Consider the following 115,343-nt stretch of genomic DNA (forward strand, 5'->3'; position numbering starts at 1 on the left):
CCCGTCCAGTCCATTCTCAGTGAGCGTTATTGCCCCAATATGATGGAATCCGGCACCAACGGTATTGATGACCGTTCCATCGATTACCTGCGGTTTATCGAACACGTGCTCGATGTGGTCACCGACAATCGCGTCAATGCCATCGACACGCTTTGCCACGGTTTTTGATCCCGTTAGGGCGAGATGCGAACCACAGATGATATAGTCCACTCCGGCTGCTTTGAGGTTTGCCACTGCTGTCCGTGCTGCTGGCACATTGTTTATCACTCGATAGTTCTTCGGAAATGTGGGCTCCAATTCAGCAGTATTCTGGGGGGCAAGTCCAAATATCCCCACTCTAGTACCATTGATGGATTTCGTCACCCATCGCTTGCTTCCTGGAATCGGATTGCCATTAGTAGTGCGAAGATTGGTCGATAGCCACGGAAATGAACTCCGAGAGATTTGTTTCGTAAGGACGGACGGTCCATAATCAAAATCGTGATTGCCGATCGTCGCAGTAGTCAACTGAAGGTGATTTAACGCTTCGACAATGTGCGTCCCACCGAACGGCGTTGCAAGAGGTGCCTTTGCTAGATCGTCACCAGTGCCAATAAATACCGTATTTGGATACTTCTGTCGGAATTTGTTGACGGCAGTCGTATATCGCGAAATGTTCGGCCCAGTTCGCTTCCCAAATCGACCTTCAAATTGCGTTCCATGGATAATAGTGAGCGGGGGTGTCCTTGCGGCCGCTCGCACATGTCCGAATACACCTGTTGCAACCCCGGCTCCAGCCGTACTCCCCGCCAGCTTCAATACCTTTCTTCGGGACTTGATAGTCTCTTCGTTTCCACACCCTGTCTCCTCTTCAATTCCATCCACTGTAGAGCGACCTCTTTCTCATCATCGTAGTTTGAAGACCTTCGTTCTACACGACATGATTACCAAGATAACAGGGCTTAACGACAACAGACGATGCCTGATGAATCGGGAAATTTACAAACTGGCTATATTGAACTGATCGTGATGGGTACCCATGGTCGAACTGGGATCCAGCGATTATTCATGTGGGGAGTGTCGCTCAACGGGTTCTTCGCGGTGCAATCATCAGATGAGATGATATTCCACGGCCAACAATTTAGGAGAGATAATTGAGAAGATACGTTAGCCAAACATCATACGACTGAGCACGATTAGATATCTGTATGGTCAACTTACTATCACCATTTACGTCAAGTGCAATGACTTGCTCATCTGAGAGTTCGAGATTACCGTTTTTGTCGGACGATTCGACCTAGTTTGGTGTGAATGCATCCTCAAGAACGAGATAGCCGATGGGTTCATGTGACCTGTCTTGGTGTCATCACCTTGCTCCCCTTCGGCCCTGACATCAACACCAGTACTCGTAAGGTCCCTATAGCGCGACTCTGCCGGATCGTTCCCGTTGCACGTTTGCATACTGACTGGGTATCGACGCCCTAAATGGCTGTAGCATCCACATCGGGGACGTTCTCCATTCGGCGAACCCTGACTCCGGTCTCGGGAATGGTAGGGTCGCTATCGTTCGTATTGGACGTCTCCTGCGAAGACATTGACCAACTCCTTTCGGAATCCGGTGGTCGAGAGGCCAGTACGATCCGAATGAGGCGAGAAGGCCTCGACAGCGATGGTGACAACGAGACGGTCTTGAAGTTCAACACCCGTGAACTCGAGCTCATGTCCGACGACGAGTATCTCGTCCTCAAAGCGGAGACGGGAAGCAATTGCCGTCTGTCTGGTATCGATAGCGTCAGAGTTGTTGGAAAATCGTACAACCTCAACTGATTTTTTGATCGGTGAACTCGCTCGCGGTAGTCATCTAGAGCCGTTTCGTCCTCCAGTTGTAACTGCCGTCGTACTACCTGATCCACTGATCTCCGACCACAAACACGGTGGCCGGTAGGACCTCTCCCTCACCCGCTGGTTTCTAGCCGATAGATGCCGATACAACTGCCGTACTCACAGGTAGCCGTCCGGCGTCAGTCCCGAACTGTGTCAATTCGGGACGTCCACGACCGCGGTTGTGGTGGTGTTCCTGTTAGATTCGTGTCCCTCTCGGGCGTGATGTGATCCCAGCCACGCTACTCTCCGGCAACCGCGTCTGTGGTCGGACTGTCGTCCGTGTTCTGGCTCGTAACTTCTCCAGGTAGCTCGACGTCCGACTTAAGCACGAGACGCGTCTCTTGGTAGCTTAGTCCGTCTTTGGATCGCTGGCGCTTAATTTTCCCCAGGCGGCCATTCGAGAGTTCATGCATTGCATCCATCGTCCGGCGAGCGAGTTCCTGACTGTACTTCTTGCTCACACCAGACTCTTTCAAGCGAATCCAATCTGCGAGACCTGAGGCATCAAGATAGGCACGGATCTCTCCACTGCCCCTCGACCAGAGTGAATAGCGACCAGTATCGTCATCTTCGCGCCACGCCTTACTTGCGAGTTCGTCGGGTTTGCGATTGGTGACGGAGGCGAGCATCTCGTCGTCATAGCGGGCAAATCGCTGAATCGGCAAGAGATCCGCTGTTGAGTGAGCAACGGCACCACCGCGACCGAGCGCGTCTTCCTCACCGGGGAGTCGGAAGTAGGTGTTGTCATCTTCTTTCGTGATGCGCTCAAGTCTGTTCCCCGCAACGGTGATCCGGTCTTCGTCGACATTCTCGGCGAGTAAGTGGGCACCTTTCTCGAACTCACGGGCTTGGAGTTCATCGATCCGTTCGTCGCAATTCTCTGTTTTGCGGGTAATGGCCGTCCGATGGGCTTTTGCGTCGTCTGCTTTGTTCGCTAGGTCCGATACTCGCTCTTTGAGTTCTTCGATTCGGTTATCTTTCTGTTCGAGGTCGGTGCGGAGATTTGCGATCTGTTCGTCTTTCTCGGCCCCTTCAGCTTCGAGATCCTCGATCCGGTCGGTAAGCGTCTGGACATGGTCTGCGAGGTCGCTGACCGATACGTCGCCATCAAGAATACTGGACACTCCGGAAACAGTGGTGTTACTCATTGCCACACCCCTTCGTTCTGGGCGCAGTGTCGTCTGCTGGCGTCGAGAGTCGAGGAAGGTGGGCGATGATGGTGAGTGAGCCGAGACAGCGGGCACTGGTGTCACTGGCAGTGTGCGTGTACTCGATGACAGTCATCGGCAAATTGGACCAGAGAGCCGTACAGTGGTAGGTAGCGTGTTGTGGAGTCGTTGTTGGCGCGATCAAGACCAGCTGTGGTGCGTGGGTGGTCGATGAACGGGTCTCGCTCACCGTGAGAATCGTTCGGGGTCGTTCGGTCGTCGTGATGCGAACGCGATCACCTGCCGAGAGCTGGTGGGTGAGTGCGTTGGTATCGCGTGGGTTCAACGGTCGAGGGATGATCGTACGCTGTGTGGTCGTCATTCCTGCTCACCTCCCGTTGGGGTGGTGATGGCCTCGATACGAGAACCAGTACGGAGCCAGCTGTACCGCCCATTGGGTGTTCGCTCGTAGTGATCGAGTTTGATCTCGGTGTGGTCAATCTTGTCGTAGTAGCGGTACTGCAACCGATACAGATCGTGGGTGGGTGTTGCGAAGTACAGGACGTGCTCGCCCGGTTCGGGATCACGACAGGTGAGTTCTGGTTCGCGGTGGTCGCACTGATAGACGATCCTCGTGAGTGTGCGATTTGTGGTGGTGATTTGGATGCGATCGGTTGGATCGAGACTGAGAATCGTCTCTGTGCGTGGCGAGTGGTTAGTCATTGAACCTCACCCCTCCACGGGTGTGAAAAACTTGGCTTCGTCTGTCGATGGATGGTGGTTGGCGGGCGCTGCGGCTCTCGGACGGGACACTTTTGTCCCATGTTCTCGAATATGTACATGGCTTCTCGGTAGAGAGCCAACTCGGATTCGTGTTCACGGCACGAATCCACTACATTCCTTTCGGAGGCAGTGAATTCCGAGTGAGCTCTTGGTGTATCTTAACAACTCCATCCTAATAAAATTGTAGCTCATATAGGCTACTTAAGTAGCTTTTATAGGGTACTATTTTCTATTATCGACGCGACTAAACGTGCTACCAGAATTAACTCGGATATGCGTCCGCGGGTCTCATGGATGACGAACGCTGACGATACTATCCTCGAGTTTTTCGAGGAACATTCTATCGCCCTTCCCCCTGCAGCTGTCGCCTATAACATTGACTTCTCCTACTCTCATGTCCGCAACCGGATGCGAACACTCGCCAACCACGACCTTCTGCAGAAGGTTGACGAAGAAAAGGGCTACTACGAAATCACTGATCAGGGAATCGCATACCTTGCTGGTAAACTCGAAGCTAAGGAATTAGAGTCGAGCTCATAACAGTTGGTTGTTGTCTTCCACTTTTCCGAGGGTAGAAACACCAAACGCTGGATACGGCGGAAACGGATCATTAGTTCTGATTTGTAGGGCTTGGCTTCGGACTAAGTCTCGCCGAGTTCAAATCCTGCAGCGCCCATCGCACACCCGAGAACATTGTTCTTTCTGATCTCAACGCTCAACGACGCTTCGTTACTATTCTCGAGAGATCTAATTTCGTTCAATGAATGAACGATTTGTAATGCACAGTTGTTACGATCACGTTCAGAGAGTTCCTGACGACACAAATCGAAGTATGGCACCATAAGCTTCGATGGCTGCCCAGATTACAGCAAGCACTCCTGCCATCAGCATAAGACCGAATTCTAGCTGTCCGATACCGGGAGGGAGGATCCATTGACTCGTGGTGTACGCCGAGTCGTACACATCACTGACTCCCCCTACGGCGCGAGAAAGACTCAAATCCTGTTTCTCTGCCTGTGCATTCACACTTGGGTTCCCAATCTCACGCATTGTTAGATCTGCTGGCTCGTCGCCATAGACCGGGCGCTCAATATCATATGGCTCAAAGGGAATGTGGACAGACCAGACAGTCGTCCCTTCAGGGGTTACGACGATCGCTCGTTGGTTGTTACTATCGACGATCATCGTGTTTCCGTTCGGTAGTCTATCGGCATCACGAGGCCAGCTCAGGTTAGTGTAGGCCCAGTCCTGTGTCCAGCCATCATTCGTCCGGCGGTATTCAATGACGCGGTCATTTTCGCTATCGGCGACAAGGAGTGTGAGTGGATCCTGTGAAAGAATGACTGGATTGTGCTGTTCGTTGAGAATACTGTAGTTGTCTTCTTCACCGAGCGTCCACCTGATCTTCTTCGTCGCTCGGTCAACCAGCATCACTCGGTCAAAATTTCGCGGGCTCAGGAGAAACGCGGACCCGTTATCGACCACATCGATGTCATTTAGGTGAGTATACCCACCCATTCCCCCTCCTGCACTTTTGGGGAAATGTTTACGGAAGCGATATTCCCAGACGATCTTCTTTTCCGAGGCATTGTACACGTATGCGCGACTGTGCTTGAGGTCTGCAACCGCGTAGTCCTCACCGTGGAGATAGTCAACGTCGTGAGTCGCCGGTGGGACGGGAAATCGACGAATCGTCTCGCCAGTTCGCCAATTTATTATGACTGCGAAGTACGACACCTTTTTAGAGAAGATGGGGAGATCTTCGCCACCGCTTCGTGCGACAACCAAGAGTCGGTTCTTACCGAGTGGATCGACGTCGAAATACCGGTCGTATTTTTTGTGGGTCCATACCGGTTCCTTAGTTTTCGTATTAAAGGCGACGAGCTGAGCCTGTGTTGAGGAAAACTCCTTGCCCTGTGCAGTTACGAACGTGATGTCCTCAGCAGGTATCCTGTCCGGAACTCCTTGGGCACTGGAGACATCTACTACTGGTTCATACGTTACAGTACTCACGATAGACGGGAACAGTAATAGAACGATTACAAGAACTACTAGTAGTCTATTTTTTCTTGTTTGCATATCTTCGATGACTGGGATCTAGCCTGTTCGACCGCTAATTGCTCTATCTATAGACCATTGAAACTGTCTTAATTGTTATTGTCTGCTCGATACAGTCGGCGCTTAGTGACATCCTGCCCGTCGTAAACGACGGGGCTTCCCACACCCACCAGTAGGTGGTTCGTTGGGAACTTACGGTTTACACCCCGACGAGGTGCAGGCACTACCACGGAGCCGGTACTCCTCTCGCGTCCGGAGAACGAACCAGACTCGGCGGTAAGTGGTTGGTTTGCGTCGGTCCGCCGTCCGAGGGCTTACTTTTTGATAAGCCAAGCAGCCAGTCAACTGCCAGTTATCGGACTGTCAGCATCCGATGGGGGACCATCGAATCGACAGCAAGAGAGACACGGGAAAAGCACCGAAGACGATTCCCAAGACGACTGCTGAGACAGCCAGTTAACCACCCCCGTTTTTTGACCAACAGATCACGACGACGGTTTCTCACTTCGGCATTGGCTACAACGAATCTCGGTATGCTTGCTGGGTGTTCGGACATCCTCGGATACACCGAAATCAACACACCAGAATCGTCCCCCTAGACGTCAGACTTGACGACAGCAGTGACAGAAACTATTGCGACACCCGTTGACGCGGTGTAGAATTACCTCACTGTGCTTGTTACACTCTAAAATCGATATAGAGGATGAAGGACTCTCAGTTGTACTCTTTCTGGATCACTGTCTCGCCACTGCTAGTAGTCACAATGATCGTATCACCGCCGTTGTTCCAGATCGCACTTCCAGAGCCCCAGAAGAGCTCATTCGCCGAATTTGAACCACTACCAGTATACAAGGTCACAGACTCGTGTGCACCAAGCGTGAACTCTGGCACTGAATATTGATGATTTGCCGCATCCTCAATTGTCCAACTCGTGAGGGTCAACTCATCGTCTCCCTCGTTGGTGAACGTGATATACTCCTCGTTGAGATTGTCGTGATCATTCCCGGGCGCATCAGCTTGGATGTTCGACACGACGAGCTGGCTTGCACTTCCACTATCGCCATCTCCACCATCCTCCGGCGCTTCATAGTTCCAAAGGCCAACGTGATTCCCTTGTGCAGTCTGCTCGTCACTCGCGAATTCCGAACGCTGTGAGAACTCACTATCGTACATCCGCGCATAGCCCTGCTCGATGAGCATTTCGTTCACCGACTTGCTATCATCTGTATATACATAGACGAGTAATCGACCGTAGGATCCACGCCGATCAGCACGGTCATCAGTCTTTATTATGACTGTCTCGCCAGAGACCTCTGTCCGTGCAAATTCGCTGGCCTTGTGACCCCAATCGCGTAGCCAATCTTCTCCGTCTTGGGTGGTCGGAATTCCTTCGAATTCATCGGGCGTGTTCTCGACGTGTACCTCTGGAGTATCAACACCGAGTAATCGAACGTCTTCAGTATGTCCGTCGGGGAATTCTACCTCATAGGTATCACCATCAACGACGCGAACGACTTCCACTGTCCACGATGTTTTTGGACCTGAATCGACCGGTTCTTCTGTAGTCGTAGTCGGTGTTGTACTCGTTGTTGTGGCTGCTGGAGGAGCTGTTGTACTTCTCGTCGTCGACGGTGTTGTGGTCGGCGGGACACTAGCAGTTGTAGTTACTGTTGTTACTGGTGGTGTACTGGTGGTGGACGCTATTGTGGTTGTACGTATTGTCGTAGATACTGGTTGCTGTGTGGTCGTAGTACTCGTACTTTGGACCACTGTTGCTGGAGTCGTTTCTACCGGTTGTATTGTTGTATCAATGGTTGTATATGATTCAGTCGTCAGAGCTGTCGTTGTTGTGGTAGTTGTGTCCGTGTCAGCAGTAGTACTGCTTGAGCAACCGGCGAACACCATCATCAGAGCCACGAGAACGAGAGTGATGCCTCTAGCATAGGTGCGGTTATTCATATGATTCGTAATCAAACATAGATCCGTATCGCGAAGATATAAGTCTTGTTTGTGTGAATATATGGCGAAGAGTATGTCAACTTCTGTACGAGTCTCGGTATTCGTGATCGAATCAATGAGATTCTCGAACGGTCTAGTTTAATGCCGACAGGTTGAGAAGGGCTGTAGCAATGGCAGCTTCACTCGCCGAACCGGTTGTTCTCGCTGCCGCGAAGGACACACTCTACCCCGATCTCAACAACAGCTCGGACCACTACGCTGTCACCGAATCCCAGTTCACGAAACCGTCGTGGGGCGATTGGGGGATCCCGGACGATCTGCGTCGTCGCCTCGCGCCGTACAATACGATCCGTCTCACCGGCGGTGAACCTGACCTCTTGGGTATTGGAATGCCCGCTCTGGAAGTACTGAATGCCGACGCGGCGACGACACCGGTTGCTGTAATCGAAGCGAAAGGCCACAACAGCGACCCGAGTGCTGCTGACATCCGTCGGGGAATCAATCAAGCTCACGGTCACCTGTCCGAAGTTAACCTCGGGTACGCTGCTGCACCGATCCAGAGCATCACCGACCAAGCACGGTCTCTCGCACGTGATCTCAACATCGGTGTCATCGGCGTCGAAACCCCTCACGAGGCGACGCTCGTCGAACCTGCCCGCGTCACCGGTGTCGGTGACTTCTCGACGACCATCAACGCGATTCGATTCCAAGCAACAACCCATCAATTCACCGATGGCAGCTTCCCGGTAAATCACCCGAAGAACTACCTTGGCTACGCCCTCGCCGTAGCCGCGAACGGTGAAACACGAACCGTCTACTCCAAGTACGTGATCAACAGCGTTTCAGGCGGCCGTCGCGGAGCCATCCTCCTCGGTCTTGTCGACAATCGTCCCGAAGGCGACGTGCTCACACATCTTGGCGCGGAAGTCGTCCGCTTCGCCCGTGACCAGCACGGCAGTATCACCGCAGCACTTGATGAGTTCGCATCGTGGAAACGCCGATCCACTCGATTCACCACTCTCGCCCCACGTTGGGCGCAACTCGGTCGGTCGGTCGCCATCCAATACGACCCCACACAACTCATCGTCGAAGCACTCGAACGGCTCCATCAGCGCGGCATTGAAACCGCGACCATTGACGCTGTTGTCCGCGAAGCCTGCCGCATCAATCAACCACTCGCCATCGAAGTGTTCATCACACAACCCCGACGCGAAGACGTCCTTACCGCCGACGGCGACATCAACGAATCGATGCTGACTGACCCGACCGTGTTCAAATCAGGCATCCACTTCCAATTCAAATACCACCTCTACCACGTCGGTTTGCTCACAAAGGGCGGAACCGACAACAAAGACAAAGTCCTCTCCAATGACTGGGCGTTAGAACATCCAGTCGGATTTCATCAGTTCAGCTAATTAGCTGTACAGCCTCACACCCACCCAAGCGTCGCGTTGTGCTGTGCTACGTACTCTGGACTCAAACTCTCATCCGGAACCGAGATCCTTTCTCCAGCTCGGTCAAGAATCGTCCGCTGCAACAGTTCACTTTCCGTCTCGAACGACGGGTTCACTCGTAACCGGTACTCCCGGTCAATTGTGAACAACTCCCGATCAAACGCCGCGTGATGCGTCTTACTTAACGGCAGTACGTTTGCCAAATCAGCTCTGTATTCCGGATACTCGCTCCACGGCAACACGTGTGCGACATCTAACAAAGCCGGATGATCAACACCGGAAACTGGGCACGTCCGGCCGTGTCGAGCAATCACAGTCGCACGGAACTCCGGAACCACCACTCGGGCAAGTGTCGTAGTTTCGTATGTGTCGGCCAATAATTCCGTGTTAGTCGCTTGCGCAGACCACTCTGTATCCGCCCACTCTTCAACTGCGTCCTCAACGAACCCTTGACCCTCGTCCGTCAAGGTGAATTATTCTCCGTGTTTCTCGACGAGCCCCATGCTCTGCAACCAGTTCGCCCGTGTTTCGCCATATCCGTTTCCCCGCGGCTCCATCCCAATTCAGGGTGCGTATCCAGCTGTTGGTCACTGATCCCTGCAATCGTCATCGGGCCAGCAGACAACGCATACAGCAGACTTCGGAGCCCAACGTTCCGCGCACACATAATTCGCAGTAACATAGCCACTTCTTGCTGCTGGATATACTCACGTCCAGCCTCCCTCAGCACCCAGTCGTCATTTTCTTGCTGTAAGAATCCAACCTGTCGCAGATACCCGACCCGCCGTAGAATCGATTCACGACTCGACACGTTCGAGAGCGTTTCCCGATGCCACCTTACGAATTCATCCGTCGTTGGCTGATGCTCCTCGACGAACTCGAGAACCATATCCAACGTTTCAACGTACCGTGTCCCACCACCGAACATCGGTACGATACTACGGAGTCGATTCGGAGACATGCGGAACAAGAGATCGTGCCGGATGTTGATCCTTTCCTTGTTAGACTAGAAGTCTAGCGAAAACGCAACCCAATCGAACTCTCACGATTGAATGACCACTACGAGGCCCTCCTCGGACTCACACATCTCGTCCTCGACCGAGAGTTCTTCGATGACGTGCGTGCTGGTGATCGCCGATCCCTGGTGCGATTAGTCAACATGAACGACGTCGAAAAAGGTGATATTGTATCCGAATACTGGATATGTATACAATATAGGGTCCGTCACATCTCCTTGGCTGAAACCCGATTTCAAATATATTCTACTCTCACCTAATTTGACGAGTAAGTGTTTACCACCTTCAACGAAGGCTAAATCGTGATGGATAATACTTCACAAGAAGACACTGATCGTCGGAGAGAGAAGACACCAACAAGTTCCCGACGCGGATTTCTGGGCGCAATGGGGATCGGAAGTACCGCATTCTGGCCGTCGTTCGACCAAGAAAAGGGTAACCCAGCTTCACGTTACAATCGAGGGCACCGTCCGTGGGCACCTCGTGACCACGACCACAGTGGGCAGAATGGATCGACAAGCCATTTAGGCAAATCATCTCCAGTACGATCGATCACGGTCGACGAACTCGAGGTAGCTCAACAATCAAACATCGTGATTGTGTCTGCACTTCCAGCAGTATCTGGGAGTGGCACACAAATTGATCCATATGTCTCACCCTCCCAAACTGGTGGCATGCAGGAGGCATTCGAACGATTAGATGCGATTGGAGGCGGTGTTATCTACTACCCGAGTGGTTACTACGGAACCGGTACGAGTTCATGGGAGATCGACCTCGCTGAGTACGACAATCTGAGAAACAACTGGGCAATCTACGGTGATGGACTCGAATCATCACGTATTCAATGTGGATCTGATGACGGACCAGGAATTCAGATTCATGATTCAGCCGGGACAGCGATGTTCTACACCGAAATCGTCGGAGTTCGATTCGAAGGCGAGTGTGCTGACTTCACCTTTGTCTGGGGATCGGAGGATTTGGTTGATGCGTACAACAGTTGCTGGTCACGGTTCTCGACATCGAACAGTAACCCAGATGGGACCGGTGCCTGCCAATTGAATTTCATTCTGAACTCCTACCATTATGGTGTTCACAATGCGGCAGGCGGCATCGGTGTAGAGATGCGTCGCGTTCAATTCTCCGGCATCGAAGGAAGCTTCAGTTCCGGCGAAAATGCTGATGACACCGCCCTCCGAGTACGAGAGTATTCGTTCGCGAACCACTTCCGATATCTAAACATCGAAGCGACCTACCACGGGATCCATATCGCCGACTCACGGGCAATCTACAACATATTCCAAAACGCCTACTTCGCAAACGTGCGCGGGACAGCCGTTATCCAAGACATCGATGAGAACGGACCTCGATTCCCTGCAGCAGCCGAACAGGGGACGTACTTCCATAACCCGTTCGTCGCGGGAGCAGTCGAGAACATCGTCGAGCATACCGGTGGTACACTCTACGTGGATGGATCGACGAGAAAGTGGCCGTCTGCAACCCAACAAACCTTCGAAGGTGATCGATACGGCGGGAACTATCGCGACGCGTCGTCTTTCGAATTCGAACCACGATCTTCCCCACCAGAACACCAGCTCGGTCGTATCGCACTCGCTGATGGTGAGTCCTGGGATCCTGACGCCGATGGTGATCCGGAGCTTGTCATCTCGAATGGTACCGAATGGATCGAACTGACTGACCTCTCATCACCGGCCTCATAGAAAACGACTCTCTTTCTATGCTTGTGAATCTACGGACTGTGTCGACTCTACAACGATCTCTTGATCGGAACCAGTATGGAAGGAATCCTCACCGAGCCCTGCAGATTTGAGTGTCGTGCCATTATCTGCAAAGAGATGGAGGTCCGATTCCTCGAAGAGGTACGTTACCTGCTCTCCTTCTGTAAGCTCTAGATCTTCATCTACGCGAGCAGTCCACGATTCCTGACCAACGAGAAGATAGAGGAAATCATCACTCCCCATCGGCTCGACAACGTCAAGCATCGCGGTTTGACTATGATTGTTCGTCCCTTCATCGTCCGTCACGGAGATGTCTTCCGGTCGCACACCCACAGTTAGCCGCTGGCCCATAGTCAAATCGCATTCTTGGACGATCATTTCGTCAATTGGGTACGCAAACGTGGTCGAAGCATCGTCGGCTGTCAGAACATACTGGCCATCCGTTTCGCTGAGTTGGACCTCCAGGAAGTTCATCGATGGTTCTCCGAGAAATCCGGCGACGAATTGATTGGTGGGATGATGGTAGACGTAATCCGGCGTACCGATCTGCTGAAGTTCCCCATTATTCAAGACCGCAATACGATCGGACATCGTCATCGCCTCAGTCTGATCGTGTGTAACGTAAATCGTCGTCACACCGAGTTGCCGATGGAGCCGCTGTATCTCGGTTCGCATTTGTGCACGAAGCTTCGCGTCGAGGTTTGACAGCGGTTCGTCCATTAAGAACACTTCCGGATCACGAACGATTGCACGACCGAGCGCGATTCGTTGTTTCTGTCCACCGGATACTTGGGCTGGCTTTTTATCGAGGATACCTTCGATATCCATGATGGACGCTGCTTCGTTAACACGGTCCGTTCGTTCTTTGTTCGACAGGTCGGTTGTCATCTTCAACCCGAAGCTCATATTTTCCGCAGCGGTCATATGCGGATAGAGCGCAAAGTCCTGGAACACCATCGCCATATCTCGTTGCTGTGGTGAATTTCCCGTAATATCTGTCTCATCAAGACGGATCGAGCCAGACGTTGGTGTTTCGAGCCCCGCGATACAGCGAAGCGTCGTTGATTTTCCACAGCCACTCGGCCCGAGCAAGACCAGGAACTCTCCTTCTTCGACGGTGATATCCAGGTTATCAACCGCGACGACTTCGTTAACACTGTCCGCTGCTGTGAATGACTTAACCAACTGATCAATCCGAAGCGTACCCATGGCTAATTCTGTAGTCTGTGAACAGGTACCAAAACGATTGGCCTCGAGATGGTGTGGAGACCAACATTTTTGAAAATATCCAAACAACGGACGGGATCAAACGATTCGGTCTACCGTCTCCCCGCTGGCCCATACTCTCGATCAAAGTAATCGAGTTCGTCGAACATCCTAGTTGCCGTGTCCCACTGTTCGGAGGTCAATCGACCGATGTTCGCACCATCGGAAAAGAGTGAAACTCCGTGTGCACCGCCGTGCAGTGCGAGTTGAATCGCACTAACCAATTCGTCATCCTCTAACCGATTGAACGGCCGTTCGCCCCGTCCAGTACGTATCGATGGTGTAATCAGCGTATCTGTTTGTTGGCGAAGCGAACGGACGACTTCACGAATCCACACCGGATGCATGTCGAGGTCGATGTGTGCCGTCCGAGGGGAGAGAATATCGGCGTATTCCGCAACGTCACGCTGGTCGACACCAAGCATTTTCCGACTGTCATCGACGGCCGTTTCCAGGTTTGAAAACGCTTCTAACTCTATGTTGACGAGAAAGTCCGAGCGGTCTCGGAACGGGTCGCTCAGTTTCCTGAGAAGCGAATCGATCTGCATACATCGTCGGTCGATCCATGTTGATGACCGTTCTGAGACGCTTTGGAGTTCATATTGATCCCGACATCTCTCACAATAACAGGAGAGATAGTTGGACTCACCGTTGCCGATCGGCTGAAATTCGAAATGAGTGAACTGAATTCCATCAACGTCGTAGTCTGCTATCTCGTTGGTAATTGCTTGCAGGTGCTCCGAAACAACCTCGTGACTCGGGCACGCCCAGTGCATGTGTTCAGCCGAGACATTCGGGTATCTGATCTCCGTTCCTTCCCTTGCTACTTGGACGGTTTCAGGGTACTGTTCCAGGAGATATTTATCGCACAGAACGAACATCGTCGGAACGATATTGATGTCGTGAACTGCTGCAGCATCGGCGAGTTCGCCGAGTAAATCGCGGCCGGGAACCTGGTTCGGTGCGACGTCGGAATCGTAGAACACCCGACCATCACTCTCCTTCGTGATAACGAAAATCGTATTCACACCGTTATTAGCGAGTCGTTTCAATTCCGCGTCGGGTTGCATCGTCGACCAGGGGTAGAGAGTTACCGCTCGTAGTAACTGAGCGTTCCACCATGGATCGACTGTGTTCCCTTCAGACATCGCAATATTCCAATAAAATGCATGCAGAAGTTTAACTCTATGGCTCGTATCGACCGAAATCTTCCATCCTCGTCCTCAAACGAACATCTTTGGATATTATCGAATATAACCCCTAATTTCAATACATGCCGATAGAGAGTCTCTCTCAAGAGGCACAAAAACTCCATCACTGACCATGAATAATTCACGCTTTACTCGGCAAGTCCCTAATGCACAATCTCGCCCTCGCCCCCGACGAACGCTCGAACCCGACGGGTCAGAAATCCTTTCGGTTGCGACAGCGATGGGGTCCAAGACACGGTGGAACATTATCAAGGCATTATCAACTGAAACGCGAACGATCCAGGAACTCACCGAATTGGTCGATCTTTCTAAGGGGACAGTTTCGGTTCACGTAAAGCAACTTGAGGAAGCGGGACTCGCTGCCTCACGGTTCAACGTAAGTGACAATGGTGGCGTCGAAAAGGAAATCTCACTCGCGGTCGACGAAATCAAGGTTGATCTAAGCGATATCTAAGGTTACGTTTGTCTGACGAACCAAACCACCGGTTTGAGATACATCAAAACGATGAGAACGCGATTAGAAGCTTCGTTGCAGCCTGCGTTATTCTGACCCCATTCCCGTTGAAAGATACCGAGTTGCAAGCGTTAGAACAGTCGCAATCAAACCCGGTCCGAGTAGGACAAAGCCAGCGACGGTGAAACCGAATAAGAGACCGATCGAGAGACAAAAAGTGGCCAACCCGATCGTTGGCATCAACCGTCCAAACACGAGTTCAGCGGACCGTCGCGCTGTCTTACGAGCAGAATAGTCACCATCAACCAGGAGTGGATAGTAATACAGCAACAGCACCGAGAGAACGATCAGTATATCGACCGCGAAAAAGGCGAGCAAACCGTATGCAAGCTCACCAGTTCGCTGGAACTGTAGCCACGAGAGTCCCGCGATATCGATGAGAACAAACGTCGGAACGAGTGGAAGTTGACTCCGCCAGAAACACCGTCGAAATACAGATAACGCGGTGCGTAGTCGGAATCGATCTCCACGGAGTACGCTTCCAGCGGCGGCGACAGCGGTGGCGGTCACTGGACCGAGGAGAATGATGGTCGGTGCTAGAAGGCACCAGCAAACGCTTACGATGACGATGATCGGGAGTGATCGATACGCTGCGGCGATGGCCTCTTTTGAGAGACCGATGAAGTTGACCCGATTTCGATGAGTGTCGACAATCATTGATTTGGAATTCGTGATGGATAATCGTACAGCTATGCTTTGAGCCCGGACATGGTGACTCCCTTGATGAAATACCGCCGTAGCAGCAAGAACAGCAGTATCGTTGGGAGTGCGAGGAGTGTTGCACCCGCCATCAACGGTCCCATGCTATTGCCATAGAGACCTGTTTTCGCGAACAAGGTAATGCTCACCGGCAAGGTGTACATGCTTTCGTTTTTGATCACGATGAGGTCCCAGAGCATCTGATTCCAGCGATTCATGAAGGTAAAAATCGCGACTGTTGCGATAGCGGGCATCGAATTGGGCAACACGATACGAAACACGATATCGAGTTCGTTACACCCGTCCATACGTGCGGCATCGATGAGGCTGTCAGGGAACTGTTTGAAGAACTGGGTTAGTAGGAATATCCCAAACGAACTTATTGCGAAGGGGGCGATCATCGCCTGATACGTATTGACCCACCCAAGTTTGACGATGATGACGAACTGCGGAATCAACAACAGTATCCCGGGGATCATCATCGTGGCGAGGATGAAGTTGTATGTAACACTGCGTCCATACCAATCCAGCTTCGCGAGGGAGTAGGCAACGATACACGACGTGATGACTACCGAAACGACCACCGCGCCAGTAACGATGATGCTGTTGATGAACTGGCGAACGATCGGGACGTTTTCGAGGAGGAATCGATAGTTCTCTAACGTGAATGTCGATGGGATCACCTGCAACGAGTAGATGTCATTTGGAGGCTTGAACGACATCGAGACCATCAGAGCGAACGGGAATACGGGGAGGATGACTCCAAGTGTCAGTACGATATACACGAGTATTTTCTTCCCCGAAAGATCAGACAATCGTTCGTGGCCGTCGGCAAACACTCCGGAGTTATCCGATTCAATACTCATTATACCGACACCTCCTGATCGACGTAGTTACGTTCGACGTAGCTGATGACGAAGATCATCGCCGCCAGGATCACACCAATCGTACTCGCGTAGCCCATCTCGAGATACGAGAAGGCGTTTTGGTAGATGACGAGAACGAACGTTTTGGTTGCGCCGTTTGGCCCACCGCTCGTCATGATGAACGGCTCGGTGAAGATTTGGAACGCGGTAATCGTCGAGAGGATCACCACGACGAGAATACTCGGGTTCAACAATGGGAGGGTGATGTAGCGGAACTGTTGCCACTCGCTGGCACCGTCGAGCGATGCCGATTCATAGATCGTTTCTGGGAGTGATTGCAGATTCGCGAGGAAGATGATCGCGTAGTAGCCGATGAACTTCCATGATACCATCATCGCGATGGCCGGCATCGCCCACGTAGTACTACCGAGGAAGTTGATCTCCGTTCCTGCCACAGCGAGTATCTGATTGATGTACCCGTCGGGCGCGTAAATCCACTTGAAGACGACGGCAACGACGACCCCACTCGTGACATACGGGACGAAATACCCTGCCATATAGAGTGCTCGTCCGCGCACGATCCGATCCAGCAGCACCGCTACGCCGAGAGCAAGCACTATCTGTGTCGGGACGTTCACAATGAAGAAATACAACGTATTACTGAGGAGTTTCCAGAAGAGGTCACTCGTCAGTAATTGTACGTAGTGGTCGATCCCAACGAACGGTGTTTCAGGGCTGATGATGGACCATTCGTGAAAACTCAAGTAGAGTGCGAACAGGAACGGGAAGATCAGGAACACCGATGCCCAGAGGAACCACGGTACGATGAGAGCCCATCCCATCAAGTTCTCGTCGTGGTTCCCGAGGCGTTTGGTTGCAGTTCCGAGAAGCGGAAGATGTGCTATCCGCTGTCGAAGTCCACTTTTCATGGTCGTTGTGTCCGCTTTTCTCGTTCCTGGTTCAGTTGTCGCGTCTGGCATAGGTGTTGAATCCGTTACTATCCGTTGAGTGCTTGGTTGACACTTTTTTCAGCGTCGTCGAGCCCTTTCTGTGGTTGTTTCTTTCCCAGCGCAACGGGAACGAAACACTCTTCGCCAAACACGTTCATGATCTTCGTATAATCTGGCGTATACGCCGGTGGGTGCGATGTTTCGAGTGCTTCTGCGTACGGTTTGATATCGGGACTTTTCTCGAAGAAGCCGCTTGCGGAACTGACGAGATCCTTTCGAAGCGGCAGTTGAAGAGTCTTTTTCAGGAATTTCGTATCCCACTTCGGCTGTTGCTCGAAACTCACAAACTTCCAGGCTTGTTGTGGCTGTTTGGCCGAGGCGAAAATCGAGGTGTTCTTCGGATCAGCGTACGTGTGGCTGTTCTGTTTCGTTCCCTCTGGGACTGGGGGGTTCATGTGCGACATCGAAACGTCCTTGTTGACGCCTTCGAAGTACGGGATAACCCATGGCCCGCCAGTATTGATGACTGCTTCATTGTGTGGGAATTTCGGCTTCTCACTCCCTTGTGTGGGAGCGAGGTCAGCGCTATAGAGATCCTGGAAGAATTGTAGCACAGTCTTTGCTGTATTGTTATTGAAATCAGGCTTTACAGAATCTCCTTTCTGAGTGAACATCGATTTCTTCCCCTCTGATGCGGCAAGGTACAACGGGAGGAAGTCGAACCAACGCTCGTACCACGTCGGTTTCGGTGCCCGGTCCCAGAGCACCTTTGCGTTACCATCACCGACGATTTTCTTTCCGACCTTGAGCAGTCCAGACAGCGTCGTCGGGTACTCGTCTGAGTTTTTATAACCGGCCTTCTTGAGGACAGTGTCGTTGTACTGGAACAACACCGGGTTCGCCTTCCATGGTGCCTGATATAGACCACCATCCGGTGCTTCGTAGCGTTTCAAAATTGTCTTGCCACACCGATCGGTCAAGAAACTCTTTACGCCATCAATTTCGTATAGATCCTTTGCGGCGCCGTTTTCCTGAAGTTGCGCAGCAAACCCAGGGAAAACGTTTGCGAATACGTCCGGTTCGGTATTCGAGGCAAGCGCCGACAGGACCACTTGCTCGGAGCTATCTCCTTCCGGAACCGGTCGCACCTTCAGTTTCGAGTCGTGGGATTTGAGGAACTCTTTCTTTGCGTTGTTGTGGAATGCCAATTCCTCCTTGTTTGGCGACGACCAAAATTCGGTTTTACCGCTTTTCTTCCCATCTGATCCACCGCTGGAACCACCCAACCCACCTGTGCAACCAGCGAGGGAGAGCATTGCTGCCGTACTTGTACCGGCTGTGGCTTTTACGAATTGTCGACGCCGAAGTGTATTGTGCCTCGTCATGTGATTGCTTCACAACTGTGCAATCAATTGTGATGTATAAACCTCGCTCTCGAATTTGATTTGCATCAAACGGGTTTGAGAGATATCGATAGTTCAACACTGGCGGTCGATGTATTCGCACTGGAAGTGAGGCATAGGCGAACGACAAAGGGAAGAAAATCTTAATTACTAAACCACAATCTTGGGAAAACAATAGGCCGCATACCGATCGACGTTGAGAGGGAGAGCTTGTCGCTACAGGCACCCACGAAGATACTCTATTGCCTGCGGAACCGCTTGGAAGTCGTCCTCTTCGCCTTCGTACTCGAGCGTCACGAAGTCGTCATATCCCTGCTTAGACAATGACGTCAGTGATTCGTCGTAGTAGGGATAGTTCGGCTCAGATCCATCCTCAGCCAAGTCATCATATGCCGCGTGAACGTGGTCCGCTAAATGCAACGTTCGATCGATCGATGGCTTTCCATCGATGTAGTTTGCCAAATCTAGAACGAGACCGAGGTCACCATTCACGAGGCTTCGAATGTGGAAGATGTCGTCTGCCGTCCGAATGAGACCATCGTGGTTATGGTTTTCAACAGCGAGCGTCGTTTCGACGGTCTCACCATAGTCAACACACTCCTGTAGACACGTCGCGACATCTGTCCACACTTGTGGATCATCATGTTCGCGATCGTGGAGTCCCGGGAATCCGGTGAATGCTCGAAGTACTGGTGCACCGAGCTGATCGCCATGATCCAACCACGTTTTGACTACTTCCACGTCTTCACGTCGCTCTTCGGGCGTTCCCTTGGCAAAGTCGTTATAAAAGACGGATAAACATGCAATCTCCAGATCGTACTCGGAAAGGAGATCCGAAACCTCTCCAATCGTTTCTTCATCGTCTCCTGGAAGATGCCCGTCAAGCAGTTCGACTCCCGAAATTTCTAGTTCCGAACTGCAAATTTCGAGGAAATCCTCGAGAGACATGTCATTTTCGAGCTCGTCGTGGTAAGAATACGAACTGCAAGCGAGCTTCATTTGTCTGCCTCCGTTTCGAGCGGGAAGTGAACGCGTTGCCCGGATTCCGACGATTGATATATGGCCATCACGACTTCCAGGGCACTCTTTCCATCTCGACCAGTCACGGTCGGTTCGCTGTTGGTTCTTGCAGATCGGATAAAGTGTTCGACCGGACCGCCGTACTTGGATTGTTCTGGAATTGGAACGTCGACGGTTCCACAATCGTTACCCAATTCGAGCCGAAGTGACGGTGCGACTTTGTCTACGTAGAGAACGCCTTCTTCACCAACGATCTGCATCTCGATAGATTCGGGATCCGTTCGCCACGCCGTCTCAAACGTTCCCAGCGTACCGTCTTCGAACTGAAGAGCTGCAACGGCCGTATCCTCGACGTCCGCATCCATCGATAGGGTTTCGCTATATCCGGATAGAGACGAAACTGAACCAAATAGATGGTTGATGAGGTCAGCATTGTGGACACCAATATCGATGAGCGCACCACCACCGGACGTATCTGCATCCGTAAACCACGTCGACCGCGGTGACCATCCCTCCGGACCAGGATGGCTAAACCGACTTCGCACCGACAGCACATCGCCGATCACTTCCTTCTCAAGTACCTCTTTGGTCTTCTCATACACCGGATTGAAGCGTTCAGTCTGGTCGATCATCAGGAATGCTTCACTGGCATCTGCCGCGTCTATCATTGCATCGGCTTCTGCTAAGGACGTACTGATCGGTTTCTCACAGAGAACGTGGATATTGTGTTCGAGAGCAGTACAGACAACTTCCTTGTGGAGATGATTCGGAAGACATACGCTGACAGCATCGACACTGCCTGATTCGAGCATCTCTGTATAATCCGTGTAGTATGAATCAATTTCGAATTCCTCAGCGACCGTCGCAGCTTTCTTTTCCTCGACGTCGCACACGGCTACGAGGTCGACTAAATCGCTTGTTCGATATGCAGGTATGTGAAGCCGCTGAGCGATTGCTCCGGTGCCGATAACTGCTGCTCGTAGATTATCGGTCTCAAGACCCTCGGTTTCGGAGGAGATCATGATCTCTTGTCCCATATTCACGCGACTGTCGTTCGACACTCCCAATTAATGTCTTCCTCAAATTTGAGTAGAACAGTCGATATTTGGAAACAATCGAATATCTACGCGTCTCAAAGAACTACATACTTTCTCAAGATCCGAATAGCAAAGTGGATTCAATCCCGACTTAGCTCGCGCTCCATTGACCTCATGTAACGAATCCAAATTTCTCAATACCTTTCTCGCTAAGACCAGTATCGTCGTCAACCAAGCCATGCCATATCAGGAACTACCCGATGGACGTCGGCTCCCGCAGCCGAGAGACGGCGACCAACCGACTTGCCTTCGCGGAGGTCTCTCGGCGAGAGATCGAAGTCCACTGGGTTGGCGCCACCTGCAGTCACGAATGGTAGCGGCTTCACTACGGTGTCGATGTCTGCACGATAGACATCCCACCCGAGGAGACCATGTTGGACCGGTGGTTGTCCTAAATAGTAGGTGGTCATCGCGGCCGCTGTTTCAGACGGATACGTCGACGTCAGCGGTGTCACTATCGCCTCTTCGGCGAGGGTCTCGAGGAACGGATGGGCTTCACGGTAGCGCAGGAACTGCTCGAAACCGAACCCATCGACGAGGATAACCGCGACCCTACTGATCTCTGTCGTCGGAAGGGTATCGTCGGGAAGTTGTGGACTGACGATGACGCCGCCGACGCCGAGAAGATCTGCAACTGTTCCTGAAACGTTGGCGAAGCAATAGCCGTCGTACGCCGGCCTGACGTACCCTGGGGCAAGTTCGTCGTCGCGCAAATCCTTGGCGACGTCGTGGCGGAGCATACTCGAAAGACAAGTTTGATTCTATAATTGTTATCGGATCAATGTTTATCAGAATCGGGGTGACTGAGACAGCATGTATACAGAACACACGTTTTAGTAAGCATGTCGCATGCCTCTAAGAGAACGAAGTGGGCGACGAGAAACGGTCGTTTGGTTCATTTCTACCGTCAGCCACTATTCGGTGTTCAACGCTCGGATACACAGAAATGTCGGATAGTTCAGTCGTTTCTCATAGGACTCCGGTTTTTTCTCCTTGAACGTCTCTTTTGGCTTCGGTTCGATTAGTTCGTCCAGTTGGAGTCCAGTTTCGATGAGTGGATTGATGACCTCTGAAAATGGCCGACGATAGAATGGGACATCGATTTCTTCGCCGGAGGCTGACCACGTCATCCGTTCCTGTTCGGTCTCGAAATAGTTCTCAGTATCAAATACAATGTAGTCATCAAGCGGATGGTGAGTCGAGAATACGAGAAATCCACCTGGTCGGAGGATACGAGCAAACTCCGTGAAAGCTGGTCGCCAGTCTTCAATGTAATGAAGCGTAAGCCCGCTAACGATACCATCGAATTCACTGTCGTCTGCAAATTCGAAGGGCTCTCCAATATCGGCTCGGCGAACCTCAACTTGATTGTTGACTCGATGTCTCGCCTGATCGATCATCTCACTGCTTTTGTCAACAGCGAGGACTTCCGCTCCCTTATCAACTAACCACTCTGCGTATCGACCATGTCCACAACCCGCATCGAGGATTCGTTTGCCCGCTATATTGGGGATGAGTTCTGCCATCGCAGGAAATTCGAGATCTGCACAGTATGGGTCGTTTCCTTGCGTCTCGTACGTCGGAGATAATTTATCGTATGCGTCCTCTACAGTGGGATTTTCATCAGGCGGCATGAACACGATTGTGTGTCACTCTTCAAATTAATTGTTATGATTCTGATTTCGAATCATGACTCATCCGCTATCCAATTTGTTTCGCATGCTGCGGTATTATGTTGGAGAACTCTCTTCTTCTAGAATCCACCAGATAACAACCCACGGACTCAATTTCCCCCGTTCCAACGCACCGCGTTCATGCAATTCCTCGAGTCGCTGGTGCACTGGCCGCCGTTTCATTGCAATCGTATCTGCAACCCACCGAGCGGTCACTGCTGGGAACTCGGACTCATGAATCACTCGAAGACTATCCTCATCACTTGTCATCTCCGCGAATCGTCCCCGCTCATCGTGCTCACTCTTTTTCTCAGTCATATCGCATCTGATATTATAACAGAATTCCAACATGCCGATGTCAAAAGAACAGATAGACCCATAGAATCGGAACATCGAGCAGTAAAATGGCCATGAGACGGTTCTATTTATAATCGTAGTTCATTCGGAGCTGCGGCGGGGAACAATCTTTTCGCAAACAGAAACAAGAGCCGACTCTGCCCGTCGAAGTCGATATCGACAGGTCGATGTCGGTAGTCCGAGCTGGTCAGCCACATCACTCGTAGTTACTGATCTCGGCGTCTCGTAGTACCCCATATCGAACGCACACAACAATGTTTGACGCTGTGCTGTCGGAAGATCAGAAACGATCGATGCATCCGACCCCCATCGTTCCGGGCTCACAATTTGTTCTAACGTCACCGTGACACCAGTTGGGAGTTCAGTCTGGAGCGCATCAAAAAGCAGTCCAATAGTATGATCATCGCGGACGAGCAAGCGCCATTCATACCGGTTTTCTCGACGTCGTGCATCGAAAAGCACTCCATTTCCAAGATATTCATTTGCAAGGTACGGAATTGAATGACAATACGAAACATTCCCAGTATCGATGGCCGAATAGTATGTTCGTGTTCCATCGGTCTCCGTGATGATTTCGTACTCCCAGTTTGCATCGCAGGCAGTGTGTTCGCCTAGACACTCGTTACAATTTGAATGGCTCAAATATACATCATCAAGCGACTCTAACCCCTCTTGCGGTCCACTCACAAGGAACGTTTGCCATGTTCCACTCTTCGACGAGGAGATAGAGAGAACGTTACCAAGAAGATCCGGATACTGAATGAACACATCTGTGACTGCGTCGCTGTTTTTCGCAAACTCAACTGTAAACGCGAACTCGCGCATACTAATTGTGAATACACAACTACATTTCCCTGTTCCGGTTGGTTAGAATTGGATACCCCTGACTATCCCATGTGGGCCTGGAAGTAACTCTTCGACAAGAGACCGCGAGGATCACCACCTTGCGTATTAGCAACCCGAAATTTACGCTCGCCCTCTCCATATCAGAACAAGATGACGACAGAACCGTACTCCCGCGTTCATTACGCGATTATGCAGGGAATCGTCAACGATGGCTATGCACCTGATGTCTCCGAGATCGCAACCAGACTTGATATCTCCGAGCAGGAAGCAATCGCTGGCCTTCACGATCTAGAAGAGCGACACGGGGTTGTCCTCCATCCGCACTGTGACCACCCGTGGGTTATCCATCCGTTTTCACTTGCACCCACGCTGTTTTGGGTCACGGTCGATCGGGACGATATTGCTGGTGAATACTGGGGAAACTGTGCATGGTGCTCACTCGGCATTGCAGAACTCCTTGGTGACGATGCAACCGTTACGATTTCAACTCGTCTCGGTGGTCACGATGAAGACGTGGAGATACAGGTTAAAGACGGGAACTTAGTAGACGACGAATTCGTCGTCCACTTCGCTGTTCCGATCGAAGAGGCGTGGGACAATGTCCATTACACCTGTGATACAATTCTCATCTTCGAATCGGAGCCAGATGTTGACGATTGGTGCGAGCAACATGCTATCGAAAAGGGAGCAGTCGTCCCTCTTGAACAGGTTTGGACGCTCGCTAAACAGTGGTATGGGCAGCATTTAGACGAAGAATGGGAGAAATGGACGGCAGCGGAAGCCCATGAGATTTTCGAACGTGTTGGTCTCACTGACGGCTTCTGGTCTGTTCCAGGAACTGACGAAGCGTTCTAACCAATCTGACGATGACTGTACCAGCACCAGGAGATTCGTATACGTACGAACGGACATTCAGAAACAAGGACGTTCGTCAGTTCGGTCGAATTTCGGGGGATCAACAAGCCATTCACACAGAACCAAACGGCGACGGTCATCTCATTGCCCAAGGACTCCTCACAGCGACCCTCTTTACCAAGATTGCGGGTGATTTGAGTTTCCTTGCACGAAGAACCGATATTCGGTATCACAAGCCCGTCCATACTAACAATACCATTACCTGCAAATGGGTTACTGACGCAGTCGACGAACAAGAAGACCGGTACGAAATGACATGTTCAGTAACGTGTACTAATGGGGACGGAGATGTGGTATTGACTGCTCATATTGAAGGACTCATTTGGAAGCACTCCTCGTGAACCGCCTCGGGATCAAACTCGAGACACTCGCCTTGATCAACAAACGAAATCTGCTGGTCGTCATATTGCTCTTCCCAGATTCCTGCTTTCGATGCCGTCCACACCGCAGGAGAAGAGTTAATACACTATCCATAGAACATGTATTGTGATGTCGACAGACGACCGAACCGTGAAAACGCCCTACCCCGAGGAAACGTTCAACAACCTTCTCACCTACGCTGAACTCCTGAACACACCCCAACTTGCCCGCCTCTACATCTACATCCTCCAAAACGGGCCAGTCGCAATCGAGACGATCAAAACGGATCTCGATATGGCCCATTCGACGACCTACAAATATATCGGCCAACTCGAGGAGATGGGTGTGCTGTCCCGCCACGACGATGAGACCCCAGCAATGGTCACTGTGGAACCGATTCGTCTCCAAATCGAGACCCAGCATGGCGACGTGATTGCAACACCAACACTCATCGACGCGATTGGCCGCCAACACGATACAGAGGACATCCGCGTCTTCGTCGAGCGACAGGGCATCGCGAAACTGGCCGCGGCGCTTCACTACACGCTCCGGGTCATGCAGGGCGAACTCACACAACGGACTGGGGCATCCAAACTCGGTGTTCACCCCGTCGAGGGAATGACCGTCTTCACTGCGCTACAGGATGTCGTCGAGGAGGCGACTGACTACGATCCCTATCTGGAGCGGGCCGAATAATGCCAGGGGCGGAAATTCCGAGCGACAGCACGGCGATCATCGACAGTAGCGTTCTATTCGCGATGGGTGGACCGTCGAACGAGAAATACCAAGCGTTAGAGCGATTCGTTCGGCAGCGAAACCTCACTGTCACTGTTCCCGAACAGGTCGCTACAGAGTTGGGTGAGAGCCCCGATGCATACGCCTATCAGCGCGATCGATTGCGAGCAGCCCAAGATGCAGGGTGGTTAGAGCCAGGTCGAATTGATTTTTCAACTCCTCGTGTTCCGGAAGTCGTCGATAAAACGCGAAAGCGGATGTTGAATCTCTCTGCTGATGATGTTACAGAAGACGAGATCGAGAAAACAGATACCATTCTCGCCGGATTAGCTTATCAGTACATAACTGAAGATCACGCTCACGTTGCGGTACTCGTGAGTGATACGATTGCGGAACAAGCGATTCGAGATGTCTTGGCAGCTGTCGGTGTTGAAGACCGGATCTCAGTTGTTGAGGGCCGAGTGCTGTTGAACGATCTTATAAACCGATAGCGGTGCGATATTAGTATAATATACTAACATCGAACCCTCTATTTTGACCGCTCTCCGGAGCTCCCTCACCATGGGGGGCACCTATAGTAGGGCGACTTCTTGGCGCTTTCCAACCATCACTGGAATATCGGTCGTGTACTCCTTTCCAGCAAACAACACTGTTACAGTCACATGATTCGGTAATTTCATCACCAATTCTTTGCGTGTTATCGTCGGGGCAGTCGGAGACACAGTCACGTATGGCTGGTCGTCTTCAGACGCCAGGCCGGGTGCAATGTCCTCGTCTGCGCCGAATCGAGGTACATTCGAGTGCAGTGTCTATTCCCCGGAAATCCACCAGATAACCACCCGCGGACTCAACTTCCCACGTTCTAACGCACCGCGTTCATGCAACTCCTCGAGCCGTTGATGCACTGGCCGCCGTTTCATTTCAACCGTATCTGCGACCCACCGAGTGGTCACCGCTGGAAACTCGGACTCACAAATCACTCGAAGAATATCGTCATCACTCACTTGCTCCGCAAACCGTCCCCTCTCGTCGCGTTCACTCTTGTTCCCTGTCTAGGTGGAGCTATCGTTCCCAGCTTTCGCCAACATCACCGAGTTGTGCGTCAAGTCGTTCTGTTGCCGACGCAATCCGTTCCAGCGCACGGACAACCCGCCAGACGAGATAGAATGTGAATACTAACGTGGCTACCTCCACCCAAAGTAGTGGTATACCGAGCAGAAATACGCTGTACAGGAGTGTGACGAGAGCAACGACGATAAGACCAATTTTGTACGGTGATCTCTGATTTCTGGTAGCCATAATTATCGTTCTCTTTGGATGAAAATAGTATATTCGATGAAGTAAGAAATAGCAGTTTACAGCAGTTCAAAGGACGATTCTCCATGATCCGTTGACTCTCTGCTCACCCTTCACTAGATTTCGACCCTCAGAGCTAACCTCCGATTCACTTTGGGATGTGGACCATCCCACAAATATCGTCATCAGTCGTTTGCTCCGCAAATCGTCCCTGCTCGTCGCGCTCACTCTTATTCTCAGTCATAACCCAAAGTATCACAGCCACCTACTTAATACCAACTCCCACGTAGGATGCCGAAATCTTTAATACCGTCTCTCACATAGGATATGGTAGGAAGAACGGTGCCCTCGGGCGTGTGTAGAAACGCGCCGGGTGCTGTAACACCCGGCACCGGTCTTCCAAATCCAGCGAAAGACCATGAGTACAAAGCAATCCTCAGCCCTTGAAGCTGACGAGACGGGACAGAAACGCGCACAGGCCGAACAATGTGCCTTTGACGTCGGTGCCCCCGGACTCGTTGAAGTCACAGCACTCTCAATGCATTTGTCACCCCAGTAGCGATACTGCGATTATAGCGCCGTTTGTTCTACTGGTGTTTTTGTGTTCGTCGTTAGATCCTCAGAATGGTCGGAATGAGAACGGTTGCGGCTACCGACAGTACAAGACCGTTAATGAGCGCTGGAATCACGAACTTCTCACCAGAAACACGCTGAATCAGTGGGAGCGTCACATCCATCGTTGTTGCGCCACCCGGCGCGATACTTGTCACTCCACCGAAGTATTTGGTGACGACTGGAAGCACGAAGAATGTGACAATTTCACGAAAGAGGTTCGCGAGAAACGCAATCGCGCCTAATTTCATTCCGCTGAGATCGAACACGACGACCCCCGCGTAACTGTACCACCCAAACCCTGCTGCGACTGCTGCGGCGTGGGCAATGGGCATGTTGATAACCATCCCAAGGAGCACGCCACCAAGTATGCTCCCGACAGCCACGGCCACTGGAATCAAGAGTACGCCCCATCCGATGTGTACGATATGGCTCACGGCTTTGGTATCGCTTCCAACTGTAACACCAACGCCGAATAGCAGCGCCAAGAGCGCATAATCGGAGATCGATGCAAGACTTGTGACGAGGTGCTCTGGAAGTCCGATGTTCGAGAGTCCGAAACCAACTACGAGCGAGATGAAAATGAGAGCGGTGATCTTCCAATCGAAGCCATCAGTTTCTAGCTCCGATGATGAGCCTTGACGAGTGAATCCGTTCTCGTCGGACGAGGCGGACAGCGGGTCGACGATCGACGTGATTGCGATGGTCAGGTAGACACAGATGATACTGCCGATGACTGTTCCTAGACACAGCACAAGTGCGGATCCACCAATCGTATCCAAATCCTGCAGGATGTGGTTATTACCTCCGAGTTGTGCACCGATCGAAATGAGGAGAACAGCGAGACCGGCGAAGATGATATCATCACCTATTTGTTGGGTTCGGTCAGACGGTAAATAATATCCAAGCACACCACCAATCAACAAGGAGACAAGCAGCGTTTCGACACTCATGTTTCACTATTAAACAATGCTGTATAAAATGTTCTCATCTCACTGTCTCCAGAGTCCTATTTGGGCGCAAATAAGCAACGTCACTGCCACGATCCAGATCAAATATGCCCCGATGAGAAGGCGATTGTGTTTGCACACGGGGGTGGTGAACTCGTTTATCACCGCCTTCCGGTGTAACCCGATTCTCCAGTATACGGTGACGAGCAGCCACCTACCGCAAAAACACCGCAATAACAAGTTTACTTCCAAGTAGTCGAATTGTCGTTCTCGCCTCCGTCCACCGGAGATGCTCAACCGCCAGCCGTGATGGTGGTTTCATCGGCTGTGTTCGTGGCGGTTGAGATCCGATCGGGGTGATGAACGAGTTCACCTCCTTCACGATTTCTCGGGAAAGTTGCTCGTCGCACCGAATCGGGCAAGGATCCGCCGAGGGAGTCGAACCCTCGTGCTGACCATCACGGGTTTCGTAGGACGATTCGTTGTCGTCCCAAACATCGAGATCGATCCGCTTGAACGTTGGACGGAAGTACCACCGGAGGGTGGCTAATGGCTCTGCCGGCCATTCCACTTGATCACAACACACCGCTGTTTCCAAACACGTTGGGAGTAGTCGGTGTTGCATTGGTCATCCTTATGATAATCCTCAGGGGAGACGCCTATGATGATCCTCCCTACCTACGGGCACTGTTCGCGGTGTTCGTGGTATCCATAATCGCCAGTGGAGCGGTTGAAATGATCTTTCATCGGGGCGATTTATCTGTATGATTCGATACCGTGGCGAGCTTGGCGATACTGTGTGCTGGAATGGTGATGGTGTTTGAGTATTACATGCCGACCGAGGGTCGGGACGACCAGGGCGATTCTCCTGACTAATGAGGTTGTGAGATGAGTTTGAAGATAGACGATGACCGTATACGAGAGCCGGTAGCATCGAACGTTAGCACAAAGTACTAATCACTATTTCCTCGCAAGTGAATCTGAGTACGTTGGTACTCTTTGAGATGCTTCATTCGGTCGTCTCAATTCCAAGGGTATCAGCGACCCACTGAGCGGTCACAGCCGGAAACTCTGACTCACGAATCACTCGAAGCACCGGCCAACACACTGAATGCAGCGATGGTACCACCAAAGCTTGCGACCGTAAATGCAAGGGCAATGGCAAGAACCTAGACAAGCACACCCGCACCATTCTCGGCGAGACTTCGAACAGCTGTGTCATATCCCTGCTCCTTTAGGACACGGGGAAGCAATAGAATGAGGAAACTCCACCCAAGCAGATATACAACAACGAGTGTTCCGAGAAACAATGCTGCGGAAATCACGTACTTACCGTCACGAACCGCTCGACATCTTTTTTGTCCGCACGAGGAACACGTGATCTTGATCAGAGGAAGCATCGACGGACACTTCTTTCCCACGTGTGGTCATACGCACTTCGTACTCGTCTGTCGCCTCACCGTCAAGGCGAACAGTTTCGATTTCTGCATTCGGAGGGATCACATGTCCAACTGAAAGCTCGGCAATGTCGGCGCTTGGAGAAACTCGGGTTCGATAAAGTCCCGCCTTTCCGGGGACAGTTGCGGAAACTGCCACAGCACCGTCTTCTCCAAGGCGAATGTTTTCCCCCTCTACTCGGGGGAAGTCTTCCGGTATCTGCGGAATGACCTGAAGTCGCTTTCGGCCCATATCGGGTCGCAGTCCTAGATAGTGACGCACGACAGGCCAAAGGATGCCATAGGTACCCCATGCCTGCAGCACCATCGCTCGCTTCGTGAACTGTTGATTAATGGACCGGCCATAATTCGGTGACGGTGCTATTTCCGGCATTGCTCCGGGCTGCTCATCGGGATCCGGAAGTTGAAGTGTTGCGTTTGCACGCATATATCGTCGCTGCTGATCACGTCCAAGCCGACCGTAGTTCCCTTCGCCAACAGCCATCACTGCACTGTTGAGCGTAAAGATACTCTTTTCTGCTGAATCTTTTGTATACTCATACTCACCCTCATCACAGCCAGGTCCACCAGTATGGTAGAGACCCTCGTTCCGCCGGTGAGTTGTTTGTTCTTCATCTCCAGTTCCGCTATAACAGGCCGTCTCTCGCAGGTTCAGTGCAGCGTTTCCATGATTTCGTGTTGCAATCCCAGGGACAACAGATCCTGACTCGTCAACATAATCAACGGACATCGGCGTCACGCCAATCCAGTGGCGTTGATAGATGCGACGGTTATCGTTCGTCCCGTTTTCCGGGACGTCGATTGAACCAGCGTGTTGAGGAATCTCAGGAATCCACCATGTCTCAACAAATTTCGCGAGCATCTTCCCAGCTTGATCACTCGCCCATGTCGCCGTCTGTTGGTCTCCCTTGCTTCGAGCCATATCAGCGAGGGCAAACAGCCCACGGATAGTATAGACAGCTACGTCAAGTTTCTCCTCGCCCATGCCAGAACGCTCAACGTTCCCCTGCCCAGAGGGCCAGAGGTCGCTGTCTTCGTCTAGCTCCTCTGTAATGTAGGTTAATCCATCGACAATGAACTCATACATCTCATCGCGGAACGCATCGTCGCCGGTCCATTGCCAGATTTGGTGGACTGCCATGGCAAATTTGGCCGTCTCGTCAGTGTTGCCAGGATCTGAATTTGCGCCATAGTACACTGAACCATCAGTGATTACCTCGTGAGCGACCTTTCCAGTATCCTCGTTGAGGAGGCGACTAACCTCATGAATTGCCCGCATGTGATCTCTTGGAATGTCGAACTGACCGGCCGCGAGTGCGGCGAATGTCGTATACTCACCGTCGACAGCAAAGAGCCACTGATAGTCCGGAAAGCCTGCGGCATAGAACCGAATTCTATCGATCTCACCAATAGGAGCGGGGTACTGCGTTCCCTCATCAGTGTACCGGATCTGGAGATCTGTGGCTTCTTGGACGCTATCGGCGAGGTTTTGCTTACTCCACTCAATGGATCGATCCAACAGGTTGCTGCCGGGGAGAGATACTTGCGTCCGTTCAGCGAGGTCGCGTCGCGTTTCAACCTTTTGCTGGAGTGCATCCATCGGGTCTTCTAACACGGTAGTGAGTTCCTCAACGGCAGGCTCCGGTCCGGATTCAGAGCCGGCAACGCCGACCCAGATTGTTTTTGTCGAATTAGCCGGAATTTCAACTTCATACTGGAGCTGCCCACCTTTTCCCTTGCCCATCCTGGAATCATCACACCGGATTGGATCCAACTGCTCGGTCGACTCATCGTCCGGAGGACAGACGTCGACTGGCATCTGTGGTCCCAAAATTCATCGCCTGTTTTGTGGCTTACTGGTTCCATCTTCGTTCCAACGACACTTGCCCAATTGTGACGATCGGCGTTTTCTACTGGAGGCGTTCCTTGTTCGCGGAAAACCAGGCGCTGTCCATCGAACTCGACGCTATCTTCGAGATTGAACTGCTCTTGTGACGGTGTTGTCCATCCCCACGGATACGCACTCAGTAACTCCGAGTGGGCATCAACCGTGAGCGTGAAGGATTCGTCTTTATCACCCGCCGTAAACTGTAATCCGAAGAGGGCTGCACGTTTACCATCAGGAACGAAATCAGTACGCGTGATAGATAGATTCTCGTTCCCTGGCAAATTCATGGTCACGTGCCCGTACGCACTGGTGAATCGGTTTGCACGTCCGATCCACTTATCATTAATGCCAAACCAGATGCCGTCAAGCAACTTGAGCGGGGGACTCCAAACGCCACCCATCTCGCCCCCAATGTGCCATCCCATTGCTGGGAAACGTCCTGATTCATCACCGACGATATATGCGCGGGTTCCCGTCGCCACGTATCGCCGGTCTTCAAGTCGATCCGTTACTGAAAGTGTTGACGAGTTCGTCTTGATGGAGCGTGCGTTCCCGTGATCGTTTGACCATGGATAGGCCGCTGTACGCCTAACGCCCCCCGTAGTATCAGATCCGACCGCCGCAAGAAGAGTCGCAGTAGCTGTCCCTTCGATGAATCGTCTTCGAGTTGCAGTCTTGCCTGTTCGATCTGAATTTTGCTCCTCGTTGACCATACACATAAATTGAATTATTATCGTATATAATTTATCACCAAATAGCTATAGTTGAGACAGTTCAGGAAGTGAGCTGTTCGTTGGTTTTGGTGTTCATGGCCAACCAAGAACTGCTCAGCGGGACTTCGAGATGGTACGAAATGGTTTGAATCGATGTCTCATCGAGACGACACAGCCGATCCAGAAACAAACCCACCGACTGACGTGCTTTCCGAACTTCCACCAAGTGCAAAACTGGTTGCAAAAGTACTCGAAGACAACGACAATGGGCTCACACAGGCTGAACTCGCCGATGAAACCTTGCTTCCAGCACGTACCGTTCGCTACGCACTCACTCGACTCGAAGAACACGATCTCGTCGAGTCACGCTTCTCATTTACCGATGCCCGAAAACGCTGCTATTCTCTTACCTTCGACTGATTACGTATAAATGGCGTAAGAGACGACGGCTCTCCACAATCAACTCGAAACTAAGCTAAGAACTAACCCGTGAAAAGCTGACAATCGCTAACTAAGGTAGCTATCGTTTCTCAGTAATCCACCAGATAACCACCCGCGGACTCAATTTCCCACGTTCTAACGCACCCCGTTCATGAAGCTCCTCAAGTCGCTGATGCACTGGCCGTCGCTCCACCCCGACTGTGTCTGCCACTCACCGAGTGGTCACTGCCGGAAACTCGGACGCACGAATCACTCGAAGTATATCCTCATCACTCGTTTGCTCCGCAAATCGTCCCTGCTCGTCACGATCACTCTCGTTCTCAGTCATAACAGATGGTATTGCAGCCATCTACTTAATACCAACTCCTACGTAGGATCTCGGAATCGTTAATACCGACGCCCACATAGGATATGGTAGGATGAATGGTGCCCTCGGGCGTGTGTAGAAACGCGCACAGTGGGAACAATTTGCCTTCGACGTCGATGCTCCCGGACTCATCCAAGTCACCAACGAGAGCCACGAGAACCCCGCAGCTCACCAGTACACAGTCTCCATCGACGACGTGACTAACGAACTGATGGCCTGCACCTGCCTGCACCACGTTCACCGCAACACCTTCTGCAAGCACATGGCCGCCGTCGAAAACGCAACCGACGACGGGACGCTTGAGGCGTTCCCCTCAGAGGACAACGAAGACGATACCGAACCCGAAGACTGCGACTGTGACGGCCTCGATGACTTCCCGTGCTGGCCGTGCGTGCAAACAGGACGGACGGAACTGCCGAACTAACCACCGCTTCAGTATTTATACTGCATATCTTGAAAAGCCTCTACTCAGTGTATAACGACGGTTTCAGTCTAAACCGAGACTCACTTTGATCGCCGCATCGATTTCAGCCATTTTTTCGTCACTAACCTGCCCAAAGGTTCGCTCAATACGCTTTTCAATATCAACCGTCCGTATTTGATCGAGTTGGACAGCAGAATCCTTGTCGATATCTTCATCGCTTGCACGAAGAATAACCACAAACGGATATTGTGAGAGTGTCGTTGTCATCGGGGCAACGATTGTTGTAGGCGAATACTGATTGCCAGTATCGTTTTGGATAACAACTGCTGGACGAGTCTTTTTGATTTCGGAGCCTTTTGTGGGATCAAGATTTACGAGAACAATATCACCGCGAGAGACGCTCATAGGTAGTCGTTTGCCTCTCTCGATGCCCCTTCCCATTCCTCATTTATTTCCCGTGCTTGTTCGGCGTTGTCCTTGTATGCTTTCGCGAGTTCCTCATGGTCAACGCCATTCGGCTTCCGGATCACGATTTTGCCGTCCTCACGCTCAACGATGACCTCGTCTCCCCCGTGGATATCTTCTTGCTCTCGAATCCACTTTGGGATCGTGACTTGTCCCCGGTCACCGACGCGCCGTGTATCCTGTGACATTACACAAATTCATATGTTTTTCATATCTATAAGTGCACCGGATGAGTTATGGAGAAACGACGAAGGGTTGCGACGGCCTGGGTGACTTCCCGTGCTGGCCATGCGTTCGTGCGGGTCGCAAAGAACTCCCGAGTTCATCAGTCGTCGTGTCTGGAATCGTCCCTCCCGAAAGACCCCAGAGGTGGGACGGCATCGACGGTTGTTCCTGTGATCCAACAGTGAACGCCCCAATCTGCTCACCGATCGGATCCTTCGGGACGACCGCCCAGATCATCGCTCCGAGTGTGATTGGATCGTGTGCTGTCCCCGAAAAAGACCACCTCCCGATGCAGGCTACCCCGACTCGATTTCGATGTCGGCCAGTGTTGCTTCGACGACAGCCACATCGTAGCCATCGACGGTTTTACCGCCAACGACGAAGTCGGCGTCGGAAGAAACCGCGAGGTCGATAGATTCGTGCCCAAAGTTCGTGATCCATAGATATTCGTCGCGGTGGGCAACCCGGACGTTCGCGGGAAGACGACGGGTGCGAGAAACGTCTGCTGTGTCGAGTGCGTTCGATACGAGTGCGTCTGCGAGGTCTTCCTGTGGCCAGACACCACAGTACGAAACTGTTCCGTCGCCGATTTCGCGTTTCGTCATCGCCGGACGCCCGCCAGCAACATCGGAATCGTAAGTTGCGATAGACGACGCGGTGTCCGGTGTGAGCCATTCCGCCCACGTCCGGTACTCGTAGGTCTTACCCGCGTATTCGACTCGTGTCTGGAGTTGCTCTGGTAGGCTCTCGTGTTGGTCGACCGTTGCCCCCACGAGTTTCGCGAGCGGGCCGGGTGCCGGAGCGTCGCGGAGTTTGTTCGTACGGTCTTTCACCCCAGTTCTGGCACCGAACACGACGTGACCGCCGTTCTCGACGTACGACCGAAGTGTCGCGGCGCGTCCCGCATCCACGAGGTGAAACGCGGGCGCGAAGACGAGGCTGTAGTCCGTGAGGTCGGTGTCCGGATGCACGATATCTGCCTGTACGCCGTGGCGGCGAATCGCGCTGTAGTACGCACGGAGATGTGCCCAGTAGTCCCAGTCCGGCGAGTGGGGTTGGATATCTGTCGCCCATAGATTCTCGTAGTCGTGAAGAACGGCGACGGGGGCGTCTACTGGGTCGAGGTCGAACAGTTCCTCGGCAACCTCGACAGCCTCGTGGTAGCCACGGTCGGGTGAGCCGTCGGCTTCCAGAAGCCCGGCGTGATACTGTTCTTGCCCCTCCAGACAGCGTCGCCATCGAAAGTAGAGGACGGCATCGGCACCGTGCGCAACGGCGTGGTGTGCCCATAGTCGCATGGCTCCGTCGGCGGGTTGTGGCGCATGGGGCGGCCAGTTAACGTCGCCCGGTTGCTGTTCCATCACCCAAAACGGCTCGCGCTTCGCACCGCGATAGATGTCGTGGTTCATGCCCACTTCGTCCGGGTCGCCCGCCCGGAGTTCGTCGGGCGTGGGCGTCCCCTGCCGACGGTCTTGCACGAATCCCGTTGGATAGGAGTCCCACGCGAGGAAATCGAGGTCGTCCGCGAGCGAGTAAGCGTCGAGGTGGCCGAAATCGCCCATGAAGTTGTGGGTGACGAACCAGTCGTCGTTCGCCTCCTGGATGCAATCTACGTGCAGTCGATTGTACTCCACGACACTGTCGTTGGCGAATCGATAGTAGTCGAGCAGTCGTGCCGGATGTTGGTCGGCAGGGGTCGGACGCGGCGGTTCGACCGCCGCGAACGACTCGTACTGCTGACTCCAGAAGGTCGTCCCCCACGCTTCGTTCAGTCGGTCGATGGACTCGTATTTCTCACGAAGCCGGTCGCGGAAGGCGGCGGCGCAATCGTCGCAGTAGCACCGAACGGTGTCGTGACAGCCGTACTCGTTGTCGGTCTGCCAGCCCGCAACGACGTGGTTGTCGGCGTAGCGTTCCGTAACCCTTCGAACGATGCGTTCGGTTTCCTGCCGGTACGTATCCGAGTTGAAGCACGTAAATCGGCGACTGCCCCAATTACGCGGGTTTCCGTCGCGGTCTTCCTGTCGAATCTCCGGATGCTCGTCCACGAGCCACTTCGGCGGGGTCGCTGTCGGCGTGCAGAGAACGGCCTGCATGCCGTATTCGCCGACGAGTTCGACAGTCTCGTCGAGCCACTCGAAGTCGAACTCGCCACGCTGGGGTTCGACTCGACCCCACGAGAACTCGGCCATTCGGACGTACTCGATGTTCGCCTCTGCCATCTGTGCCACGTCTCGCTCCCATCGCTCACTCGGCCAGTGTTCCGGGAAGTAACAGACTCCTATCGTCATTGGTGTATATCGTTGCTGGTGCTGTGCATTCGGTTCACGATTCCTCGAAGGTCAGGGTGGTTCGTCCCGGTTCGAGACGACAGTCGGTAACTGCTCCGCCATCGCGTGACCAGCCCCCGGGAGTGGTGACGACGACCGATTGGGCCTGAGACGCCGTAAGCGTCACAGCGAGTTGCCCGGCCTCGTCCCAATCGACGGCGGTCACGTGACCGCAGAGATTGCCGAGGTGGCGCGCACCGAGCAGTCGCGGGCGGCCACGGGCTGGTGCCATGTGGACGAGTAAACAGCCGTGGGGCGGAACGGAACGCTCGAACGGACCAGTGCCGCGATATTCGGATTCGAACGCGTCCCAAACGTGAGCGTCCGTCAGACTGTGTTCGGCAGGGTCGATGCGCACCGACTGGGTGGTGTCCGACCAGTTAAAGGCGGCGACGGCGAGCGCACCATCGACCCGACGTTCGCCGACGAGTCGAGTCGGGAGTTCTTGCTCGCCGACGCCGCGAACCCGCCCCGTTTCCATCGGCGGGAGCGACCGCTCGACGAGTTCCCGACCGACGGGTTCGATGTCGGCTACTCGGTCGCTGACGACGTTCGACCCGCCGAGCAGCGCGACGAGCGTCGCGAACGACCGACGTTCGGCGAGCGTAAGATCGGTCGTCTCGCGAACGAGTTGACAATCCGGGTCGTTCATCCAGAGCCGACGGTGTGCCCACTGCCGGTTGAGCACGTTGCGAATCGCGTTTTCGTGGGCTGGCTGACTCGCAGGCGCCGCCCGCCAGTGCGGTGCGGTGTCGGGGCCGACGCGCATCGCATCGACGAGGCCGACGCTCTGCCCTTGGAGCGCGCCACAACCCAGTAAGAACACGTCGTCCCCGACGGTTTCTCGAATCGCTGTCAGTCCACGACGGTACGCCTCTGCCCGGGTGACGTCCTCGTGGCGGTCGCCCGGAAGGGCGGCGGCGTAGAGGAAATCGAGTTTGCAGTACTCGAATCGCCACTCGGAGACGATGGTTTCGAACGTCTCTCGGAGCCACCGTTCGGCCTCGGGGTGCGTGGTGTCGAGCGCATACATCGGCCCGTGACGCGGCCCAGCATCCACGGGGTCACCGTCACGGGTTACGAGCCAGTCGGGATGGTCGGCGGCGAGCGACGAATTGGACTGCACATAGAACGGTGCTAACCAGAGTCCCGGAGTGTAGTCTGCAGCACGAACAGCCGTAACGAGTTCCCCGATGTCGTCGAACCCCTCGTCGAGCGTGCGCCAGTCGCCGAACGCAGTCTGGTAGCCGTCGTCCAGTTGGACGATGTCGAGGGGAACGTCCCACTCGGCGAGGTCGTCGAGCGTCTCTCGAATATCGGCGGCGGAAACGTCGGTGAAGTAGTGATACCACGAACACCACCCAGTCGGTGCGTCGTCGGGTACGCGCGCGCCCATGCGTTCAGCGGTGGTCGCTGCGATGGCGGCGAGTGCGTCGTGGAGACTTCGCGTGGCGTCGATTCGAAGCGTCGGGAGGGAAAGTTCCTCGCCACCAGGAACTGTCGTCGCATCACCGGGACAGACGGCTTCGGCACGACGAATACCGTTCTCATCGTGAGCAACGTCGAACCGGGAAACGAACCGCGAGTGGTCGAGAAACCCCATTGTGAGCGCGCCATCGTCGTTCAACAGTGCCATCACGCCGTGGGAAGCACCCTGTGGTGCGGTGAGGTCGCACATCTGCGGTTCGTTCTCTTCGGAAGGGAATCGCTCGCCGACGGGGAGCGTCGCCGTCGGTGTCCACGACTGGTAGCCGTGCCGGTACCGTCGGGCGTCCGCCCCGTGCGTCGGTGCCGTCGCATCCGCCAGCGGTCGAAGGTCGCCGAGGGCGACTTTTCGGTCGTGCGGAGTGCGGAACGACACGCGAACATCGACGTGACCGTCGCTCGCGTCGAGTTCGACCGTCGTCTCCCATCCATCGTCGTGCGTTGCGTGGGCCGTCGTTCTGACCGATGTAGTGGTCGCGTTCGAACTTGCGGGCAGTGTCTCGGCACCCACGTCGAGTTTGATGCTGCCGTCTAAGAGCGTCTCACTCCCATGTTTGACAACGAGGCGGTGTTCGTCGGGACGATACTCGACCGTAGTTTGACCGCCCGTAACTCGGAGCGTCATCGGTTTTCGGGCTCCTCGCGTCGTTCGCGGTAGTCTGGCAGTGCATCGTCCTGCATGACGGCAGTGCGGCCGCCGTCAACGAGCAAGGATGCTCCCGTGACGAACGCGGCGTCGGAACTTGCAAGGAAGGCAACCACTCCGGCAACGTCTGAAGGGTCACCGAGGCGACCGACAGGATGGATCGATTCGAGGTATTCGCGGTACTCATCGTCCATCCCTTCGGTCGTGGGTTCGATGGCGACCCAGCCGGGATTGACCGTGTTGACGCGAATCTCAGGACCGAAATCGAGCGCCATCCCGCGAGTCATTCCATTGATTCCCGCCTTCACGGCGTTGTAGGGGTACATCTCCGGCATCGTCGGGAAGGCGTGATTCGAGGAGACGTTGACGATGGCCCCCTCGTCCATCTCGGCGACGGCGTGCTTCGCACAGAGCCAGTAGGCCCGGAAGTCGGTTTCGAGGACGAACTCCCAATCGTCCATCGTCGCCTCGTCCGCCGCCGTGTTCGTTTCGACTCCGGCGTTGTTCACCAGCACGTCGAGTCCGCCATACTCCTCGGCTGTCGCGGTGACGAGCGCCGCGATGTCGTCCGGGTCGCGCATATCCGCACGAACGAACACCGCCTCGCCGCCCTCGTCCCGAATGCTCTCGACAGTTTCGCGTCCGGCATCTTCTGTGCGTCCAGTAACGACCACGGAGGATCCCTCGTGCGCGAGCCTTCGCGCAATTTCGGCACCGATACCGCGCGTCGAACCCGTAACGAGCGCCACGCTATTTTCGAGTCCCTGCATCGTTACCACTCCGCAACGCTGCCGTCTTCGTGCCGCCAGACAGGATTGTGCCAATCGACGTTGCCTGCCTTCGCCTGCACGTGTTTTTCGTCGATATCGATGCCCAGCCCCGGCCCGTCCGGGAGATCTACGTACCCGTCGTGGTACTCGAACACCGAGGCGTCGGCGAGATAATCGAGGACGTCACTTGTCTCGTTGTAGTGGATGTCGAGGCTCTGCTCTTGAATGAGGGCGTTCGGCGCGACTGCGTCCACCTGAATGCACGAAGCCAGCGCAATCGGTCCGAGCGGGCAGTGTGGTGCCATCGCTACGTCGTACGCTTCGGCCATGTCGGCGATCTTTTTCACTTCGGTGATCCCGCCTGCGTGGCTCAAATCCGGCTGGATGATGTCAACACTGCCGTTTTCGAAGACCTCCTTGAAATCCCACCGGCTGAACATGCGCTCGCCGGTTGCGATTGGGATGGTGGTGTGGCGGGCGATTTCCGGTAGCACGTCGTTGTGTTCCGGCAGTACCGGCTCCTCTATGAACATCGGTTCGTGCGGTTCGAGTGCTTTCGCCAGTCGCTTGGCCATCGGTTTCGAGACACGACCGTGGAAATCGACGCCCACGTCAACGTCATCGTCAACTGCGTCACGGACGGCCCCGAGCCGGGCAACTGCTTCCTCGACCGCCGCGGGAGAATCCACGCGCCGCAGTTCCGCCGTAGCATTCATCTTTAGGGCGGTGAATCCGGCCTCGACTTTCTCGCGGGCAGCGTCTGCGACCCTGCTCGGTCGGTCGCCACCGACCCACTGATAGACGCGGATACGGTCGCGGGCCTTCCCACCGAGCAAGTCGTAGACGGGCGCGCCGAACTGCTTGCCCTTGATATCCCATAGGGCTTGGTCGATGCCCGCGATGGCGGACATCAGGATGGGACCACCACGGTAGAAACCGCCGCGATACATCGTCTGCCAGTGGTCTTCTATCGCGTCCGGCGATTTGCCGAGCAGGTGGGTGTCGAGCAGTTCCTCGACAGCGGCGCGGACTGTATGTGCCCGCCCCTCGACCACTGGTTCGCCCCAGCCGACGATACCATCGCTCGTCTCCAATCTGAGGAACAACCATCGTGGCGGTACCTCGTAGAGGTCGTAATCGACGATTCTGCTCATGCTGACTCACCTTCCGTCTGGGCGTACTCGCCGACTGTGGCAGTCGTCTCAGACGTTTTCGTCTTCAGCGAGTCGCCCGTCTCCGGGTCGAACAGATACAGTGACGCTTCGTCGAACGTGAACCGAACCGTCTGACCGGGCGTCGGACGCAGTGTACTCGCAATGCGTGCGGTCAGTTCGCGGTCGCCGAGCGTCGCGTACAGGAAGTTCTCGTTCCCCATCGGTTCGACGACGGACGCTTCGGCGACGTTGCCACCGGATTCGACGAGTTTAATGTCTTCCGGTCGAACGCCGACCCGAACTCGGTCGTAGCCATCGACCCACGACGAATCGTCTAGGTCGTACTCGAACCCACCCGGCCCGTGGAGCGTCGAACCGGAAACCTCGGCGGTAAAGAGGTTGATGCTCGGCGAACCGATGAAGTTCGCGACGAACTCGTTGGTCGGCGACGTGTACACCTCCTCGGCGGTGCCGACCTGCTGGAGTTCCCCGCCATTCATGACGGCAATGCGATCGCCCATCGCCATCGCTTCCGTCTGGTCGTGGGTGACGTACATCGTCGTCACGTCGAGGTCGTGCTGGAGTTCCTGTAGTTCGGTTCGCATCTCCGACCGAAGCTTCGCGTCGAGATTCGACAACGGTTCGTCCATCAGGAACACTTCGGGTTCGCGGATGATGGCGCGACCCAGTGCAACGCGCTGTTGTTGCCCGCCCGAGAGGTCGCGCGGACGCTTATCGAGGAGGTCGGTGATGCCGAGCATCTCGGCGGTTCTCTCGACGCGCTCGCGAATATCTGCCGAGGTGCGTTCCGACGATAGTTTCAGACCGAAGCCGAGATTCTTGCGAACGTTCATGTGCGGGTACAGCGCGTAGTTCTGGAACACCATCGCAACGTCCCGGTCGCGCGCCCGGAGGTCGGTCACGTCCTCGTCGTCGAACAGGATGTGGCCGCTCGTGACTTCTTCGAGGCCTGCCACACAGCGGAGCGTCGTCGTTTTTCCACAACCCGACGGGCCGACGAGGACGAGAAACTCCCCGTCTTCGACCGTGAGATTCACGTCGTCTACAGCGGTCAGCATACCGCCGTCGTCGAGTTCGAACTGTTTCCGTAAGTCGTTAATATTGATTTCTGCCATAGTGTATCACTCCTTGACTGAACCGGCGAGGATGCCGCTAACGAAGTACTTCTGGAGGAAGAGAAAGAGGATGAATATCGGTACGATAGAGAGACCCGCGGCGACCATAATCTGGTCGTAGTAGACGCGCTGTGCGCCGACGAGGTCGCTGATGGCGACCGGAATGGTGTACTTGTCCTGACTGAGGATGACCAGTGGGAACAGAAAGAGGTTCCACTGGAAGAGGAACAAGACGATGGCCAATGCCGCCAGCGACGACTTCATCGTCGGAAGTGCGACCCGGTAGAACACCTGAAACTCAGTCGCCCCGTCCATGCGTGCGGATTCGAGCAGAGCGTCCGGAATCGACCGCATGTTCTGGCGCATCAGGAAGATGCCGAGGGGGTTGGCCGCCCACGGCAGGATGATGGCCCAGTAGGTGTTGGTCAACCCGATGCGCGACATCAGCAAGAAGAGCGGAATGACGAGCAACTGGATGGGCAATACGAGGGTTGCGAGGATGGTGTAGAAAATCGGCTCCTTGTACTCGAACTCGTACTTTGCGAAGGCGAACCCACCCATTGAACACAACAACAGTGACAGCAGTGTGTACACTGTCGCCACGAAGATGCTGTTGCCGACCGCCCCGACGAATCCGACTTCGTACCCGAGGAACGCCGTCGCCGACCGTTGCTGGAGTGCGTTGAAGTTCTCCATGAACTGTGCGAGCGACCCCGGAATAACTCGGGGGTCGCTCGCGGCGGCGAGGAACGCTTGCTCTTGGAGCGTCGAGGCGACGACTATCCAGTAGAGCGGAACGATGGTGACGAGCACTGCGACGAGGAGGAAGGCGTACGTGACGAGTTTCCATCCGAACTCGCGTTGGTGGTTACGCACCGCTGTCACCTCCGTCGCCGACGGCCTTGATTTGGACGATAGAGAGCGTGCTGACCACGGCGATGAGCACCCACGTCAGCGCGCTGGCGTAGCCGAGTTGGAACTGGACGAACGCCATCTCATAGATGTACTGGACGATGGTTCGGGTGGCGTCCGCCGACGCACCCGCCTCGCTCACGATGAGCGGTTCGGAGAACAGCTTGAACGTCCCGATGGTCGAGGTGACGGCGACGAACAGCAGTACCGGTTTGAGTTGCGGGAGCGTCACGTATCGGAACTTCTCCAGTCGGTTCGCGCCGTCGATTTCGGCGGCCTCGTACAGTTGCTGGGGGACGTTCTGAAGCCCCGCGAGGAGGATTATCATGTTGTAGCCAGTCCACCGCCACGTCACTGCCCCGACCACGGTCATCCGCGACCAGAAATCGCTCTGGAACCACGGAATCGGGCCGATTCCGACGAGGCCGAGCAGATAGTTTACGAGTCCGTGCTGTTGCATGAGCAGGACGAAAACGGTCGCGTACGCGACGAGATTCGCCGAAATCGGAAGCGCGAGCGTCGTTCGAAAGATTCCCCTGAGTTTGACGAACGAAGCGTTGAGTGCCACGGCTAGTGAAAGTGCGATGGCTATCATCAGCGGCACCTGCACCAGCAGGATGAACACGGTGTTGTACATCGCTTGGTGGAACTGGCCGTCGCTGAGGAGTCGCGCGTAATTCGAGAAGCCGACGAACGTCAGGTCGGCAATCGAAGTGACTTCGGTCCCGAGGACAGGCACGGTAAAGAGCACCATCCCCCCAACACCCTCGAACTGGAAGAACGAGAGGTAAATCGTGTAGAGGATGGGAAACGCGAGGAAGACCGTAAACAGCACGAAGAACGGGAGCAAGAAGATGTACGGGACTCCCTTGAACTTCGGCAGTCGCTCGGAGAGACGCTGACGCCGCCAGCGAAACCCATCCACGAACTCGTCGCGGTACGACCCGCGTCGCTCGCTGGTTATTTCGTCTGTTTGAGACATATGGTGTCGGAGGGCGTTAGGCTACCTTGCGGTCGGTTCGGCTAGCGACCTGTTTCGCAGCCTTCTCGACGGCCTTTTTCGGCGAAAGTTTCCCGCTCATCATGCTCTTGAAGTGAGTGTTGATAGCTTTCGTCACCTCCGGCGTGTCGGTCGTGTATCGATACGATGGAATGTTCGGCGCGATGTTGGCGAACATTCGGCCAGCACTCTGCCCGCCGAGGAACTTGTGCCCCGAGTCGAACGCATCGCTCTCGTACGCCGGCTTGTACGCCGGGAAGATGCCGTACTTTCGATACATCTCGGCTTGTCGCTTCTTGCTTCCCAGTGTGTATTTCATGTAGTCCCACCCACGGTTGGCTTTCGTGTCACTGACTTGGTCGGCGATAACGAGGTTCGACCCGCCCCAGTTGGTCGCGCGACGACCACCCTTCTCGAAGGCTGGCGGCTTCATTACGCGCCATTTGCCCGACGTGTTCGGTAGCTCTGACTTCAGCGTTCCTTCCATCCACGCGCCAGCGTTGAGTGAGGCGATAGAGCCTTTCTTGAACGCGGAGAACCACGCGCTCGACCACGATGCTTTGTTGTCGGTGATACCAGCATCGCGAAGGCGTTTGAGATTGCGCGCCACGCGTACGCTCTTTTCGTTGTTGAACCCGACTTTGCCATCCTCCGTAAAGGGTTGTCCGCCCAGTTGGCGGTACTGCATCCGCCAGAGACCGTCGTAATCGTTCGACGGGATGTTGAGCATGGCGGTGTCCTTCGGCAGTTTCTTCCCTTCTTCGATGAACTCCGACCACGTCTCGACGTTATCTAACTTGACACCGTGCTTGTCCAGAACGTCTTTCCGATAGAACGTCCCGACGGGGCCGATGTCCCACGGGAGCGCGTACGTCTTTCCATCCTTGGTCAGCGGTTCCCACTTCCCGGAGACGAACTTCTTTTTGAAGTCCTTTTTCAGCCACTCTGAAATATCTCGAAGACCACCCGTATCCACCCACGCGGCGGAATCGACGCTTTCCATCGTTGCGACCGCAGGCGCGCCGGAGCCAGCGAGAAGCTTGGATTTGTACTTGTCTTTCATATCGGTGCGACCGATTTGCTTGACGTTGACCGTCGCATCCTTGTTTTTCTGGTACGATTTGGCGGTTAGTTGCAGGGACTTCGCCGCAACGTCCCAGCTCCACGCGTTGATGGAGTCGGCCTTCTTTTTGCTATCACTGCTTCCATCAGTATCACCGAGGCATCCCGCAAGGGCTGTTGCACCGGCGACACCCGCACCTTTTAACACGTTTCGTCGGTTCGTACCGCGCTTATTGCTCGTCATGGTTTGCGATACCATATCTCTGCCACCGGGAAAACTTAGTTCTTTGGTTAAAAAGCATATTAACCGAAGATTTTAACTCATATATCCAATTTAATAATAATAGTTTGGAAATAATGGGTATGTGGTGAAATATGCTCATTTTGGAACCGTTCACTAACGATGAACGAATAGTCCACGATTACGGGAAATCTCTACCGGAGATCGCGGGGAATCTGTCCGCCCAAGGTCGATTAGGGTTCTACGACGGCATTCGGAGAAATTGATGAACAATCACGACAATATGTTCAGTATCGGTGAACGAGTTTTTGTATTTCGAGCGTCATCATCAACTATGACGGAGTATCCAGTCGGTGCCACCGCGACGACGTTCGAGGTCATCGATGCCTTAGCGACACTGGAACGCGCCGGTGTCACCCAACTCGCCAATCGACTCGGTCACTCGAAAGGAAGCATCCACAACCATCTCGCTACTCTCGAACGGCTCGGGTACGTCGTCCGAGAAGACGGACGATATCGACTCGGATTACGGTTCCTCGAACTCGGGACGGGTGTTCGAGCTCCCGATTCGCTGTACTGCGTTGCACGGCCAGAGATAGACCGCCTTGCGAACGCGAGTGGCGAGACGGCGAGTCTCGTCGTCGAAGAGAACGGAGAAGCCGTCTTCGTCTACAGAGCGGGAGACGACGCCGATTCCATGCTTCGTGATGGAAGCCGCGTCCCCCTCTATGCATGTGCCGCTGGAAAGGCCATCCTCGCCCACCGAGAGTGCGAGCTCGTCAAGTCACTCCTCAGTGGGGACGTACCGATGCCGACCGAGAGGACGATAGCAACGCGCACGTCGTTGATTCAGGAACTCCAGACCGTTCGTGACCAAGGGCTCGCGTTCGACCGGGGCGAACTCGCTTCCGACCGCCGTGCCGTTGCGGCGGCTATCTTAACCGACGACGGCCGCGCCGTCGGTGCCGTAACTATCTCTGGCACCGCCCCCAGTATGAGCGGTAAACGACTTGAAGAGGATATGCCCGGTCTCGTTCTCAGCACGACAAACAATATTACGTTCGAACAAATTTCTAATGAATAAAATTATTCACTCGTAGTGAATGGCAAGGAAGCGTCCGTACACGGGGTTTTAATACCGTTTCAAGAGAAATCGCCGACACCGCCCCTGAAAGACCCTCCCATAAGTGTTCATCGTTAGTGAACACCCGGTGAACCAGGAGTGCGCCGGATAAGTATCGAATCGTAATCACGCTTCCAGAAAAATCCCGAAATTTCACGCTCGTCTGCGAGCGTCCAGTATCGGTGACAGACCGAACGTATCGAGCACATCCTCTTCAACCGGGGCTCAAACGCTTCGGAGGACATCGTATCCTGCCGACAATCGATCTATTTTGTGTCATCTAAGAACCAGTCTATATCGTTTTCGTCGCTTATTTCATCGGATTTGACGACCAGAACGTCCACGCCAGAGTTCTTCCCGACAAGTCCGACACGGTTGAGGCGATTCAGGATGAGCGACGCAAGGCGATAATGGTCGGCGACGGCGTCAATGATGCGCCACCACTCGCCGTTCACTCGGTTAGAGTTCCGGAACTGCTGTAAACAAGAGGACGAAGGCGTTGACCGCTAGCAACACCAACACGACCCACTGGAAGATATGTTCGGGAATGTTGTCGAGGATGTAGACGCCGGCCCATGCACCGACGAACATCATCGGAATGGCGATTAGAGCTTCGACCAACAACGACATCGTCACGTCACCCGTGTACGTAAGACTGCCGAAGCGGTACAGTATGAGCGTGCCGAAGAAGGCGGTGAACACCGCTTTCATCTCCTCGTCACTCCTTCACTGATTACAGTGCAGAAGATTCGAGAAAGAAGATCAAAAACGCCTACTCACGACAGTACAAGAATTAGATACAAACGGCGTATACGTTGTCCTCAGTAACAGCGGAGTCATGTATGATATGTATGAAGAGGCTGGGTTCACAGTCAAAACTGAAGGGGCAACACGGTTGATTAACAGTGACGCGGAGAGCCGTGACGAAGTCGACGAAATAATTGAGACGAATGTTCCAGCAGACTCCCGCCGTCAAGCAGATCAAAAGTCATTGATGGACTTTTCCACGAACCAGAGAGCGAATAGAACAGGAATTGCGAGGATCACCAGCCACCATCCTCTCGAGTGAAGATATCGCTCGAACGACGACCTTGAAGAGAGTTCTGTAGTAACCATAGATGCGATATCGCTTCCCGCAGGTAAATCCATTCCTAGAGTAATAAGTAACTACTCGGATCCGCCAGCTGACTCAGAACATCACTGAAAGAGCGATTGCACCAAGAAACACGATCCCAAGACCGCCAAAGAGCTGCATGAGCCGCCGATACAGAGTCGGTCGTTCCAACGAATCACCAGTCGTTGCCCCAATTGCCCACACGAGACAGCCGAGACTGACTGCTGTGAATGCCCCAACAGTCGCGATAGCACCCCCACTCTGCCAATTAATCCCGCTTGTCCAAATCTCATTGAGCGACCACAGAGCCCACGCTCCAACAAGCAAACCAAGCGGAGTTCGGGGTGATCGGTATTCGAAGTTCGTCATTGACGACAAAGAGACGCTCTATAAGAATAATAGTTCCTACTATTATTGGTAGATAATTACCCCTCCGTTCGTCTATCCCGTTTCAATGGGGCTCACTCTGGGGGACGAAGTCACAGATGCCTGTGCCTACATGGGATCCGATCATCTACCCTTCTTCGACTTCCTTACAGACGATTTCCCTGAGTTCTTCGAGTTTGTCGGGTCGATGCTCGGCAAGCACAGCAATGTCTTTCGGGAGTTCCTCGGTGATTCGCTTACTCACCCGATAGACAGCCTGATCGCGCTGTTGGTTCGAGGGGTCGCTTTCACCACTAATATGCTCTCGATCGGTCTCCGTCATGATTGCTCGGTATCGACTCATTGCCTGCGATTTCTGACTCAACATAGTTCAATCTATGCACCTCTGCCTACTTTAATTCTATGCACTAATGCAAAGTTGATAGTTTTACTATGCAATAGTGCATAGTTTAGCGTAGGAAGAACGGTGCCCTCGGGCGTATGTAGAAACGCGCCGGGTGCTTAGGACCACCCGGCACCGGTCTTCCAAATACCACGGCGAGAAGACCATGAGTACAAAGCAATCCGCAGCGCTTGAAGCTGACGAGACGGCACGAAACGCGCACAGCGTGAACAATTTTCCTTCGACGTCGATGCCCCCGGACTCGTCGAAGTCACCAATGGGAGCCACGACAACCCCGCTGCCCACCAGTACACAGTCTCCCTCGACGACGTGACCGAAGACCTGATGGCCTGTACGTGCCCCTATCACGTCCACCGCAGCACCTTCTGCAAACACATGGCCGCCGTCGAAAACACAACCGACGACGGGACGCTCGACGCCTTCCCATCGGAGAACAACGACGACAAGCGTGTCAGTGGCCCGTACACTGGGTACGACAAATACGGCAACGTCGATCACACCTACTGGACGTGTGAGAACTGTGGCGCGGAAGCCACCCGAAAGGGCGCACTCACCGACTGCTGCTAACCCGCTCACTTCTATTTATGTAACGCCAAACGAAGTTCTCCGATGTTGCCCAACGAACGCTCAGTGAGTGCAAGCGCATGCGTCGGCCGAACACTTCCCTCTTTATCAGTTGACGCGATTGCGTGGGACGTGATACACTGTGACGGCAAGCCGGGGTGTCAAAGTACGACTCTGCGACGTATACGATCACAGGCAGGCTCAGCTGGAACGTTTTCGAGCAACACGGCTGGGAGCAATTCAATCAGTAATCTTCTCGCTTCTTCGAACGACAACAGTATCTCCAGCGACGGAAATGCAGCACCCGTTAAAGCTGAACGTCACCGAATTCTCCTTGTGGTCGGTTCGTCTACTCGATTCACTGAAAAGGCCGTCAAGGTGAACAGGATCCATCACAGAGTAGAGTGGATCGAGGTCGATCACTGGCGTGTTCGTAAGGGTGGCAGTTGCCCGAACGACGGCTTCACTCGGTGATTCTCCCTCCCCGATTTCATAAGTGAGTTCGGTGGCTTGGCTGGCAGTCTCGTTATCGTCTGATGAATCATTTGTCATTGTTACGAATGGATCTCACTTTGGAAATCGGGACTCTGGTAGTCGAGGTGATCGAGTCGTGGTCCAAGTAATTCTCGAACGAGGACGACCAGTGGGTTGTCTTCGCCGTCTCCAACTATTGTCCTCTCCTCTGGGTAACTGCTATCGGAGTTCGGCTCATCCAAAATGGCGAGCATGACCTTTCGGCGGTCGACGAGAACCAGGCGACTGACTGTCGGGTACTCCGATGGCGCTCTCAACCATGTACGCTGAGGTTCCCAAAGCGTGACCTCGGGCAGACGTTTGCGACAGAGATCGCAGACCTCGGGATTCTGTGACCCCAGATACAGCTCTACACCTCGGTTGATAGCGTCTTCCGCGTGGCTAAGACACTCCTCTTCGAGCAAATCAGTGCTGACGTACATGCAGAACAGTTCCTCCTCCGCCTCGTCGGCAAGTTGTTTGCCGTACTCGACCGCTGCCTGACGGCCTTCGAGCACCCCGATCGAGTTCTCGGTAGATTGGGAATCGGTTGGAAACTTCGCCAGCAACTGGTCAAAAACGTCCTCGTCGAGCCAGTCGATCTCAGTTACTACATTGGGACGAGACGAAACGATGTTCTCCTCTAGGTCGTAGTCAATTACCCCGTATTCTGCGAGTCTTGGGAGGGAGTTATGATGTAACGAGAGCCGTTCCTGTTTGAGCTGACGCTCGTACTCGTCAGCGCTGATCATCGTCTCGTCTCGTTTGACTAGCTGTTCGGCCAGCTCGGTTATGTGGAGCGGCCTTTTGGCATCTTCAAGCACAGCCAGTATCTCCCGATAGTGGGGATCGGATAGAATAGCCGTCCTAATTCGACGCACATTGCTAGTCATATTATTCCAACTCTATAGCTCAACACCGATAAGTCGTCTGGCCCATGACAGACTATAGTAAGACCGACGATCTAATGGCCTACACGTGCCCGTATCACGTTCACCGGAACGCCTTCTGCAAACACATGGCCGCCGTCGAAAACACAACCGACGACGGGACGCTCGACGCCTTCCCATCGGAGGACGAAAACGAGACCAACCCCGAAGACTGCGACTGTGACAGCCTCGGTGGCTTCCCGTGCTGAGCATGCGTGGGGACGGAATGTGAGGAACTGCTGAACGAACCATAGCGGGAGAACTAAGGAGAGCAGGCAGCATTGTCATTTGCTTATTGTATATGGTTTGGTCCTGGTATTCAAGTGTTTCCGCCTGAAACGAAAAATAATGGATAATTGTGACCAATCGAAATCGCCGATCGTATCAACAGTTGTGAGCGACAGCTATAAAATCAACAGAAAGAAATTATGATTCATGTCTCTTGAGCTATCACCCACAATTGACCGACAACGCGTTGGGTGGTGGCTCGTTGCCGTCGTATTAGCTGGAGTCGTCGGGCTGTTTCTAGTTTCGTTCATTGGAACATTCATTTTTGGATTGTTTATCTACTACGGAGCGCGGCCAGTCAATCGGCGAATCCAACGATACGTCAACTCCCGGGGAGCGGCCGCGACAATCACACTTCTTTGTATTGTTCTCCCAACGCTAGCTCTGCTTGGATACACTGGCATCATCGCAGTTCGGGAATTCACCGCAACCATTAGCCCCGACACGATGGATTTGCTGCTGGAACACCTGCCAGGTAATCAACAGTCGTTCACTGCGGTTCTCCAAAATCTCCCACAATTTGTGAGTCGCGTTGGTCAATTTTCACAGATTCAACAGGGTCTCACGACAGTGTTGGGGGTACTCGGAGTGATTTCGACCGGATTGCTTCACCTGACGCTGGCACTGACATTTGCCTTCTTTCTCTACAGTGATGGACACCGTCTCCAGTCCTGGTATCGTACAGAGGTCGGAGGCCGTGACACCGCCGCATACGCGTATCTTGTTGGTGTCGATACTGATCTCGAGGTCGTGTACTTTGGCAATGTCCTCACTGTCCTCGCGGTGACGATCGGCTCGATCATTATTTACAATGGGTATAACTTCCTCGCCCCAACGGTTGTCACTCTTCCATTTCCGACGTTATTGGCCATTCTCACCGGACTAGCGACGTTCATCCCGCTGATCGTAGGGAAACTTGTCTATGTGCCTGCAGTGGTATTCCTGGCATGGCAGGCAGTTCAGTCCAGTACGAGTCTCCTTATCTATCCTGTCGCATTTCTCATTGTAGCCTTTCTTTTGCTCGATATTCTTCCCCAGTCAATTGTCCGGCCATACATTTCCGGGCAAACCATGCACAAGGGTGCAGTGTTGTTCGCCTACATTCTTGGTGCGGTATTATTCGGCTGGTACGGCCTCTTTCTCGGGCCATTCCTGCTCGTGCTCGTCGTTCAATTCGCAAACATCGTTCTGAGCGATCTCATCCACGGACTACCGTTCTCTCCAATACCGACAGAGACAACGGCTATTGGGACGGATCCAACCGACGCAAAGGCCGACGCTGGCGATGAAACGAAGCACAATGATGAGGAGCCCTTCGATGATACGAATGGTAACGACGATGTCGACTAACAGGAGACACACTTCGAGTCGAAATTGTCACCAGATATCAGTAGGAATTAATAGTGTCTATACGCATCTCAGCGAAAGAATCGTGGGATAGTCCGGGCATCCGAGTTGAGGCTACTTTGCAATCCAGCAGTGACGCTGGAAACGTAACAGATCATTGTTGTCAGATTATTAATCTTTTCTGGGCTAGCGATGAGGTTCAAGGAAATAACAAATACAGTGTTCACTAAACTCTCAAATATAATTCAGCCAGCGTACTACGTTTTTAAGTGATTTTACAATCTAGATTTTGATAAAAACTCGAAGATACGCTGGCGAGTGCCCCATTCACGTAGTCAGAACAAAAGGAGTCGTACAATTTTCTCAGTATTCCTACGAACCCGTCCAGATACGCGGGCAGCGGTGTTTTACGGACGTACACTGAATCCTCTGACGATTATGAGTGACGATGACAGGGATTGGGACGAGTTTGACCCGGAAGAGCGTGAAGAACGCGAGATCGGCCGCGAGATGGTTTCAAAGAGTACGGGTCTCGGGTCGGTTGTGGCGCATTTCTATCGTGGGGAGATGAGCGTGGTCACGACATGGCGTGGCCGGCTTGATGAGACAATCAACTGGGCGGTGACGATCATCTCAGCGATCCTTATCTACGCCTTTTCGACCGAGGGCAAGCACGTGATTCTCCTCACTGGAATGGTGGTGATCGCCATGTTCTTGGGGATCGAAGCCCGGCGTTATCAGGCCTACGACGTGTATCGGGCGCGGGCACGGATGCTCCAAGAAAATCTCTTTGCGAACGCGCTCGACCCCTCTCAAGGTGTCGAGCATCGCGACTGGCGGCGTCAACTCAGTGAGGACTATCGAAACCCGACCATCAAGACACCCTATATGGAAGCACTTGCACGGCGGCTCCGCCGGATTTATCTCCCGTTTTTCATGCTCATGCTCGCTGCCTGGATCTTCAAACTCACTGCCTTCTCAAACCAGTCAATACTTGAAACGGCTGCAGTGGGAACGATACCAGGAATCGTTGTACTCGGAGTTGTGGGACTGTTCTACACGATAATGGTTTCAATTGCGTTCTGGCCGCGTGAGCGGCAGTCGAAAGGCGAATTCAACGACACTGAACCCGGAGAATGGAAGAAATCAGATTAATATTTTTCTACACCCTGAAAGACGGACTGCTCAAGGGAATCCTCGGGATTGTTATTTCTTCGACTGCCGATGATGGATCTTATCGATACGATCGACGGCTGATTCATGATCTGGTTCATAAGTGAGTGGACGCATGTACGTTCGAACTCGACAATCAGAGGTTGATACGAGATTGATTATCGCTGTGAATCTCGCAAGATTAGCGGCTCAATTGCCAGCGTTCGCTTTGCGACGGTGACAACTCGTAAAATATACGACGTGAACAGCAAAAAGGGTACCAACGTCACCGTGAACGCAGCACCGATCACCACCGCCATGTGTGCGACCCCAAACGTTGTTCCGGGAAGCGTAGACCCTTCAACGACAGTGAGCATGACGCCAGCAACAACCAGTGCTGGAATCGCTGCATACAGAATCATCTGCGAGAGGCTAACCAGTGCCCATTCGAAATACAGCGTTTTCACGTGCTCTCTTGCCGGCCCGAACAGCGCGAGGGCCGTCTTCAATTCGTCAAGGAGAGTGTTTTCTGGTTCACCGAGATCTTCTGCGTGATCGTGTGCGAGGCGCTCGACTTGGTAGATCTTCCAACCGTAGTTGTAGTTGAGCGCCGCGAAGAGCACGTCAAACGTACCGAATTTTGCACCGTTGAGTTGTTCGCGTACCGTTTCGGAGTTCCCGATCACGCTCTCGGTGAACTCGTCGACTTCCCACTGGAGTTGGTCGCTGTCGATCTTACTCAGGCCGTCACGTACCGCGTTCGCACGCTGTTCGGCGACATTGACAAGCTCACTGAGAAACACCGATGGATCGGCTGGGCTCGGCGCACCAAGCAGCTCTTCCGCATAATCGCGAAAATCCATCGAGTTCTCCATACGGTCACGTTGCTCTCCCAGTGGCCCGTTCTCTTGAGACAATACCAATTGACCGATCGTTACAACGAGAGTAACCCCAGTGATGATCGCGCCAAGCATCGCCGAGAACATTGTCTCGATCGTATCGCCCGAGCTGAGCTGTGGGACCAATGGTGGCGGAATGACAGTCACAAGCGTGACGAACATGACGAACACTGCAAGTGCCAACACTGCAGTAACATATAGACGGTTCGCAGCGAGCAACAGCCAAATCTTAAGTCGGCTCTCCCCAGCGCGCTCACGCATCGTATTCGCTGTGCTGACATCGATATCGGTGTCGACGTTCGTATTTGTGTCGCCATCAATCGGTTCGGGACTCATGGCGGGTCCCGTTCAGCGTCGTTTTCCCGGAGAGGTCGCTCGAACACGAGATATTTGGTCCCACCACCGGTATAGGCGATCGTCTCGACGAATCGCCACCCTTCGGCGGCGAGTTTGTTTAACTCTGCTTTCGGATCCTCTGCTTCTTTTTTCGTTTCCCCGCGAGGCGGTCTGAGTGTCTCGTATTCCCAACGGTCGTTCTGATTCATCATCAGTTCTTCACCTTGTGATTGGATAACAGTACCCATTAGTGGAGATTGTCCGTTTCAAGCGATTACGTGCCGTTGTACGCCATCTTGCCCAGATTCCGGACAAATCTTGGCTACGGCTATCGGACTGCCCTCTTTCGAATTGGATTGAGCGGTCAGCTCGACTATACAGAGCGAAACCTGATCGAAAAGTGGTTTCATACGCTCAAACAGCGGATCGACCGCTTTCATACCTCGTGGGTGGGCAGTCGGCCCAGCGTCCAGCAGTGGCTTGAACAGTTTGCACACTGCTGTATCCAGCAGAGGCCGCACCAATCGCTCGACGACCGAACGCCTGTCGAGGAGGAGCTAAACTAGACAGCCAATGGAGAGTAGAAATCAGATATCGAATCATGAAATCCCGACGTTCCGATGCCAGAAGAACAGATCGAGGCATGCAATCGAGACATTCAGCAACGGAATGACCATGTGCATACCTCGGAGTATGAACGAAGAAAGATTGAGGATAGAACAGTGGCTGTCTGTAAGTTGGTCAGAATCATCTCAGAGCTGGCTGCAGGGAATTATATAGGTATCAGCAACGTTGGGTTAGAGAGAAACCAATGGTATCAGTGCTAACCGTCGCCGGGATAGTCGTCGCCGTCTTCGTTGGATTCAATATTGGTGGCTCATCGACGGGTGTCGCGTTCGGTCCAGCAGTCGGCTCACGTCTCCTTCGGAAGGCGACCGCAGCAGTCCTGTTCGTCGGCTTCGGTTTTCTCGGAGCATGGACCGTCGGCCGGAACGTCATCGCGACGATGAGCAGCAGTATCGTGCCGGCAACCCAATTCACGCCTGCCGCAAGCGTCGCCGTCTTGTTCTTCACAGGAGCGTCGCTCCTCATTTCAAATCTCTACGGCGTTCCAGCTTCGACTTCAATGACGGCTGTTGGCGCTATCGTTGGACTGGGCCTTGCGTCGAACACACTCAATCAGGCACTGATGTTTACGATCGTCTCAGCATGGATCATCGCGCCGCTGATCAGCCTCGGCATCGGAATCGTGGTCGGGCGTTACTTCTACCCGTATCTGGATCGCTATGTCGCGTTCACGAAGTTTGATCTCCACTTCATCCAACTCGACCGCTCTGGGACGATTCCTCGACTCTACCTGAATCCGAACGCGACACGACAGGATATCCTTGGATCACTCTCGGTGGTCATCATCGCGTGCTATATGGCGTTTTCGGCGGGGGCGTCAAACGCGGCGAACGCTGTAGCCCCCCTCGTTGGCGAAGGGGGGTCGCTCACCGTCGATCAGGGTGTCATACTCGCGGTGGTGGCCTTCGGTCTAGGCAGTTTTACCATCGCCCGTCGCACGTTGGAGACGGTCGGAGACGATATTACGGAGCTACCAATCCTCGCTTCACTGATCGTCTCGATAGTCGGTGGCACAGTCATCACGATTCTGTCCTACCTCGGAATCCCGGCGAGCCTCGCAGTAAGTACGACATCGGCGATTATTGGACTCGGATGGGGTCGAGCAAGCCGAGCAGCGACACTCGTGGAGTTTGCGACGCCGGAGCGTGAACATCCGGATTTAGAGGTTGCGACAGGAGCACTGGTCACCTCTCGTGCTGAGGATATGCCTGCAAGTCCAACGATCGGCGATATTGCCCGTCACGAGGAACCGGCAGAAAAGCCGGAGGAACTACCGGACGTGCCTGACGTTGGTACGGAGGGACCGGCAGATCTCGACCAGCGGAGCCTGTTCGACTCAGCGGCGGCCAAACGTATCGTTACAATGTGGGTGTTGACGCCCTCGCTAGCGGTTGTTGCCTCCTATCCGGTATTTGTACTTCTGCTGTGAACGTTGCTTAACTGATCTCACGTAAACGAGATAGTGTATTCATTCTCCCTCTGGAATCCATTAGATGACCACCTGCGGATTCAACTTCCCCCGTTCTAGCTCTCCTTGCTCACGAAGCTCCTCGAGTCGCTGCTGTACTGGCCGCTGGTTCATCCCAATCGTATCCGCAACCCAGCGAGCGGGCACAGCCGGAAACTTGGACTCACGAATCACTCGAAGAACATCGTCATCAGTAATCCGAACTAGTAGCCCCTTTTCAACGATTCTGCCACTGTTCTTTTGTAGTATTATTCCGTCTAAACGCTTGTATGGCTGATTTGATCGTCAAAGTGGCAGTGAAAGAATAGCTCGAAGGACAGAATGTTGCGAGTGACTTTTACGATGCACTCGATGAGGAAGTTGCGACGGTTCTCGAAAACGCCGCCCAACGGGCTGAAGAAAACGATCGTAAAACCGTCCAAGCGCGCGATTTGTAGCGATCCATTGCCACAAGATGACATAAACCTTTCTTGTTTGTTGCTACACAAACTTATTCGCCCAGCAGTCAACCAGTTCCGCCGTGGAGAACGCGGCCCGAGGAGTGGACAGGGGACGTTCGATGAACAAGCGAGCATCTGCAAACCGTAAATATCCCAACACGGACCGGGAAGCCCCGCCGTTTACGGCGGGGAGGATGTCACAGGCAATGAATCACGGTCACAAACTCAGTGATACCGTTGTTCGACCTCGAGAGTCTTATGTACAGCGTCGTCGAAGCGGTTCCGTAACTCGTCGCTGAAGTTCTGGATGTCGGTATCCTCTTGGACCACCTCGAGTGAGTCCCAGTCTCTCGACTCGGTTGCAGCATACAGCTGCGTGAATTTCTCTCCGTTGTTCCCGTACGCAATTACGATCACATACGGTTTTTCCTCCTCGACGCCTTCGACAGCATGTCTATCGCTCCATTCCTCGATTTCAGTCACGCTTACTCGATCGAAGGTCGTCAGTTCTGCACTGAATTCACGAGCACCGAGACGGTGTATCAACTGTTCTCGATCCCATTCCCGCGTCTCACCAGTCTCGGTATCAGTTCCCGTAACAGTCTCTGTTGTAATTGACTCGATGTTCCAGTTTGTGAGTAGTGGCCCAGCCATTTCCGCAGTCGTGCGTGTGCTAACGTCGCCCTCTTGAATGCGGTCTCCTTCTTGAACACGAATGTACCGCGGATTCGTTGCTGGAAGGTCGATGAAAATCTCACCAGGGTTCGTGTTGACCAGTGCATCGACCCCATCGATCGTCTGCCGTTCCACCGTTTGCTTGTCATTTTCTCTCGTCATGGTGTTGGTTTTGGTATTTTGGACTCCGGGAATCGCAAAGCAGTACGTACGCTCCCGACCAAGAGGTCACCTGATAGTCGATACAAGTCATGATTACAGCAATTACAGCCTTTCTTCACTCCCGAGTTCGGCCAGCAGTCCCCCCTCGTTTAGTATACTCTGGCTAGACGGTTCACTCTGTCGTCTATTAGTGTCTCACAACTTGGAACCCCAATGTCTTTAGGCACGGCAGGATGTCTACCCGCATAGCATCAGATACAGGACAAAAGAACGACACCCATTCATTTCAAAGTAAAAATAATTCAGAGTGCAGTCGATGTCCGTGAAATGCTCGTCGGCAAACGGAATATCTACGTCGAAGTGGTTAGGACGAGTACCCACGATATCACGCGCATCACGGACACGTTGCACGAATCAGGGATCTCAGTTGAGAGTTCGGGGATCATGCGCTCGCGGCATATCCAGCCGTTCAACCATTTTCACTTTAGCGAAGCGGCTGCCGATGAGCAACTTGAGGAGTAATCTGAGAGCAGGTGTAACTACTTCACGTGATATGTGTTAGTGCTGTCCTCTTAATTTCACTCTTTCCTCTACGATAATCAGCACAGACAAATCTACACTGCTGGACGCCATACAGACTGTATGAGTATTATCGCCGAGTTCACCATCGATTCCGAAGAGTTCATCTTTGGAACAGTGATGGCCCAAGTACCAAACAGTTCGATCGAACTTGAGCGAATTGTCCCGACGTCAAACGCGGTCATGCCGTTCTTTTGGGTTGAAAGCACCGAATTCCCTCAATTCGAGATGCAAGTTCGAGAGGATCTCCATGTCGATGACCTCGTCGAACTCGATCGCATCGATGATCATCGATTGTATCGAGCAGTGTGGTCGGAAGAAGTGGACCCGCTTTTGGAGGGGCTTGCACAAACAGAGGCTGTCGTCCTCGAAGGATATGGGCATGAAAATTGGGTCTTCCGGGTTCGCTTTCAGAGCCATGACCGACTCGCTGAGTTCTACAATTATCTCACAGCCAACGATATCATCCTGCATTTGGACCGGGTGTTCTCTTTAACATCGAAGGACAGTGGCGGCTATACGCTTGGACTCACCCCCGAACAACGAGAAGCACTCGTGATGGCATATGAACGGGGCTACTTTGCGACACCGAGCGAAATCACTCTCCAAGAAATGGCCGACGAGTTGAATATCTCGTCACAAGCGTTCTCGAAACGGATTCGCGGTGCCGAACTGAAAATGCTTGATCAGTTTCTCAACTCGATGGAAACCGACGCTACTGATTAGTTTTCCCCTCAACAATCGTTTACTGTCTAAGAGTCTCGGTAACAGTATACAATCTGTCGTCTCTACGCTGCCGGAAATCGCTTACAGCTTGTCAGCACTTTATAAAGAGGTTCGCACAACAACCCCCGAGCAAAAATACGGTTACTCTATAACACCAAACTGGCCTCTGATCGATAATATGACCACTAGACAGAGACGGAGTATTTCCCACAGATGACTTCAGATGAATTGCCGAAAAACAATAGTACCACTCGACGAGACGTGGACGACCAGGGAGCCAACCGGGTTTCCATCGATACGCTATGTGATTTACTCGCGAACGCGCACCGCCGCCACATTCTTCTTTATCTCTCCGAACGCACGAAGACGACAGTTTCCCGTGAGCAGTTGCTCGATCATCTTGCAGAAGTCAGCGATGGGTCACATGAAGACACCCACCGTCGACTCGCGATTCAATTGCAGCACGTCCATCTTCCAAAGCTCGTGAACCATGGGATGCTTGAGTACGACACGGCGACAAATAGAATCTCGTACATCGCCGATTCGCGAGTCAAGAAAATGCTTGACGTTGTTCGGGAAGTTTTCAGCACGAAAGAGAAATAATCGATCGCCGTGACTGGTGGTACTCTCCGCCCGGACTACAAAGCTCGTGAGTGAGTGGTTCGCTTCAGCCATTCACTCAGAAATATCGTCAGGACCACCATCTGCAACAGCCTCCGCTACCACTTCGAAGTGGGAGGACGACGTATCGAGCGTAACCATTTCCGATCGTTCGTCAAAAATGAGGATTCCAGCTGCCGCTAACTTCGGAATGTGTTTGTGATAGAGAGACATTCGGACGCGTTCGATGAATTCCGCAGAAACTGTCTCAGGAGACATGTCGGCTTCCCATGCAGCAGTCGTTCTTGCAAGTGTTTGCAGCTCAAACGGATGGTCGGTTTGATTGAGCCGATGGAGAATATACCGACGGCGAGGATGCGCAAGCAGTCGTAAAAGCTCTTTTTTCGAGAGTTCGACTGAACCAGTGTCAGTATGTTTGTCGTCGTTTGGTTGCACGCTGAGTGACTACAGAGGAGCAACGCTATTTTTGAAGGACGGTTGGAGACACAACCGCTTTAAGTCGGCAGTCGAACAGGGAGTCGGAATTTGGCAGTACCGGACGGTTGGGTGTATACTGGCGAATATTGATCAAAACAAAACCGTCTTCGCCGCGGTATTATGAGACCGGGGACATTAGTGACCATTCACAGACGCTCTGAGAGCTGTGTTATCCACTTTCTGTTCTGTAGAAAAACTATCGCGAATTAGGGCCAACCGGCGGGTAAGAGAACGAGGGAGTAACCTTGCACTGCCGGTGAATCCGGCTCAAGCGGCCCCCGTGTCAGAGGGATCAAACACACACAGTGTATCAGTGTAGTTCCGTACCGGAGAATGGCGCCACAGCCGAATGTACTTGGCGGTTGGGGTGCAAGCGAAGGTGTGTTTTCACAGTAGCCGGTCGAAGGATGCCTTCCTTCTGTCGCTCGAGTTTGGAGCGGTGCAGGTCGCGGCCGGTGAGCGTGTTTAGCTGGATCGCAGGCGCTGTATCCCCTTCCTGCTCGCGCCATTCGGCGCTCCCTGAGAAAGGGGGGCTTAGCGCCTGCAATTCAGTTAAGTCGACTCGTTTGCCATTTATTTTCAGAATGTAGGCAGCCGATATTTTAGACAGGCACCCGTCAGCAGTCAGCAAATGCGTCTGGTGTATCGGCTCACATTCCCCGCCAAGGAGATTGCCCTCATTAGTCCCTACCTCCGTGAGTCGGATTCATATCTCGAATTCGCCACCCTCGGCGAGCCCTCTACTGAACTCTTTCCCCATTTTTGGGCATACGGTCCTGACCGCCAACTGCTTGCCGATCGCCTCGCTACTGACCGAGTAGTAACAGAGATTTCTCAACTCGCTCGGTGTTCCGACCGCATACGCTACCGGGTAGAATGGGATATGAACGCCGATGCAGTCGCTTCGCTCAAAGAGCTTGCAACGACACTCCACAACCAAAATGTAACGGTGCTGTTCGGGCGGGTTACACCCACTGAGTGGCACTGTTTCCTCCAATTTCCGTCTCAAGACTCGGTAATTCACTTCTCTACCGAGTCTGCCGTTTCACAGCCCAGACTTGATCAACAGACGGATCTCGAATTGAAGACCACCAGTCCTAAGTTCTAGAGGAAGGGTAGAGTCGGGATCTTTTTCCTGTAACTTTGGTGTTCATCGTTAAGCAGGAAAGTCGACCCTCTATCGATACTCTCATACTCACCCCCATATTTGCTAGCATATGGCAGAGTTTGTGGTTCATTTGGCGGATCGGCCGGAACTTGAGCTCGACCATCTCGATGTCGATGTCGAAGAAGACGTCATCACCTTCGACATTACAGGCACGATCCGAGACATCGACGACGAGTTCCTTGCTGAGCTGACCGACACAGCACTCCGACCAACCGAGATTCACTTCGCAACAACCGACAAATAGCGCTACGATCGAGTTCTACCCGTCGTAATCGAACACAAATTCGAAGCCCCGTGAGCGAGGTGTACTGCGCCAGGTATCTGAACACAGAATACGTGTTGATTCCGACGCTCGTTCCGTACTTATTGGTCGTCGACGTCGTTTATCAGTCAGAAACAGTGACCGTTCGGTCAGGATGGATCGTCACTGTCTGACCCGCATACTCAAAGCTCACTTCTGGTGAGCCATGCTGATAGAGATTCTCGAGGGCATCTGGGTCAATCACCTCATAGAGGGGCGTCGCAGGCTTCGTCCCATTCACTTCCGTCACTGCCGTCACCACGGCAGCAGTGATCGACTCGGTGTCTGGACGTGTCGTTCGTATTGATAGCTCTGGCTGCGACGATGACGTATTATCCATACGCTCTGCTCAAGCAAGGTGTGCTAATAGTTTTTAGGGGCTACTTGGTAGCATATCGCACGCTTTTTGAAGAATCTCACCGAGCCGAACACCCCCGTTTTCCCGATAACCGCCCACGCCTACCACCAACCCATAGCCCTCACCGTTCACAACCCCTCGTACGCAGTGGACAGTCGGCCTGCGTTCGTACGGAGGACAGTCGGCCGGCAGAAACCAGACGGGGTGCCTACCCAGCTGCAACACACCGGTTTTCATCTGCTTTTCCACCGGACAGACTGTCAGCACCAGCTAGCCTGACAGTCCACTATTACCACACCGGATTTCCGGAGTAAATCAGCTGAACACTACTGGGAGACGCTCTCTCCGTCCACAATCATTCTCGCCCCCATAGACAGTCCTATTGACTCACTACCACTGACAGTCTTGCTGCTGATTCACGGGAGACTGTCCGTTGGCCTCAACCGTCCACGTCACGACTCGTTCTAACACACTGGACAGTCCCCCCTGGTTGTCACCGGATATGACCATCACCCGCTGGTACCGGGATGACAGTCCCACGGACTGTTACACTCCCAACGTCTGTTCTGCTGGTCGGGAACGGACAGTCTAGAGTCCATTTGTCCCACCCCAGGCTGTCCTCACCTCGGGTGGATAGTCCGGTAGTACTGCTCACTACCAGCTACTCGCACATTCATTGAAACCTCGGTGTCTCTCCGGTTGGCACCCCTAGTATAGCACCCAAACTCTGCGTGAAGGGACTGTCAGAGTTCGTCGCTCTTGGTGACTGTCCTGTGCTGTCTCACAGCCCTGTTGTCTCGTACTTCGTCACTCGGTGTTTGGGGTGGACCGCTCCTCGATGTCCTCTCATCCATTGCAGGTAAAAAGAGGGAACAATAAGCCATCTGCTCTGAGCAATTCCTACCTGACTCCGCCACTCATTCAGCAAAAAATGTAATCACCTACTACCATTGACTTTAGGTCGGTTGATAGGATTCTTCGTCAAGAATGATGTCCTCGTCGTTGGCTACAACTACTGTGTCAGGATTACTGTTGTTCAGGACTGCACCGTCCCAGCCGGTATAGAAGGTCGAGTCGGTATCTTCGCCACTTCCGTTCCGGACAGTGATTGTCTCACCTGCTCCAAGGATGACATCACCAAACGTATAGTTTTGTCCGCGTCCGCCTTCGAAGCTGAGGATGAAGTCCGTCATGTCGATCTCCGAATCACCTTCGTTCTTCACTGTGGCGTACTCGTTGTTGAGATCTCCTTCCTGATTTGGTCGAATATCAGTGATCTCAATGGGTTCTTCCTCTGGTTGTTCAGAGGCTAACTGTGCCCCTGGATTGTCAGCCTCGGTCACGAACGACGCGAGGGTGTCGATCGTCGCGCTCTGCTCTTCAACGGTCGAGACGACTCGATAGTCGGCCTGCCACTGCTCGGGCGTGAGCGTACACCGGACGTAGCCACGATCGACATTATAGAATCGTTGCCATGGTTCGCCTGCCGATGGGCCGTACTGAGTGAGCCCAGACGTGTCTCCAAACGAGGAGATCGACGTACCTACGTATTCGGTACCCACCGTTTCGGAATCCGGATTCGAAAAGTCGGCTTTGAGATTGTAGGCATAGTTGCGGTGAACGTCACCAGTGATGACGACCGGATTAAGATCTTCATCATTAGCCATCGCGTCAAGTAAAGTTTGCCGATCGGCCCGATATCCGTCCCATTTGTCACCGCCACCGAAGTCCACTTCGGTCGGATCCGCATTTTCGTCCGTCGCGGCGACGGGAACTTGATTCGCAAGGACGTTCCACTTGGATGCAGACTCATTAAACCCATCCAGCAGCCACTGTTCCTGTTCGTCACCGAGAATGGTCCGTTCAGGATCTTTTGCCTCTTCGCTGGAATGGGTCTGGTCATCACGGTACTGCCGAGTGTCGAGCACGTTGAACTCGGCGAGCTGACCAAACGTAAATCGACGGTAGAGCGGCATGTCGGGACCATCGGGCATCCGCGACCGGCGGATGGGTTGGTGTTCCCAGTAGGCTTGGTAGGCAGCGGCCCGCCGTTCAAGGAATTCCTTGGGCGGAGTACCTTCGTCGATCTCGTCAGCATAATTATTTGCCACCTCGTGATCGTCCCAGGTAACGAACCAGGGGAAGGCTGCGTGGGCGTCTTGGAGGTTCGAATCAGACTTGTACTGTGCGTGTCGAATGCGGTAGTCAGCTAAACTCTTGATCTCTCGCGGTGGTTCATGGCCACGACCAAATGAACCCTGTGCACCGCCTTCATAAATATAGTCGCCAAGGTGGAAGACCATATCTAGATCTTCCTGGGCCAAGTGTTGATGCGAGGTGTAGTATCCTGAGGGATAGTTCTGACAGGAAGCGAATGCGAAATTGAGTTCGTCAATCTCCGAGTCAGGCGCTGGTGCAGTCTTTGTCCGACCGACTGGACTCTTGTTTTGCCCAACGTGGAATTGATAATAGTACTCGGTGTTGGGCTCGAGCCCCTCAGGCTCAACGTGGACAGAATGAGCGTGTTCCGGGCGGGCGTACACCGTACCATCTTTCACAACCTGCTGCATGTTTTCACGAGTGGCCACCTTCCATGCGACTGGCACTTTCTTATCTGGCATCCCACCATCAGCTTGGAGTGGTTCTGGTGCAAGACGCGTCCAAAGGACAACCGAGTCCGGAAGAGGGTCACCAGAAGCGACACCAAGTGTGAACGGATCGTCGCTCAATTGACCGGTGTTGTCGTTTTTCGCTGTAGCAAGTCCTATCGTTCCGAACGTGGTAAGCCCAGCCACACCCGTCGCCGTCTGAAGGAATTCACGGCGGTTAGAGGAGAAAAATTTGTTTTGTTGAGTATCCATCTTATTGTTACTGTCTATTTCTGTCATTTTACCCGCATAAAGAGTATGATTGTCCAAACATGAACGTTTATAATAGAACCCTATTGATATATTTCTAATTGTGAGGATACAGGAGAAATAAGTTCTTGTCCTAGGAGAAAGCGAGTTACATACTCCTATATAAGAAATAATTCTACTGTCAATATTATTTATTGATGGACGGATCAGGTTCTCATACCGTGTCGTTGATCAATGGGGAAAGAAAACCACGTCAAAAATTCATGAAACATATATCTATACCACAATCAAAATTATTGATTATTGAGATAATTTCAGAAAAAAATTTCAACCGGCCAATGATTACTCGTCTTATTTCTATGTCGGTTCTCCTCGAAATATATTATTCAGAAGAAACAGATCAGTATTTATTTGATAGTTCTGTTATTTTCTCTGCGGAGAGAGCCGTACTGTAGATAGACGTAGCGTCGATGTGACCACCAAAGTAGTTCCCAGTGGTATCCCACACGTTCTGCGACGAGCTCCCACCGGAACGACCGATTTACCTTATAAACCCAGTTGAACTAAGTTCAATGAAAATAAATGTATTCTAAGCTGGATCAGTTAATTCGGGTTGTACACCCAAATCATGTTCGGCGGATCGTGACCTTCATTACCGGTGTCTTCACCGATGATCACGCGACCATCGTCCATCACAACGATATTGTCAGGCTCGGAGATCGTATTCTCGGGGTCATAGCTCTCTTGACTCGAAAACGCCTGCTTCATTGATGTCATACCCTTACCCACAATGCCATTCTCATCCTCTTGGGTGGGATTGTGTTCACAGTCTTGGCAGACAGTACTCGCCGAGTTAGGTTGAGCATCATAGGGACATCCACCACAGATGTTCGCGTTCGGCCCACCCGTCACGACTGGTTCCATCCGACTTACGTTGTAGTCGACACCGAGCTGCATCCGATAGACCGCACCCCACTCGTTACCCTCGAGTTGGATTTCGTCTTTCGGGTCGTCGTTCTCAGACGATGCATCCTGGTTTGAGAGCATCGTCTTGTTCGTATTCGACATCGCCATGTACAGATAGTCGCCTGGTTTAGCGTTCCGCTTGATGTTCACGCCTTCCATCTTGCGGAATTCGTTCGTCGCGCCCTTGGCAGCCGCCGCTTTCCGCGCTTCGAGAAATGCAACACGGTCGTCCTTTGCTTTTCCACGCGCCCACTGCTTGACTTCTGCATCAGTGATGTAATCGGTGTTCGATCCCGGCTCTTGATCGTCGTACTCGGCGATCCATGATTCGACTTGATCGTGGGTACCATGGGCGAGCTTGATCCATTGCAGATCGAAGCCAGTGGTAGCGACCTTGTTTCCAGCATCTTGGGTAGCTTTTGCAGCGTAGAGTGTCCCAGCAGAGAGATCACCAGGAGTGTCGGCCACGAACTTGAAAAAGACAGTTCCAGTGCCGTCGTCACTTAGGTACACGGTTCGCTGGTCAGGCATCACGACCGCATTCTCGTGTGAAAACCGTCCCATCGCGAGCTGCTTGACAGGTGTTGGGGTACCAGTCGGATCTTCGATTTCGATGATGTACCCATATCGATACGGATTTGCGGTACGACCGAGGTAGTCCGACATTCGCTCTCGCGCACTGTTTCCGGTAGTATACCACTGAGCAGCGTTCGGCTCGTATTCTTCGGAAGTCAGTGGCGTGTTCCATGGTGTAACAGTCCCGAAGCAGTTGTTCCACGTTCCTTCGACGTCGCGGAAGTTGACGTTCTCGCTGCCAAGGACGTTCCATTGGTTCGGACCTCGTCCTTGTCGACCTTGCATCCGGATATGAAGTCGGCTGACCATCCCGGGTCGGGTTTCCCAGTTCGTAAAGAGATAGCCCTCATTGGGCTGGTCAGCGGGGATGAATCCATTATAGTCGGGATTGTTCCCGTCCGTCATCGGCTCTCCGTCCGCCGAATATGGGATACCGAGTTTCTTGTCGTTGTCCGTCTTATCGCCGCCATTCGCTAACGCTTGATACTGACCGACAGCAGTGTGAACCGTTTCGGCTTCTTCCTTGTTGTCAGGAACTTGTACGCTTGCGAAATCCTGGGGCAGCGTGTTCAGATTTGTGCCGACAAGTGCGCCGACAGTCCCCTTATTATACGGTTTGTCGTTTGCGTCGCTCGGATGTTGGATGTTGAAGAAAAATCGACCAGGCTGGGTGAGATACATCCCGGTGATTTCTGCGCCTCGAACCGTGGTTGCGAGACGGTTGAGCGTTGGTTCGTCCTCGTGCTCGTCATCGCGTTGCCCCCGACGGGCTGTCGCTGGGGTGCTTGCAAGACCTCCCAAGCCTGTAACCGTTAGGATCGCGATTGCATCGCGGCGAGTAAATTCATCTGACATCGCGTTAAAAAGGAGAGACTACGTGGATGAACGTTTATAATAGAGCCTGATATCCGACAGTGTGACACTATTTCTCACAGACATCATGGTTGAGTACGAGAAAAACAAAACTGACGATCCCTGCCTGCAACTAACCGGCTTGCTTGACACCAACGATATTGACATTGGTGAGGATAACTCCAAGCCCAATCCCGGCGAATGTAGGCAAACCGGTTGAGATATTGATGAGCAGAAGTAATCTCGTTGGGCGGGCAGCGACGAAATCGTGCCAGCCCTGCTGGTTTTCCGAGAGCTGAATCGGGTCACCCGTTCAGTATTTCTCCCTGGATGAAAGTGTACCAGCCTCGCGTTCCGCAAGGTACTGCTGTGCGTCGAACGCCAACCGTTCGACGATGTGGAACGGGACGAGCTACCCAGCATTCTACGGATCATTATTTCTCGTAAATAGAAGTATTATAAAGGGCTATCTAACGGGCATTCATCTGCGAAATCGATGTCAGAAACTTACACAGAGAGTGCTGCAGAATCGAATCAGCGGAACGCACCGTCTGCAACGCGACGCCAGACACTGGCGTTCGTCGGCGGCCTTGGCGGACTGGGGTTCACGACAAGTCACCGAACTGCAGCGCAGCGTGCGAGTGAGAGTAGCGAACCAACTGTTGACTCTAGCACCGAGTTCAGCGTTGCAATCTTCCCAGATACGCAGTACTATGCACAGCAGGATAATGGCATCTTTGAGCAGATGGGTCAATGGGTCGCCGATAATAAGGAGCAGTACAATATCCAAATGTTCCTGCACGAAGGGGATATCGTGCAGAGTTACGGATCAGACAACGATGCCGAATGGGATGTTGCACAAGATGCAATCAGCAGAATGGACGACGCGAATGTCCCAACCGTGCTGTCGCTCGGGAACCACGATGCAGACAATATCCGAAATCCGCAAACATTTCGCAGTCGGTTCCCGGCGACCCGATATAAGGAGACCAAGGAGAGCAACGAGACGATCCTTGACTGGGGGACGTTTGAGGGATATGCCGAAAACGCCTATTTCCTCCAAGAGATTCATGGGGAGCAATTTCTCTTCCTCACGCTGGAGTTCGGGCCGCGTGACGCGGTGTTGAAGTGGGCCGGCCAGCTTCTGGAAACCTATGCTGAAGCGACCGCGTTTCTCGTCACGCATACATACACATATCACGACGGTACCCGAACGGATGCGAACGACAACTTCGCTCCGAACTGGTACGAAGGTGGAGGCCTCCCTGAAGGCAGCAACTACAACAACGGAGAGCAGATGTGGCAATCTGAATTGCGGTACCACGAGAATCTAGCGAATGTTCACTCTGGGCACCATATCACTGGCTCATACGTTGCACGACGTACCGCCCATGCAGAAGGCAATCGTACCACCCAGATGTTCATGGATTACCAAACGATCGATAACGGTGGGGATGGTTGGTTCCGCCTTTTGACGGTAAACACACAAACATACAATGCAGAGATAACTACGTATTCACCATATCTCGACAAGTGGAGTGACGACAAAGAGGAATCATTCGAGTTCAATTTGTACCCGAACAAGAAAGGCGCTTGAGGTGCTGAAATCGCCGGGCTACAAGCCGATAAGTGATGATTTTGTTTTTACGGACGAATTGTTTATCGGCCGTTGCGACATTGATACCTCTATTCCACGATACTGTTTATCAATTACAGCTATATAGTGCTATGTAGCAAACTTAGCAAGTTGTTTATTGGCGTGAGCGGCCACACTTTTACTACGAACAGTTCTATGAGCCGGACTCCTCGATTCAACGATTCTATCGAAGCACAGCACCAGCACGTAGATGTAGACGCCTGGGACGACATCTATATCATCGGCGATATCCACGGCTGTCTGTCAGAACTTGAGACGCTCCTCAATGAACTGGCCCCAAGCGAGGATGACCTTGTGGTGTTCGTGGGGGATCTCATCAGGAAAGGTCCCAACAATCACGGTGTTGTCGACCTCGTCCGCTCATCACCGAATATGCTCTCGATTCGTGGAAACAACGAGGAGAAACTACTTCGGGGAACCAAAGTCGTCGACGATCTGACCGAAGAAGACCTCCAGTGGATTCGTGGCCTTCCAGTCGCAATTTCGTGGGAAGACACACTTGTCGTCCACGGTGGGATCGACCCTCAGATGGACCGCGAAGACCACACGGTTGACGACCTGCAGAACACACGCTCGCTCGTTCCCGATGGAAGCTACGACCCACCGTTCTGGTGGGATAAGTACGAGGGTCCCGAGCGCGTCTTCTTCGGCCATACCGTCCTTGAAGCACCCGTTCACAGAGAGTACGCTGTCGGCCTCGACACTGGCTGTGTCTACGGGGGCGAGTTGACCGCCTACGACTGGCGGAAGGGCAAACTCGTCAGCGTTGGTGTCGACCGGACGGTCCAACACCGCAAGGATTCTAAGTTCATCAACCCCCGCTCCGTTCCAGTGTAGCACAACCCCCGAAACAGACGACAAGCAAGTTCCGACTAAATGACGGCAGATGAAGACGTAGACGAATCAGCACAGCACGTAAACGCTCATCCCAACGGCCATGACCCAAAAACAAATCCGGCCGAGCGAGAGGGAGTTGACGAGATTCTTATCGGAAGTGACGCCGATCTCGACAATGAACTTAACGAAACGCTAGCGGACGACAGTGACCAAGCCACAGCGGTCGACTTGGAGGCATCGGAGTTCTATCTTAACCGCGAACTGAGCGAACTCGCGTTCCAACGACGAGTACTTCGTGAAGCACTCGACGACCGAAACCCGCTTCTGGAGCGCGTGAAGTTTCTCTCGATCTTCACGCAGAACATGGACGAGTTCTTCATGAAACGTGTTGGCGGACTCAAACAGCAGATGGCCGCTGGGGTGTCGGAACTCACACCGGATGGCCGCACCCCTGATCAGCAGTGGCGTGAAATCCTCTCGACTACCCACGAGATGTTCGAGATGCAAAATCGCTGCTATCATGGGGATATCAAACCTGCCCTCGACGAAGCGGGAATCCACATCGTCGACCACAAAACCCTCGAATATGAAAAGCAGAAGTTACTACGGCAGTATTTCGAAAGTTCTGTCCTCCCAACGTTGACGCCGCTTACGTTTGACCCGGCGCATCCGTTTCCGTTTATTTCTAATCTCAGCCTCTCGATGGCGGTTCTCACGCGCAACGATGCAGCAGACGAGACGCTGAAATTCTCCCGAGTGAAGATTCCACAGAACCGGCCTCGATTCGTCCGTCTCGATGGACTCGTAGACGATGATGACGGCCGTATAGACGAAGCAAACAGTGACGAGGATGTAACGTATATTCCACTTGAACAGGTCATCGAGGCGAATCTGGATCTCTTGTTCCCGAATGTCGAGATTGTTGATACTGCCCTGTTTCGTGTCACGCGAAACGCCGAAGTCAGGCGGAACGAGGAAGTAGCGGAAGGACTTATCGAAGTCATTGAGGACGTCCTCAGACAGCGACGCTTCGCGACCGTGGTCCGACTTGAAGTCGCGTCGGGTATGCCTCCAGCCGCACGTGAACTCCTCATCGACCAACTCGGTGTTGACGAACGCGAAGTTTTCGAACTCGAAGGCCATCTCGACTACCGCGGCCTCTTCGACCTTGTGGACCTGAACCGCCCGGAACTCAAACTCGACTCGTGGACGCCCCAGATACACCCTCGATTCGCAGACACTACTCTGGATCATCCATCAGAGCTCTTTGCGGAGATTCGCCAGAAGGATGTCCTCATCCACCATCCATACCACTCATTCTCGAGTACGGTCCAGACGTTCCTCGACACGGCAGCCAACGACCCGGAAGTATTGGCGATTAAAGCTGCCATCTACCGGACGGCGTCAGACTCACAGGTAATCGAGAGTCTTATCGAAGCCGCGAAGAACGGCAAACAGGTCGCCGTGATGGTCGAATTGAAGGCACGATTTGATGAGGAAAACAACCTCCGATGGGTCAAGCGTCTTGAGGAGGAGGGAATCCACGTCGCGTATGGCACCATCGGCTTGAAGACACACTCGAAGACGACGCTCGTCGTCCGGGAGGAGGACGACGGTGTTCAACTTTATTCACACGTTTCCACGGGCAACTACCACTCAGAGACGGCAAAGACCTACGCCGACCTCGGTCTCTTGACGTCGGATCGTGATATCGGACAGGACCTCGTCAAATTGTTTAACTTCTTCACAGGTCACTCGCTGCACGAGCAATACCGGAAATTACTCGTCGCCCCCGAAAACATGCGCGAAGAGTTTGTCCGACTCATCAGACGGGAGGCCGAACACGCCCGTGAGGGGACGGAGGCAAGAATCCTCGCGAAGATGAACGCGCTCGAAGACCCCAAGATTGTCAGAGAACTGTACGAGGCATCGATGGCGGGTGTCGATATCGACCTCCTGGTTCGTGGTATTTGTCGACTCCGACCCGGAATCAAGGGTGTAAGCGAGAACATTGATGTCTACAGCGTTGTTGGCCGGTTTCTTGAACATTCACGTATCTTTTACTTCCATAATCGAGGGCAGTCGGATTACTACATTGGGTCGGCCGACTGGATGACCCGGAATCTGGATCGACGGATCGAAGCAGTCGCACCGGTAGAGGATCCTCTCCTCCGTGAGAACCTACAAACGATTCTCGACATCATGCTCTCGGACAATCGTAAACGCTGGCAGATGGACGCTGATGGGAACTACGAACAACTGATGCCTGCCGATGGGGAACCGGTTCGAAGCACCCATCAGCGACTTATCGATGCCACGAAGGAATCAGGGCCCGAAGAGGATCACCGACCACTGCCGAGCGAGCAGAGACGCGAGTCACAAGTTGATCTTCGGGGAACGTTCACTGACGGTCAACCCTGAGCACCGACGTCACCGCCGCACCATACTCCTCTGCACCCTTTCGTTGGTGTCCGCGTTTCACGTGTCCCTCACTCTTCTGGAACAGAAAACATATCTCGCAGGTAGATTATTAATTGTAAAAATTAAATGTGTGTATTACTGTCTATCTTGAGCTACATATGAGTATATATGCCGTTGCTGTTTTGGTTTGCTTGTGATGAGTTTCAAGTTAGATTGTCTCCGTGGCTGTGGTTTTGTTGCGAGAGCGGAGAATAGACCCAAAGTCGGATACGAGGCGATGGCCCATCTTGCCAAAGAACATCAGATGCCTGCAGACCCAACTGAATTAGCGGACTGTGCGATCCCTGCCTACGATGATCCGAGAGAAACTCATCGAAGACTCAACTTCCCACGTTCTAACTCATCTCACTCACGCGGCTCCTCAAGCCGTTGATGTACTGACCGCCGCTCCATCTCAACCGTATCTGCGACCCATCGAGCGGTCACTGCCGGAAACTCGGACGCACGAATCACTCGAAGTATATCCTCATCACTCGTTTGCTCCGCAAATCGTCCCTGTTCGTCACGTTCACTCTCGTTCTCAGTCATTGCCCATAGTATCGCACCCACATACTTAATACCAACTCCTACGTAGGATTCCGGAATCTTCAATGCCGGATCCCACATAGGATATGGTAGGAAGAACGGTGCCCTCGGGCGTGTAGAAACGCGCCGGGTGCTTAGGACCACCCGGAACCGGTCTTCCTAATGCACTCAGGAAAGACCATGTCAACGAAATCGCCTAGTGAACTTGAAGCTGACGAGACGGCATGAAACGCGCACAGTGGGAACGGTTCTCCTTCGACGTCGATGCCCCCGGACTCGTCGACGTCACCAACGAGAGTCACGAGAATCCCAAAGCCCACCAATACGTGATCTCCATCGACGACGTGACTGACGCCGCGATGGCGTGTGCCTGCCCACATCACATCCACCGCAACGCCTTCTGCAAACACATGGCCGCCGTCGAGAACGCGACTGATGACGGCACGCTCGAGGTGTTCCCCTCCGAGGACGAAGACGACAAAGACGAGCGTGTCAGTGGCCCGTATACCGGCTACGACAAGTACGGCAACGTCGATCACACATACTGGGCATGTAAGGACTGTGGCGCGGAGGCCACCCGGAAGGACGCACTCACTGATTGCTGCTAACCCACTCCTTCATTTTCATTTCTGTCATGCCAAGCAACACTGTCCGAAGTAGTTGCCCAGTGAACGCTGACCGAGTGTGCGGCTGGTTCGACCAAACGTGAAGACGACACACTGACGACAGAGCGCGACCTGCTCGACCGCGCGCAACAGCATGCGGTGGACGTCGCGGTTGAGTATTTCCCTGATCTGCCTGTTGAAGCGATTGAATGGGAGGTGTCCCACCGACGACAGCGGTCGGCAGGAGCGACGAAATACGACCCTGCGAACGGCGAGATAACGATCTCGCTCGCATGGGCCGCATTCGAGCAACACGGTTGGGAGCAATTCAGTTCGACCGTGCGTCACGAACTGATCCACGCATGGCAGTACCACGAGTTCGGAGAGGCGGACCACGGGCGAACGTTCGAGCGATGGACGGATGCGCTCGATACAACCCGGTTCTGTGAGCGGTTCAAATCGCCGAACTGGTGGGTGATTTGCGAGGAGTGCGGTGGACGACTGGCGCGCTATCAACGCTCGAAGGTTGTGAAACACCCCGAGCAGTACAGCTGTGGCGACTGCGGTGGGTCGCTCCGGGTCGAGGAGGCCACCGAATGACGCGTAAGTACCGCTGTCCGCGCTGTCTTCGGGTTATTGGATCGATGACGGTGGCGGGTCCGTCACGGGTCCATGTGAGTCCGTGCGGCCATCGTCTCGCTGCTCCTGATGCGGTGCTTGCAATGGGTGATTTACACCCACCGCGCCCTGATGTGTGGGTGACGGACTTCCTCGCTGACTGACCTCCGCGAACGCTTTCGGCCCCCTCCATTCACTTATTCGTTCGCTTTTCGGCGGTACAGATACTAACAAGGTTAGTATACTATACTAACTTTGGTGTATTCACTTCCGATCTGGCTAGCGATGAACCCACCAAGCAATTCGATTTAGATCGGCGGCAACGAGTGTGGGAATTGATGGCAGTAATCGCTACCAAGCTAAAAGTGCTATCCGGTAGTCTGCTCGATGCGATTGACAATGTCCTCACCGAAGAGGCCAAACAAGAAGACCGAACCTGCTTTTCTGCCGGTTAAATCCATAAGCAGAAGTGCAACCATCCCGGGCCCCCAAATCAATCTGTGCGCAACGCTTCCTCACCCCGAACTGGATGATTTGAAATGGTTGTAGCGAACGGTTTGCACGCTATCGACGCTCGAAGGTCGTCACACCTCGAGAAGTACAGTTGTGGTGACTGCGGCGGCGTCCTTCATGTCGAGGAGGCTGATGTACTCGCGGGTGAGCTTACTACGGTGTTGGAGGAGACACGAGACGAGAGAATTGACGCTGAACGGCTTGCAACGCGGATGCGCTAGAATAAGCAGTTACTAGGTTCACTACCGAACGTGGTGGGCCGTAGTATTTGAGAGACCGTTATTCGCCACATGTTTTTTCTTCGTCTGGCGCCAGAAACTCGATTTCAACAACCGCTCGAGATGGGGCAGCATTCTCCCCAATTTTCCACTGTTCGAACTTTCCAACCAGCGACGGACTTTTTAGCGCTTTTTGCGTCGGCCACTGTTTCACCGGCAGCTGAAAGACAAATCGATCGCCGTCAACGCTTGAGGTGGGGCACCAACTAGTGTTCGTAGTTGGCGAAACCAGCTGTGTATCTGCGATAAGCGTCGCAATGAAATGCGTCGAGTAATCAGTTGTCCGGAGCAAATGCTGTGTTGGTTCTGGAAGCGCACTCCACTTGATTCGTTGATGCACATCCTGTTTCGCTGTGAACACCGCTGCCTGGAGTGACACCGCAACAGCCGAGGAAGACGTATTGGTGAGTGGCTGCTGATCGAGAGGCACCTGCGAACCGTGGTTGAACGACGGTTCTTCAGTTGCACCGAGTGAAAGATTCACACAGCCGCTTAGTGAAGATACTCCGAGCGCTGCTGCTCCAGTGAGAATTGCACGGCGAGAACTATTTGGATATGTCATAATTTCAATTAGATTTCAAATGATATAAGCTTTGTTCTCAATGGCTCGTTTAACCGATTTCACGCCTTAGAAGCGAAAATACCGACTAGGGGTTCTTCTACTATTGCTGAGGGATCGATGGAGGCCATACAATCGACTGAGTCTGTGAGACGGTAATGAAATAGGAAATCATGTTCAGCTGTTCTAACCAGTTATGCAAAAAGCAGTCTGATTTCTAGGAACTCGACGTGTTTCAAAATGCGCGATTGGTTCTATATCTGATATAGAACGTGCGACGGCAGTGAGTTCGATTTCTCGAATTTGGCCGATTTAGCGGATTGACTTCCTGTGGGCAGTATAAGCGGCAGTGGGTTAGTTAGGGGCCACCAACAATTGGAATGGATCATCCAATGATGCTCCCCCAAACAACAGCATAGACTCTCTCTCCCACCAAATGCCTAAGATGCTATACAGAGTAGCCAGATATATGGCGGTCATTGTTGAGCTGTCGCTTCCTCCGGAGAACTTCCCGTTAGGGACAATGCTCACCGCCGAAACAGACGTCCACATCGAGTTTGAACGTATCGTCCCTGTCGGTGCAGACGTGGTTCCCATCTTTTGGGCGTGGAACGGCGATTTAGAGGCCTTCGAACAGCGCGTTCGAGACGACACCAACGTCCGGCAATTCGTTGCAATCGACGAAGTTGGTGATCGCCGATTGTACCTTCTCAATTGGGATATCCCAGCTGGTGCCTTCCTCGAAGGACTCACCACCGCAGAGGGAATTATTCGAAATGCACACGGGTATGGCGACGAAGACTGGGAGTTCGAATTGTTATTCCCCTCCCAGGACCAGCTCACGCGATTCCATAACGTGAGTCGAGACAATGAGGTCGAGTATACACTCGGCAAGATGCAGTCGTTGAGTGATGCCGGAGCATCTGAACTCGCAAACATCGTCACCGATAAGCAACGGGAAGCAATCGTGCTTGCATTCCAACGTGGCTATTTCATGACGCCTCGGCAGGTGACGCTCTCGGAATTGGCGAGTGAACTCGATATCACCCAGCAGTCGTTGTCCAATCGGATTCGAAACGGCATCGAAGCTATCGTGGAGTCTGTGCTGTTCGGTGCATCCGAACACTGACCTTCAGACTCGTGTTGATGCACCGAGCTTTTTAAATCACTTTGTTAGAACAGACCAAGAGCTTATAGAACACACTCCAGTTATCTCTACAAAATGGTTTCTTCGCCGGACGATGATGACCAGCGATGTTCACTCGATGAGCTATTGAAGCTCGTAGCTGATACGCAACGTCGACAGATTCTCCGGTATCTCATTGCGAATGCTGAGCAGCCTGTCCCACTCGAAGCACTGGTGGAGCATCTCAGTACAGACACATCTGGCGACACAACATCTGATACAACGCAGGCTACTGATCAAGATCGGATAGTGATCCAACTCCACCATCTTCAGCTTCCAAAACTGGCAGACTACGGCGTAATTGAGTACAATTCCTCGCTCCAACTTATCTCGTACACTGAACACCCACGTGTTGAGGCACTGCTACAAGCAGAACAGAGAGCTGGTGATGAAAGCGAAGATCCCAATGGGGATAATTACGATTCGTAACTCTTTCTCATTGTGTTCTGTATCGTTGCTCTTGCAATCGGTTCCCTATTTACAGTGGAGTTAGCATCCTATACTAACACTGAATAACTCCATCTTCGACTAACAGACAACCATTCACCCGATTTCTATGGCGTCATATCTAAATCTGACATTCTAGAAGATATACTCCAGAATCTACGAAGTGACCTGGAAATCCTTATTACTCCGAATCTGGCTGGGTTCCACGAGCAGTGGGTTCAGACACAGTAATCCACCCATCGCTGGCAACTTCAACGTGATACTGATTATATCGGAAGGAAACACTGCCCTCGCTATCGCGTGAGTGACCGTTGACTTTCTTGCCAAAGAAGCCGTCTTCAATCGCGGCGATATCCACACACTCGTAGAGTGGTGGATCCTTGATCTCTGTCGGAGCGACATCCTCGGCAGCCGCGATCGCGAAGATGATTTCGGTGGTGAGATCACGGTGGCTCGCTCGCTCGTAGTGAGCCTGCGTCACAAACGCCATCTCGTTATTTTCATCCTGTGCAAGTTCGGTGTCATCATCAGTGTGGTCCTTGCTTGAGGTCATCTGTCGTCTCCTCTGTTGCTTGTGTTTTCGTGTCGTGTCATTTCCGAGGCAGTGATGCTGCGTCGGCTCGGCATTGTTATTGCGTATCGCCATCCCCATCGAATTCGCTTCGGGCATGCGTTTCTTGTCGATTATCAAGACTCGCACCAGCGCCTTCTAATACCGTCAACACCTGCGTTGCGTAATGGTCGGGGGTGATCGTCTCGGTATCAGCATCGAACTCGATCACATCCAAGTCGACGAGTTTCGGAATATGGGTGTGATAGAGCGACGCGTACATCTCTTGGTGCGTGAGCGTTGCGATGTCTGCTTCGGGAGTGTCGGTCTCCCACGCAGCCAGTTTGGTCGCAAGATCGTCAAGCGACCACGCAGTGTCTTCGAGAAGCGTGTAGACGAGGTAGCGTCGTCGTGGATGTGCAATCGCCGCGAACGTCGGTTGTAACTCCAGGACGGATTCGGAGACATTTAGGTCCAAATCATGCTCCACGCCACCGTCCTCGGCGCTTCGATCCGAATCAGTTTCCCATCTGTCGGTGGGTGGATGGTCTCCCGCCATGCTACCCAAGTAAGGGCGAAGAAGGAGCATAAAGATTCGGTTGAGGTGTAACGTCTCGGGTGACAGACGAAATGCACGAGACAGACTTTATTTCACCATTTTTCTAGACTGTACAGTGGACACCCCCGACAGCTGTCCTTCACTCGAGACCAGGTGTGTCCACACCCGCTTAGTGCAACATGGAGTAGTGAGACAAATGGATCCCAACCAATCCCCTCTTCATGAACAAGTGGACCAAATTTACTGTCGTCTGATTTTATACGCGCAAGTGGAATTGACTACTATTTCGCCCTTAGCGCAGCACAGAACCCACATCGACAGCGAGAGGTTGTTTCCCGCAGCAATTGATTTCTGTGGTTTGATCGCCTGGGAGATAGGTGCTCCCGTTATTTCAAAATCAATATGATATATTATTCATATTTCTCCAATGGTGTTTTACTGTAACCGTGGTCAAAACATCTTGCTCAGGATGTCACCCCCGAACTGGCAAGTTGCGTGCTTAGAATACTCAATAGTCGACTTCAGCAGTGTCTGGCTTAGTACCAACGCAGCCAGGTTGATCTAGAGCTTGTTATCGCGAGTGATCGTCTGTACTTTCGTCTTGTTGTTTTGTAGTCTCAGTGGGAGACGCTTGGTCTGCTGATAATGTTTCTGTGGAGGATTTCGAGTCTTGCTGAGTGGAATCATTTCCACTCGTTGTTGCAGGCTGGTTTTCATTTGGATTTGGAATTGGATCAGTTGCAGTTGCTTGTGGCGTCAATTCGCGTCCGTGTAGTAATTCCGGTAAAATGATGCGGGTACTATGGACGAACAATACGAGTAAAAGCGGTCCAAGGAACAGTCCATACCAACCGAACAGTAACGGGCCAAAGATATACGCGAATAGGACGAGGCCAACGTGGAGATTCCGACCGGAGATGTATGGCCGCAATAGTATTTCGGTGAGCCCATCAACGATCGTGGCCGTAATGAGTAGAAATACCACGGGGAACCAAATATAAAGTGGTTCTGATGCTAATGCGACGCCAGCCAGATAAAGGCCGACTGGAACGTAGACGAGTTTCATTCCAACCACTGGAACTAGACTTGCAAGCCCCGTCAATAGCCCGAACAAAACAGCTGCTGGAATCGCAAGCCCAGGAGGAGCAATCGCATTGAGGGCCGTATACGTGATCGAAGCGATGATAGCGACCACGAATGCATTCAAAATATTGCCGAAGTAGATCGTCTGAAGATCAGTATCAACGGCCTCTAAGAAGGCGTGTGTTGCACTGTCCGACTTACTAATTTGTGATGTGAACCAGTTCGCAAGCTTCTGATCGTCTCGAAGAAGATAGAACGCAATTGCGAGTGCAATGAAAACGTGCAAAAGACCGACGACAATTGCACTCAGATATCCTCCCGCTGATGTGAGTATCGTACTTATTGCCTTCGGACTGAGATACTGCGTAAATTTCTGAGGATTTGAAAATAACTGCTGTAATACTACCTGTGGGTCCTGTGTCCCAATAACACGCTGCAGATATGGCCCGAGAAGTAATTGATATTGATCCAAATTTGACCCAAAGAGCTCATTCACCTGGTGAATACTCACGAGTACAGTATACGCGATCAGAAGTAATCCTGGGAACGCGAGCATACCGAGAGAAAGCCCGGCTGCGAGCGTCGGTGATCCCACACGATGGGTTAGCTGCCGGTACACGGGCCGTGTTGCATAGTAAATAAATAATCCGAGAACGATCGTACCCACATACGAGTAGAGGATGTAGACGAAAAGTACGCCGAGGGTGCTGAAGATCAGCCACCAGGCTATCCTTTCCCGGTTTTGAGTGATGTCGTGTTCCACGCATCAAACTTAGCGAGACAACATCGTAAGTACAACGACTGGCACATTGTGTGATGAGGTCAGTAGACAAGCGATCGTTCACCATAGTGAAACGAGACACTCTGTGACACGATCAGCCGTGCCTCGTGCGTCGGTTTCCCGTGTTTCAACGAGATGGTAGTGGTGCCAATGTAGGCCGCGGTATCAAGGCGCTGTTTGATACTCATGAGAATTGTTCGGTCAACACTCCCGACAGGGGTGTGCGTGTCGTGAGAACCCATCGTTAGTCAGCACTCACTTCAGCGCGGTCGCTGAGACGGCGGCGAGCGCGGTCGTGGAGTCGCAGTTCTTCCTCGAGGCTCGCCCACGTCGACAGGTCGTCCCACGCTTCCTCGAGATCCACGTCGAGACGATCGGTCGCTTCAACGACGTCGATGCTGGCTGGATTGTCAGCGTCATAGCGATCACGGAACGTTTTGAGCTGATCCCGTATTTCGAGCACATTTCCTCTGAGATCCTCCAGCGAATGGGTGTTGGCGAGTTCACTCACGTACCGCCATTCGAAGTACTCTGTGTTGCGTTCATACTGGACTGGACGGCCGTCACGTTTGGTCGCGACGCCGAGTTCAGTGAACCAGTTGAGATACTTCCGAGCGGTGTCTGTTGAACACGAGAGTTGCTCGGCGACGTCTGGCGCACTCACACCGCCCGTGTTCTGCACAAGGAGACTATAGATGCGTTCTTCGGTCGAGGGAGCGTCGGTGAAGACCGATTCGAGGTCATCGATCGGTGGACGATCCGAGAACGGTGGGTCAGTCGGCATACTAGCGTATAGATGCTTAAGCGAGATAATTCTTTCTCCAGCTAATTATTTCGTTTTGTTGCGTTACGGGGAAACTGGTGCCCGTCGGCTCTTGTGGGACACACCGTGGATAGAATAATACCTTAGTGTTAGTGAGAATTAAAACAAAAATAGACACATGGAGTAATTATTAACTAGTCACAGCATAAGATAATATCAAATCCAGCCCAGATAATGGGGCTTGCGCACCTTGACCAAGGAAAGAACTCAACAGATTCAGCGACGAGTCAGCAAAAACAACCAACACAGAAAAGACTCAATCAGCACGTCGAAACTGACTCTCAAAAGGATCAGTCTTCTACTAACAATCCTAATAACGAGGCTAGAGAGATAAGCGGTCCATCTCCATCGGAGCTCACATTTGGCTGGGAGGCAGCACCCCCCACGACGTTTCGCGATGTCGGTGGCATGGATAATCTCAAATCAATATTATGCGATCAGTTCTTCGCCCGCTCTCCCATACTGATGGTGCTTAGGAGCGGTTCAACGTCTCGCCACCAAACGGCATCCTCTTGCATGGCCCACCCGGCACGGGGAAAACGCATTTCGCCCGGGCGATTGCTGGTGAACTCGGCCATCCATACCTCGAGTTGAGCGCTGGCGATATCAAAAGTCGGTGGGTGAACGAGTCCACCGAGCAAGTCAACCAGTTGTTCAATGAGGCCGAGCAATTCGACCGGTGTGTGATTTTCGTCGACGAGATTGACGCTCTCCTTGCCGGTCGTGGGAACGACCTTCATCGTGAGCATGCTCAAGTCGTCAACGAGTTTCTGGCGCACTTAGACGATGAAGCCCCGAGTTTTCTGCTTATTGCAGCAACGAATCGTGCGGACTTACTTGATGAAGCCGCCACTCGCCGGGGGCGCTTTGATCAGCAGTACGAGGTTGGTCTGCCCGACAAAGAGGCACGCGAGAAAATTTTCGAAGTACGATTACAGTCACTCCCGACCGAGCTTGATCAAGACGAGTATGAGGAGCTCGCCGAGTTATCCACCGAGCTCAGTAGTGCGGATATTGTTGGGATTGTCGATGACGCCGCAATGAAGGCTGCTGAACGAGATGCGCAAGCAATCACGTACGAGGATCTCGCCAAGTCGTTTCCTGATTCGATGACTACTGGATAGGAAATCAAATGGCTTGAGAAGTGCAGTTGTTTGTAAGACTCCGTTGATATCTACGGTGGATTATGCTCGGTTAGCATTTTTCGAAGTGATACAGCTAATTCTTCGAAGGCATTGATGTTGAGAGCATTCGAAGTCAGGACAACGCCATGGTCGCCAACGATAGCGCGGTTAACGAAGCCGTCAGAAAACACTCGGATCGTGAATTCATAGTCACCCATATCGGGTTCTGATTCGGGATTACGTGTGAGTTCGTTGTACGTTTCGTAAGTGGTAAACCCGACACGTTCGTTTTCCACGAGCTTTTCTTTCGCATGGCGTGCTCGGTCTCGATCTCCACCATAGAGATCGTTTCGTATGTAGAGCAAATCAAAGGCATCTGGTGTAAAATAGATAACGCTCCTAATAGTATCACCAACAGCGGTTCGGCACGTGGTCACGAGTTGCTCTGCAAGCTCATCGCTGATGCCAGTTTCAGTCATGACATACCCAATACGTCATTCAAGCATATGACTCTACTAGGACTATCTCTGGACTGCACTCTTAATGTAGCGAATGAGAGTATGTACGTAATTAACCCGCAGAAATTATCCCCATTTGATATTGAGACCGTTCCCGATTCTCACGCACACAAAGGAACCGCTGAACAAGGCAGCTAGATGATTTCATTAAAATCATAAGGAGTAGCGACTCTCCTCGGGTACCCTCAAGTCGATTACTGTTCATTCGTGGTATATATTTAGCGTGCCAACTGTCGTCGATTTTGGTGATCGAATTTGGTTGCTCCGAACAATTGTAGAAGTAGACCAAATTTACTGTCACCTGACTTCATAAGCAGTAGTGAAATCCGGCAGATGCGTGTTCTCAAAATGCACGAAGACCGTGCCACCAACAAGCAACAACTCCCAGTACGACCGTCTGATTCCAGAGACCGCCTCAACAGCTACCTTCTTCGAAGGCGAGTCTTGGGTATGAGCGTCATTGTTGAATTCACTATTGAGAAGGAGAACTTAGCGTTAGGCCAGGCATTATCGGGGGCTGGCAGTACCCGTATCGAACTCGAAGAAATCGTCCCCAGTGAAAACAACGTCATGCCTTTTTTCTGGATCGTCAATCCAGATAGAGAGGGATTAGAAGTGAGCATCGCCGAAAGTGAATACGTCAAAAATCTCGTCCGGCTCGACACCCTTGGTGACCAGTCGCTCTACAAAGTTGAGTGGACGGGTGAATACGAGGACCTCCTCGCCGGCATCGTCAAAACGGAAGGGACGATTCTTGAAGCGACAGGGAACGACGCGTGGCATTTCATTCTCCGATTCATTGATCACGATCATGTCGGCCAGTTCTACAACTTTTGCACCGACCACGAGATCCCGCTTCACATCGAGCGTGTGTACACCTTGACCGAGGAGGGATTGCGAGGGCGGATGTTCGGATTGACGAACGAACAGCGTGAAGCAATCGTTCTCGCACTCAAGCGCGGCTATTTCACGATTCCACGAGAAGTGCAAATGCAAGCGTTGGCTGATGAACTCGACATTACCCAGCAAGCGTTTTCTGAACGCCTCTGGCGCGGTCTCGAGAAAGTGCTTGTAAATCTCTTCGAATGACTCGTCCTCTGATTCCCGAGGGGTGATAAACATCTTGTGCACACAGACGATTTTTCTTTTTCCCCCTGTCCCTACGGCTGATGTGCAATGAACGAACCGAAGCGAGAGACAATGTTCGAAGTATTAGCGAACAGGCATCGGCGGCACTTATTGATTGCGTTGCGAACACAGAATCCGCAGCGAGTCGAAGGAAGCCTGCCCCAAAATATGCCTGTTGGTGATGAGGAAACGAAAGACTTGCAGGCTGCGTTCTATCACAATCACCTTCCGCGGCTGGATGCTGCAGGGTTCATCACTTGGAATCGAGATACCAACGAGATTGTTCGAGGACCGGACTTCGACACGATTCTGCCTTTGTTAGCGGTGATTGAGAATTGCCACGACGAACTCGCTGACTGCTAATTTTCAGCACTGTTGTCGCTGGTTAGACGGTCTATTTCTCGCTATGCCAGCCCTCACGTCACATGCTCTCTTCAGCAGACGTCTATCGGCTTTTTGATTAATTAACGAATCGTCTTCATGTTCGTGCTGTTTTTGACTTCGGTGATGAGGTAGTCTTGCTCACCATCAGGGTGGGTGATTTCGAGGACGATGATATCGGGGCGACCAGTACGATTCTGAAACTCACGATCGTGGAAGTAGTCGTTCGCGATGTCGAAGCCCGTCGTATGCACTTTTTCGGTTCGAGACAGTCCGACTTGACCATCCGGAAACGCTCGGAAGGAGAGACCACGCTTAGAAGCGGAGTTGTCGTGATAGACAGCGATTTCAGTCCCGTTATCGTTCGTGAGTTGGGCGACCTCTTGACGGCCTGTTTTGATCGTCTCAAATTGGGCACTCGTCCCGTGAAGTTCTTCCAGGGTCGCGATGAACCGAAAGAGAACGAAGAGTTCGAGCAGCGTTTCGTCATCGTCAGGTGTGATCGCCGTTTCCGTGAGCAGTGTTTCCAATTGCTCGCGGTCACCCTCGAACAACCGGCGACGCTGTTCGAGCAGGGCAGCAGCATCACGATAGATTGGGTGGCGTGATTCAGAAGCAGTGTTGACCATCCGGTCAGTGGGTTCGTAGGCTTTTGGCTTCCGGATACGACGGACATGGACGTTCTGTTCGACGATTCGTCGGAGATGATTGACGAGCGTCGTATCCCACCGGTCGTTCACCCACGCATACTCTTTCTGGAGGTACTCGTCTGCTTCACGGAGTGTCTCGTAGATGATGGCAACAACCCGCTTGAACACCAGATTCTCATCGGTGTCGTAGTCCTCGGTTCGATTGTCGCAGACGAAGACCGACCGATCACCGGGATTCTGTGCATAGCGTTGTTTGATCGTGGCACTCCAGTTGATTTTCCCGTCGATCGTCCCGCGTCTCGTCCGGGTGATCGACTCTGTATCAGTCTGCAGGTTGCGAACGCGTTGGGGGAGTTGCTCGACGAATTCGATCACGCTTGGCGAGAGGATGAAGTGGAGATCCAAGAGGAGTTCATACTCGGTAAAGCGCTCGTCGAGCGCGTCGGGTTTGATGGCACTCGCGAACTCCCGCTCTGGGAACGCCCCGTGCATGACGTAGGCGAGGATGTCCTCGGTCAGTTGATCGAGGAGGTCGTCTCTATCCATTGCTCTGAGTGACACTCACTTGGAGCATATCGCGTGCTGCGGTGTCGAGGAGTTGTTTGTCGATTCGATCGACAGCTGCGAGTTCGGTGGCCACCTGTTTGCGCTTCGGGACGCCTTCGAGTTGAGGGAGGATGTAGCTAATAACGGCCTGGGTGAGTCGTTGTTCCCACTCAAGAGCTGTAGTTTCGGTGAGATACGCGATGATATCTTTGACGACGGCAGGCCCAATGGCACGGTCGTCGATAGCGCCGTTAGCCGCTTGCCAGACGTGTCCCACATCTAGCAAAGGTGTTGAGTGGTCGACGATCGAAGTCTGTCGTGTGGATACTCCACGCGTCCGTGTACTCATTGAGAAGTGGGCGGAGGTTGCTGTCATCGATATTTACAAGATCGGTTTCCGGAACGCGAATGAATGCGAAGCGCCGCATGAACGCGTAACTCATCTCGTACAGTGACGTTTTATCGTAGGTGTTGAGCGTCGCAAACAGCGTCCACGATTCGGGGATACGGTATTCGTGAGGGTCTGAGAGAGCGTTTCCATTGGCCGGAGCGAGGTCGACTTCCTCTCCATCCTTGGTATATGGGAGTTGGACGGACTGCCCGGAGAGAACGGTGAACAGTTGGCCGAATGCTTTGTCGATTGACGACGCGATGGGTGTCGGCGGGCATCACATCGAGATCACGTTTGGCCATTCTAATCTGGCAGTGGATACGAGCCCAGGAAGCAGACAGGATGAGCTCAGCACGACCGCCAGTACGAGACGGAAAACAAGTCGACAGTGCAACAAACCAATTGCCAATAGTAATCACGGCTGCTATCCGCACATGTACCTCACTCGACCGGCTGGGCTTTGGGGAACTGATAGCTGCCGTCGAGAATCGCCTTGCGCGGTTGGTAGAGCCGGACGACATAGTGCCAGTCTTTTGGCGTGTAGAGGAAATTCGGCTGATTGGGATCCCCACCGAAGTGGATGGTGACACTGCCGTCATCGGCTTGCTCCGCGGTCACGTTGTTAATCGTGTACGCGTCGTACTTGTTCTTCTCGAAGTAGAAGTCACGGTTGTAGACGCTGACCGACCAGAACCCGTCGACAGGGACATTCTTGACGGTGAGTTCATATGGCGTCTGACCGTCGTTCTGGGCGGGAGTCTCTGTGAGAATTACTGCTTCCGACGGCTCCGGAACGCCGGTCCACCCTGCCGTACTGGCGATGAAAAATTTCACGGGGTCGACCTCGCCCACGTCACCAAACGCGTCCGAGAGGTTGTCTACCGTGAGTGCGACTGTTTTGAGCGCATTGTTGATTTCCTCGAACGATTGCTGATCCCAGTTGGGAATCTCGAATGACCCCGCTGATGACTGATCCACGGCGATCTCGTCCTGGAGTTTCCGAACTTGTTCCAGATCGTCCGGATTGTCTGGGTCAACAAATGTGCGGATCGTGACGCCAGCATACCGACTATCTACCATATCTTGTGTGATCGTGTACTGGCCAGGTTCGTAGACACACATCTTCCCATATTGTTCTTCATTCTGCACATTCATCGACTGGTATCGGTCACCGCTGTCTGGTTTGGTGATGGTGACTGGCTCGGTGAGATCAAACACCCCCAACGAGTAGAGCGTGTCACGATTCTCCTCGGGGGCAATCTGCTCATCAATGGGACCGAGATTTCGATAGTGATAGAACTGTCCGAACCCGCCCTTGTTAACGTTTAACTGGAATACAGCATGACAGCTGGCACGTGGGTAGTTCGCCCACGTTACTGGGATCGTCTCGGTTTTGTCTGCCGTCTGTTGCTCGGCTTGGGTGGTAGTCTGGGTCGGTGTGTTTTGGCGAGCACTGGCACTACCGATGCCCATCGCGAGTAAACCGGCGAGCCCTGCTCCTTGAAGCGCACTTCGGCGGGTCGCCTGCAGCGGTTTGAATTCCGTTTCAGTCGTATTGTCGTGTGTGTCTTTGTCCATGGCTCATGTCCTCCCTTCTCCCGTGCGGTGCCCAACAGTACTGCCTCACTCGACTCGCACTCCATACGATAGACTCCTACAAAGTACTGTCTCTAAAACAACACAAATTCCAGACATAATAGCGATGAGAACTGGTTGGCCACCTGTTCAGTTCTGATCTGTTTTCTGTGTACTGAACAACCTACCCATCTCCTGTGTTCGCTCGTGCCGGGCTTGATTCGTGTTCTACAATCAGCACGACCGCCGAAATCGGTTATCGATTGAGGGTTTCCAGCGAGGCCGTGATTTGTGATCCGTTGGAAGAGAAGATGTACAACTGATCCATCCTCGAAACTGGTAATCGCTAAAGAAACGATGTGAGGCTGATTTCACTATGACTCGAAAGCAATTGCTCAATGCGTTTCTCTTGCCACCTATGCGGTGATAATACACTCGCTGCTGCACGAACCAACAACTTCCGGTGAAATCCAGTATCATACTTGTCCAACTCATCACCCGCCAGCAAATTCAAGCAGGCAACTATTCCGTAATTCTGCAGACCACTATCCGTTATGGGGGATGTCATCTGATTGGGACGATTGCTCTGGTATCCAGCGGCCGATAGCGTCGGCGACCGCTTCCTCAGTTTTAACACCGCCAGTGTTCGCCGCGAGTCCCGTTGTTCCGAACATCTGGACGACGTCGGACTCCGCCCCTGCAAAACGAAGGTCGATATCACGTGATTCGAGGGTCTGTTGGAGTTTCTCCAGCATCTGTGCGGCACCGAAGTCCACCGTCGGCGACGAGGTGAGGTCAAAGACGACCAGTTCGGCGTCGCCATCGTGATTCGCGAGCCGGTCGAGGAGGTCGGTTCGAACCGTGTCCGCGTTCGCGTAGAACAGTTCGGCTTCGACGCGGTAGACGAACACGCCTCTGATGGTCGTCGCCATCGGATACAAGTCGCGAGCGACAAATTGATCCGTCCCAGGGATCCGACCGAGTTCGTGAGTCACCGGACTATCGACTCGAGAGATCGCGACCAACAACGAGAGAACGACGCCGACATAGATGCCCCAGAGCATTCCGACTGTGAGGACCCCGAATAAGGTTGCCATCGCGATGGCGAACTCGCTCTTGCTCACCTGATACAGTTGATGGATGGCGGCCGTGTCGATGAGACCCTTGACGGCAACGATGATGATCGATGCGAGGATCGCCTCCGGGAGATTCGTGAACACGCCGGTGAGAAAGAGCAAGACGATGACGAGAACGAGTGCGACGACGGCGTTCGTGAATTGTGTCTTGCCACCAACAGCGTCGTTGAGCGCCGACCGCGACATACTTCCGCCGACGGCGAATCCCCCACCGAGACCTGCAGCGAGATTGGCGCCGCCATCGGCCAGGAGTTCCTGATTCGCATCGGTGTCATAGTCGTGACGTCGGGCGAACGTCTCGACTGCGCCAATGCCCTCGACGTATGAGAGAAGAAACAACGCGGCGGCGATGGGGACGAGGGTACCCAGCGTTGGGATATCGGGCATCGCCGGAACCGTCAACGAGGGCAGGCCGCTTGGGATCGGCCCAACGATGCCGACGCCGCGGGACTGTAGATCTGTCACCGACATGAGCACGATCGCAAGGACGACGACGACGAGTGCGTTCGGAAAACGTGGTATGTACCGTTCACCGAGGATGAGCAACACGATTCCCGTGACGCCGACGGCCAGCGTCTCAGGATTCGTCATACCGAGATGGCTCACGGTGTACCAGATCCGCCCGAAGAAGGTTTGCCCGAAGAAGGCGCCCGACGTACTGCTCTCGATGCCGAACAGCTTGTTAAGTTGGGTAGACATGATGTACAACGCCGCTCCAGCGGAAAACCCCGTGAGCACCGACCCCGAGATGAAGTGGACGAGAAAGCCCAACCGGAACGCCCACGCAACGACTGCGATGATACCGACGAGAAGCGTTGTTACGACGACAAGCGACGCATACGAGGCGGTGGTCCCGGTAGCAGCATACCCGACACCACTCGCAAGCAGGATCGCCAGTGCCGAGGTCGGCCCCGCAATGACTTGCCGGGAGGTACCAAGAACGAGATAGGCGATGACGGCCATCAACCCGGCATACAACCCAGTCTCCGGTGGCAAGTTCGCCAGCGACGCGTACGCTAATCCTTCGGGAATGAGCGACGCCGCAACGGTAATTCCCGCGACGACGTCTAGACGGAGCCAGGACGCGTCGTACTGCGGAAGCCACTCGAGTACAGGCAGAATCGACGAGAATCGTTCGTTAATTCGTTTTTGTATGTGTTTCGTTACCATCGGCACTCCCTCTCAATCGTGGTAGTGACTGCTATCGATCGGTGAATCGCCTCGGAGTACGTTCCGAGACACTCGCCTCTTAGATCTGTAGACGGCGTCGTCCGTCATTGCGAACTATTTGATGACGTCGTCCCTCCCTGCCTTCGCTCTCTGACCGCTCCCACCACCTGTCGAAGGTCAAACGAGGTTATTGTTGTCTGTATCAGACTGAGCTCGGAACTAAATGAGGTGAATTCCGGGGAGAACTGATATCCCGTGAACGATGGAGTTGGGTTTATGTTGAGTTGCGCCCCTTGCGTAAAGAGAAACGTCGGAGTTCGAACATTTAATCCAACCAACCCGATTATATACCCCGTGTAATTGTCGGGTTGCGTTATCTCAGGTGCGGGCCCTCCTCTGATAGGTGTAAGCAGCCGCACCGTGTTTACCTGTTCAAGTGTTCCGAGAACCCGGAATGGGAGATTTGGCTGGTAGCCGAATAAGAAGGCCAATACCTCTTGATTCTGCTGAAGCGCTGCCCATCTACTGGTTTGTGCTGCCCCTGTAGCGGATCCGGTCACCGACAGACCACCAATCGCACCGGCAGTTACAACACCTCGCTTAAGAAATGAACGCCGTGAGTGATTTCCTACTGATTCGAACTTCTCTTGCTGTGGCGTTTCTTCGTTTTCAGCGGTGTCACTGTTTTCACCCCACATGATCCCTTTCAACCACAGTTCGCTGAATAAACGTGATAGATTGTTTCCCTCCACTCCTGTTGGTAGGGAGAGGTTCCTGAGACGCTTAACGAATAGTACCGAACGGGTAACGAACAACAAACAGCATCGACCGGATGCTGATGAATCCCCCTTGTGCGAGTACAATGGTCTCTCTGCCCTGTTCTACTCGGTAGCGAGCAATACTCACACGTGGTCGGTAGTAAAATAGTCACTGAGAAAAATCATACTCGGGGCCATATTCAGCATAACCGTCAGGATAAAACGGCAGACGAATCGACGGTCGTCAGCGCGGCGACTCGGTCGCCAACGGCCATCACGGCAGAAATCCGCCCGCGTGTCATTTAACTGGCTGAGCCTCGGGAAACTGATAGAAGCCGTAGAGAACTTCATCATACGGTTTGTAGAGCCGGACATAATAGATCCATCCGTCTGGCGTGTAGAGGAAGTTCGACTGGTTGGGATCGCCACCGAAGTGAATCGTGACACTGCCGTCAGCGTTCCGCTTTGCGTTTTTACTGTTGATCGAATATGTGTCATACTTGTTTTTCTCGAAATACAGGTTGCTGTTGTAGACGCTGATATCCCAAAACGCCTCGGCGGGAACATTGTCGAAGGTGAGAGTATATGGTGTTTCGCCATCGTTCTGCGGAGGAGACTCATAGATGAAAAAGTTTTCAGACGCTGGCAGTGCGCCCCAAATTCCGGAGCCGATGAAAAATTGGACAGGATCAACTCCGCCTTCGTCGCCAAATGCATACTCCGGCATTCTGTTTCGTGTGTTCGCAATTGTTTTGAGCGCCCCGGTGATTGTGTCGAGCGAGTCCTGATCCCAATCGGGAAGCGCTAACGTGCCGGACGATGATTGACTCACCTCAATCTTATTTTGTAGTTTCTGGACTTTCTTTATGTCGGCTGTGCTGGTTGGGTCAACAAACGTACGGAATCGGACCTGAATGTACTGTGTCCCCATCTTCTCTCGCGTCAATGTGTACTCACCAGGCTCGTAGATGACCGCCTTCGTGTACCCGTCTTGATCAACGACGTGCATCGACTGGTAGCGATTACCGGTGTCCGGTTTTGTAATGGTGACCGGTTCGGTCAGATCGAAGATCCCAATCGAGGGGAGCACGTCACGATGCTCTACCGCGACTACCTGCTCGTCGATGGGAACGGGCGTTCGATAGTGATAGAACTCACCGAATCCACCCAAATCGGCGTAACTCTTGAAATACCGATCTGTTTGTGCGCGAATGAAATTTGTATAATCGACTGGAATCGAGCCGTTATTTTCTGCCGTCTGTCGTCCCGTCTGATGAGTAGTCGTCCCAGAGGTTTCTTGCTGGGCGCTGGCGCCGCCGACACCCATCGCGAGTAATCCGGCGAGACCCGCTCCTTGAAGCGCGGTTCGCCGTGTTGTCCGTAGCAGTTCGTAGTCCGTTTCAGCCGGTGTGTCTTGTGTCTCGTTGCTCATGGCCAAAGTTTCTCATTCTCTCAATCGTTGCTCAATAGCACTACCCCATCCAACTCCCACTCTGGTACGACTGCACTCCCTAAAGTAATGATGACAATATCACATAATATCCTGAGATAATGGTGATAGAGATTGCCGTGACTTATAGGTTGGTTGGGGAACAAATGGATAGCCTGTCTTATCCGCCTCTGACAACCCGAATTGACATCCTCCTGCCTTTCAAGGCGATTCTTACTTCTCTGTAACTAACCACGTCCATGCTTTTTGATTGTCAAAGGCGTTAGACCACTGCATGGCCCCAGATGAGTCTACTTCCAACGAGAGTACCCCTTTCACTGCGGATCCGAAGACGAGGTTACAATACTGGGGGCCAGCGGTCGCGGTGACCCTCTCGATGTTCGTTGTGAGTATCAATTCGGCTCTGATGAACGTGGCGGTGCCCGCGATCGTGGCGGAGTTCGACACCACGGTCACCGTGGTTCAGGGGGCGATTTCGTTCTACTCGCTGGTGATCGCCGCACTGGTTCTTCCCGGTGGCAAATTGTCGTCCCTGTACGATGTCAGACGTCTGACGGCAGTCACATTGGTCGTCTATGGCGTCGGGACGCTACTGGCGATCATCAGTTGGAACCCCATCGTGCTCTTCGTTGGCTGGTCGGTCATCGAAGGTATCGCGGCCGCCGTATTACTTCCCTTGACCTACACTGTACTGATGTTCAGTTACGAGGGGGACGACCGTGCGAAGGCGCTCGGCCTGTTGGCCGGCGTGAGCGCGATCGGGGCGGTCGTTGGACCAATCATCGGCGGGTCACTGACGACCTACGCCAGTTGGCGGTGGGGGTTCGCGTTCCAGCTCCTTATTGTGGCGGCGACCCTCTTTTTCGTCCGGTATCTCCAACCGGGGCGACTGAAGGAAACGCGCGGATCGCTGGACGTCGGTGGGGCGGTCCTCTCTATCGTCGGTGCGTCGACGCTCGTCATGGGATTCCTTCTCAGCGGGAAGTACGGGTGGCTCCTCGTGAGGCGACCGTTTTTCGTCGCCGACGTGCAGTTCAACCCGTTCGGCACGTCGCCGACGATCTGGTTCCTCGGGGTCGGACTGCTTGCGTTCGCCGCATTCGTCCAGCACGAACGCCGGATGGAACGCGCCGAGCGAGAGCCGCTCGTTTCATTGGACGTGCTGACGAACGGACGTCTCGTATCGGGTGTCGTCACGTACAGTCTCCGTTCGGTTGTCATGGCCGGGTTCATGTTCGTCGTCCCGGTTTACCTCCAAGCGGCGCTCGGCTACACCGCCTTCGAAGCCGGGGTCGCGATGCTTCCGTACTCCCTCGCGACGCTCGTCTTCTCGTCGTTCACGACCGGCTGGCGTGTGTACCTCTCGCCGAGGACGCTCGTCCAGGCCGGCATCGTGGTCATGGGCCTCGGACTGATGCTGTTGTACAGGGGGACGGGGCCTTCTCAGACGATTGTCGGGATGATCGTCCCAATGACGCTCGTCGGAACCGGACTCGGGCTCCTGATGGGGCAGATAATGAATATGACGCTGTCCGCTGTCCCGACCGCGAACTACGCCGAGGCGTCCGGCGTTCTGCAAACGAGCAGTTCAATGGGGTTCGCCCTGGGGACGGCAGTCGTCGGTTCGGTTCTGCTCGGACGGTTCTACGGCAGTGTCGTCGACAGCGTCCTGCGAGTGCGGGACGTACCAGTCTCGTTGGAACAGCGGTACAAGTTGGTGATCGCGCTCGAAGACGCAGCGGAAACAGCGACCAAAGCCACGCAGCAGCAATTCCTGAACCAACTCACTCCTACACAACGACACTTACTTGAAGACATCTTCAAGGCCGCGATGTTCGACGCTGAGCAGGCGGCACTGCTACTCCTCGTCCTGTTCGTGTTGCTCTTGCTTATCGCATCGACGTTCTTGCCACGACGAGTGCCAGAGACCGACGAATCATCCGAGTCACCCCAGGGAGCACCGAGTGAAAAATCTGAAACGGCCGTGGAGGACTGACCTGAAATGCCAAATCGGGCAACCTATACACGAGATGTCGGATAAACGGTCGGTGACTGGTGGATTTCAGCCGTGAGAAACCGCTCGACAGTTGCGTATACATTCCATGGAATCGTACCCACGCTGGTCTTTTTCCATTTACAATCCAAACAATACTTGTTAGATAACTAGAAACATTCTCTGTCATGTCCGGTAGCGTCTTCCCACGATTTGAATATTAATTTCCAATTTCATTTATTGGAAATCGCGTCGTATCCGCATCGCCGTGGAAGCGGAACCACGAAACTCCATCCATTGGGGGTTAGACTGGCCGTCCTGTTCACTGGAGGAAGCAAAGAATGAGCCACAAAATACCGATTTCACGTCGAACGGCACTGAAACAGTTCGGAGCGGCAGGCGTATTTTTAACAGGAGGTCCAGGAGGACAACGATCTCGACGACAGCAACACTCGAAACCACTCTCGTTTAGAGACGTTCCCGAAGTCGAGATCAATTATGCATACGATTACACGTGGAGGAAGATCGACGAAAATGAGCGTTCTACGAGATTTTGGCTGGTAAATAAGAGCTTCATCTTTTTTAACAAGATGAAGAATAGTGGGTATAATGGAGATCATATTTCTTTTAGTCAAGAAAAAGTGTCTAGTGATTCGTTTGTCGACCATAGTGAGAAAGAGGTTGTAAAGCACCATGATGATGGGACGGAGACGGTAACCCGCAATTATATCAAAGGATCCCAAGTTTCGTGGTCATCCGGTTTATCTCTGGATATCTATCCGAATCGTGGATATTACGTGATCGATGGTCCTGATCCGTCGTATATTGTTCGAGTCACGAAGCAAGGAGAGGGCCAATCAGCGGGGAAGAAACAAACAGAACAGATGTATGGCCCCAGGAGTAGGCAGTCGCTTTCGACGTTCAAACCAGACGATCATAACAGCGCAGGTGGGGGAACCATGGATTACAACGCTATAGAAGGGAGAACAATTCGTGAAATCGATTTTGGTGGGGGGAGGGGCACGGAATCCGCAGCCTGGGTCATACTACCAAAAGTCCGCTGACAAACACGTTTCCGTCATCTGAAATGTCACGTCGAACTGAGATGGGAACTCGGGATCTCTTTTCCCGGACTGCGATACCGCTAAAACTCATCGCTATCCTCCCCCGTCCGAGTGCGAGGTGACTCCGTGGAGCGTCGGTCACTCCTCCACAGGGACGACCTCGGGCATGTGATAAGACCCGTCGACCACCGACCAGTAGGGGCCGTAGAACCGAGCCGCAAACCGCATGCCACCGGCGGGGGCTGGCAGCCAGTTTTGCACCTTCTCGGAGTCATCCGGTTTCTCGTGTTGCACGTAGATGACGAGTTCGTTGGCTTCTGTGTGCAACTTCCCTTCGTCGAGCATGTAGCTGTTGATGCTGTAGCGGTCGAGTTCGTTCTCGACGAAGTAGCCCTGTGCGTCGTAGATCGGAACCTCCCAAAACTCGGTGACCGGTGGGAGGTTGTCGAGGTCGAATGTGATGGTGTATCGCGTCGACCCGTCCAATGGGTCGCCGCTCGCGTCGGTGAATCGAAACCCAGCGACGTGTGATTTGGGTGAGTCAGGGCCCGCATAGCCGAAGTCGGCCATGACGGCCCGGGTCAACCAGTCGGTCCTGAAGTCCCCCGTCGGCGCAAGGACTTGCCAGCCGTTCATGTCGATCAAGCCTTCCTGACCGGTGGTCCTGACGCGCTCGAACCCGTTCTCGAACCCGCTGGTCAGTGCCTCCCGCACGTTGGTATCAAGGGCGGACCAATCGAACTCCAGTCCCTGGCCGATTCCGACCTCTTCCAACCGGTCGAGCATTGCAGCCTCCTTGCGTGAGTCGTCGATGAGCGACATGCTCGGGTCGTTCAGGACGAGGTTGAGGAGGTTGAAGAAATCCGCTGCAGTCTGATTTTCGACCTGCTGCGTCGTGAGATCCTCCATTCGTGGGATCGTCTCGTAGTCGCCGGGGACAACTGGCTGTTTCGCCCGCGGTACGCCCGAGTGGTCGTTGGCAAGCCACTCGCTGAGCGGTGTAATAGTCGTCTGGTCCTGCAGGTCGTTGACTTGCGCGATTTCGGCTTCATCCGTGGAGTCGCGCAGCGCGTACCGGACTTCGGTTAACAGAGTCTTCGTCGGTGCCTGGACGACGTCGGTCGCGGCGAAGTCGCCCGGGATATCGCCCTCGTACCCGTCTGGCAGAATCAGGTACGACCGCGCGTCGGTGCCGTTGAACTGATTCCCAGCGTAGAGGGGGTAGATCCCGTACTGGTCCATCAACTCCAACGAAAAGTACCGGTCGGTGACCTCGGGCATCTCGATGACGATGGGTTCGTCCTGCAGGTCGAGGAAGCCCTGTCCGTACAAGGTGGTGGCATTCGGACTGACGACAGCCGTGAAGTCGGCCGTGATCGGTCGGCCTTCGTTCGGATAGTACAACCGATTGACGCCCACGAAGACGTCGCTGTCCTTCTTCTGCGTGTAGTTGAAGCGCGTCTCGTAGAAGATGACCTGCTGGAGGCCGTAGAGGTATGCGTCTTCCGCGATCGATGCCACTCTGGTATCCTTTCCGTCATCTGCTGCGGTCTCGTTCTGGGCCTGACAGGCGCTGGCGCCGTCGACGCCCATTGCGAGGAAGCCGACGAGCCCCGCTCCCCGAAGCGCGGTTCGGCGGGTTGCCTGCAGCGGGTTGGAGTCCGATTCTACGTCAGCCGGCGTGTCGTGTGTCTCGTTGGTCATGGTTGGTGTCTCTCGTTCTCTCGCACAGTGCCCAACAGCACTGCCGCACCCGACTCGCACTCCATACGACAGACTTCTACAAAGTACTGTCTCTAAAATAACATAAATTCCAGGCAGAATAGCGGTGAGAACTGGTTGGCCACCTGTTCAGTTCTGATCTGAGATCTGTTGTATGTGCACTGAACAATCTAATCATCTCCTTTTTACATCAGTCACTTTGACTTTTCGTCCCGATGTATAGAGGAATAACGAGGAGACCACAGTCACTCCAGAACAGATTATGACGAACCGAGATACGCCGTCCCATTCATCCCAAACATCCGCCAAAACCGAACCGGAGGTTATTGGAAGCAAAGCGAGAGCCCTTGATAAGGACAAAACAACGGTTGAGCGGCTTTCGATTCCTCGCACCTCGCTTCAGCGAATTAGCCTCCTGCTGGTACTATATCTGGTGAGTCTTGGTGTGTTCGTGATAGTGTTTAGACAGGGTTCAAAACAGACGTCACTTCCTTTGTTTCCGACCATTATTCTCATCGCGTTTTTATTTGAACTCCTTGACTCAGCAACTGGCATGGGGTTCGGTACGGCGCTTTCACCACTATTGTTAGTACTCGGGTTCCCTCCATTGGCGGTTGTGCCAGCTCTCTTAGTCTCCGAGACGGTATCCGGCGTCGTCGCTGGTGGCGTCCATCACGAACTGCGAAACGTTTCGTTTTCCTTTCACCCGCTTAACCACGCGACAAAATTAGTGCTCCTACTTGCAGGTGTGGGAAGCCTCGCCAGTATTGGAGCAATCTTCCTAACATATTCTGCGCTTCAGCTTCCTGACGCTGTCATTCGAATCTATGTTTCTATACTAGTACTCGTGATGGGACTGATTGGAATCATCCGAGCGCAACTAAAAATGCGTCTTACATATCGTCCCCGCCGTCTAATGGGATTCGCACTGATCGCCGGATTCAACAAGGGAATCGGTGGCGGTGGATTTGGCCCAGTCGTGACATTGGGCGAAATTCTTTCCGGAGTCTATGAGAAAAGTGCGACAGCCATCGTTTCACTCGCAGAAAGCGTCGTCTCGCTCGTTGGAATCTTCACATTTCTTTTCATATCATTCACAGGCGCTCCAGTCAATTTTGTCCTCCTACCGTCAATTTATACCGGCGGCTTTCTTGCGGCAATCGGTGCACCGTATCTTGTCCGAGTGTTCCCAAACAAAGTGTGGCGTTATCTGATTCCCCTGTATGCGACTGTTATTGGTATTCTCGGTCTCGCGCTTGGTGTCGAAATCTGAATGTTCAAAGGAAAAACGGCGGACTCTTGTCGTCGGTTACGTTTTCAACAGTAGCCATGTGTGTAGAAGACATTGCGATGAACATCTGGTAGATGAGTGCAGGCGATCGGTTCGCGGTTAGGTTGTGTATGGAGAGAATGTACTGATAGCCTGGAGGTTTCTTGTGGCCTAGTTGGTGATACCGTCTCCACTACTTGGAACAACAATCGCATCGTTTGTTGTCTCAAGTCAAGGTAGTTAGAGGAATATGATGACCACTTTAGCTCCGAGATCTACTCCTCAGAGCAGTGTGAGGGCGAATAGAAAGTAGATGACGATGCTAATGATGTCCTGAAGCGCGGTGGCCAGCGGACCGCTGCCGAGCGCTGGGTCTACGTCTAAGAGGATGAATCCTATCGGGATCAGTGAGGCAAGGACAGTAGCGACGGCACTGGAGACGAACAGAGAGAGTCCAACTACGACGCCGATCTGCAGTGAATCGGCGATGAATGTGGCACCCAGACCGCCAAATACCCCGATCATGCTGCCAATGACAAGCCCAATAAGGAGTTCTCGTAGAAGATACGGCCCATAGTCGATATCCATGACGGCGAATGCCCTGACAGCGATGGCTTCTGACTGTGTTCCAACTGAATCGGCGATGTAGGCGATGACCGGGGGAAAGAAGGCAAGTGCAATCGTTTCCCGCAAAGTTGCCTCGAACTGGCTTGAGATGACGCTAAGGAACAACCCGACCACCAGCCCGAACAGGAGCCACGGAGCCCGGCTCCGGACGGCAGAGCGCACCCGAGCGGAAGCAAGGTCTGTTATCTTGATTCCAGTCTTTTGGATCCCGGCACTAAGGAGAGTACTCTCAAGGTGTTCTCTGTGCATCGTGTCGATGATGGCTTGGGAGGTGACAGCACCAACGAGTCGGCCATCGCTGTCAACCACCGGTATCTCGGCCCTGTCTTCTTTGACAGCGAGGAAGACGGCATGTTCCCGGTCGGTATCAGGGTGCAGACGAGCCTCCGCGGGTTCCATCAGGTGTGAGGCATGAGTGGTATCCGCTGCCTGTAAGAGGTTCGTGATGTCGATCCGGCCGATGAGTCTCCTGTCCTTGAGGACGTAGATCGTGTCAGCACTCTCCCACGGGTTGCCGACGAGCTGTTCGAGGATGGCTGCGACGGTATCCTCCGATTGGCATGTAGGAATCTTCGTGGATGTGATTCTCGTAATCGTTCTATCCACTGCATCTGGCGCCATATCAGGAATGTATATGACGCATGTTCGGAAAACATCTCCCGTAAATCGCCCCGGGGTCAAGTGGTTTGGAAGGCATTCGGTCTTACGTCATCACGAGAGACCGAAGACCGAAGGTCTCTCAAATGACCCCGAGGGTTTCGCGTGAACGCCCGTTCTATGCCTCAGCCGAGGCAAGGGGTACGTACTCCCCACTCACCTTCAGCGTGCCAACACAATTTCCCGATCGCTTCTACAAATCCACTTTCTGAAGGTCCTTTGGAAGCCCCGGCGTTAGCGTACTTCGTTAAGGTCATCCGTTCAGGAGTTGGGTCGGTACCACAACTCACGTTAATCGAAATCTTCGACGATGGCGACGAACTCGACGTTCCGGGGCATCCAACGGTCATTCACGTCCCTGGCCATACGGCCTGATCGTCCGCGTTCTATCTCCCTGATCGAGATGTGCTCTTCTGCGGTGATACCCTGATGACGTACAACGTTCGAACCGGCCGCCACACCGAACCGACGGTGCTGCTCCCGATACACTACGACGCGGGGAAGGCACGGTCGTCGATACGAAAACTGGAGTCCTGTGGCGAGGTGGTATTGTTATCTGGCCACGGTGAGCCGTGGAGGGGAGACATTAGCAACGTTATATAACGGCTAGGATAAGACGGGTCAAGAACAAAGTCTGTTACGCGAGAAGTGGAAACCGAACACGAGACGTCGAGCTGGGAAGATGGCTCGCTTCTCGAAGCCAGTACAATGAATTCGATCACGAGAGGAAAGATCACGCTCGATGTATGGCGGGCCAAATGGGCAACCCGCTCAGAAATAGAGACACGGCAGCGACGACGGCTGGCGGAAATGCTTTCCTTTGTCCGGCGACAGTCTCGATTCTACAAGAGACACTTCGCTGATGTTCCCGAAGGCTGTACCGACCTCACACAGTTCCCGCCAGTGACGAAACCGACGTTGATGGATCACTTCGACGATGTCGTCACGGACACGGCGATAACCAAAGCCGAAATCGATGCGTTCATCGCTGATGAATCAAAAACCGGCCACCGGTTCCTCGGCCGTTATCCAGTCTGGACGACGTCTGGTACGACGGGCGAACCAGGAATATTCGTCCAAGATGACACCAGTTTGGCGCTGCTTGGGGCGCTTCCCGATCGCTGGGTACTAAACGTATTACTCGATATTGACACGATCAGACGACTCGTCAAACACAATCTTCGACAGGCCGTAATCGCAATCACCGGGGTTCACTTCCTTGGGGCCTCCGGCTTTGCCCTGCTTCAACGGGAATCAAAATTCCTCGAAAATCGGATTCGACTGTTCTCACCGACACAGCCTCTTGACGATCTCATTGAGGTACTGAATCGCTATCAACCCGCGCTCCTCATGGGATACGCGACCGTTATCGTCGAACTGGCTCGCGCCCAGCGAGACGATCGCCTCGACATCAATCCGGCATTCGTCTCCCCAGCGTCAGAACCAGTCTCTGCGGCACAGAAGCGCGACATCGAGCGGGCTTTCGACTGCGAGGTGCGCGAAGCGTACGCTGCGACCGAGTTCAACCCGATCGCGATCGAGTGCAGCCACGGAAACCTCCACGTCAACGCCGACTGGGTCGTGCTCGAACCTGTCGATGAGTATTATCAACCAGTCGAACCGGGTGAACCATCGGAGACAGTGCTGATTACGAATCTCGGGAATCGCATTCAGCCGATTATCCGGTACGACCTCGGCGACAGCATCACGATGTACGACGAGCACTGTCCGTGCGGGAGTGCGTTCCCTTTCATCGACGTTGAAGGACGACAGGGCGACGTTCTCCACTTCGAGACAGAGGACAGACGAGACCGTCCAATCTTTCCGCTCGCGCTCTCGGGCGTGGTCGAGGAAGTGCCCGGAGTCCGAAGGATCAGGACTCGATCTCCTCCTCGACAGATATGGACTCGGCAAACTTGCTGCTGCACTCACGTACGCTGTCCCGTACGTTGATGGGCAAATGACCGAGCGAATTGCTGCTCGAGAACTTGATCTGCAGGTCGCTTTTGCGATCGCTGTGCTTCATGCACTGAGGGAAGTCATTCTCGAGATGCAACCACACGATCCCTACTTTGATCGGATTCAGAACGCACGCGATCATCCCCCTGAGACGGAGACGTAGGAAAGGAAAGAATGAGTGATGTTGGCTCGGATATCGAGAGTGAGGCCTGGGTTGCAGATTTAGGATTGTTCATCGCATGTGGACGGCAGCAAAGTTGGTTTGCGGTTGGAGAGGAAACGGTAAGACGTGAGTTGGTTCTGACGACGGTGTCAGTATCGTGGTTGAATGAATGTGGCGACAGTTAGGTGTGCAAACTTTGCACACGAGTCGAAATCGTTATTTGTCTATGTGCATAACATGCACATACAATGAGCGCGAGCGATGACCCCCGACGTGTCCATTTTCAATCCCCAGAGTACCTGGTCGACCGACTGGATGCAATCGCCAGCCTTTTCGACAAAGATCGAACTGACCTCCTCGTGGATGCAATTCGCGAGTATATCGAAGAGACTGCAGAAAGTGAAACGTTCCAAGAATTGGTTGCGACGAAGTACTATGATGACCAACTGGAATTCGAGACGGTAAAGCAACTGGTTGGCGCCGAGACCGCCCAGCGACTCCGATTGCTCAAAGCAGACCTCGAAGGCGAGCCATTCGACCTCGCTGCACCTGACGACACCGACATATACGATGGCAATGCGAAGACAGTCGATTCGGAACGCACGCCAAACGACGTTGACGAACGATGAGCGGCCAGTCACGATTGCGAACGGTCGTTGCGGATACAAGCGCACTGGTGAGTCTCGGGGTCCCGCGTGCTGCCAGCGATTACGATACAGGTTCGGCACCTGATCCGCTCCAGTATTTACTCACCTCATGTGACATCGTTGTTCCTCCCGAAGTCGTCTCGGAACTCAATGATATCGCACAATATCACGATATCCATGGCGCAGCAGCACACAACGTCCTGGCCGCACAAGATCACTACACCGTTACAGATCCATACCAAAAAGCGGAAGCACCGGATTCACGACCGGCGTTTGGACTTGACGATGGCGAAACAGATGGTATACTGCTCGCGAATGCACTCTCCGTCGACGGCTTTCTCACTGACGTGTTCGGTGGCACGAACTTCGCACTCGTTCATGCGGCATTGAGGGGATCTCGCATCGTTCCGACACCGCGTCTTATCTGTGATTACGCTCGTGGTGGCCACATGACGCAGGATCAAGCACAGGACCTCATCAGTGCAATTAGCTCGCATCGAAGCTGGGAGAATAGTCCGTATGTCACCCAACTCCTCAAGCAATTAGAGTAACAAACTCGAACGCATCACGAAAGATGACGGGAAGACCTACTTCCGACTCCCTTCCCGGAGAGGTTTCGAAGGAAAACACGGACGATAGCCCGACCACAGACGGGGTTGCCGGAGAGTAGCGTGGCTGGGACGAAATCATGCCCGGGAGAGACACGACTCTAACACGAACGCGGTCTTGGACGCTCCGAATTGTGTCAATTCGGGACCGACGCGGTACGGCTACTCGTAAGTTCGACAGTTGTATCGGCGGCTATCGGCTAGAAACCAGCGGGAGGGGGGAGAGCTGGTACCGGCCACCGCGTCTGTGGTCGGGAATGCGTGATTGAGTCAATCGAGAAAGTGACCGTCGAATCGGGAATGACGATGACGGTTAAGTGACGCGACCCAGATTCTCGACTATGGCAGGTGAAATCTCCGATCGTGTCCGTGAAATCGCCGACGCACGAGGAGTTCCTGAGTCGGAGGTTTTCGAGCAAGCTCTTGAACTCGGAATCGCAGATCTGTGGGAGAACGTCGTTCTCGGGAGATACGTGGATGGCGAGTTGTCTCGCGAAGAGGCGATCGAATTGGTTGGACTCGAAAACGTCCGGCGAGCCGATCGCGAAGCAGCAGCCGTTGAAGCGGATGTCGACTGGGGACTCAGCGCGTCAGCTACCCACAACTGAAGTCGTGGGATTGTCAGTGAACAGCCAGTTCATCGGAGTAAAAGTCCCCTCTAGTGTGAGTGTCCCTGACTTGAGGGCTGGCTGACTCGTGGCCCAACCAGCCGAACGCGTTCGGCCCGACTGGTCATAATCGACGAAATTCTTCACAACGACGCAGATCCTACGGTAACGACTGGCGCGACGCATGATTGTGCCCTCGGGTGGTGTAACGATACGTCTCCTCACATCCGAATGAGTACCGCTACAAATGAGCGGCATCGTGTCACCAAAAGATGGGGCAAGCATAACCGTCCACGAACCCTCCTAATAGTGAGTACACAATGGACATTTCTGAGATAGTTTCAACACAGTTCACCGAGTTCGATATCGGGGCACCCCTTTCGAAGGTCGCCGGTGCGTTCGAGAATCAAGAACTCGACGCCGTCGTCGTTACGGACGGTGACGAGTATCGTGGCGTCGTCAGCCGCCGACAACTGGCCTCGTCGTCCAATCAACCCTCGGCGAAGGTTGGCTCACGGGTGCAACACGTCCCAACCGTCGACCGAACCGAGGATGTCCGTGAAGTCGCACGACTCATGATCGGGAGTAACGCCAAGACGCTCCCAGTGCTGGACAAAGACCGCGTCTTTGGTGTGGTGACCGCAGATGCCGTCCTAGAGGCCGTGAGCCCGTTTCTCGACGCGGTGACTGTCGACGATGCATACACGACAACGCTGATCAGTGTGACTCCGACGACCACGATGGGCAAAGCCCTCAACACGCTTCGGGAAGCACGTATCGCACACCTTCCAGTCATCGACAATGACGAACTCGTCGGCATACTGAGTCTGTACGATGTTATCGAATTCACCACACGCGGCGGGAACAAGAGCCAGGGTGGCTCGTCAGACGAGTTTAGTGGCCGCGGCGGGTTTGGTGAACGGGACGGTACTTCCGACCGGATGCTCGATCTGCCAGTGCGGAACCTGATGTCCGATGTAGCTGCGACGGTTCAACGAGACACACCGCTCGATGCGGTAGTCGAAACGATGTTCGATCAGGAGATTTCCTCACTTGTCGTCACGGCTAACAAGACGGACGAACCGATCGGAATCATCACAAAGACGGACGTCATCGAGGCACTCACCTGGGAGCAAGAAGAACGACGTCCCGTGCAGGTGTTCGGTCTCGATTTACTCGATGGGATGGACTACGATGACGTTTCTGCGTTGATCGACAGCGTGACCTCGAAGTATGGCGAGATGAGTGTAATCAAGGCCAGTATCGAACTGCACGAGCACAAAGAAAAGAGTCGAGGAGTGCCACTGGTGCTGGCACGGATTCGACTAGTCACTGACCGTGGTTACTTCACCGCTAAAGGGGAGGGCTACGGCGCTACGCATGCACTTCGTCTCGCCGCGAACGCGGTCGAACGCCAACTTCTCAAGGGCAAAACCTACGGCCAGTCGAAGAAGCATCCGGACACAGAAGAACAAGCGCAACTCTACGGCTGGTGGCTCGGCGGGTAACGGTCTTGACTTCCAGTACACGGTTGCCATCCGTTCCGGGGGTACGATTCGCTTGCTAGCAAGCGGGGCTGAATATGGTGAGCTGTTCCTCTAAAGGACAAGCAGTGTCGTACTGATTGTCGTCGTTTCTCGTCTCGTTTGTGGCGGTATTGGCTGGGAAGGCCATTCCAGTTGTCGATGAATCGACCAATTTCAGAAAACGGAATCGAACACAGAGCTAACTCTGTGTTTGGCGGATGAACTCGTCAAGCTGTTCTTCGATGAGTGTCGCAACGCGTTCGCTATATTGCCAGAGTGCTGCGTTGAATTTCTCCTCGGTCTCGTCATCGATACCGTCGTCTCCCTGAAGGACAGAATCTTTGGTGATTTGCGGGTGATACACACAGACGATTCCGATCGAACTGTCCGAACTCGTGGTTCCCGCTGTGTGGATTCCGTACTGATCGGTGCCCCACACACCATCGCCACCGTTCCGTTCCATTACAGAATCGAGCGCATCAAGCCGTTGCATTTCTTCGGGCGTAAGGAGTGGATCATCGCCTTCGAACAATTCACTATATGCTTGTGTTCGGGCATTGTTCGTCCATTGTTCCAATTGGGAACGCACTCGCAGTACGAGTTCTCTCTCGTCTGGGAATTCGGCCATGCAATCTAGAGGAGTGGGACACAAATCAACGTTTGTACAGCAGTGCAGATATCTCGATCCTACGAGAAGGCGGTACTCAGGGAGAGCAGTCCTTGTCAACGATTATAGGGTCTTGGTTTTCCCGTTGGAGCACCAACTAGTTACATGTCCCATTACGAGGCCGTTTTCGAAATCGAATCAAAATCCGACGCAGAAGCAATCAGACTCCTTGCAGAACGGGTTTATGACGCGCTACGCGAAGAAACTCGAGAGATATATGGAGACGAAGACAAGTCGACTGAAATGCTCGAAACGTTCGAGGCCATCCGCAACGCGACCAGACATCCTACCCCAGGCACGCTGACTATCCACTACGATCAACACGACGAAGCGTTCGAGGAGTGAATAGCCATTGTGCTGTTTTCGATCCTAACTCCATCACTCATTGATCTGAACGACATCGTTAGAATACCGATTTCTGTTTGCCATCGCGTGGAACGCTACTGTTCGCCAACTTCCCACTGGATTTTAACGACATATACCTCCTATGATGGGCTCGGATCCTCTGTGGTCGAAAGATATGCCGTGAGGTCAGTTGTCGTGATAACACCGATGACCGCTTCTCCGTCGACAACCGGGAGATGGTCAAAACCGTGTTCAATCATTATGTCCGCCGCAGTTTGAACCGATTCACTTGCCGTAGTTGTGATGACGTCTGTACTCATAACTGTGGCAACAGTCGCATTCGGATCAGGCGCACCTTCTGCGACAACATGAATGAAATCAGTTGCAGTGATGATTCCTTCGAGATGGTCGTCATCACCAACGACGATTATCGATCCAATCTCGTGTTCACGCATTGTCTCGCCAGCGTTCTGGAGTGACGTGTCGTTACTTACAGTGTACACCGGCGAAGACATGAGACTCCCGACAAAGACATCGTCCATTCAAGTAAACAGTATTCCTGCGGGGATAAGAGTTCGCTTCTTTTCACGGTGGTGGAATATCTCACATGGAAACGAGAGGATCGTGTCTTCGTTGAAATGCCAAGTGGTGGCCAAAAGCGACTCACCAGGATCTTCCGACAAGCGGAGTCGGTGATACCTGGACTACCGGAAGGGAGTTACTCATTGTACTTCTATTCGAAATCGGACGTGCAGAGTGCCAAAGTGAGCTGAGCGTCCCAGTAAGCGGGTGATTCGTGACCTTATGATTTTAGTAAATCCTGCTGAGATAGAGGTAACATAATTCATCGTGCTGGAGCACGTACTAAGCTATAAGGATGAGTACTGCAGCTTGAAACTGGAACCAACAGTGGTTGTCCCCAACAGCGAGGAACACAAAATGACTGACACAATCGATTCCCCCCGATATGGGAAACCACAGCATGAGGTTCAATTGACTCCACTAAACGAACAACAGTTCTATGGTGAGCCCCAGCACGAAATGCCTGGGCCAATTAACATCGAATTCCGAGAATCTGTCACGTACCTTCGTCTCTGGAGATACTACGCAGAGAAACAGCGACAGCGAGAAATCAGACCGAAACGTCCGATGCTCTACTCTCGGTAGTCGAATTTCCTTCTCACTATTTTCGCATGAGGCCACGATAATTACTAGCGGAAAACGTTCCAAGTGGCGGCCACAGCGTTATCCCTCTCGTTTACCTATATGGTATGGCGGACAACAAAAAGAGCCGAGACAAGCAAGCCCGTGACGAAGAGAACCGCCAGCGAGCGTGGGAAATTGAGCAGGCGCGTGAACGTATGGACGAAACCGAACCACGTGACGACCAGAATGAAGCAGATGAATCTCGATACGAGAGAGAAAAAATTCGGACTCACTCCGTAAGTGTCATCGTCGTGGGTGCGACGAACCAGCGAAATTCGTCGTTCTTGAGCGCTACCAAGAAAAAACGGGTCACGGTGGCGTTGAGGAAGAGGCTAATCTTTGCCAAAGGCATACTGCTGAAGAAAGTCCCACGAATCTTGATGGTGTCTATGCAGACTATGTGTTTCGTGTTGATCCGTTACCAGAGACAATTGATACAGACAGAGCGTGATTTCGTTCTGTACATACAATTCATCACAGGACGATTAAGCAGTGGGTATATTTCAATTCGCTCATCAATGGATTCAACTAAACGACGCCAAACTGGACTCGGGATACTGCCCTAACTCCTACTTAATACACTTCTCACGCCACCCCAGTGGTGACAACACACTCGCTGCCGCATGAACCAACAATTCCCGATAAAACTCGATATCATAGTCACTCAACTCCTCACTCACCAATATCACCCGTTTTCGCGATTGCTTTGCATCGTCAACCACCACATACGATCTCGTGACGCCACGAACGCCAATGTCTCTTGCTCTCAACTCCAGTGTCTGTTCCGTTTATAAGTTATTCGTTATTTAGTATCTATCTTGTGACAATGTGATCTTAACAATTCCATCGTCAATTGGTTGGTTCGGATAGGACTGTCGCGCTCCCATCTCGACCGAGAAGCGCCCTGTATTCAGCACGGCCTCAACAAACTATCAACAACAGAGGGTTTCAACAGAACCGGGATACTGGATTAGCGCTGTGTTTGGCGGATGAACTCGTCGAGTTTTGCTTCGATGAGTGTCGCAACCCGTTCGCTATATTGCCAAAGCGCTGCATTGATTCGCTCTTCGGTCTCGTCGTCAAGTTCGTCCCGCCCGCGGAGGACAGAGTCCTTGGTAATCTGTGGGTGATAGACACTGACCACACCAAGGGAGGTATCCGAACTCGAGGTCCCAGCCGTGTGGATTCCGTATTGGTCAGTCCCCCAGTCACCATCGCCACCTTGTCGTTCCAGTTCAGAGTCGAGCGCGTCGGCAGACGGAAGTCTGCTTCGGTGAGGATTGGTTGGTCGCCTTCGAACAGTTCAGTGTATGCCTCTCACCGGGCATTTCTCGTCCATTGATCCAACTGGGACCGCGCACGTAATACGAGCTGGCGCTCGTCTGGGAACTCTGCCATAGTTCTAGGAGGACGGCCAGGTCAATCAACGTTCGTACGGTGGATCAGAACAACGGGTATGATGACGATGACCCTGCGATAGGTACACACCCGACCGTTCGATCGCTATCGGCAGGATCAGTGCTAGTAGACCCGTGACACGGGCTCTTGGACCGGTATGACGGGAGCGACAGCCTCTCAGTCGTCGTGTAGAACGCTACTGTTCGCGACTCACTCCAGTGAAGGTGGCCCTCCACGTTATGCGCCTGGCCGATCTACACTAGATCATGGCAACAATTGTCTACCGAGGCGTTGATGACACTGTCTCGGAGGACGTCGACGACGAGCAACTGAACTACCGAGAGGACCACTGGCAGGTTCATCACGGCGACGACGAGTACACGTACATCCCAAGAGAGCGTGTCTATACGGTGCAGATGAACGACCCGCACTTCATAACAGACGAGTAGATACACGGGAAGAGAACGCTCTCGAATCAGAATCTGTGCATTTCACACCCCCCAGAAGAACGCGATGCCGAGGACAGTGACGACCGACAGGAGCAACTGTAACGGCGCACCAACGCGGATGAAGTCCGAGAATTTGTAGCCACCAGGCCCGTAGACGAAGAGGTTCGTCTGGTAGCCGACCGGCGTCATGAACGCCGTTGAGGCGGCGAACGTCACGGCGAGGACGAACGCGAACGCGTTCGCACTGATCGACTGGGCTGCGCTGGCCGCGACAGGAATCATCAACACGACGCTCGCGTTGTTACTGATGACGCTCGTCAACAGGCCAGTCGCGACGTAGAACACCCAGAGGACACCGATTACTGGCAAGAACGCTGCGGTCGAAGCCACAGCATTACCCAGCAGCGCTGCCGCCCCCGTCTGCTGGAGCGCAATACCTAAGGGAATGACGCCGGCGAGGAGGAAGATCACGTTCCACTCGACTGATGAGTAGAGTTCGGTCGGCTTGAGGACGCCGGTGAAGACCATCGCCACGACCCCTGCTAACGCAGAGACGACAATCGGCAGGATGTTCAGTGCCGGGAGGGCGACGACGCCGGCGATGATTCCGACCGCGAACGGAATCTTCTCGCTCCGGTAGGTCACCTCGTCGAACTCGTGGGCGACGATGAAGTCCTGGTTCTCAACGAGGCGGGTGAGGCTATCGGGCGGTGCCTGTACGAGAAGCGTGTCACCGACTCGGATACGAATGTCCTCGAATCGGTCCCGGACGACGTCACCACGGGTTCGGAAGGCGAGGACGTTCGCGTCGTAGCGTTGCCGGAAGGTCGAACTCGCGAGGGTCTCGCCGACGAGGAACGACCCCGACGGGATGACGACTTCGACGAGGACCGGTTCTTCCTCATCGGAATGCAGATCGTCTTCGGTGCGGGGGCCACCCGACAAGGTTAGGCCTTCCGCATCCCTGATGTATTCGAGTGTCTCCCGGTTCGTCCTGAGCCGGAGCGTGTCGCTCTCGCGGATCTCCTTGCGAGCGAGCGGTTCTGAAAAGTGCTCGCCGTCTCGGAGCAGCTGTAACACGTCGATGTCGAGTTCGTCGTCTCCCAGTGCCTCCTCGACCGTCTTTCCGATCAATGACGAGCTCGCCGGAACGACGACGTCTGCAAGGTACTCCTGGAGGGCGTACTCCTCGACAAAGTCCTCGTCGGCGGGGATCCGTTTGGGGAGCAGTCGAACGCCGACCGTCATCAGATAGAAGGACCCGACCGCGAACACGATGATACCGAGTTTGGTGAACTCGAACATCCCGAACGCGTGGAGGCCGAGCTCGGGAGAATCCGCCCCGAGTTGGGCTGCGATATCGCTTGCGAGGATGTTCGTCGACGTTCCGATGAGCGTCAACGTGCCGCCGAGCATCGAGGCGAACGACAGCGGCATGAGCAGCTTCGACGGCGAGGTCTTCCCGTTGTGTGCGAGGTCGTTAATCACCGGGACCAGAATCGCGACGACCGGCGTGTTATTGATGAGTCCCGAGACGGGGCCGGTGATGCCGATCGTCGCCGTAAGTTGCTTGCGTCGGTTGGTCCCCGCGAACGCGGCCATCTTCCGACCGAGCAACTGGACGATGCCGGTTCGGTTGATCCCGGTACTCAGGATAAGCATCGCCAGGACGGTGATCGTGGCCGGATTCGCAAATCCCGAGATTCCCTCCCGAGGCGAGATCTGCGTCCACGGTTCGAGTACGATCAACAGCACCATCACCAAAATCGCGGTGACATCGATGGGGTACCACTCTGTGGCGAACAACACGAGTGCGAGCAGAATAATTCCAAAAACGACGAGCATCTCGGCCGTTACGGACGGGGAGCCAAGGCTCTGGACTGCCAACGAAACGTTATAGAAGACCACACTAAATAGAAACGCTGACGCGGAATAAGGACTGGTATGTACACCAGCGAGTTGATCAGGGTGACACTTCATGAACTGCCTTGGAATGAAGTCCCGAGGCACTCGCATTGTTCCTCTGTAGAAACGAGCTGTTCGCTCAGAAACCAGCCATCCTACGAACCCTTATCCGCTTGCCGCTCACATATTAAACCAGAGAATGGGATTTTTCAAACGCGTCGGAAGGCAGGTCGAGCAGTTCAAGCAGACGGCCACTGAGACCGCTACGCAGCATTCAAACTACCAATGTGAATCGTGTGAAGCACGCTTTTATTCCCAGCACGAACAGTGCCCGGAGTGCGGGGCAAAGTCTTTCGTTTCGATAAATCCTGAGGAGTGAAGCCCTGGACCCCCAATCGGTCCGAATAGCGAAAGTGTCGTAAGGTTGCCTTCTTGTTCGAACACTCCAGCTCGTTACAAATGCTAGGTATCGATACTGTGTCCGCAGTTCACGCCCATAGCGGACCGTCGGGACCAGGATCGTTCTGATAGAACAGTGATGGAATCCTTCTTTGTCTCGCTCTTCTATCTATCTTGTAGTGGTTGATGCTCTTAGAACGTTCGCCGACTACGACTCCTTCGCTCGCGAGTGGCACTCAGAGACGCTCAAAGACCGCGATGTGACCCTGGAGGCGGCCCGAAAGCGAGGCCTCCTCAACGAACAAGACACACGCCGGCTGTGGCAATTGCTGGGACTCCTGGACGAGGATGACGTGTTTATCCAGCTTCCGGAGTGGCTCGCCGAAGAGAAGGCGAACGACGTGCAGGGAAATCTGGCCACAACATTTGTCGGATATATCTCCCGGGAAACTGAAGACGCAGTTCTCTTCAAAGAGTCGTCACCGGTTCATCGTCTCATGCAGATCGCACACAAGATACAGTCGCTCGAAAACGGAGTCCAGAATACTACAGTCGATAGCGACCGTCGAAAGCGGTTGACCGACAAGCTAGAGGAAGAGCATCGGAGATTCGAGACACGGGACGATATCCCGTATCTCTCTGATGAGTGGCTTCCGAAGTCCCAACTCATCACGGTCATTCGTCGGAGCGAGTAGTCATTCGAGGCCAATGACGTCCTCTCCGGCGTGAACGCCGGGGGTTCGTTGCGCTGGGTCCGTTTCGTCTGTTCCCGAACTGGACTCAGACGCTACTCGTCGTCCGTCCCCTGTCCAGCCTGTGTCTCTTGAATCACGACTCGTTCGATTCGAGTATCATCGACAGCCTCGACCTGAAGGAGGTACCCGTTCTCTTCGATCTGATCACCCACTTCAGGAACTCTGCCGAGGCGACTGAAGACCAATCCACCGATCGTCTCGACATCGTCGCTCTCGAATCGAGAGTCGAGCCGGTCGTTCACGTCCTGAATGGGAACCCCTCCGTCGACGACGTACGCTCCGTCGTTTCTCTTCTCGATCGACGGCTCCTGAGCACCCGTATCGAATTCGTCCTGGATATCGCCCACGATCTCTTCGAGGATATCCTCGATGGTCACGATGCCCTCGAAGACGCCCCACTCGTCGACGACGACAGCCATCTGGCCTTTCCCACGCGTCTGAAAGTCTGCGAGGATCGCGTCGATCCGACGCGTTTCCGGGACCGTGAGGACTGCTCGTGCGAGCTCACGCGCTGTGACCGTGCTGTCCTGCTCCGTCTCGGCTTCGCTCGCTCGCAGGATGTCCTTGGCGTGGACGAATCCAAGCGGTTGATTCCCATCCTCGTCGAGCACGAGGTAGCGCGTGTAGGTCCCCGTCGCGGCGACAGACCGGAGTTCCGAGAGCGACATCGAAGCGGGCACGGTTTCTACGTCTGGACGCGGAACCATGACCTCGCGGGCAACCGTATCCCCAAGTTCGAAGACGCTCTCGATCATCTCGACTTCGTCGAGGTCGATATGTCCCGTCTCCTCCGAGCGGGTGAGGATCATCCGAATCTCAGATTCGGTGTGGGTTTCCTCGCTCTCGGACGCCGGGGAGACACCAGCGAGGCGGGTGAAGTAGTTGGCCGTCCCGTTGAAGACGATGATGCCGGGCACGAACACGTAGTAAAAGAACTTCATGAGTGGGGCGACGAGGAGCGCGACACGCGTGGCCTCCTGGATGGCGAACGTCTTCGGCGCGAGTTCGCCGAACACCACGTGGAGGAACGTGATGAACCCGAATCCCAGGACGAACGCGACGAGGTGGACCGCTCCCGCAGGAAGCACCTGGCCGAGGACGGGATCGATGAGCGCTGCGACAGCCGGTTCACCGATCCAGCCGAGGCCGAGTGAGGAGAGCGTGATGCCGAGTTGACTGACCGCCAGATAGTCATCCAAGTTCTGAACGACATCCTGCACGAGCGCTGCCCCCGGTTTGCCGCGTTCGACGAGTGCAGTCACCTGGGTTGGCCGAACTTTGACGAATGCGAACTCCGCAGCTACGAAGACCCCGTTCATGATGACGAGGAAGAAGGCGAGAAGCACCCCGCCCAGGGAGAGGAAATCTACCATATGGAACAGTGGTCGTGTCGGCACGCGTCGGCAATGGACGTCCGGCGAGACCAGCGGCCACGCAGCAACCGTGTTCGTCTCCGGTGCACGATACACCCACGTGGAGTCGCCTTTGGGCAGTCAGGCGGAGCCGATTCCGGGCGAGTCGGTCGCGACATCAGTCCTCGAATCCAGCGACGTCTCGTTCGAGGGTGATGGTCAATTCCCCCGATGTCCGCTGTTTCGGTGCGTCTCGGAGCGTCTGGAACGCATCCAGGAGTTCGTCGGCGTCGTCTATACCCTCACGGACGCTCCGTGATTCTTCCCGGATCGTATCGTAGATTCGTTCCAGAATGCGGTGAGCGGCGTACAAATCTGTCTTCAAGTCTATCTTGAACGAGTCCTCATAGCGAGACATATGCACCGTTGGGGCTCCAGTCGGATAAGGGAGTTCCCGACTTCAAGAAATCGAACTCACTGCCATTGCCTGTCCTACTTCCGTTATAGAACCAATTACGCATCTTGAAACGCGTCAAAATCCCAGAATAGAGACTACTTTTCCCCAATCGTTCGGAGCAGTCAAATTCGATCACCGAAATCACCGCCAGTTGGTACGCTGAATATGTGGCACGAATGTACAATGACCGACTCAAGAGTGTCCGGGGAAGTCTACTATGGTCTAAGAGGCAGTGATTGACTGTTTCGCTGGATAATTGGGACCTAGAATCAAAATGTGACGCTGTCGCTTTCTCTCGAAATCAAATACTTCACTATACGACAGACACATCTGGTACACCTCGTCTGCCTCGCTGTCCGCATCGTAGTCCATCGGGGTGTAGCCGTGGTAGTCGCGTTCCGTGTTGGTCATCCGTACGGTGAATAGGATGTGCTGATGGATAAGGGTCTCAAGAATCATCGCTGACACATACTACCGACTCGCCCCCTCTATGCAGCACGCTCACAGAAGCATATCAACGTTTGAGGATTCCAACAAGGCCGGGGTTTCAAAAGACCGTGACTTTTGGTTCTATAGAGACACAGGTATGCACCAAATCCATCCTCTAGACGTGTTATCGTCAGAGAAACGATTTGAGACTGATTTCGTCATGACTCGAAAGGAACCGCTCAATGCGTTGCTCACGCCATCCCAACGGAGACAACACACTCGCTGCTGCACGAATCAACAATTCCCGATAGAACCCAGTATCATACTCGTCTAACTCCTCACTTGCCAACCTCACCCGCTCTCGCGACCGCTTCGAATCATCAACCACCATATACGACACACTCTGACCAGGTGCACGCGCCAGCCCCAACTTAGCCGCTCGCTCTAATGCCGCCACACTCCGCGTTGATTGCGAGTAGTCCTCCTTCTTTTTCGAAACGCGATTCGTGATCACCAACTCATTTGGATCGACCGCCCCACGCTCAAGCCGATCGACCCACGACCGCAGTTCCTCACAAACGGCTTCTGGATCACGATACTCATCCACTGCTCGAATCAACGCTTTCTGCGCTTCGTCGATATACGACGGCGTACTCCGCTGTCGGCACTCGATGCCCGATACTTGTACTCGTCTTCACCAGCGACCTTCCCGAAGTACTTCGTCAACGCACCAGCATCCGAACGTCCTATCACATAGAGTACCCACTCTGAGGTGGCTAATTTGTACTGTTCGAAGTGACTGATTTGCAAATACGATTGAGACGCTCTCGCAAGAGAATAGAGCAGTGTGAGCCATTTTCCACCGTTTATTTTCATGCACGATTGATGATCAGTTTCATATAGAATCGAAAACATGAAACAGTCAATTGGCGGTAAATGCCGTCTTTGGCAAGAAGAGGGCTGAAATCGGTGCATACAACTTTTCCAGGGACCGAAACCAGTTGCAAACACGGTTTTACACGCTGAGATCGGCCCTCCGTTGTTATATGCAATTTTAAGGCCGTGATATTGCCTTCCGCACCTCGAAAATCGTCCAAAGAAAGGGGTAGGTACGAAGAGCAAACCGGCAGGTGTGATGAGTGGATATCCACGAAAACTCAAAGATCACTGAAAATCACAGAATAGTCAGTTTCAGAGTATAGATCAAAACAGACGATGGACGCGATGCATGAACTCTCGAACGGACGGCTCGGGAAGATCAAGCGCCAACGATCCAAGGACGGATTGAGTTACCAGGAGACACGTCTCGTCCTCAAGGCCGATGTCGAGCTTCCCGGTGAGGTTTCGAAAGAGAACACAAACGATAATCCGACCACAGACGAGACTGCCGGAGAGT

108 protein-coding genes and 6 pseudogenes (2 of these 114 running past the window's edge) are annotated in these 115,343 nt (G+C 53.4%); 50 read left to right on the forward strand and 64 right to left on the reverse strand.

All coding sequences use genetic code 11. From position 1 onward, the window contains the following. Positions 1-864 carry the 5' portion of a bifunctional metallophosphatase/5'-nucleotidase gene (locus tag ACN2TU_RS24345; protein WP_435159136.1) on the reverse strand. 117 nt of this gene lie to the left of the window's left edge, so only the first 864 of its 981 coding nucleotides appear in the window; it begins with the start codon at positions 862-864; its stop codon lies off the left edge, out of view. 600 nt (positions 865-1,464) lie between these two features. On the opposite strand from ACN2TU_RS24345, the gene ACN2TU_RS24350 reads away from it, so the two are divergent. After that, positions 1,465-1,806, forward strand: a complete 342-nt coding sequence (locus tag ACN2TU_RS24350) for a hypothetical protein (protein WP_435159138.1) — start codon at positions 1,465-1,467, stop codon at positions 1,804-1,806. Positions 1,807-2,102: 296 nt separating this feature from the next. On the opposite strand, the gene ACN2TU_RS24355 is transcribed toward ACN2TU_RS24350, so the two are convergent. The 3 genes from ACN2TU_RS24355 to ACN2TU_RS24365 are packed head-to-tail and all read right to left on the reverse strand — an operon-like array spanning position 2,103 to position 3,734. After that, positions 2,103-3,011, reverse strand: coding sequence for a DUF8008 family protein (locus ACN2TU_RS24355; protein ID WP_435159139.1), 909 nt, complete (start codon positions 3,009-3,011; stop codon positions 2,103-2,105). Further along, positions 3,004-3,393 carry a hypothetical protein gene (locus ACN2TU_RS24360; RefSeq protein WP_435159140.1) on the reverse strand — a complete coding sequence of 130 codons (390 nt, stop codon included), beginning with the start codon at positions 3,391-3,393 and terminating at the stop codon, positions 3,004-3,006. The genes ACN2TU_RS24355 and ACN2TU_RS24360 overlap by 8 nt, the downstream gene beginning before the upstream one ends. After that, positions 3,390-3,734 (reverse strand): hypothetical protein, encoded by a 345-nt coding sequence (locus ACN2TU_RS24365; protein WP_435159141.1) that lies wholly within the window; start codon positions 3,732-3,734, stop codon positions 3,390-3,392. Before ACN2TU_RS24365 ends, ACN2TU_RS24360 begins: the two co-directional genes overlap by 4 nt. 354 nt (positions 3,735-4,088) lie before the next feature. Here ACN2TU_RS24365 and ACN2TU_RS24370 point away from each other — a divergent pair, with 354 nt between their 5' ends. Next, entirely contained in the window at positions 4,089-4,334 is a 246-nt protein-coding gene (locus ACN2TU_RS24370; protein WP_435159143.1) for an ArsR family transcriptional regulator, read from the forward strand. 261 nt (positions 4,335-4,595) lie between these two features. Here ACN2TU_RS24370 and ACN2TU_RS24375 read toward each other — a convergent pair whose 3' ends face one another. Further along, complete coding sequence (locus ACN2TU_RS24375; RefSeq protein WP_435159144.1) at positions 4,596-5,807, reverse strand: aryl-sulfate sulfotransferase; 1,212 nt, start codon at positions 5,805-5,807, stop codon at positions 4,596-4,598. Between the two features lie 759 nt (positions 5,808-6,566). Next, positions 6,567-7,760, reverse strand: a complete 1,194-nt coding sequence (locus tag ACN2TU_RS24380) for a thermonuclease family protein (RefSeq protein WP_435159145.1) — start codon at positions 7,758-7,760, stop codon at positions 6,567-6,569. 221 nt (positions 7,761-7,981) lie between these two features. Between ACN2TU_RS24380 and ACN2TU_RS24385 the strand changes: the two genes are divergently transcribed. Continuing rightward, entirely contained in the window at positions 7,982-9,226 is a 1,245-nt protein-coding gene (locus ACN2TU_RS24385; protein ID WP_435159146.1) for a hypothetical protein, read from the forward strand. Positions 9,227-9,240: 14 nt separating this feature from the next. On the opposite strand, the gene ACN2TU_RS24390 is transcribed toward ACN2TU_RS24385, so the two are convergent. Then, the gene (locus ACN2TU_RS24390) at positions 9,241-9,732 is read right to left on the reverse strand and encodes an HNH endonuclease (RefSeq protein ID WP_435159148.1); all 492 of its coding nucleotides are present in this window, start codon (positions 9,730-9,732) and stop codon (positions 9,241-9,243) included. Positions 9,733-10,955: 1,223 nt separating this feature from the next. Here ACN2TU_RS24390 and ACN2TU_RS24395 point away from each other — a divergent pair. After that, a complete protein-coding gene (locus ACN2TU_RS24395; protein ID WP_435159149.1) occupies positions 10,956-11,999 on the forward strand; it encodes a hypothetical protein in 1,044 nt (347 codons plus the stop codon). Positions 12,000-12,014: 15 nt separating this feature from the next. Here ACN2TU_RS24395 and ACN2TU_RS24400 read toward each other — a convergent pair whose 3' ends face one another. Both ACN2TU_RS24400 and ACN2TU_RS24405 read right to left on the reverse strand, forming a co-directional pair. Continuing rightward, positions 12,015-13,226, reverse strand: a complete 1,212-nt coding sequence (locus ACN2TU_RS24400) for an ABC transporter ATP-binding protein (RefSeq protein ID WP_435159151.1) — start codon at positions 13,224-13,226, stop codon at positions 12,015-12,017. Between the two features lie 110 nt (positions 13,227-13,336). Next, positions 13,337-14,353, reverse strand: a complete 1,017-nt coding sequence (locus tag ACN2TU_RS24405; protein WP_435159153.1) for a family 10 glycosylhydrolase — start codon at positions 14,351-14,353, stop codon at positions 13,337-13,339. A 253-nt stretch (positions 14,354-14,606) separates the two neighbouring features. Here ACN2TU_RS24405 and ACN2TU_RS24410 point away from each other — a divergent pair, with 253 nt between their 5' ends. After that, positions 14,607-14,948 (forward strand): ArsR/SmtB family transcription factor, encoded by a 342-nt coding sequence (locus tag ACN2TU_RS24410; RefSeq protein ID WP_435159154.1) that lies wholly within the window; start codon positions 14,607-14,609, stop codon positions 14,946-14,948. 87 nt (positions 14,949-15,035) lie between these two features. Here the strand turns inward: ACN2TU_RS24410 and ACN2TU_RS24415 are convergent, their stop codons facing one another. The 9 genes from ACN2TU_RS24415 to ACN2TU_RS24455 all read right to left on the reverse strand — a co-directional run bounded on the left by ACN2TU_RS24415 (position 15,036) and on the right by ACN2TU_RS24455 (position 23,898). Then, positions 15,036-15,665, reverse strand: coding sequence for a hypothetical protein (locus ACN2TU_RS24415; RefSeq protein ID WP_435159155.1), 630 nt, complete (start codon positions 15,663-15,665; stop codon positions 15,036-15,038). Between the two features lie 32 nt (positions 15,666-15,697). Continuing rightward, on the reverse strand, positions 15,698-16,573 hold the full coding sequence (locus tag ACN2TU_RS24420) for a carbohydrate ABC transporter permease (RefSeq protein ID WP_435159157.1): 876 nt from the start codon (positions 16,571-16,573) through the stop codon (positions 15,698-15,700). Beyond that, the gene (locus ACN2TU_RS24425; RefSeq protein ID WP_435159158.1) at positions 16,573-17,553 is read right to left on the reverse strand and encodes a carbohydrate ABC transporter permease; all 981 of its coding nucleotides are present in this window, start codon (positions 17,551-17,553) and stop codon (positions 16,573-16,575) included. Before ACN2TU_RS24425 ends, ACN2TU_RS24420 begins: the two co-directional genes overlap by 1 nt. Positions 17,554-17,570: 17 nt before the next feature. Continuing rightward, positions 17,571-18,839: an extracellular solute-binding protein gene (locus ACN2TU_RS24430; protein ID WP_435159160.1), complete on the reverse strand. Its 1,269-nt coding sequence runs from the start codon at positions 18,837-18,839 to the stop codon at positions 17,571-17,573. A 303-nt stretch (positions 18,840-19,142) separates the two neighbouring features. Then, positions 19,143-19,874 carry a sugar phosphate isomerase/epimerase family protein gene (locus ACN2TU_RS24435; protein ID WP_435159162.1) on the reverse strand — a complete coding sequence of 244 codons (732 nt, stop codon included), beginning with the start codon at positions 19,872-19,874 and terminating at the stop codon, positions 19,143-19,145. 47 nt (positions 19,875-19,921) lie between these two features. Continuing rightward, positions 19,922-20,968: a Gfo/Idh/MocA family protein gene (locus tag ACN2TU_RS24440; protein WP_435159163.1), complete on the reverse strand. Its 1,047-nt coding sequence runs from the start codon at positions 20,966-20,968 to the stop codon at positions 19,922-19,924. 242 nt (positions 20,969-21,210) lie between these two features. Then, positions 21,211-21,783, reverse strand: coding sequence for an alkaline phosphatase family protein (locus ACN2TU_RS24445; RefSeq protein WP_435159165.1), 573 nt, complete (start codon positions 21,781-21,783; stop codon positions 21,211-21,213). Positions 21,784-21,957: 174 nt separating this feature from the next. Continuing rightward, on the reverse strand, positions 21,958-22,677 hold the full coding sequence (locus tag ACN2TU_RS24450; RefSeq protein ID WP_435159166.1) for a class I SAM-dependent methyltransferase: 720 nt from the start codon (positions 22,675-22,677) through the stop codon (positions 21,958-21,960). 477 nt (positions 22,678-23,154) lie between these two features. Beyond that, positions 23,155-23,898: a helix-turn-helix domain-containing protein gene (locus ACN2TU_RS24455; RefSeq protein WP_435159168.1), complete on the reverse strand. Its 744-nt coding sequence runs from the start codon at positions 23,896-23,898 to the stop codon at positions 23,155-23,157. A 171-nt stretch (positions 23,899-24,069) separates the two neighbouring features. Here ACN2TU_RS24455 and ACN2TU_RS24460 point away from each other — a divergent pair, with 171 nt between their 5' ends. The 4 genes from ACN2TU_RS24460 (at position 24,070) to ACN2TU_RS24475 (ending at position 26,420) form a co-directional block, all read left to right on the forward strand. After that, positions 24,070-24,774, forward strand: a complete 705-nt coding sequence (locus ACN2TU_RS24460) for an alkylmercury lyase family protein (protein ID WP_435159170.1) — start codon at positions 24,070-24,072, stop codon at positions 24,772-24,774. A gap of 11 nt (positions 24,775-24,785) precedes the next feature. Then, a complete protein-coding gene (locus ACN2TU_RS24465) occupies positions 24,786-25,175 on the forward strand; it encodes a MaoC/PaaZ C-terminal domain-containing protein (RefSeq protein WP_435159172.1) in 390 nt (129 codons plus the stop codon). 148 nt (positions 25,176-25,323) lie between these two features. Next, the gene (locus tag ACN2TU_RS24470; RefSeq protein ID WP_435159174.1) at positions 25,324-25,890 is read left to right on the forward strand and encodes a DUF7437 domain-containing protein; all 567 of its coding nucleotides are present in this window, start codon (positions 25,324-25,326) and stop codon (positions 25,888-25,890) included. Next, positions 25,890-26,420 carry a PIN domain-containing protein gene (locus ACN2TU_RS24475; protein WP_435159175.1) on the forward strand — a complete coding sequence of 177 codons (531 nt, stop codon included), beginning with the start codon at positions 25,890-25,892 and terminating at the stop codon, positions 26,418-26,420. Before ACN2TU_RS24470 ends, ACN2TU_RS24475 begins: the two co-directional genes overlap by 1 nt. A 571-nt stretch (positions 26,421-26,991) precedes the next feature. On the opposite strand, the gene ACN2TU_RS27050 is transcribed toward ACN2TU_RS24475, so the two are convergent. Further along, complete coding sequence (locus ACN2TU_RS27050) at positions 26,992-27,228, reverse strand: DUF8066 domain-containing protein (protein ID WP_472850226.1); 237 nt, start codon at positions 27,226-27,228, stop codon at positions 26,992-26,994. Positions 27,229-27,836: 608 nt separating this feature from the next. Then, complete coding sequence (locus ACN2TU_RS24480) at positions 27,837-28,790, reverse strand: LysO family transporter (RefSeq protein ID WP_435159176.1); 954 nt, start codon at positions 28,788-28,790, stop codon at positions 27,837-27,839. 546 nt (positions 28,791-29,336) lie between these two features. On the opposite strand from ACN2TU_RS24480, the gene ACN2TU_RS24485 reads away from it, so the two are divergent. Beyond that, a complete protein-coding gene (locus ACN2TU_RS24485) occupies positions 29,337-29,555 on the forward strand; it encodes a hypothetical protein (protein WP_435159177.1) in 219 nt (72 codons plus the stop codon). 567 nt (positions 29,556-30,122) lie between these two features. Here the strand turns inward: ACN2TU_RS24485 and ACN2TU_RS24490 are convergent. Then, positions 30,123-31,988, reverse strand: coding sequence for a glucosidase family protein (locus ACN2TU_RS24490; RefSeq protein WP_435159178.1), 1,866 nt, complete (start codon positions 31,986-31,988; stop codon positions 30,123-30,125). Between the two features lie 1,010 nt (positions 31,989-32,998). Here ACN2TU_RS24490 and ACN2TU_RS24495 point away from each other — a divergent pair. Together ACN2TU_RS24495 and ACN2TU_RS24500 are read left to right on the forward strand one after the other, a co-directional pair. After that, the gene (locus tag ACN2TU_RS24495; protein WP_435159179.1) at positions 32,999-33,265 is read left to right on the forward strand and encodes a helix-turn-helix transcriptional regulator; all 267 of its coding nucleotides are present in this window, start codon (positions 32,999-33,001) and stop codon (positions 33,263-33,265) included. A gap of 584 nt (positions 33,266-33,849) precedes the next feature. Continuing rightward, entirely contained in the window at positions 33,850-34,077 is a 228-nt protein-coding gene (locus tag ACN2TU_RS24500; RefSeq protein ID WP_435159180.1) for an SWIM zinc finger family protein, read from the forward strand. Between the two features lie 63 nt (positions 34,078-34,140). Here the strand turns inward: ACN2TU_RS24500 and ACN2TU_RS24505 are convergent, their stop codons facing one another. From ACN2TU_RS24505 to ACN2TU_RS24550, 10 genes are all read right to left on the reverse strand, one after another. Then, positions 34,141-34,482 carry a type II toxin-antitoxin system PemK/MazF family toxin gene (locus tag ACN2TU_RS24505; protein ID WP_049972635.1) on the reverse strand — a complete coding sequence of 114 codons (342 nt, stop codon included), beginning with the start codon at positions 34,480-34,482 and terminating at the stop codon, positions 34,141-34,143. After that, the gene (locus tag ACN2TU_RS24510; RefSeq protein ID WP_435159182.1) at positions 34,479-34,730 is read right to left on the reverse strand and encodes an AbrB/MazE/SpoVT family DNA-binding domain-containing protein; all 252 of its coding nucleotides are present in this window, start codon (positions 34,728-34,730) and stop codon (positions 34,479-34,481) included. Before ACN2TU_RS24510 ends, ACN2TU_RS24505 begins: the two co-directional genes overlap by 4 nt. A gap of 333 nt (positions 34,731-35,063) precedes the next feature. Continuing rightward, positions 35,064-37,058, reverse strand: coding sequence for a beta-galactosidase (locus tag ACN2TU_RS24515; protein WP_435159184.1), 1,995 nt, complete (start codon positions 37,056-37,058; stop codon positions 35,064-35,066). A gap of 34 nt (positions 37,059-37,092) precedes the next feature. After that, a complete protein-coding gene (locus ACN2TU_RS24520; RefSeq protein WP_435159185.1) occupies positions 37,093-39,207 on the reverse strand; it encodes an alpha-galactosidase in 2,115 nt (704 codons plus the stop codon). Next, positions 39,204-39,998 carry an SDR family NAD(P)-dependent oxidoreductase gene (locus tag ACN2TU_RS24525; protein WP_435159186.1) on the reverse strand — a complete coding sequence of 265 codons (795 nt, stop codon included), beginning with the start codon at positions 39,996-39,998 and terminating at the stop codon, positions 39,204-39,206. The genes ACN2TU_RS24520 and ACN2TU_RS24525 overlap by 4 nt, the downstream gene beginning before the upstream one ends. Before the next feature lie 2 nt (positions 39,999-40,000). Then, complete coding sequence (gene dgoD / locus ACN2TU_RS24530; protein WP_435159187.1) at positions 40,001-41,152, reverse strand: galactonate dehydratase; 1,152 nt, start codon at positions 41,150-41,152, stop codon at positions 40,001-40,003. Continuing rightward, positions 41,149-42,288 (reverse strand): ABC transporter ATP-binding protein, encoded by a 1,140-nt coding sequence (locus ACN2TU_RS24535; protein WP_435159188.1) that lies wholly within the window; start codon positions 42,286-42,288, stop codon positions 41,149-41,151. Before ACN2TU_RS24535 ends, dgoD begins: the two co-directional genes overlap by 4 nt. 6 nt (positions 42,289-42,294) lie before the next feature. Next, positions 42,295-43,164, reverse strand: coding sequence for a carbohydrate ABC transporter permease (locus ACN2TU_RS24540; RefSeq protein ID WP_435159189.1), 870 nt, complete (start codon positions 43,162-43,164; stop codon positions 42,295-42,297). Continuing rightward, positions 43,157-44,182: a carbohydrate ABC transporter permease gene (locus ACN2TU_RS24545; protein WP_435159190.1), complete on the reverse strand. Its 1,026-nt coding sequence runs from the start codon at positions 44,180-44,182 to the stop codon at positions 43,157-43,159. Before ACN2TU_RS24545 ends, ACN2TU_RS24540 begins: the two co-directional genes overlap by 8 nt. Before the next feature lie 16 nt (positions 44,183-44,198). Beyond that, positions 44,199-45,521, reverse strand: a complete 1,323-nt coding sequence (locus tag ACN2TU_RS24550) for an ABC transporter substrate-binding protein (protein WP_435159192.1) — start codon at positions 45,519-45,521, stop codon at positions 44,199-44,201. Positions 45,522-45,837: 316 nt separating this feature from the next. Here ACN2TU_RS24550 and ACN2TU_RS24555 point away from each other — a divergent pair, with 316 nt between their 5' ends. Beyond that, on the forward strand, positions 45,838-46,587 hold the full coding sequence (locus ACN2TU_RS24555; protein ID WP_435159194.1) for an IclR family transcriptional regulator: 750 nt from the start codon (positions 45,838-45,840) through the stop codon (positions 46,585-46,587). A gap of 305 nt (positions 46,588-46,892) precedes the next feature. On the opposite strand, the gene ACN2TU_RS24560 is transcribed toward ACN2TU_RS24555, so the two are convergent. Together ACN2TU_RS24560 and ACN2TU_RS24565 are read right to left on the reverse strand one after the other, a co-directional pair. After that, positions 46,893-47,081: a hypothetical protein gene (locus ACN2TU_RS24560; RefSeq protein WP_435159195.1), complete on the reverse strand. Its 189-nt coding sequence runs from the start codon at positions 47,079-47,081 to the stop codon at positions 46,893-46,895. 4 nt (positions 47,082-47,085) lie between these two features. Further along, positions 47,086-47,337: a hypothetical protein gene (locus ACN2TU_RS24565; protein WP_435159197.1), complete on the reverse strand. Its 252-nt coding sequence runs from the start codon at positions 47,335-47,337 to the stop codon at positions 47,086-47,088. 11 nt (positions 47,338-47,348) lie between these two features. On the opposite strand from ACN2TU_RS24565, the pseudogene ACN2TU_RS24570 reads away from it, so the two are divergent. Beyond that, positions 47,349-47,629: pseudogene (locus tag ACN2TU_RS24570) on the forward strand (DNA adenine methylase); the annotation flags it as partial. Between the two features lie 625 nt (positions 47,630-48,254). Here ACN2TU_RS24570 and ACN2TU_RS24575 read toward each other — a convergent pair. After that, the gene (locus ACN2TU_RS24575; protein ID WP_435159198.1) at positions 48,255-48,470 is read right to left on the reverse strand and encodes a hypothetical protein; all 216 of its coding nucleotides are present in this window, start codon (positions 48,468-48,470) and stop codon (positions 48,255-48,257) included. 369 nt (positions 48,471-48,839) lie between these two features. Between ACN2TU_RS24575 and ACN2TU_RS24580 the strand changes: the two genes are divergently transcribed. Next, a complete protein-coding gene (locus ACN2TU_RS24580; RefSeq protein ID WP_435159199.1) occupies positions 48,840-49,097 on the forward strand; it encodes a DUF8118 domain-containing protein in 258 nt (85 codons plus the stop codon). A gap of 237 nt (positions 49,098-49,334) precedes the next feature. Here ACN2TU_RS24580 and ACN2TU_RS24585 read toward each other — a convergent pair whose 3' ends face one another. Beyond that, entirely contained in the window at positions 49,335-49,646 is a 312-nt protein-coding gene (locus ACN2TU_RS24585) for a HalOD1 output domain-containing protein (protein ID WP_435159200.1), read from the reverse strand. 2 nt (positions 49,647-49,648) lie between these two features. Continuing rightward, positions 49,649-50,500: a DUF7344 domain-containing protein gene (locus ACN2TU_RS24590; protein ID WP_435159202.1), complete on the reverse strand. Its 852-nt coding sequence runs from the start codon at positions 50,498-50,500 to the stop codon at positions 49,649-49,651. Positions 50,501-50,544: 44 nt separating this feature from the next. Here ACN2TU_RS24590 and ACN2TU_RS24595 point away from each other — a divergent pair, with 44 nt between their 5' ends. From ACN2TU_RS24595 to ACN2TU_RS24605, 3 genes are all read left to right on the forward strand, one after another. Beyond that, positions 50,545-50,745 (forward strand): hypothetical protein, encoded by a 201-nt coding sequence (locus ACN2TU_RS24595; protein WP_435159204.1) that lies wholly within the window; start codon positions 50,545-50,547, stop codon positions 50,743-50,745. A 226-nt stretch (positions 50,746-50,971) separates the two neighbouring features. After that, positions 50,972-52,174, forward strand: coding sequence for an AI-2E family transporter (locus ACN2TU_RS24600; protein ID WP_435159206.1), 1,203 nt, complete (start codon positions 50,972-50,974; stop codon positions 52,172-52,174). Positions 52,175-52,609: 435 nt separating this feature from the next. Then, positions 52,610-53,326 (forward strand): DUF2270 domain-containing protein, encoded by a 717-nt coding sequence (locus ACN2TU_RS24605; protein ID WP_435159207.1) that lies wholly within the window; start codon positions 52,610-52,612, stop codon positions 53,324-53,326. Between the two features lie 176 nt (positions 53,327-53,502). On the opposite strand, the gene ACN2TU_RS24610 is transcribed toward ACN2TU_RS24605, so the two are convergent. Next, the gene (locus ACN2TU_RS24610; RefSeq protein ID WP_435159209.1) at positions 53,503-54,558 is read right to left on the reverse strand and encodes a DUF7972 family membrane protein; all 1,056 of its coding nucleotides are present in this window, start codon (positions 54,556-54,558) and stop codon (positions 53,503-53,505) included. Next, on the reverse strand, positions 54,555-54,806 hold the full coding sequence (locus tag ACN2TU_RS24615; protein ID WP_435159211.1) for a DUF4177 domain-containing protein: 252 nt from the start codon (positions 54,804-54,806) through the stop codon (positions 54,555-54,557). The genes ACN2TU_RS24610 and ACN2TU_RS24615 overlap by 4 nt, the downstream gene beginning before the upstream one ends. Positions 54,807-54,878: 72 nt before the next feature. Between ACN2TU_RS24615 and ACN2TU_RS24620 the strand changes: the two are divergent. From ACN2TU_RS24620 to ACN2TU_RS24630, 3 genes and pseudogenes are all read left to right on the forward strand, one after another. Next, positions 54,879-55,124, forward strand: a pseudogene (locus ACN2TU_RS24620) (IS6 family transposase); the annotation flags it as partial. 245 nt (positions 55,125-55,369) lie between these two features. Beyond that, a complete protein-coding gene (locus tag ACN2TU_RS24625; RefSeq protein ID WP_435159213.1) occupies positions 55,370-56,614 on the forward strand; it encodes an inorganic phosphate transporter in 1,245 nt (414 codons plus the stop codon). Between the two features lie 308 nt (positions 56,615-56,922). Continuing rightward, positions 56,923-57,090, forward strand: a pseudogene (locus tag ACN2TU_RS24630) (DUF1931 domain-containing protein). 228 nt (positions 57,091-57,318) lie between these two features. Here ACN2TU_RS24630 and ACN2TU_RS24635 read toward each other — a convergent pair. Next, positions 57,319-57,930, reverse strand: a complete 612-nt coding sequence (locus ACN2TU_RS24635) for a hypothetical protein (RefSeq protein ID WP_435159214.1) — start codon at positions 57,928-57,930, stop codon at positions 57,319-57,321. Between the two features lie 642 nt (positions 57,931-58,572). On the opposite strand from ACN2TU_RS24635, the gene ACN2TU_RS24640 reads away from it, so the two are divergent. After that, positions 58,573-59,235 carry a helix-turn-helix domain-containing protein gene (locus tag ACN2TU_RS24640; protein ID WP_435159216.1) on the forward strand — a complete coding sequence of 221 codons (663 nt, stop codon included), beginning with the start codon at positions 58,573-58,575 and terminating at the stop codon, positions 59,233-59,235. A gap of 213 nt (positions 59,236-59,448) precedes the next feature. Further along, positions 59,449-59,838 (forward strand): DUF7344 domain-containing protein, encoded by a 390-nt coding sequence (locus ACN2TU_RS24645; RefSeq protein WP_435159218.1) that lies wholly within the window; start codon positions 59,449-59,451, stop codon positions 59,836-59,838. Positions 59,839-59,910: 72 nt separating this feature from the next. On the opposite strand, the gene ACN2TU_RS24650 is transcribed toward ACN2TU_RS24645, so the two are convergent. After that, entirely contained in the window at positions 59,911-60,291 is a 381-nt protein-coding gene (locus tag ACN2TU_RS24650) for a DUF7344 domain-containing protein (protein WP_435159220.1), read from the reverse strand. A gap of 1,259 nt (positions 60,292-61,550) precedes the next feature. Here ACN2TU_RS24650 and ACN2TU_RS24655 point away from each other — a divergent pair. Further along, a complete protein-coding gene (locus ACN2TU_RS24655) occupies positions 61,551-61,745 on the forward strand; it encodes a hypothetical protein (RefSeq protein WP_435159222.1) in 195 nt (64 codons plus the stop codon). Positions 61,746-61,887: 142 nt separating this feature from the next. Here ACN2TU_RS24655 and ACN2TU_RS24660 read toward each other — a convergent pair whose 3' ends face one another. From ACN2TU_RS24660 to ACN2TU_RS24670, 3 genes are all read right to left on the reverse strand, one after another. Then, positions 61,888-62,142 (reverse strand): HalOD1 output domain-containing protein, encoded by a 255-nt coding sequence (locus ACN2TU_RS24660; protein ID WP_435159224.1) that lies wholly within the window; start codon positions 62,140-62,142, stop codon positions 61,888-61,890. Between the two features lie 974 nt (positions 62,143-63,116). Beyond that, positions 63,117-65,078, reverse strand: a complete 1,962-nt coding sequence (locus tag ACN2TU_RS24665) for an alkaline phosphatase D family protein (RefSeq protein WP_435159226.1) — start codon at positions 65,076-65,078, stop codon at positions 63,117-63,119. Positions 65,079-65,621: 543 nt separating this feature from the next. Continuing rightward, the gene (locus ACN2TU_RS24670; RefSeq protein ID WP_435159228.1) at positions 65,622-67,415 is read right to left on the reverse strand and encodes an alkaline phosphatase PhoX; all 1,794 of its coding nucleotides are present in this window, start codon (positions 67,413-67,415) and stop codon (positions 65,622-65,624) included. A gap of 493 nt (positions 67,416-67,908) precedes the next feature. On the opposite strand from ACN2TU_RS24670, the gene ACN2TU_RS24675 reads away from it, so the two are divergent. The 3 genes from ACN2TU_RS24675 to ppk1 all read left to right on the forward strand — a co-directional run bounded on the left by ACN2TU_RS24675 (position 67,909) and on the right by ppk1 (position 72,327). After that, positions 67,909-69,009, forward strand: coding sequence for a metallophosphoesterase (locus tag ACN2TU_RS24675; RefSeq protein ID WP_435159230.1), 1,101 nt, complete (start codon positions 67,909-67,911; stop codon positions 69,007-69,009). 195 nt (positions 69,010-69,204) lie between these two features. Then, a complete protein-coding gene (locus ACN2TU_RS24680; RefSeq protein ID WP_435159232.1) occupies positions 69,205-69,906 on the forward strand; it encodes a metallophosphoesterase family protein in 702 nt (233 codons plus the stop codon). Between the two features lie 39 nt (positions 69,907-69,945). After that, the gene (gene ppk1, locus ACN2TU_RS24685; protein WP_435159233.1) at positions 69,946-72,327 is read left to right on the forward strand and encodes a polyphosphate kinase 1; all 2,382 of its coding nucleotides are present in this window, start codon (positions 69,946-69,948) and stop codon (positions 72,325-72,327) included. Positions 72,328-72,732: 405 nt separating this feature from the next. Here the strand turns inward: ppk1 and ACN2TU_RS24690 are convergent, their stop codons facing one another. Beyond that, positions 72,733-72,915 carry a hypothetical protein gene (locus ACN2TU_RS24690; RefSeq protein WP_435159235.1) on the reverse strand — a complete coding sequence of 61 codons (183 nt, stop codon included), beginning with the start codon at positions 72,913-72,915 and terminating at the stop codon, positions 72,733-72,735. A 221-nt stretch (positions 72,916-73,136) separates the two neighbouring features. Between ACN2TU_RS24690 and ACN2TU_RS24695 the strand changes: the two genes are divergently transcribed. From ACN2TU_RS24695 to ACN2TU_RS24710, 4 genes are all read left to right on the forward strand, one after another. Beyond that, on the forward strand, positions 73,137-73,520 hold the full coding sequence (locus tag ACN2TU_RS24695) for a DUF8118 domain-containing protein (RefSeq protein ID WP_435159237.1): 384 nt from the start codon (positions 73,137-73,139) through the stop codon (positions 73,518-73,520). Between the two features lie 156 nt (positions 73,521-73,676). After that, positions 73,677-74,117 (forward strand): SprT family zinc-dependent metalloprotease, encoded by a 441-nt coding sequence (locus tag ACN2TU_RS24700; protein ID WP_435159239.1) that lies wholly within the window; start codon positions 73,677-73,679, stop codon positions 74,115-74,117. After that, on the forward strand, positions 74,114-74,299 hold the full coding sequence (locus tag ACN2TU_RS24705; protein ID WP_435159240.1) for a hypothetical protein: 186 nt from the start codon (positions 74,114-74,116) through the stop codon (positions 74,297-74,299). Before ACN2TU_RS24700 ends, ACN2TU_RS24705 begins: the two co-directional genes overlap by 4 nt. A 375-nt stretch (positions 74,300-74,674) precedes the next feature. Beyond that, a complete protein-coding gene (locus tag ACN2TU_RS24710; RefSeq protein WP_435159241.1) occupies positions 74,675-74,869 on the forward strand; it encodes a hypothetical protein in 195 nt (64 codons plus the stop codon). A gap of 58 nt (positions 74,870-74,927) precedes the next feature. Here the strand turns inward: ACN2TU_RS24710 and ACN2TU_RS24715 are convergent, their stop codons facing one another. After that, a complete protein-coding gene (locus ACN2TU_RS24715; RefSeq protein WP_435159242.1) occupies positions 74,928-75,488 on the reverse strand; it encodes a hypothetical protein in 561 nt (186 codons plus the stop codon). Positions 75,489-75,954: 466 nt separating this feature from the next. Between ACN2TU_RS24715 and ACN2TU_RS24720 the strand changes: the two genes are divergently transcribed. Next, the gene (locus ACN2TU_RS24720; protein WP_231188587.1) at positions 75,955-76,614 is read left to right on the forward strand and encodes a helix-turn-helix domain-containing protein; all 660 of its coding nucleotides are present in this window, start codon (positions 75,955-75,957) and stop codon (positions 76,612-76,614) included. A gap of 93 nt (positions 76,615-76,707) precedes the next feature. Beyond that, positions 76,708-77,100 (forward strand): DUF7344 domain-containing protein, encoded by a 393-nt coding sequence (locus tag ACN2TU_RS24725; protein ID WP_231188589.1) that lies wholly within the window; start codon positions 76,708-76,710, stop codon positions 77,098-77,100. 199 nt (positions 77,101-77,299) lie between these two features. On the opposite strand, the gene ACN2TU_RS24730 is transcribed toward ACN2TU_RS24725, so the two are convergent. From ACN2TU_RS24730 to ACN2TU_RS24745, 4 genes are all read right to left on the reverse strand, one after another. Continuing rightward, positions 77,300-77,671 (reverse strand): HalOD1 output domain-containing protein, encoded by a 372-nt coding sequence (locus ACN2TU_RS24730; protein ID WP_435159243.1) that lies wholly within the window; start codon positions 77,669-77,671, stop codon positions 77,300-77,302. A 76-nt stretch (positions 77,672-77,747) separates the two neighbouring features. After that, a complete protein-coding gene (locus tag ACN2TU_RS24735) occupies positions 77,748-78,227 on the reverse strand; it encodes a DUF7344 domain-containing protein (protein WP_231188594.1) in 480 nt (159 codons plus the stop codon). A gap of 571 nt (positions 78,228-78,798) precedes the next feature. Beyond that, positions 78,799-80,073 (reverse strand): AI-2E family transporter, encoded by a 1,275-nt coding sequence (locus tag ACN2TU_RS24740; RefSeq protein ID WP_435159244.1) that lies wholly within the window; start codon positions 80,071-80,073, stop codon positions 78,799-78,801. A gap of 262 nt (positions 80,074-80,335) precedes the next feature. Continuing rightward, positions 80,336-80,875, reverse strand: coding sequence for a DUF7342 family protein (locus ACN2TU_RS24745; protein ID WP_435159245.1), 540 nt, complete (start codon positions 80,873-80,875; stop codon positions 80,336-80,338). 551 nt (positions 80,876-81,426) lie between these two features. Between ACN2TU_RS24745 and ACN2TU_RS24750 the strand changes: the two genes are divergently transcribed. Next, positions 81,427-82,038: an AAA family ATPase gene (locus ACN2TU_RS24750; RefSeq protein ID WP_435159246.1), complete on the forward strand. Its 612-nt coding sequence runs from the start codon at positions 81,427-81,429 to the stop codon at positions 82,036-82,038. Positions 82,039-82,088: 50 nt separating this feature from the next. Here the strand turns inward: ACN2TU_RS24750 and ACN2TU_RS24755 are convergent, their stop codons facing one another. After that, on the reverse strand, positions 82,089-82,517 hold the full coding sequence (locus tag ACN2TU_RS24755; protein WP_435159248.1) for a DUF7522 family protein: 429 nt from the start codon (positions 82,515-82,517) through the stop codon (positions 82,089-82,091). 489 nt (positions 82,518-83,006) lie between these two features. On the opposite strand from ACN2TU_RS24755, the gene ACN2TU_RS24760 reads away from it, so the two are divergent. Then, positions 83,007-83,645, forward strand: coding sequence for a helix-turn-helix domain-containing protein (locus tag ACN2TU_RS24760; RefSeq protein ID WP_435159250.1), 639 nt, complete (start codon positions 83,007-83,009; stop codon positions 83,643-83,645). Between the two features lie 87 nt (positions 83,646-83,732). Then, positions 83,733-84,047 (forward strand): DUF7344 domain-containing protein, encoded by a 315-nt coding sequence (locus ACN2TU_RS24765; protein ID WP_435159251.1) that lies wholly within the window; start codon positions 83,733-83,735, stop codon positions 84,045-84,047. Between the two features lie 101 nt (positions 84,048-84,148). Here ACN2TU_RS24765 and ACN2TU_RS24770 read toward each other — a convergent pair whose 3' ends face one another. The 5 genes from ACN2TU_RS24770 to ACN2TU_RS24790 all read right to left on the reverse strand — a co-directional run bounded on the left by ACN2TU_RS24770 (position 84,149) and on the right by ACN2TU_RS24790 (position 91,723). Then, complete coding sequence (locus tag ACN2TU_RS24770) at positions 84,149-85,261, reverse strand: hypothetical protein (RefSeq protein WP_435159252.1); 1,113 nt, start codon at positions 85,259-85,261, stop codon at positions 84,149-84,151. Continuing rightward, complete coding sequence (locus tag ACN2TU_RS24775; protein ID WP_435159253.1) at positions 85,254-85,538, reverse strand: hypothetical protein; 285 nt, start codon at positions 85,536-85,538, stop codon at positions 85,254-85,256. Before ACN2TU_RS24775 ends, ACN2TU_RS24770 begins: the two co-directional genes overlap by 8 nt. 555 nt (positions 85,539-86,093) lie before the next feature. Beyond that, positions 86,094-87,230: a DUF1214 domain-containing protein gene (locus tag ACN2TU_RS24780; protein ID WP_435159254.1), complete on the reverse strand. Its 1,137-nt coding sequence runs from the start codon at positions 87,228-87,230 to the stop codon at positions 86,094-86,096. Between the two features lie 542 nt (positions 87,231-87,772). Further along, on the reverse strand, positions 87,773-89,533 hold the full coding sequence (locus ACN2TU_RS24785) for a SulP family inorganic anion transporter (RefSeq protein ID WP_435159255.1): 1,761 nt from the start codon (positions 89,531-89,533) through the stop codon (positions 87,773-87,775). Positions 89,534-90,589: 1,056 nt separating this feature from the next. After that, a complete protein-coding gene (locus ACN2TU_RS24790) occupies positions 90,590-91,723 on the reverse strand; it encodes a DUF1214 domain-containing protein (RefSeq protein ID WP_435159257.1) in 1,134 nt (377 codons plus the stop codon). A 292-nt stretch (positions 91,724-92,015) separates the two neighbouring features. Between ACN2TU_RS24790 and ACN2TU_RS24795 the strand changes: the two genes are divergently transcribed. Both ACN2TU_RS24795 and ACN2TU_RS24800 read left to right on the forward strand, forming a co-directional pair. Next, entirely contained in the window at positions 92,016-93,737 is a 1,722-nt protein-coding gene (locus ACN2TU_RS24795) for an MFS transporter (protein ID WP_435159258.1), read from the forward strand. A gap of 338 nt (positions 93,738-94,075) precedes the next feature. Then, on the forward strand, positions 94,076-94,798 hold the full coding sequence (locus ACN2TU_RS24800) for a hypothetical protein (RefSeq protein WP_435159259.1): 723 nt from the start codon (positions 94,076-94,078) through the stop codon (positions 94,796-94,798). Positions 94,799-94,936: 138 nt separating this feature from the next. Here the strand turns inward: ACN2TU_RS24800 and ACN2TU_RS24805 are convergent, their stop codons facing one another. Further along, positions 94,937-96,502, reverse strand: coding sequence for a DUF1254 domain-containing protein (locus tag ACN2TU_RS24805; protein ID WP_435159260.1), 1,566 nt, complete (start codon positions 96,500-96,502; stop codon positions 94,937-94,939). A gap of 280 nt (positions 96,503-96,782) precedes the next feature. Here ACN2TU_RS24805 and ACN2TU_RS24810 point away from each other — a divergent pair, with 280 nt between their 5' ends. Continuing rightward, on the forward strand, positions 96,783-97,793 hold the full coding sequence (locus ACN2TU_RS24810; RefSeq protein ID WP_435159261.1) for a TSUP family transporter: 1,011 nt from the start codon (positions 96,783-96,785) through the stop codon (positions 97,791-97,793). 279 nt (positions 97,794-98,072) lie between these two features. Here ACN2TU_RS24810 and ACN2TU_RS24815 read toward each other — a convergent pair whose 3' ends face one another. Continuing rightward, on the reverse strand, positions 98,073-99,038 hold the full coding sequence (locus tag ACN2TU_RS24815; RefSeq protein WP_435159262.1) for a magnesium transporter: 966 nt from the start codon (positions 99,036-99,038) through the stop codon (positions 98,073-98,075). 429 nt (positions 99,039-99,467) lie between these two features. Here ACN2TU_RS24815 and ACN2TU_RS24820 point away from each other — a divergent pair. The 6 genes and pseudogenes from ACN2TU_RS24820 to ACN2TU_RS24845 all read left to right on the forward strand — a co-directional run. Then, positions 99,468-99,677: pseudogene (locus ACN2TU_RS24820) on the forward strand (hypothetical protein); the annotation flags it as partial. 1,256 nt (positions 99,678-100,933) lie between these two features. Continuing rightward, positions 100,934-101,196, forward strand: a pseudogene (locus tag ACN2TU_RS24825) (DUF7437 domain-containing protein); the annotation flags it as partial. 248 nt (positions 101,197-101,444) lie between these two features. After that, entirely contained in the window at positions 101,445-101,825 is a 381-nt protein-coding gene (locus ACN2TU_RS24830; RefSeq protein ID WP_435159263.1) for a hypothetical protein, read from the forward strand. Further along, a complete protein-coding gene (locus tag ACN2TU_RS24835; protein WP_435159264.1) occupies positions 101,822-102,394 on the forward strand; it encodes a hypothetical protein in 573 nt (190 codons plus the stop codon). The genes ACN2TU_RS24830 and ACN2TU_RS24835 overlap by 4 nt, the downstream gene beginning before the upstream one ends. Before the next feature lie 398 nt (positions 102,395-102,792). Next, on the forward strand, positions 102,793-103,059 hold the full coding sequence (locus tag ACN2TU_RS24840) for a hypothetical protein (protein WP_435159265.1): 267 nt from the start codon (positions 102,793-102,795) through the stop codon (positions 103,057-103,059). A 320-nt stretch (positions 103,060-103,379) separates the two neighbouring features. Then, entirely contained in the window at positions 103,380-104,567 is a 1,188-nt protein-coding gene (locus ACN2TU_RS24845) for a CBS domain-containing protein (RefSeq protein WP_435159267.1), read from the forward strand. A gap of 217 nt (positions 104,568-104,784) precedes the next feature. Here ACN2TU_RS24845 and ACN2TU_RS24850 read toward each other — a convergent pair whose 3' ends face one another. Then, entirely contained in the window at positions 104,785-105,213 is a 429-nt protein-coding gene (locus ACN2TU_RS24850) for a DUF7539 family protein (protein ID WP_435159269.1), read from the reverse strand. Between the two features lie 144 nt (positions 105,214-105,357). Here ACN2TU_RS24850 and ACN2TU_RS24855 point away from each other — a divergent pair, with 144 nt between their 5' ends. Then, a complete protein-coding gene (locus ACN2TU_RS24855; protein WP_435159271.1) occupies positions 105,358-105,597 on the forward strand; it encodes a hypothetical protein in 240 nt (79 codons plus the stop codon). A gap of 140 nt (positions 105,598-105,737) precedes the next feature. On the opposite strand, the gene ACN2TU_RS24860 is transcribed toward ACN2TU_RS24855, so the two are convergent. Continuing rightward, positions 105,738-106,139: a CBS domain-containing protein gene (locus ACN2TU_RS24860; RefSeq protein WP_435159272.1), complete on the reverse strand. Its 402-nt coding sequence runs from the start codon at positions 106,137-106,139 to the stop codon at positions 105,738-105,740. A 729-nt stretch (positions 106,140-106,868) separates the two neighbouring features. Here ACN2TU_RS24860 and ACN2TU_RS24865 point away from each other — a divergent pair. Continuing rightward, positions 106,869-107,369: a hypothetical protein gene (locus ACN2TU_RS24865; protein WP_435159274.1), complete on the forward strand. Its 501-nt coding sequence runs from the start codon at positions 106,869-106,871 to the stop codon at positions 107,367-107,369. 404 nt (positions 107,370-107,773) lie between these two features. Here the strand turns inward: ACN2TU_RS24865 and ACN2TU_RS24870 are convergent. Beyond that, a pseudogene (locus tag ACN2TU_RS24870) lies at positions 107,774-108,105 on the reverse strand (DUF7539 family protein). A 362-nt stretch (positions 108,106-108,467) separates the two neighbouring features. Here ACN2TU_RS24870 and ACN2TU_RS24875 point away from each other — a divergent pair. Then, complete coding sequence (locus tag ACN2TU_RS24875; protein WP_435159275.1) at positions 108,468-108,650, forward strand: hypothetical protein; 183 nt, start codon at positions 108,468-108,470, stop codon at positions 108,648-108,650. Between the two features lie 42 nt (positions 108,651-108,692). Here ACN2TU_RS24875 and ACN2TU_RS24880 read toward each other — a convergent pair whose 3' ends face one another. Then, positions 108,693-110,495, reverse strand: coding sequence for an SLC13 family permease (locus tag ACN2TU_RS24880; RefSeq protein ID WP_435159299.1), 1,803 nt, complete (start codon positions 110,493-110,495; stop codon positions 108,693-108,695). 638 nt (positions 110,496-111,133) lie between these two features. Between ACN2TU_RS24880 and ACN2TU_RS24885 the strand changes: the two genes are divergently transcribed. Next, positions 111,134-111,649 (forward strand): hypothetical protein, encoded by a 516-nt coding sequence (locus tag ACN2TU_RS24885; RefSeq protein WP_435159277.1) that lies wholly within the window; start codon positions 111,134-111,136, stop codon positions 111,647-111,649. Positions 111,650-111,741: 92 nt separating this feature from the next. Here ACN2TU_RS24885 and ACN2TU_RS24890 read toward each other — a convergent pair whose 3' ends face one another. The 3 genes from ACN2TU_RS24890 to ACN2TU_RS24900 all read right to left on the reverse strand — a co-directional run bounded on the left by ACN2TU_RS24890 (position 111,742) and on the right by ACN2TU_RS24900 (position 114,554). Next, entirely contained in the window at positions 111,742-113,082 is a 1,341-nt protein-coding gene (locus tag ACN2TU_RS24890; protein ID WP_435159279.1) for a hemolysin family protein, read from the reverse strand. 157 nt (positions 113,083-113,239) lie between these two features. Continuing rightward, positions 113,240-113,479: a hypothetical protein gene (locus ACN2TU_RS24895; protein ID WP_435159281.1), complete on the reverse strand. Its 240-nt coding sequence runs from the start codon at positions 113,477-113,479 to the stop codon at positions 113,240-113,242. Between the two features lie 658 nt (positions 113,480-114,137). Further along, the gene (locus ACN2TU_RS24900; RefSeq protein ID WP_435159283.1) at positions 114,138-114,554 is read right to left on the reverse strand and encodes a hypothetical protein; all 417 of its coding nucleotides are present in this window, start codon (positions 114,552-114,554) and stop codon (positions 114,138-114,140) included. Between the two features lie 608 nt (positions 114,555-115,162). On the opposite strand from ACN2TU_RS24900, the gene ACN2TU_RS24905 reads away from it, so the two are divergent. Next, positions 115,163-115,343 carry the 5' portion of a DUF8008 family protein gene (locus tag ACN2TU_RS24905; protein ID WP_435159285.1) on the forward strand. Its footprint extends 2 nt past the window's final position, so 181 of the gene's 183 nt are visible here — the first part of the coding sequence; it begins with the start codon at positions 115,163-115,165; its stop codon straddles the right edge of the window (only 1 of its three bases is visible, at position 115,343).

It is taken from the genome of Haladaptatus marinus, assembly GCF_051194195.1.

What these genes read in the sequence shown, in the direction of transcription:
- ACN2TU_RS24360 (WP_435159140.1), bottom strand. Translation starts at nt 3,393, where the DNA reads ATGACGACCACACAGCGTACGATCATCCCTCGACCGTTGAACCCACGC.
- ACN2TU_RS24535 (WP_435159188.1), bottom strand. Translation starts at nt 42,288, where the DNA reads ATGGCAGAAATCAATATTAACGACTTACGGAAACAGTTCGAACTCGAC.
- ACN2TU_RS24845 (WP_435159267.1), top strand. Translation starts at nt 103,380, where the DNA reads ATGGACATTTCTGAGATAGTTTCAACACAGTTCACCGAGTTCGATATC.
- ACN2TU_RS24575 (WP_435159198.1), bottom strand. Translation starts at nt 48,470, where the DNA reads ATGAGTCGATACCGAGCAATCATGACGGAGACCGATCGAGAGCATATT.
- ACN2TU_RS24380 (WP_435159145.1), bottom strand. Translation starts at nt 7,760, where the DNA reads ATGATGGTGTTCGCCGGTTGCTCAAGCAGTACTACTGCTGACACGGAC.
- ACN2TU_RS24715 (WP_435159242.1), bottom strand. Translation starts at nt 75,488, where the DNA reads ATGACATATCCAAATAGTTCTCGCCGTGCAATTCTCACTGGAGCAGCA.
- ACN2TU_RS24605 (WP_435159207.1), top strand. Translation starts at nt 52,610, where the DNA reads ATGAGTGACGATGACAGGGATTGGGACGAGTTTGACCCGGAAGAGCGT.
- ACN2TU_RS24705 (WP_435159240.1), top strand. Translation starts at nt 74,114, where the DNA reads ATGACGCGTAAGTACCGCTGTCCGCGCTGTCTTCGGGTTATTGGATCG.
- ACN2TU_RS24760 (WP_435159250.1), top strand. Translation starts at nt 83,007, where the DNA reads ATGAGCGTCATTGTTGAATTCACTATTGAGAAGGAGAACTTAGCGTTA.
- ACN2TU_RS24655 (WP_435159222.1), top strand. Translation starts at nt 61,551, where the DNA reads ATGGCAGAGTTTGTGGTTCATTTGGCGGATCGGCCGGAACTTGAGCTC.
- ACN2TU_RS24565 (WP_435159197.1), bottom strand. Translation starts at nt 47,337, where the DNA reads ATGAAAGCGGTGTTCACCGCCTTCTTCGGCACGCTCATACTGTACCGC.
- ACN2TU_RS24720 (WP_231188587.1), top strand. Translation starts at nt 75,955, where the DNA reads ATGGCGGTCATTGTTGAGCTGTCGCTTCCTCCGGAGAACTTCCCGTTA.
- ACN2TU_RS24470 (WP_435159174.1), top strand. Translation starts at nt 25,324, where the DNA reads ATGTCGACAGACGACCGAACCGTGAAAACGCCCTACCCCGAGGAAACG.
- ACN2TU_RS24395 (WP_435159149.1), top strand. Translation starts at nt 10,956, where the DNA reads ATGCAGGAGGCATTCGAACGATTAGATGCGATTGGAGGCGGTGTTATC.
- ACN2TU_RS24780 (WP_435159254.1), bottom strand. Translation starts at nt 87,230, where the DNA reads ATGGACAAAGACACACACGACAATACGACTGAAACGGAATTCAAACCG.
- ACN2TU_RS24480 (WP_435159176.1), bottom strand. Translation starts at nt 28,790, where the DNA reads ATGAGTGTCGAAACGCTGCTTGTCTCCTTGTTGATTGGTGGTGTGCTT.
- ACN2TU_RS24675 (WP_435159230.1), top strand. Translation starts at nt 67,909, where the DNA reads ATGTCAGAAACTTACACAGAGAGTGCTGCAGAATCGAATCAGCGGAAC.
- ACN2TU_RS24425 (WP_435159158.1), bottom strand. Translation starts at nt 17,553, where the DNA reads ATGCCAGACGCGACAACTGAACCAGGAACGAGAAAAGCGGACACAACG.
- ACN2TU_RS24690 (WP_435159235.1), bottom strand. Translation starts at nt 72,915, where the DNA reads ATGACTGAGAACGAGAGTGAACGTGACGAACAGGGACGATTTGCGGAG.
- ACN2TU_RS24365 (WP_435159141.1), bottom strand. Translation starts at nt 3,734, where the DNA reads ATGACTAACCACTCGCCACGCACAGAGACGATTCTCAGTCTCGATCCA.
- ACN2TU_RS24745 (WP_435159245.1), bottom strand. Translation starts at nt 80,875, where the DNA reads ATGCCGACTGACCCACCGTTCTCGGATCGTCCACCGATCGATGACCTC.
- ACN2TU_RS24795 (WP_435159258.1), top strand. Translation starts at nt 92,016, where the DNA reads ATGGCCCCAGATGAGTCTACTTCCAACGAGAGTACCCCTTTCACTGCG.
- ACN2TU_RS24840 (WP_435159265.1), top strand. Translation starts at nt 102,793, where the DNA reads ATGGCAGGTGAAATCTCCGATCGTGTCCGTGAAATCGCCGACGCACGA.
- ACN2TU_RS24625 (WP_435159213.1), top strand. Translation starts at nt 55,370, where the DNA reads ATGGTATCAGTGCTAACCGTCGCCGGGATAGTCGTCGCCGTCTTCGTT.
- ACN2TU_RS24585 (WP_435159200.1), bottom strand. Translation starts at nt 49,646, where the DNA reads ATGACAAATGATTCATCAGACGATAACGAGACTGCCAGCCAAGCCACC.
- ACN2TU_RS24595 (WP_435159204.1), top strand. Translation starts at nt 50,545, where the DNA reads ATGACAGACTATAGTAAGACCGACGATCTAATGGCCTACACGTGCCCG.
- ACN2TU_RS24490 (WP_435159178.1), bottom strand. Translation starts at nt 31,988, where the DNA reads ATGGGCAAGGGAAAAGGTGGGCAGCTCCAGTATGAAGTTGAAATTCCG.
- ACN2TU_RS27050 (WP_472850226.1), bottom strand. Translation starts at nt 27,228, where the DNA reads ATGGCTACCAGAAATCAGAGATCACCGTACAAAATTGGTCTTATCGTC.
- ACN2TU_RS24895 (WP_435159281.1), bottom strand. Translation starts at nt 113,479, where the DNA reads ATGTCTCGCTATGAGGACTCGTTCAAGATAGACTTGAAGACAGATTTG.
- ACN2TU_RS24640 (WP_435159216.1), top strand. Translation starts at nt 58,573, where the DNA reads ATGAGTATTATCGCCGAGTTCACCATCGATTCCGAAGAGTTCATCTTT.
- ACN2TU_RS24385 (WP_435159146.1), top strand. Translation starts at nt 7,982, where the DNA reads ATGGCAGCTTCACTCGCCGAACCGGTTGTTCTCGCTGCCGCGAAGGAC.
- ACN2TU_RS24435 (WP_435159162.1), bottom strand. Translation starts at nt 19,874, where the DNA reads ATGTCTCTCGAGGATTTCCTCGAAATTTGCAGTTCGGAACTAGAAATT.
- ACN2TU_RS24400 (WP_435159151.1), bottom strand. Translation starts at nt 13,226, where the DNA reads ATGGGTACGCTTCGGATTGATCAGTTGGTTAAGTCATTCACAGCAGCG.
- ACN2TU_RS24405 (WP_435159153.1), bottom strand. Translation starts at nt 14,353, where the DNA reads ATGCAACCCGACGCGGAATTGAAACGACTCGCTAATAACGGTGTGAAT.
- ACN2TU_RS24850 (WP_435159269.1), bottom strand. Translation starts at nt 105,213, where the DNA reads ATGGCCGAATTCCCAGACGAGAGAGAACTCGTACTGCGAGTGCGTTCC.
- ACN2TU_RS24695 (WP_435159237.1), top strand. Translation starts at nt 73,137, where the DNA reads ATGAAACGCGCACAGTGGGAACGGTTCTCCTTCGACGTCGATGCCCCC.
- ACN2TU_RS24430 (WP_435159160.1), bottom strand. Translation starts at nt 18,839, where the DNA reads ATGCTCTCCCTCGCTGGTTGCACAGGTGGGTTGGGTGGTTCCAGCGGT.
- ACN2TU_RS24880 (WP_435159299.1), bottom strand. Translation starts at nt 110,495, where the DNA reads ATGCTCGTCGTTTTTGGAATTATTCTGCTCGCACTCGTGTTGTTCGCC.
- ACN2TU_RS24525 (WP_435159186.1), bottom strand. Translation starts at nt 39,998, where the DNA reads ATGCAGGGACTCGAAAATAGCGTGGCGCTCGTTACGGGTTCGACGCGC.
- ACN2TU_RS24355 (WP_435159139.1), bottom strand. Translation starts at nt 3,011, where the DNA reads ATGAGTAACACCACTGTTTCCGGAGTGTCCAGTATTCTTGATGGCGAC.
- ACN2TU_RS24730 (WP_435159243.1), bottom strand. Translation starts at nt 77,671, where the DNA reads ATGACCTCAAGCAAGGACCACACTGATGATGACACCGAACTTGCACAG.
- ACN2TU_RS24785 (WP_435159255.1), bottom strand. Translation starts at nt 89,533, where the DNA reads ATGGTAACGAAACACATACAAAAACGAATTAACGAACGATTCTCGTCG.
- dgoD (WP_435159187.1), bottom strand. Translation starts at nt 41,152, where the DNA reads ATGAGCAGAATCGTCGATTACGACCTCTACGAGGTACCGCCACGATGG.
- ACN2TU_RS24460 (WP_435159170.1), top strand. Translation starts at nt 24,070, where the DNA reads ATGACGACAGAACCGTACTCCCGCGTTCATTACGCGATTATGCAGGGA.
- ACN2TU_RS24765 (WP_435159251.1), top strand. Translation starts at nt 83,733, where the DNA reads ATGAACGAACCGAAGCGAGAGACAATGTTCGAAGTATTAGCGAACAGG.
- ACN2TU_RS24770 (WP_435159252.1), bottom strand. Translation starts at nt 85,261, where the DNA reads ATGGATAGAGACGACCTCCTCGATCAACTGACCGAGGACATCCTCGCC.
- ACN2TU_RS24510 (WP_435159182.1), bottom strand. Translation starts at nt 34,730, where the DNA reads ATGTCACAGGATACACGGCGCGTCGGTGACCGGGGACAAGTCACGATC.
- ACN2TU_RS24645 (WP_435159218.1), top strand. Translation starts at nt 59,449, where the DNA reads ATGACTTCAGATGAATTGCCGAAAAACAATAGTACCACTCGACGAGAC.
- ACN2TU_RS24835 (WP_435159264.1), top strand. Translation starts at nt 101,822, where the DNA reads ATGAGCGGCCAGTCACGATTGCGAACGGTCGTTGCGGATACAAGCGCA.
- ACN2TU_RS24465 (WP_435159172.1), top strand. Translation starts at nt 24,786, where the DNA reads ATGACTGTACCAGCACCAGGAGATTCGTATACGTACGAACGGACATTC.
- ACN2TU_RS24635 (WP_435159214.1), bottom strand. Translation starts at nt 57,930, where the DNA reads ATGACGAGAGAAAATGACAAGCAAACGGTGGAACGGCAGACGATCGAT.
- ACN2TU_RS24485 (WP_435159177.1), top strand. Translation starts at nt 29,337, where the DNA reads ATGGCTCTGCCGGCCATTCCACTTGATCACAACACACCGCTGTTTCCA.
- ACN2TU_RS24440 (WP_435159163.1), bottom strand. Translation starts at nt 20,968, where the DNA reads ATGATCTCCTCCGAAACCGAGGGTCTTGAGACCGATAATCTACGAGCA.
- ACN2TU_RS24800 (WP_435159259.1), top strand. Translation starts at nt 94,076, where the DNA reads ATGAGCCACAAAATACCGATTTCACGTCGAACGGCACTGAAACAGTTC.
- ACN2TU_RS24445 (WP_435159165.1), bottom strand. Translation starts at nt 21,783, where the DNA reads ATGCTCCGCCACGACGTCGCCAAGGATTTGCGCGACGACGAACTTGCC.
- ACN2TU_RS24725 (WP_231188589.1), top strand. Translation starts at nt 76,708, where the DNA reads ATGGTTTCTTCGCCGGACGATGATGACCAGCGATGTTCACTCGATGAG.
- ACN2TU_RS24450 (WP_435159166.1), bottom strand. Translation starts at nt 22,677, where the DNA reads ATGCCGCCTGATGAAAATCCCACTGTAGAGGACGCATACGATAAATTA.
- ACN2TU_RS24805 (WP_435159260.1), bottom strand. Translation starts at nt 96,502, where the DNA reads ATGACCAACGAGACACACGACACGCCGGCTGACGTAGAATCGGACTCC.
- ACN2TU_RS24710 (WP_435159241.1), top strand. Translation starts at nt 74,675, where the DNA reads ATGGTTGTAGCGAACGGTTTGCACGCTATCGACGCTCGAAGGTCGTCA.
- ppk1 (WP_435159233.1), top strand. Translation starts at nt 69,946, where the DNA reads ATGACGGCAGATGAAGACGTAGACGAATCAGCACAGCACGTAAACGCT.
- ACN2TU_RS24515 (WP_435159184.1), bottom strand. Translation starts at nt 37,058, where the DNA reads ATGACGATAGGAGTCTGTTACTTCCCGGAACACTGGCCGAGTGAGCGA.
- ACN2TU_RS24505 (WP_049972635.1), bottom strand. Translation starts at nt 34,482, where the DNA reads ATGAGCGTCTCTCGCGGTGATATTGTTCTCGTAAATCTTGATCCCACA.
- ACN2TU_RS24590 (WP_435159202.1), bottom strand. Translation starts at nt 50,500, where the DNA reads ATGACTAGCAATGTGCGTCGAATTAGGACGGCTATTCTATCCGATCCC.
- ACN2TU_RS24370 (WP_435159143.1), top strand. Translation starts at nt 4,089, where the DNA reads ATGACGAACGCTGACGATACTATCCTCGAGTTTTTCGAGGAACATTCT.
- ACN2TU_RS24610 (WP_435159209.1), bottom strand. Translation starts at nt 54,558, where the DNA reads ATGAGTCCCGAACCGATTGATGGCGACACAAATACGAACGTCGACACC.
- ACN2TU_RS24545 (WP_435159190.1), bottom strand. Translation starts at nt 44,182, where the DNA reads ATGTCTCAAACAGACGAAATAACCAGCGAGCGACGCGGGTCGTACCGC.
- ACN2TU_RS24830 (WP_435159263.1), top strand. Translation starts at nt 101,445, where the DNA reads ATGAGCGCGAGCGATGACCCCCGACGTGTCCATTTTCAATCCCCAGAG.
- ACN2TU_RS24420 (WP_435159157.1), bottom strand. Translation starts at nt 16,573, where the DNA reads ATGAGTATTGAATCGGATAACTCCGGAGTGTTTGCCGACGGCCACGAA.
- ACN2TU_RS24615 (WP_435159211.1), bottom strand. Translation starts at nt 54,806, where the DNA reads ATGGGTACTGTTATCCAATCACAAGGTGAAGAACTGATGATGAATCAG.
- ACN2TU_RS24555 (WP_435159194.1), top strand. Translation starts at nt 45,838, where the DNA reads ATGACGGAGTATCCAGTCGGTGCCACCGCGACGACGTTCGAGGTCATC.
- ACN2TU_RS24600 (WP_435159206.1), top strand. Translation starts at nt 50,972, where the DNA reads ATGTCTCTTGAGCTATCACCCACAATTGACCGACAACGCGTTGGGTGG.
- ACN2TU_RS24815 (WP_435159262.1), bottom strand. Translation starts at nt 99,038, where the DNA reads ATGGCGCCAGATGCAGTGGATAGAACGATTACGAGAATCACATCCACG.
- ACN2TU_RS24455 (WP_435159168.1), bottom strand. Translation starts at nt 23,898, where the DNA reads ATGCGCGAGTTCGCGTTTACAGTTGAGTTTGCGAAAAACAGCGACGCA.
- ACN2TU_RS24865 (WP_435159274.1), top strand. Translation starts at nt 106,869, where the DNA reads ATGGCGGACAACAAAAAGAGCCGAGACAAGCAAGCCCGTGACGAAGAG.
- ACN2TU_RS24680 (WP_435159232.1), top strand. Translation starts at nt 69,205, where the DNA reads ATGAGCCGGACTCCTCGATTCAACGATTCTATCGAAGCACAGCACCAG.
- ACN2TU_RS24735 (WP_231188594.1), bottom strand. Translation starts at nt 78,227, where the DNA reads ATGGCGGGAGACCATCCACCCACCGACAGATGGGAAACTGATTCGGAT.
- ACN2TU_RS24790 (WP_435159257.1), bottom strand. Translation starts at nt 91,723, where the DNA reads ATGAGCAACGAGACACAAGACACACCGGCTGAAACGGACTACGAACTG.
- ACN2TU_RS24670 (WP_435159228.1), bottom strand. Translation starts at nt 67,415, where the DNA reads ATGTCAGATGAATTTACTCGCCGCGATGCAATCGCGATCCTAACGGTT.
- ACN2TU_RS24350 (WP_435159138.1), top strand. Translation starts at nt 1,465, where the DNA reads ATGGCTGTAGCATCCACATCGGGGACGTTCTCCATTCGGCGAACCCTG.
- ACN2TU_RS24415 (WP_435159155.1), bottom strand. Translation starts at nt 15,665, where the DNA reads ATGATTGTCGACACTCATCGAAATCGGGTCAACTTCATCGGTCTCTCA.
- ACN2TU_RS24810 (WP_435159261.1), top strand. Translation starts at nt 96,783, where the DNA reads ATGACGAACCGAGATACGCCGTCCCATTCATCCCAAACATCCGCCAAA.
- ACN2TU_RS24660 (WP_435159224.1), bottom strand. Translation starts at nt 62,142, where the DNA reads ATGGATAATACGTCATCGTCGCAGCCAGAGCTATCAATACGAACGACA.
- ACN2TU_RS24755 (WP_435159248.1), bottom strand. Translation starts at nt 82,517, where the DNA reads ATGACTGAAACTGGCATCAGCGATGAGCTTGCAGAGCAACTCGTGACC.
- ACN2TU_RS24520 (WP_435159185.1), bottom strand. Translation starts at nt 39,207, where the DNA reads ATGACGCTCCGAGTTACGGGCGGTCAAACTACGGTCGAGTATCGTCCC.
- ACN2TU_RS24550 (WP_435159192.1), bottom strand. Translation starts at nt 45,521, where the DNA reads ATGGTATCGCAAACCATGACGAGCAATAAGCGCGGTACGAACCGACGA.
- ACN2TU_RS24855 (WP_435159271.1), top strand. Translation starts at nt 105,358, where the DNA reads ATGTCCCATTACGAGGCCGTTTTCGAAATCGAATCAAAATCCGACGCA.
- ACN2TU_RS24890 (WP_435159279.1), bottom strand. Translation starts at nt 113,082, where the DNA reads ATGGTAGATTTCCTCTCCCTGGGCGGGGTGCTTCTCGCCTTCTTCCTC.
- ACN2TU_RS24475 (WP_435159175.1), top strand. Translation starts at nt 25,890, where the DNA reads ATGCCAGGGGCGGAAATTCCGAGCGACAGCACGGCGATCATCGACAGT.
- ACN2TU_RS24495 (WP_435159179.1), top strand. Translation starts at nt 32,999, where the DNA reads ATGTCTCATCGAGACGACACAGCCGATCCAGAAACAAACCCACCGACT.
- ACN2TU_RS24875 (WP_435159275.1), top strand. Translation starts at nt 108,468, where the DNA reads ATGGCAACAATTGTCTACCGAGGCGTTGATGACACTGTCTCGGAGGAC.
- ACN2TU_RS24410 (WP_435159154.1), top strand. Translation starts at nt 14,607, where the DNA reads ATGAATAATTCACGCTTTACTCGGCAAGTCCCTAATGCACAATCTCGC.
- ACN2TU_RS24860 (WP_435159272.1), bottom strand. Translation starts at nt 106,139, where the DNA reads ATGGACGATGTCTTTGTCGGGAGTCTCATGTCTTCGCCGGTGTACACT.